This window comes from Massilia sp. MP_M2 (assembly GCF_039123635.1).
GTDB lineage: Bacteria > Pseudomonadota > Gammaproteobacteria > Burkholderiales > Burkholderiaceae_D > Telluria.
In genome coordinates this window covers 284383-399725 of the sequence record NZ_JBCHJF010000001.1, presented here as the reverse complement: position 1 = coordinate 399725, position 115343 = coordinate 284383, and the positions used below count along the sequence as shown (strand labels likewise).

Here is a 115343-nt window from a genome sequence, read left to right as displayed (position 1 = left end):
TGACGCTGATCTTCGTGATCGCGGCCATCGGGGCCTTCTCCGCCGAGCAGCAAGCCAATCCGCTGCTTACGCCACTGGGCATCGACCAGGCGGCAAGCAGCCTGCAGTCGGGCGGCAATATGGAAGGCAAGGAGACCCGTTTCGGCATCGCCGGATCGAGCCTGTTCGCGGTGGTGACCACGGCTGCATCGTGCGGCGCAGTCAACGCCATGCACGATTCGTTCACGCCACTGGGCGGCATGGTGCCGATGGTGATGATGCAGTTCGGTGAAGTGATCTTCGGCGGCGTGGGCTCGGGCCTGTACGGCATGCTGGTGTTCGCGATCCTGACGGTGTTCATCGCCGGCCTGATGATCGGCCGCACGCCGGAATACCTGGGCAAGAAAATTGGCGCGTTCGAGATGAAGATGGTCGCCGTCGTCATCCTGGTCACGCCGTGCCTGGTCTTGCTGGGCACCGCGCTGGCCGTCACCACCGGTCTTGGCGCGGCCGGCGTGGCCAATCCGGGCGCGCACGGCTTCTCCGAAATCCTGTACGCGCTGACGTCTGCCGCCAACAACAACGGCAGCGCGTTTGCGGGCTTGTCGGCCAACACGCCGTTCTACAACACCTTGCTGGCCGTGGCCATGTGGTTCGGCCGCTTCGCCGTGATCGTGCCGGTGCTGGCGATTGCAGGGTCCCTGGCCAGCCGCCAGCGCCTGCCCACCACACCCGGCACCTTGCCCACCCACGGCCTGATGTTCGTCGCCATGCTGGCCGCGATCGTCGTGCTGGTCGGTGTCCTCAATTACGTCCCGGCGCTGGCGCTCGGTCCCGTGGTCGAACACCTGCAATTGTTCGGAGAATGAGAATGGATCAATCGATTACCAACGCAACTGAAGCAACCCCGGTCCAGGCGCCGCGCAAGTCGCTGAACCTGTTCGACGGCGCGCTGGTGTGGCCGGCGATGCTCGACGCATGCAAGAAGCTGCATCCACGCACGCAACTGCGCAGCCCCGTGATGTTCGTCGTCTACATCGGCAGCATCATCACGACGCTGCTGTGGTTCCAGGCGCTGGCCGGCCACGGCGAAACGAGCGCCGGCTTCATCCTGGCCACCGCCGTCTGGCTGTGGTTTACAGTGCTGTTCGCGAACTTCGCGGAAGCGCTGGCCGAAGGCCGCAGCAAGGCGCAGGCAGCGTCGCTGCGCAACCTGCGTCAGACCGTGACGGCCAAGAAGCTCGAAGCGCCAAAGCATGGCGAGCCATGGCAGGCCTGCCCGTCGGGCGATCTGCGCAAGGGCATGTTCTTCCTGGCCGAAGCGGGGGACGTGATTCCCGTGGACGGTGAAGTGGTCGATGGCGTGGCCTCGGTCGACGAAAGCGCCATCACCGGCGAATCGGCGCCCGTGATCCGCGAATCGGGCGGCGACTTCGGCTCGGTCACCGGCGGCACCCGCGTGCTGTCGGACTGGCTGGTGGTGCAAGTGAGTGCCAATCCCGGCGAGACGTTCCTGGACCGGATGATCGGCATGGTCGAAGGCGCCTCGCGCAAGAAGACCCCGAACGAGATCGCGCTGACCATCCTGCTCGTCGCGCTGACGATCGTGTTTCTGGTGGTGACGGTGACGCTGCTGCCATTCTCGCTGTTTGCAGTGCAGGCATCCGGCAGCGGCGCGCCGGTGACGCTCACCGCGCTGGTGGCGCTGCTGGTGTGCCTGATCCCGACCACGATCGGCGGCCTGCTGTCGGCCATCGGCGTGGCCGGCATGAGCCGCATGTTGCAGGCCAATGTGATTGCGACGTCGGGTCGCGCGGTAGAGGCGGCCGGCGACGTCGACGTGCTCCTGCTCGACAAGACCGGCACCATCACGTTCGGTAACCGTCAGGCCGCTGCCTTCCTGCCGGCGCCCGGCGTGACCGAAGAAGAACTGGCCGATGTAGCGCAACTGGCCTCGCTGGCCGACGAGACGCCGGAAGGCCGCAGCATCGTGGTGCTGGCCAAGAACCGCTTCAATCTGCGCGAGCGGGCGATGGAGTCGCTCGGCGCGGTGTTCGTGCCGTTCACGGCGCAGACGCGCATGAGTGGCGTGGACCTGGGTGAGCGGCAGTTGCGCAAGGGCGCCGCCTCGGCGCTGCGGCGTCATATGGAATCGCTCGGCGCGGCCTGGCCGGGCGACGTGGAGCGCAGCGTCGATGAAGCGTCGCGCCGTGGCAGCACGCCGCTGGTGGTGGCCGATGGCAGCCGCGTGATGGGTGTGGTCGAACTCAAGGACGTCGTCAAGGGCGGCATCCGCGAACGCTTCGCCGAACTGCGCCGCATGGGCGTCAAGACGGTGATGGTCACGGGCGACAACAAGCTCACGGCGGCGGCGATTGCGGCCGAAGCCGGGGTCGATGACTTCATTGCCGAAGCCACGCCGGAAGAAAAGCTCGCGCTGATCCGCACCTATCAGAGCGAAGGCAAGCTGGTGGCAATGACGGGCGACGGCACCAATGACGCGCCGGCGCTGGCCCAGGCCGACGTCGCGGTGGCCATGAACTCGGGCACGCAGGCGGCCAAGGAGGCCGGCAATATGGTCGACCTGGATTCGAATCCGACCAAGCTGCTCGAGATCGTCGAAATCGGCAAGCAGATGCTGATGACGCGCGGCGCGCTCACCACGTTCTCGATCTCGAACGACATCGCCAAGTACTTCGCTATCGTGCCGGCCATGTTCGTCGCCACCTATCCCGAGCTGAAGGCGCTGGACGTGATGGGGTTGACCAGCCCATCGTCGGCCATCATGTCGGCGGTGATCTTCAATGCCCTGATCATCGTGGTCCTGATCCCGCTGGCGCTGCGCGGCGTGCGCTATCGCGCCATCGGCGCGGCTGCGCTGCTGCGCCGGAACATGCTGATTTATGGCCTTGGCGGTCTGCTGCTGCCGTTCGCCGGTATCAAGCTGATCGACATGGCGCTCACTGCGCTCAATTTGACCTAGGAGTTTTCATGCAATCGATTCTTCGCCCCGCACTCGTGCTGTTCGCGGTGCTCACCTTGATTTGCGGCGTGCTCTATCCGCTGGCCGTAACCGGGATCGCCCAGGCGGCGTTTCCCGTGCAGGCCAACGGCAGCCTGATCGAACGGGATGGCAAGACCGTTGGTTCGGCGCTGATCGGCCAGTCGTTCAGTACGCCGGGCTACTTCTGGGGCCGTCCATCGGCCACCGGCCCGATGGCCAATAACGGCGGCGGCTCGGGCGGCTCGAACCAGGGCCCGCTCAATCCGGCCCTGCAGGAAGCGGTCAAGGGCCGCGTCGTTGCGCTGCGCGCACTCGATCCTTCCAACACGGCGCCGGTGCCGGTCGACCTGGTGACGGCGTCGGCCAGCGGTCTGGATCCCGAAATCAGCGTGGCGGGCGCGCAGTATCAGGCGGCGCGCGTGGCGCGTGCGCGCGCCATGCCGGTCGAACGGGTCGGCGCGCTGATCGAACGGCACACCGAGCTGCCCCTGCCGGGCCTGCCAGGCGCGCCGCGCGTGAACGTGCTGGCGCTGAACCTGGCGCTGGACCAGGCGGCCGGCGTGGCCAGCGTGGCCAGCAGCCGCGAAAGCGGGCATACTCGCTAGACCATGCCGCACGACCACCAGCGACCCGACCCTGACGCACTGCTTGCGCAACTGCGCGAGCAGGACCGGCGCGCCGCGCGCGGCCGCCTGCGCATCTATTTTGGCGCCTCGGCGGGCGTGGGCAAGACCTACGCCATGCTGCAAGAGGCGCGCAAGCTGCAGCGCGATGGCGCCGCGCCGCTGGTGGGCGTGATCGAAACCCACGGACGCACAGAGACAGCGCGCCTGCTCGACGGGCTCGACCTGCTGCCGCGGCGGCGCATTGATTATCGCGGCAAGACGCTCGACGAATTCGACCTCGATGCCGCGCTGGCGCGTGCGCCCGGCGTCATCCTGGTCGACGAACTGGCGCATTCGAATGCGCCCGGTTCGCGCCATCCCAAGCGCTGGCAGGACGTCGAAGAACTGCTGGCGGCAGGCATCGACGTGCTCACCACCATCAACGTGCAGCACCTGGAAAGCCTGAACGACGTGGTGGGCGGCATCGCCGGCATCCGCGTGGCCGAGACGGTGCCAGATCGCGTGTTCGACAGCGCCGATGAAATCGTGATGGTCGACCTGACGGCCGACGCGCTGCTGGCGCGGCTGAAAGAGGGCAAGGTGTATCAACCGCAGCAGGCCGAGCGCGCCGCCGGTAATTTCTTCAAGAAGGGCAACCTGATCGCGCTGCGCGAACTGGCGCTGCGCCGCACGGCCGACCGCGTCGAAGGCGACGTGCGCGCCTGGCGCGAAGCGCAATCGATCGACGCGATCTGGAAGACCGGCGCCGGCCTGCTGGTGTGTCTCGGGCCGGGGAGCCACGCCGAACACGTCGTGCGCAGCAGTGCGCGCATGGCGTCGCAACTGGGTACCGGCTGGCATGCGGTGTATGTGGAGACGGCCCGCCTGGGCAAGCTGCCCGAGGCCGCGCGGGCGCGCATCATGAACACGCTCAAGCTCGCGCACAGCCTGGGCGCGACCACGGCCGTGCTGTCGGGCGAAGACATCGCGGCCAGCACGCTCGATTATGCGCGTGACCATAACCTGTCGCGCATCGCGCTGGGCCGGGATGGCTCGCGCTGGCCGTGGCGCCGGCGCACGGCGCGCCGGCTTGCGCGGCTTGCGCCGGGCATGGACCTGATCGAGATCGGACAGCCGGCCGTGCCACCGGCTGCAGTCAACAGCACTACGGCGGCGGCTGCGGCAGCGCCGCCGCATCAGCCCTTGCTGCCGCATGCGTGGGCTGCCGGCGCGAGTCTGCTCACGGCGCTGGTGGCCACGCCGCTGCGGCCGTGGCTCGATCTGGCCAATATCGTCATGCTGTTCTTGCTGGTGGTGCTGCTCGTGGCCATGCGCTTCGGGCGCGCGCCATCGGTCACTGCCACCTGCGTCGGCGTGGCCAGCTTCGATTTCTTCTTCGTGCCGCCGCGTTTCGATTTCGCGGTGAGCGACGTGCAGTACCTGATCACGTTTGCCGTGATGCTGGCCGTGGGCCTGATCACCGGGCACCTGACGGCCGGCCTGCGTTTCCAGGCGCGCGTGGCGGCGCAGCGCGAGCGGCGCGTGCGCGCGCTGTATGAATTTGCGCGCGAGTTGTCGGGCGCGCTGGCGGCGTCGCAGGTGTTCGAGTCCAGCCGCGCCGTGATCCAGAATGCGTTCGGTGCGCGCGCCACATTGCTGGTGCCCGCTGCCGACGAGCGGCTCGGCATGCCGCCGGCGGACGATGGCAGCGCGCCCGGCACGGCGCCCGGCAACGTCGACCTGGGCATCGCACAGTGGGCATACGACCATGCGCAACCGGCGGGGCTGGGCACGGACACGCTGCCGGCGTGCCCGTTGTTCTATCTGCCGCTGGTGGCGCCGATGCGCACGCGCGGCGTGCTGGCGATCGAGCCGGAAGGCGGGCGCTGGGTCCTGATCCCCGAGCAGCGCCGCCAGCTCGACGCGTTGGCGGCGCTGGCTGCGATCGCGCTCGAGCGCGTGCACTATGTCGAGGTGGCGCAAGCGGCGCTGGTGAACATGGAATCGGAGCGCCTGCGCAATTCGCTGCTGGCGGCGTTGTCGCACGACCTGCGCACGCCGCTGACAGCGCTGGTCGGCTTGTCCGAGTCGCTGCTGCGGGGCGAGCCGGCACTGCCGGATAAATCGCTGGCGCTGGCCCAGGCGCTGCACGACGAAGCGATGCGCATGGGGACCCTGGTGGCGAACCTGCTGGACATGGCGCGCATCGAAAGCGGCGAAGTGCGCTTCAACCTGGAATGGCAGGCGCTCGAAGAAGTCATCGGCAGCGCACTGCGCGCCTGTAGCGCTGCGCTGCGCCAGCACACGGTGACGGTGCGCCTGCCACCCGGCATGCCGCTGGTGCGGTTCGACGCCGTACTGATAGAACGCGTGCTGTGCAACCTCGTTGAAAATGCCGCAAAATACACGCCGGCCGGCTCGCGCATCGAGATCGCAGCGCTGGCGCGCGGGGACTGGGTCGACGTCACGGTGAGCGACAATGGTCCGGGCCTGCGCGCCGGCAGCGAAGAAGCGATCTTCGAGAAATTCACCCGCGGCGAGCGCGAATCGGCGCTGCCCGGCGTGGGCCTGGGCCTGGCGATCTGCCGCGCGATCGTCGGCGCGCATGGCGGCGCGATCCGCGCCTGCGCATCAACCCTGGGCGGCGCCGGCTTCGTGTTCTCGCTGCCAGCCGGCAGCCCCCCCGAACTGGACTTGCTGTCGATGGAGACGAACGATGCTTGATGCCCCTTGCGCACTGCTGGTCGAGGATGAGCCGCAGATCCGCCGCTTCGTGCGCGCCGCGCTCGAACAGGAAGGCTGGCAGGTGCACGAGTCGGTGAGCATGGCGCGCGGCCTGATCGACGCCGGTACGCGCCGCCCCGACCTGATCGTGCTCGACCTCGGCCTGCCGGACGGCGACGGCATCGACTTCATCCACGATGTGCGCAAGTGGTCGGTGGTGCCGATCATTGTGCTGTCGGCGCGCGTGGCCGAGGGCGAGAAAATCCGTGCGCTCGACGCCGGCGCCGACGACTACCTGACGAAACCCTTCGGCACCGGCGAACTGCTCGCACGCGTGCGCGCCACGCTGCGCCGCCAGCGCCAACCCGCCGCCGGCGGCGACAACAAGACCCACTTCAGCGACGTCTCGGTGGACCTGCAGGAACGTTCGGTCACGAGAAACGGCGAACACGTCCACCTCACCCCCACCGAATACCGCTTGCTCGCCGTCCTGGTCAGCAACGCCGGCCGCGTGATGACCACCCCGCAGCTGCTGCGCGCCGTGTGGGGCCCCGGCCACGCAGAAAGCGGCCACTACCTGCGCATCTACATGGGCCACCTGCGCCACAAACTCGAACCCGACCCCGCCCAACCCCGCCACCTCCTCACCGAAACCGGCGTCGGCTACCGCCTCTGGCTCGGCTAATAAATCCCCAAACCAATGTTAAATAAATTAGGGTCAGAGTAGAATTAAAAAGCAATTTTCGAAGTTGTCAGTTAATTCGACTCTGACCCTAATTATTTTGCAAGACTTTCTAAATATATAAATTAGGGTCAGAGTCGAATTGTTTGACAACATTCGGTAATTGCCCAATAAATCTACTCTGACCCCGGGTGAATCTGTCTTTTTCAGTCATGATTTTCTTGCATTGCTGAACTCTATGGCAATAAGAAAGATCCACGAATCTTTTAAAGGCGCAGTGTCATCGATTCAGTGGAAAAAGGAATAAAATCATCGAAAAATGGCGATCAATTGCTCAATAATTTGACTCTGACCCTAATTAATTTGCAAGAGTTTCCGCAAGAATAAATTAGGGTCGGAGTCGAATTGTTTGACAACTTTGGGTAATTGCCCAACAAATCTACACTGACCCTAGTTGTTGGGGCAGCCTTGGCTGCCGATGGGTGCGCCCCTTGGTGTCGCCAAGCACGACGGGGCATCTTGGCGCATTCGATGTGTGACGGGTTAAGATGGCTTTTCCATCATCCTGTCACGAAAGCCTCGATGCGACTTCATCCTCTTGCCCTGGCCGTCAGCGCCTGCATTTTTTCCGTCTCCCACGCTGCGCATGCCCAGCAGCCAGCCGCCGTCTCCGAGACCGCACTGCGCGCCCACCTGTCCTTCCTTGCTGACGACTTGCTCGAAGGCCGCGGCACCGGCCAGCGTGGCGGCGACCTGGCCGTGCGCTATCTGGAAACCCAGGCCGCCCTGATTGGCCTGAAGCCCATCCCCGGCGGCGGTTATCGCCAGAAGGTCGACATCGAAGGCAGCAAGCTTCTCAGTGGCAGCGCCACCTTCAGCGCCGGCGGCAAGACCTTCAAGCCGGAATTGGGCAAGGGCATCGTCATGGGCACCAAGAGCGGCAACGAGAACCTGTCGTTCGATGCGCCCCTGGTCTTCGTCGGCTACGGCGCGGCAGCGCCAGAAGAACAATGGGACGACTACAAGGGTCTCGACGCCAAGGGCAAGATCCTCGTCATGATGGTCGACGATCCCCAGCCGACGGCCGAGGAGCCGAACCGCTTCGCTGGCAAGGCCTATACCTGGTACGGCCGCTGGGTCTACAAATTCGAGGAAGCCGCGCGCCGCGGCGCCGCCGGTGTCCTGTTGATCCACACGACGCCATCGAGTTCGTATCCGTGGAGCGTGCCGGCCAATGGCTTCGGCAACGAGCGCTTCGGCCTCAAGGGCCCGGGCAATCCGATGGAAGGCTGGCTGCACGAAGACACCGCGCGTGAGCTGTTCGCCGCCGGCGGCCATGACCTCGACAAGCTGCGCGCGCAGGCCGAGCGCCGCGACTTCCGGCCGGTCGACCTGAAGGTCGCGGGCCACGTCGAATTGCGCTCGGTGATCCGGCCGGTCGAGCAATTCAACGTGATCGGCATCGTGCCCGGCACCGACGCCAAACTGAAAGCGCAGGCCGTCGTGTACTCGTCGCACTGGGATCACATGGGCATGGCCGAACTGAAAGCGGGCGACGATCTGAAGGCCGACCGCATCTACAACGGCGCAATCGATAACGCATCGGGCACCGCCGCACTCTTGGTGATGGCGGCCGAAGCGGTCAAGAAGCCGGCCAAGCGCACGCAGATCTTCTTATGGCCTGCCGCCGAAGAGCAGGGCCTGCTGGGAGCGGCCGCGTATGTCGCCAACCCGGTCGTGCCGCTGGCGCAAACGGCCGCCGACCTCAATCTCGACAGCCTGAACTTCGTCGGCCGCACCCGCGATATCGGCGTCGCCGGCGCGGAGCGCAGCAGTCTGTACGAGACCTCGAGCCAGGTGGCAAAGTCGATGGGCCTGAAGATCGCGCCAAGCACGCCGGACATGTCGGGGGCCTACTTCCGCGCCGACCACTTCGCGTTCGCCAAGGCGGGCGTGCCGGCGTTTAACGTCGGCTCGGCCGTATTCTCGGGCGATGGTCACTTCGAGTTCGAACAGCACCAGAATGCGTCGAGCACCAACATCAAGGGCTTCAAGGACCACTACCACCAGGTCAGCGATGCATACCGGCCGGAGTGGGATTTGTCCGGCATGGTGCAGCAAGCCCAGTTCACGCTCAACCTGGGTTACGCGGTCGCGAACGCACCTGGCATGCCAACCTGGAAGAAGGGTGAAGCATTCGGCAGCGTCAAGCGCAAGTAAGCGCAAGTAAGCGCAAGTGAGCGCAAGTCAGCCCGGCTAAGCGCGCCAGCCAGCGCTCACGCGGAAGCAGCCGCGCCACTGGCCGCCGCAGTCAGGATGCGATCCAGGTCGGCCATGTCGACCGGCTTGACCAGATGATGGTCGAACCCGGCCTGGCTACTGGCATCGCGGTCCCGGGACTGGCCATAGCCGGTGACGGCCACCAGCAAGGCATGCGCTGTGGCCGGGGCCGCGCGCAGGCGGCGGGCCAGTTCGTGGCCATCCATGCCGGGCAGGCCGATGTCGAGCAGGCAGGCGTCGGGTAGGAACTGCGCGGCGCGCAGCAAGGCATCGAACGGATCGTGTTCGACGGCCACCTCGTGCCCGGCAGCGCTGACGTACATCGCCAGCACCTGGGCTGCATCGATATTGTCGTCCACTACCAGCACCTTGAGCTGCTGCGTCACACCGGTCCGGGGCATGTCCGCAGCGCTGCTGCCGGCGCTGTTGCCGGCGCTGCATGGCAGCGTCACGATGAAGGTGCTGCCCAGGCCCTGGCCGGGGCTCTCCATGCGCACGCTGCCGCCATGCAGCTGCACCAGGCTGCGCACCAGCGCGAGCCCGATGCCAAGGCCGCCTTGCGTGCGGTCGGGTGTGCGCTCGCCCTGCACGAACATCTCGAACGCACGGTCCATTTCTTCGGGCAGCATGCCGATGCCGTTGTCCGCCACCACGATGCGCAGCCGCGATGCGTCCAGTTCGAGCGCCACCCGTAGCTTGCCGCCGGCAGGCGTGAACTTGACCGCGTTGTGCAACAGGTTGCCCACCACCTGCACCAGGCGCTTGCGGTCGCCCATCACCCAGCCCGGCGTCGCCGGCAGCGACGATTCCAGCGTGTGGCCGCGCTGGTGCAGCGGTTCCTGGATTTGTTCCATCGCTTCGGCCAGCACTTCGTTGACATCGATGCGGGTTTTCGACAACGCCACCAGGCCGCGCGTGACGCGTGAAACGTCCAGCAGGTCGTCCACCAGGCCGGCCATGTGCCGCGCCTGGCGCGCGATGATGGCGCTGATCTGGCGCGTGCGCGTCGGGTCGAGTGTGTCATGGCCCAGCAACTGCGCGCCCGAGGCGATCGGCGCCAGCGGATTGCGTAGTTCATGCGCGAGCATCGCCAGAAATTCGTTCTTGCGCTGGTCGGCCTGGCGCAGCGCTTCTTCGGCGTTGACGCGGTCGGTCACGTCCTGGATCGTGCCGCGCAGCGACAAGACGCCCCCGTCGCCGTCCTGTACCGCCTCGCAGTGCAGGTCGATCCAGATGCGGTGGCCTTCTGCGTGCAGCACCTGCAGCTGCAGCCTTCCGCTGCCACCGGTGCGTTGCAGCTCGCGGATCAGGGCATTGGCGCGCTGCCACGATTCTTCGGGCAGCAGCACGCCACGCTGCTCGTCGAACGGCGGCAGTTCGCGCCCGTAGATGTGCGGCACCGATTCGGACGTCACCAAGGCGCCGCCCGGCAGTTGCATGTGCCAGGTGCCGAAGCGCGCCATGCGGTGCGCGTCGCGCAGTTCGGCTTCCTTGACGGCCAGGGCCTGCGCACGTTCGCCGAGCAGCGTCGATGCGGCGCCGATGGCCTCGGCCACTTCGGCCGCTTCCTTGACGTGCACTTGCGTGAAGCGTGGCGGTGTTTCGCCTTTGCCCAGCGCCAGCGCGGGCATGGTCAGGGCCTGGACCGAACGCGCGAGGCGCCCGCCGATCTGCCACGCCAGCCACAAGCCGACGGCGAACAGCAGCAGCACGCCGGTCAACAGTGCGGCGAGTGGTTCGAACAGCACCTGGTTCAGATTCGCGCGTGGTATGCCGATCGCCACGTGCCAGCCGGTGGCTTCAGAGCTCGAGTAGAAGGTGAGCTGGGCGGTGCCTTCCTGCGACACCGACGGCACGATCCCTTCGCGCTTGCGCTCGATGGCATGGAACAGCGGATCGGTGACGCGGTTGCCGACAAAGCGTTCGGGACTCAGGTTGCGCGCAAAGATGGTACCCCCGGCGTCGATGACCGACGCACGCGCGCCATCCGACACTGATTTGGGCGTGAGCATGTCGTCGAAATAGTCGGGCCGCACGCCGACGCTCAGTATGTAAGCCACGCTGCCATCGATCATTACCGGCACGTCGACGCTGACGATGGGCTGGCCGACGACCTTGCTGACGAAAACCCGAGAAATGGCCGGCCGGCCGCTGGCGAATACTTGTTCCAGCGAATCGGATGCTTCGATCGGAAGCCGTTCGCCGTAGGCCAAGGCGGTGTTGAGAATCTGCTCGCCGCTGCGCTCGCGCAGCACGGCGGTCATGCCGTCGCCGGCCAGTTGCAGTGCTGCGCGCGCCTGGCGGTGCACGCGCGGGAAATCACGTTCCTGAAGTGCGTCGAGCGTCGACAGGGTCTGGGCAATGACCTGCGCCTGCAGCAGCTTGCTATCGACCGTGTGCACGAGCGCGCGCACGGTCTGCATGGTGTTGCGCTCGAACTGGGCGCGGCTTTTCTGGTACTGATGGACGAACAGGAGCGATGCGCCAACCACGCCCGGCAACAGCGTCACCAGGACAAGCCAGAGCAAATAAGCCCGCAGCGGCCTGCGGGATATGGTGGACGATATGCCAGTCACATTGCTTTCCAGAACGTTCAATCCGGCGAATTCTACGCCACAAACGGTTGGCGCACACGCTCGTTCAACGATGCGGGCGGCAGGGTCGGTCGGTCAGCGCCGGTTGCGAGTAAACAGTGTCTTGTAATAGATTGCCGTCGCGTGCCAGCGGCCATTGGGCGTACAAGCGTACTCGGGCAACTCGCCGACCCGCTCGTAGCCGCTCTGTTGCACCAGCCGTTCGACGCCCGAACCCACTGCGGCATCCAGAAATAACAGGCCACGACGCAAGGCCAGCGCTTCGATCTCGAGGGCTTGCATCAGCGCCATCCCGATGCCGCTGCCCCGTACGGTGCAGTGTACGAGCAACTGTTGCACTTGGGCGCGGTTGTGACCATTTGGCTTCGTACATAATTCGAGCTGGATACTGCCAACCAGTACGCCCTCACGTTCTGCTGCCAATAAGACGCGTTGTCCCAGTCCCACTTCTTCCGCGATGCCTTGCCAGTAGGCGTCGAGTTGATCCTGGTCAAGGCCGTTGACGAATCCCAGCGAATGGCCATCGGCGACGGCATCGAGCAGCAGCGTGCTCAGGTACGGCATCGACTCGGCGATAGTGCGTGGATCGAGTCTGCGGATGATCATAAAGCTCCCGGAACTGATGGTGGATGGATTATCCATTTATCGCAAGCACGATGCGTGCCACATGGGCCATATCGATATGACAAGGCGATACGACGTGTTGTGGGCGCACCATACTTTTTACCTAAACCAGGTTTTATTTTCTGGTATTGACATCGATCTATCGACATTGCGAAAAGGCGCTTGTAATGTTCTCTTAGGGTAACTATCTTCAGTACCCGCGCTCTACAAGGATCACCATGACAGGACTAAACAAGAAACGCCATCCCATGGCGCTGGCAAATCTGCGTATCGGCAAGCGGCTGGCATTGGGCTTTGGCCTGATCTGCATCATGCTGGTCGTAATGGTCGTGCTGAGCAACGCGATGCTGGCCCGCACCAACGCCGGGACCGCCGAGATCGTCAACGAGCGCATGCCGCGCATCGCGCTGACGACCCAGATGCAGGACAGGATCAACGATATCGCCATCTCGCTGCGCAATATGATCCTCAGCGAGAGCGGCTCCGACCACCGGCGCCAGGTCAAGGACATCAAGGTCGCGCGGGCTGCCATGGATGACATCCTGGTCAAGCTGCGGGCGTCACTGCGTGACCCGAAAGCGCTTGAATTGCTCGGTCAGATGGAAAAAGAAACCGCGCTCTACAAGGCCGGACAGGATGCCATGATCAAGCACCTCGATGCCGAGGAAGTCGACGAGGCGCGCGCGCTGCTTGGCGAAGACCTGCGCCCGCTGCTGATGCGCCTGAAGCGGGCAACGGCCGAACAGACCGCGCTGCAGGTCGCGATCGCCAACGAGGCCGCGCGCGACGCCGCCACCACGTACCGCAATACCAGCCGCCTGATGTGGGGCCTGGGCGGCGTTGCAGTGCTGCTGTCGGTGCTGGCGGCGTGGGCGATCACGCGCTCGATCACGCGGCCGCTGGCGCGGGCGCTGGAGGTGGCCAACACGGTCGCAGCCGGTGACCTGACCAGTCGCATCGAGGTGACCACACATGACGAAACGGGCCAGCTGCTGCAAGCGCTCAAGACCATGAATGAAAACCTGGCGCGCACCGTCGGCACCGTGCGCGTGGGGACCGACACGATTGCGGTGGCGGCTGCCGAAGTGGCGGCGGGCAGCCACGATTTGTCGATCCGTACCGAGCAGCAGGCCGCGGCGCTGGAAGAAGCCGCGTCGTCGATGGAACAGCTGACAGCGACGGTGCGCCAGAATGCAGACAATGCGCGCCAGGCCAATGTGATGGCGGGCCTGGCCTCGAGCGTCGCATCGCGCGGCGGTGACGTGATCGAGAAGGTGGTTGGCACCATGGACGGCATCAACACGTCGTCGAACAAGATCACCGACATCATCGGCGTCATCGATGGCATCGCGTTCCAGACCAATATCCTGGCCCTTAACGCTGCGGTGGAGGCGGCCCGCGCGGGCGAGCAGGGCAGGGGCTTTGCGGTGGTAGCGGGTGAGGTGCGCAATCTGGCGCAACGCTCGGCGGCGGCGGCCCGCGAGATCAAGGGCCTGATCCAGGATTCGAGCGACAAGGTCGCCGAGGGCGGCAAGCTGGTGGCGCAGGCTGGCCAGACCATGCGCGAGATCGTCGACAGCGTGCGCAGCGTGACCGACATCATGACCGAGATCAGCGCGGCGAGCCAGGAGCAGACCGCCGGCATCGAACAGATCAACCAGGCCGTGACGCAGATGGACGAGGGCACGCAGCAGAACGCGGCGCTGGTCGAAGAAGCAACGGCTGCGGCGACCTCGATGCGCGAGCAGGCGGCCCTGCTGGCGCAGGCGGTGGCGGTCTTCCAGATTGATGGGGAGCAGATGCAGGAGGCGTCCGCGGCAGCAACTGCGCCGCCGCCGGTGGTGCCGGCCAAGCTTGCTCCGGCGCGTGGCCCAATCGTGACAGCGGCCCCGGACCCAACCCCGGCGCCAACGCCGGCCCCGGCGCCGCGCAAGGCAATCGCATCGGCCAAGGCACTGCCCAAACCCAAGGCAGCGTCCGGCGCAACGCCGGTAGCGGAGGGGGATTGGGAAGAGTTCTGAGTTCTGAGTTCGGGCTGAGTTTGCCTTATGAACGGCATCGACAAACGGCAAGCTGCGGCTTGCCTTTTTTTTTTAGGCGCAGTCAACGTTATCTGTTGATGACACCGACTGCGCTGCGCAGCAACTGTTCCGCGGAACTTACCCGCCCCCCATCGAGGGCCCAGCGACATCATTGGCGTCATCGAGAGCATCGCTTTTCAGACCAATATCCTTGCGCTTAACGCGGCCGTGGAAGCGGCCCGTGCGGGCGAGCAGGGACGGGGCTTTGCGTTCGTGGCCAGCGAAGTGCGCAATCTGGCGCAGCGTTCGGCAGCGGCGGCCAAGGAAATCAAGACGCTGATCGGCGACTCGAGCAGCAAGGTGGCCGACGGCAGCAAGCTGGTGGCGCAGATGGACGAGGGCACGCAGCAGAACGCAGCGGTGTTGGCGTTCCGGATCCATGCGGTGCAGATGGCCGATGCGGCGCCGACGCCGGCACGGGCGCACGCCAAGCCGCGCGTCGCTGTCGCTGCTGACGAGTGGGACACGTTCTAAGCTGGTCCGGGCCTGCATGCCCGGATGGCGGGTGAGGAAAAACGGCAAGCCGCAGGGCTTGCCGTTTTTTTGTTGCGTGGTTTGAATGCAGCAGGTGCTGTCATCGTCAGCGATGGATGAGGCCGTTCGTATAACTCCGTGACCCCGTGACCCATGACCCCATGACCCCGTGACCCCGTCATTCCATGACGCCGTACGCCACGTATTCCCCTGAAACCTGTACGCTACCCGGTGAACCAACGTATCCCCTATTTAACGTTGACAGCGCCGACCGGCAAACCGCCGACGTAAAAAAACGGCAGACCCTGCGGTCTGCCGTTTTTATGTCCGTCACGCATCAAGCGACATGCGCTCGATGCGAAAGGGCGTCGCTTAGAACGAGTGACGCACGCCGACGTTGTAGACCTGTGGGTCCGAACCGAAGGCCGTCGCTGGCAGGGCGATGGTGCCCGATGGCGAGGTCAGCGAGAACACGCCGTTGTTGTTGTTGCGCAGTTTTGCGTACGATGCGTACACGTTGGTGCGCTTCGACAGGGTGTAGCTGTAGGCAACGGTGACTGCCTTGCCTTCTGCGCCGGTCGCCAGTTCTTGCTGCTGGTAGTTCAGGAAGACGCGGTTGGCGCCGAAGCCGTACGACACGCCGGCGTTCTTCTGCTCATACTTGGCGCTGCGCAGGATGCCGGTTTCTGGGTCAGCAGCCATGTAGCCGGCGCGCACTTCGAAGTCGCCGAACTTGTAGCCGATACCTGCGTTGTACTCTTTGTCGTCGCCGGTCGCCAGGCGCTCGACGTTCTGATAACCCGCACCAACGTACAGGCCAGCGTTTGCGTATTCCAGCGAGACGCCGGTCACATCGCCCGATGGATCGATGCTGCGCTCACCGGCGCCGTACGCAGCGCGCACGGTGAAGCCGCTCAGAGCGTTGCTCTGGTAGTTGACCGAGTTCGACAGGCGACGGGTCAGGCGGTTGGCGCCGAAGGCAGCCAGGTTCGAACCGTAGAAGCCCTGGCCGAGGGTGTCCGATGCGGCAGCAACGGCAGCGATCGGGCCATATTCACGACCGACGGTCACGGTACCGAAGGCGCCTTGCAGGCCCACGACAGCGCGGCGCTGGAACATGTTCGAATCGGTTGCGCCGGTATCGACGGCAACAGCGGCTTCGATGTTGAACAGTGCCTTCAGACCATTGCCCAAGTCTTCGGTACCGCGGAAGCCGATGCGGCTGGCCGATTGGGTACCCGACGACACGACGGTGCGGCTGCTCTCGCCAGGCGCATCGTTGTTTTCAACACCGATCGACGCATCGACCATACCGTACATGGTGACGCTGGTTTGGGCTTGGGCGACGAGTGGCAGTGCCGACACGAGGGCGATGGCAAGAATTTTGTGCTTCATGGATGAATCTCCAGTGTTTGTTTGTGAAATAGCCTAGTAATCATGACATGCCCGACGGACATCTGTCACCGTGTTCGCCCAAGCGGAATTGTCACGAAAACGACCGCAATCGGCATCAAAAAAATTCAGACAGGACCTGATTCTCATAGGAGAACAACGCATTTCAATGGCCTTTTCAGCGGCGCGAATCGCTACTGCGAAGGGCTTAAAATATTGCTGAAAATCAACCAGCGGCGTTGCAGAGACGCCACATTCTCGGCCTTGACAGCTGCTGCAATGCGCAATAAAGGTGCACGCATGCGGTCTGACGTCCATCCAGCAATGGGCGCGGTTGTACCGAATCAGGACATATCCGCCTTGGTATCCCCACACGTCGTCGATTTTTTTGCACCGCAATAGTGCATCGCAGCATCCGTCACAGTCGTGCTGACAGCAACCGCGATCACTTGCAATGTCGATACGTAAATCGGTATCGGAACTGCGGAAAAATTGATTGGAACGTTCTCGGTGCATCTCCTACCATTCCGTACAGCATCGAAACAATAAAGTCGCACAGCGACGTATAACGATTAAGGAGACATATGACACGGTATTCACCGGGCAGCATTGCGCCCACATTTTCCCCGACCCCTCACACCGGTGCCTGCCGCAGGTTCGCCTTGCGTGCCACGGTCGCGGCCCTGGCCGGCGCTGGCCTGATCAGCGCGGCGACGGTCGGCGCACAGGAAGTCGGCGCCGCCACGGCGCCCGTCCCGGCCGCCAGCGCGCCGTCGAACGCCGAAAACAACACGGCGCGCGCCGGTGCCGACCGCGATGCGGCCGTCGTCATGGTCACCGGGACTCGCCAGGCCGCGCAGAGCGCTCAGACCATCAAGCGCAACGCCGAGCAGGTGCTCGATTCGATCGTCGCCGACGACATCGGCAAATTTCCCGACAAGAACGTGGCCGAGATCCTGGGTCGCGTGCCGGGCGTGCAGGTCATCCGCCAGAACGGCGAAGCCGGCAACGTCGTCATCCGTGGTCTGGGCGGCATCACGACGCTGTACAACGGCCGCGAGATGTTCACCGCCGCCGGGCGCAGCCTGTTCCTGGCCGATGTGCCGGTTGCCATGCTGCAGCGCGTGGACGTCTACAAATCGCAGGGCGCCGACATGGTCGAAGGCGGCACCTCGGGCGTCATCGACGTGCGCACCAACCGGCCATTCGATTTCAAGGGCGCGCAGGCCGCCTTCAATGTGCGCGGCGAGCACCGTGACAAGGCCGACAAGATCGATCCGAACGTCTCGGGCCTGCTGTCGAACCGCTGGAAAACGGCCATGGGCGAGATCGGCCTGCTGGGCGGCCTGTCGTACCAGCGCGGCCGCTACCATGACGAAACCGCCTTCGTGGGCGAACCTCGCACGATCGACCGCGGCATCATCGGCGCGCCATCGATGGGCCGTGTGATGAGCGGCGGCGATCGCGAACGCCTGGCCGGCAACCTGTCGGCCCAGTGGCGCCCGTCGAGCGACCTCGAGCTCTACGCCGAGAGCTTCTCGACCAAGATCGACCACGACTCGCAAAGCATCTTTTTCGTGGGTGACCTGCCGATCAACAATCCCGGCTCCACCGTCACGCCGATGCCGGGCTCGAACTATCTCGGTTCGATCAGCAATCCCAACGTGAACAACTTCACGCTGAGCTCGACCCAGGCGCGGCGCGACGATTCGGAAACCCACCAGGGCGCCGTCGGCGCGATCTGGAAGGCCACCCCCGGCGTGCGCGTCAGCGGCGAGGTGGTGCGCACGGTCAGCAAGTACAGCCAGAAGAATCCGATCCTCGACACGGTCATGAACATGTCGAAGTCGATCAATGCCGAAGTGCGCGACGGTGGCGGCTACCTGGAGTACCCGGGCACCGACATGACGGATCCGGCCAACTGGACGATGTTCGCGCTGTTCGATAACCACAACCGCTCGCGCGGCGCGGCCACCGACTGGCGCGGCGACGTGGCCTGGACGCCGGAGGCCGATGGCTTCTTCAAGGAACTCAGCGTGGGCGCACGGCACGTCCAGCGCGACGCCTCGTTCGTGCACGAGCTGAACGGCTACACGGCCGCGCCGAATGCGTTCACGCCGAACGCGATCAAGGTCACCGACTTCCCGGGCCTGAACTGCACCAGCCCGAAAACGGGCGGCGACTACGGGATGAACCAGTTCTATGCGCCGTGCCGGGACTACCTGCTCGACAACACGGGTGCGATCCGCCAGGTCATCAAGGGCAATCCGGATCCGCAACCGGACAATCCGCTGTCGTTCTACTCGGACCGCGAGCAGTCGAGCGCCGCCTACATCAAGGCCAATTTCGGCTTCGATGCATGGTCGCTGCCGATCGACGGCACCGCTGGCCTGCGCTACGTGAAAACCAAGCAGCGCATCAGCGGCTTCTCGTCCACGGCCGGGGTGGTCTCGCCCGTCACCGTCTCGAGCACCACCAATGACGTGCTGCCGAGCCTGTCGATGCGCGCCCACTTCAGGCAAGACCTGATCGGCCGCCTGTCGGCCAGCAAGGCGATCGAACGGGCGCCGTTCGGCGACTTCAATCCGGGCCTGACGCTGTTCCCGTCCACCACCACGACGCTGGCCACTGGCAGCGCCGGCAACCCGAACCTCAAGCCGCAAGAAGCGAGGAACGTCGACGTGGCGCTGGAGTGGTACTTCGCGCCGGCCGGCTCGATCACCGGCACGCTGTTCCAGCACGACTACGAAAACTACCTGCGCCGCAGCGCGCGGCCGGAAACGTATGACGGCATGACCTACAACGTCAGCCGCCCGTACAACGCGGTCGAGGGCAAGCTCAAAGGCGCCGAACTGGCGTACCAGCAGTTCTACACGAAGCTGCCGGGCTGGCTGGGCGGGCTCGGAATGCAGGCCAACGTGACCTGGATGGATGGCGGCCTGGCCGAAGCCGACGGCACCATCAACACGTTTGCGGGCATGTCGAAGCTGTCGGCCAACCTGGTCGCGCTGTACGAGTACGGCAAATGGTCGGGCCGCATTGCCTACAGCTGGCGCGACAAGTTCACCGCCGAGTACAACTACCGCGCGCTGCCGTACAACATCGTCGTGGATCCGCTCAAGACGCTCGACGCCTCGGTGTCGTACAAGCTGACCGACAAGCTGACGGTCACGCTCGACGGCAGCAACCTGCTGGACCAGTCGTACCACGACTACCATAGCGTGCCCGAGCTGCCGCGCGACGTGCGCCGCTACGACCGCGTGGTGGGACTGGCGCTCAGGTGGCGCAATTGAGGGGCGCCGGCCGGCCTTTACTGACGGCCGGCTGACCTGTTCCAACCGGGCGCCGCAGGATTTCCTGCCGCGCCCCGTCGTTGTTTTGATTGGATGGAAAACGTGCAAACGCAAAAACTCTCGACGCTTGAAAAAGTCGGCTTCGGCGCCGGCGACATGGCGCTCAATGTGGTGATCTCGTCGATGATGCTGATCATCACCTTCTTTTACACCGACATCTATGGCCTGCACGTGCGCGACCTGGCGGTGCTGTTCGTTGTCGTCAAGATCGTCGGCGCCGTGGCCGACCTGGCGATGGGGCAGGTGACCGATTCGGTCCTGACGCGCTGGGGGCGCTACCGCCCGTGGCTGCTGCTGCTCGCGGTGCCGTACGGCCTGTCGGTGTTCCTGGTGTTTTCCACACCAAGCTGGGACTACGACGCGAAACTGATCTGGGCCTACTCCACCTACATCCTCATGACCATCATGACGGCCGGCGTGGGCATTCCGTATATCTCGCTGATCAGCGGCCTGACCGCCGATCCGCAGCAGCGCCTGTCGGCCAACGGCTATCGGCTGTTCTTCGCCAAGGTGGGCGCCTTCATGGTGACGATCGTCGTGCCGATCCTGGCCGGCGCCTGGGACGGCGCGCATCCGGCTGCCGGCTACCAGGCGGCGATGGCGGTGATGGCCGCCATCGGCGTGCTGCTGTTCGTGTTCTGCTTCTTCACCACCACCGAGCGGGTCGTGCACAAGGTCGAGAAGCAGCCGTTGCTGGCGCAGGTGCGCGTGCTGCTCAAGAACGACCAGTGGCTGATCCTGTGCGCCGTGTGCGTGACCGGCACCATCGGCTACGTGATCCGCGGCTCGGTGGCGATCTACTATGCCAAGTACTACCTGGGCGGCGACACGGCGGCAGTATCGGCCTTCCTGTCGACCGGCGTGGCGGCGGCGATCCTGGCGATGGTGGTCTCGACCTGGACCACCAAGTTCTATTGCAAGGTCAAGCTGTTCCGGCATTCGCAGATCGCGGTGGCGGTGCTCAGCGTGATGATGTATTTCCTGGTGCAGCCCGGCGACATGGTGCTCGCCTTCGTCCTGTATTTCCTGCTCTCGCTGGTGGTGGACCTGCACGCGCCGGTATTCTGGTCGGCCATCGCCGAGACGATCGACTACGGCCAGGTCAAGACCGGCAAGCGCGTCTCGGGCTTCGCATTCGGCGGCATCTCGGTGTGCCAGAAGATCGGCATGGGCGTGGCCGGCTATATGGTCGGGATCCTGCTCGATTACTTCCGCTATGTGCCGAACCAGTCGCAATCGGCGCTGGCGCTGCAGGGCATTGCGCTGATGCTGTCGGTGATTCCGGGCTTCTTCCACTTCCTGATGGGGATGCTGATGTTCAAGTACCGGATCAGCGACGACTATTACATCACCGTCAAGCAGGACATGCAGGCGCACGGCTACGCGACCACCTGACAATCACATACAGAGAACAACGATGCAAGAAACCATCCTCCAGCCGCTGATCGAGCAACGCGCCGATCCCTATATCTACAAGCACACCGACGGCTACTATTACTTTACCGCGTCGGTGCCGCTGTACGACCGCATCGAACTGCGCCGCGCGACCACCATCGCCGGCCTGGCCACCGCGCCCACGGTCGATGCCTGGCACAAGCCCGAGACCGGCCCGTATTCCGAGCTGGTCTGGGCTCCCGAGCTGCACTTCAATGACGGCGCCTGGTATGTCTACTTTGCCGCCGCGCCCAGCCGCGCCATCAAGGACAAGCTGTTCCAGCACCGCATGTACGCGATCCGCAACCGCCATGCCAACCCGCTGGAAGGGGAGTGGGAATTCATGGGCCAGGTCGACACCGGCATCGACAGCTTCTGCCTCGATGCGACCACCTTCACCCACAAAGGCACGCTGTATTACCTGTGGGCGCAGAAGGACCCCGCCATCGAGGGCAATTCGAACCTGTACATCGCGCCGATGAAGACGCCCTGGCAGATCGAGGGTGCCCCGATCCTCCTGAGCAAACCGGAGCACGACTGGGAAACGATCGGCTTCTGGGTCAACGAAGGCCCGTCGGTCCTGCGCCGCAACGGCAAGATCTTCATCAGCTACTCGGCCAGCGCGACCGACCATAACTACGCCATGGGGTTGCTGTGGGCCGACGAAGACGCCGATCTGCTCGATCCGCGCGCGTGGACCAAGTCGGCGCAGCCCGTTTTGCGTACATGCTACGATCACGGCGTCTATGGGCCGGGCCACAACAGCTTCACGCTGGCCGAAGACAACGACACCGTGATGCTGGTCTACCACGCGCGCACCTACACCGAGATCGTCGGCGATCCGCTCTGGAACCCGGACCGCCACACCTTCGTGAAACCGTTGCGCTGGGACGACCAGGGCATGCCGGTGTTTGGCCGACCCTCCGTCTATTAAGGATCACATCACCGTGCAAACCGGTATCACGCAAGCGCCGTTCGGCCACCTGCCAGGCGGCGCCGCCGTCACCCAGTTCACGCTCACCAACGCCCATGGCATGGTGGCAAAGATCATCGACTTCGGCGGCATCATCACCGAACTGCACGCGCCGGACCGCGACGGCAGGTTCGCCGACGTGGTGCTCGGCTTCAATTCGATCGAGCCTTATTGCACCGACAGCCCGTACTTCGGCGCGCTGATCGGCCGCTACGGCAACCGTATCGCCAAGGGGCGCTTTACGCTCGATGGCGCGCAGGTCCAGCTGCCGGTCAACAACGGCAACAACCACCTGCACGGCGGCGCCAGCGGCTTCGATCGGGTCCTGTGGACGGCGACCGTCGATGGCGCCAGCCTGCGCCTGGCCTACCGCAGCGTCGACGGCGAGATGGGCTATCCCGGCAACCTCGATGTCACGGTCGTCTACCAGCTCAATGACGCCAACGAACTGGTGGTGCGTTTCCACGCCGTGACCGACAAGGCGACGCCCGTCAACCTGACCCAGCACAGTTACTTCAACCTGGCTGGCGATGGCGACATCCTGGGGCACTACCTGACCATCGATGCCGACAGCTTCGTGGCGATCGACAGCGAATCGATTCCCACCGGCGAACTCACGCCGGTCACCGGCACGCCGTTCGACTTTCGCCTGCCGCGCCAGATCGGCGAGCGGATCGGGCAGCCTGACAAGCAGCTGCGCCACGGCAGCGGTTACGACCACAATCTCGTCCTGAACAAGCCGCAAGGCACGACGTTGACCAGGGCGGCACGGGTGAGCGAACCCGTCTCGGGCCGCGTGCTGGAACTATGGACGCAGGAACCCGGCGTGCAGTTCTACAGCGGGAACTTCCTCGACGGGTCGCTATCCGGCAAGGGCCGCAGCTACGGGCACCGCAGCGGCTTGTGCCTGGAGCCGCAGCATTTCCCCGATTCGCCGAACCAGCCGCAGTTCCCGAACGTGATCCTGCGCCCGGGCGAGGCGTATGCCACCGAGTCGCGCTTTCGTTTTACCACCGAGGCAGCTTGATGGAGGTGCTGACCGACACCCGGCACGAGCTGGGCGAGTGCGTGCTGTGGTGCGAGCGCACCGGCCGCCTGCTGTGGACCGATATTCCCGCCGCTACCCTGTGGGCCTACACGCCGGCCACCGGCCGTACGGCGAGCTGGCCGATGCCCGAGCGCCTGTGCTGTTTCGCGCTGACCGGCAGCGACGACCGCCTGCTGCTGGGGCTGGCGTCCGGTCTCGCGTTCTTCACTTTCTCGAGCGGCAAGGTCACGCGCATCTGCGATGTCGAACCGGACATTCCATCCACGCGCATCAACGATGGTCGCTGCGATCGCCAGGGGCGTTTCGTGTTCGGCATGTTCAACCAGGCCGAGAATCCGAAGCACGCACTGGGCGGCTTCTACCGCCTCAACCTCGACCTGTCGCTCGAACGCCTGCCGCTGCCCAACGCCGCCATCGCCAACAGTATCTGCTTCAGTCCCAACGGGCGCCGCATGTACTTTGCCGACTCGGCGCAAAAGGCGATCCTGTACGCCGACTACAACCCGTGCAGCGCCGAAGTGGGCCGCGTGCACACGTTCGTCGCGGCCGATGCCGTGCCGGGCGAGCCTGACGGCTCGACGATCGACGCCGCCGGCTATCTGTGGAGCACGCGCTGGGGCGCGGGCATCGTGGCGCGCTTTGCGCCCGACGGCCAGCTCGAGCGGACAGTGTCGCTGGCGGCGCCGCAGCCGAGCTGCCCGGCCTTCGGCGGGCCCGACCTGACGACGCTGTTCGTCACCAGCGCCCATCTTGGCATGTCGGATCAACAGCGTGCGGCCGCGCCGCTGTCGGGTGCGTTGTTTGCGCAGGCGCTCGAATTGCGCGGCCTGCCCGAATCGCGTTTCCTGCACGTTTGACGGCTAGTTATCGATACGAAAAACGGTATCGATCTTCGTTAAAATTTGATTAGTAAGTTATCTGCCCGGACTTTAGACTTCCTCTCGGTAATCAAGTGATATGGACAGCGGCACCATGCACGCTTCATCCAGAGAATAACGAGGAGATACGATGTCCGAGGCAAAGAAAAAGACGCCGCTGCGTTCTGCGGCATGGTTTGGCACGCAGGATAAAAACGGGTTCATGTACCGCAGCTGGATGAAGAACCAGGGCATACCCGACCACGAATTCCAGGGCAAGCCGATCATCGGCATCTGCAACACCTGGTCCGAACTGACCCCGTGCAATGCGCACTTCCGCAAACTGGCCGAGCACGTCAAGCGCGGCATCCTCGAAGCGGGCGGCTTCCCCGTTGAATTTCCCGTGTTTTCGAACGGCGAATCCAATCTGCGCCCGACGGCAATGCTGACCCGGAATCTGGCCAGCATGGACGTCGAGGAATCCATCCGCGGCAATCCGATGGATGCGGTCGTGCTGCTGGTCGGCTGCGACAAGACCACGCCGGCGCTGCTGATGGGCGCGGCCAGCGTCGACCTGCCGACGATCGTCGTCACCGGCGGCCCGATGCTCAACGGTAAACTGAACGGCAAGGACATCGGCTCCGGCACCGCCGTCTGGCAGTTGCACGAGCAGGCCAAGGCCGGCACGATCACGATGCACGAATTCCTGTCGGCCGAAGCGGGCCACTCACGCAGCGCGGGCACCTGCAACACGATGGGCACGGCGTCGACGATGGCCTGCATGGCCGAAGCGCTGGGCACCTCGCTGCCGCACAACGCGGCGATTCCCGCCGTGGATGCGCGCCGCTACGTGCTGGCGCACATGTCGGGCATGCGCATCGTCGAGATGGTGCACGAAGACCTGCGCCTGTCGAAGATCCTCACCCGCGCAAACTTCGAGAACGCCATCCGCGTGAATGCGGCCATCGGCGGCTCGACCAATGCCGTGATCCACCTGAAGGCCATTGCCGGGCGGGTGGGCGTGCCGCTCGAACTGGAAGACTGGACCCGCATCGGCAAGGGCACGCCGACCGTGGTCGACCTGCTGCCATCGGGGCGCTTCCTGATGGAAGAGTTTTATTACGCGGGCGGCTTGCCGGCCGTGATTCGCCGCCTGGGCGAGGGTGGCCTGATTCCCAACAAGGATGCGCTGACCGTCAACGGCAACACGCTGTGGGAAAACTGCGTCGCCGCGCCGATCTATAACGATGACGTCGTGCGCCAGCTGGACAATCCGCTGATCGCGGACGGCGGCATCTGCATCCTGCGCGGCAATCTCGCGCCGCGCGGCGCCGTACTCAAACCGTCGGCTGCCTCGCCGCACCTGATGCAGCATCGGGGGCGCGCCGTGGTGTTTGAAGACTTCGATCACTACAAGCAGCGCATCCTCGACCCGGACCTGGACGTCGACGAAAACTCTGTGCTCCTGATGAAGAACTGCGGCCCGAAAGGGTATCCGGGCATGGCCGAAGTGGGCAATATGGGCTTGCCGCCCAAGCTGCTGGCCAGGGGCATCACCGACATGGTGCGCATCTCGGACGCGCGCATGAGCGGCACGGCATATGGCACCGTGGTGCTGCACGTGGCGCCGGAAGCGATGGACGGCGGCCCGCTGGGTATCGTGCAGGACGGCGACATGATCCAGCTCGATTGCCATAACGGGCTGCTCAACGTCGAACTGCCGGATGCCGAGATCGTGCGCCGGCTGGCCGAGCGCGCCGAAAAGAACAAGCCCGTGCAGCACAGCGGCTACCAGCGCCTGTACCTCGATCACGTGATGCAGGCCGACGACGGCTGCGATTTCGATTTCCTCGTCGGCTGCCGTGGCTCGGCGGTGCCGAAGCATTCCCACTGAACCAAGAACCGAGGAGACCAGAGCATGCTGCTCATCCAATTTCTGACCGAAGCGCAGGAGCGCCGGGTCGGCATCCTGGCCGGCGCCACCATCCGCGTCATCGATGGCTACACCACCACCCTGGAGCTCGCACGCGCCGCCATTGGCAGTTGCCAGGGTCTTGCCCAGCTGGCCGAGGGCGCTGCCGGCGCGCAGCATGTCGACTATGACGCCACCGCGCAGGCCGGCCGCATCCTGCCGCCGCTCGACCACCCGGACGCTGCCCACTGCTACGTGACCGGCACCGGCCTGACTCACCTGGGCAGCGCCGATGCCCGTGACGCCATGCACCAGAAGATCGGCGGCGATATCGCCGCGCTCAGCGACAGCATGAAGATGTTCCGCATGGGCGTCGAAGGCGGCAAGCCGCCGACCGGCACGGCCGGCGTGCAGCCGGAATGGTTCTACAAGGGCGATGGCTCGATCGTGCGCGCCACTGGCCAGGACCTCGAGATGCCGGCATTCTCGCTCGACGGCGGCGAAGAACCGGAGATCGCCGGCCTGTACCTGATCGGCGACGACGGGCACCCGTACCGCCTCGGTTACGCCATCGGCAACGAGTTTTCCGATCACGTGACCGAGCGCCAGAACTACCTGTACCTTGCGCATTCCAAGCTGCGCAACTGCGGCCTGGGGCCGGCGCTGCTGGTGGGCGACCTGCCGGCGCACGTCGCGGGCGTCTCGCGCATCATCGGCGCGGATGGCCAGGTGCGCTGGGAAAAGCACTTCGTCAGCGGCGAGCAGAACATGTCGCACACGCTCGAGAACCTCGAGCACCACCACTTCAAGTACGGCCTGTTCAAACGCGCCGGCGACGTCCACATCCACTTCTTCGGCACCGCCACGCTGAGCTTTGCCGATGGCGTCCAGGTCAGCGAGGGAGAAATCTTCGAAGTCGCGTCGCCCACCTTCGGCCCGGCGCTGCGCAACCGCCTCGCGGTGCAAGCTACGCCTTACACGAAAGTGACCGCCTTATGAACCTCACCGGCGACGCCATCATCAACGGCCTTGCAGAGCGCGGCGGCGCGGGCGCGTTCCAGGCCTGGGCGCCGGGCCAGCGCGAGCACATCGAGCCGGCCTTCCACATGGTCACGCCCGAGCAGATCGACCGCGCCTGCACGCTGGCGGGCGATGCCTTCGACGCCTTTCGTGCAACGGGCGACGCGGCCCGTGCGCAGTTTCTCGAGACCGTGGCCGAGCAGGTGCTGGCCATCGGCGACGCGCTGATCGAACGTGCGATGCTGGAGACCGGCCTGCCGCGCGTGCGCCTGGAAGGTGAGCGCATGCGCACCGTGGGCCAGCTGCGTTTGTTTGCCACGCTGCTGCGCGAAGGGTCATGGAACGACGCGCGCCTGGACACGGCGCTGCCTGATCGTGCGCCGCCCCGGCCCGACCTGCGCATGCGCCTGATCGGCGTCGGCCCGGTGGCCGTGTTCGCCGCCAGTAACTTCCCGCTGGCGTTCTCGGTTGCCGGTGGCGACACGGCGGCCGCGTTTGCGGCCGGTTGTCCGGTCGTGCTCAAGGCCCATTCGGCCCACCCGGGCACGTCGGAACTCGTGGGCCGCGCCGTCGCACGGGCCGTCGCGCAATGCGGCTTGCCGGCCGGCGTGTTTGCGCTGTTGAGCGGGACTGGCAACGGCATCGGCCAGCGCCTGGTGGCGCACCCGGCGATCCAGGCCGTGGGCTTTACCGGCTCGCGCTCGGGCGGCCTGGCCCTGATGGCGGTGGCGGCCGCGCGCAAGCAGCCGATTCCCGTGTATGCCGAAATGAGCTCGATCAATCCGGTATTCCTGCTGCCCGAGGCGCTGGCCAACCGCGGCGAGGAGATCGGCAAGGGCTTTGCCGCGTCGCTGACCATGGGCGTCGGCCAGTTCTGCACCAATCCCGGGCTGGTGCTGGCGGTCGACGGGCCGGGCCTGGATGCGTTTGCCAACGCCGCGAGCGACGCTTTGGCCGCGTCCAGCAGCGCCGTGATGCTCAACCAGGGCATTGCGGACAGCTACCGCAAAGGCGTCGAGGCGCTGGCCGGCAACGACGCGATCACGACGCTCGCACGGGTGGCGCACGAAGAAGGCAAGGGCGGCGCGGCGTTGTTTCGCACCACGGCCGATGAATTCCTGGCACGCACCGAGCTGCACGACGAAGTGTTCGGCCCCGCCTCGGTGCTGGTGGTCTGCAAGGATGCGGGCAACATGCGCGACGTGGCCGAGGCCATCGAAGGCCAGCTGACCGCCACGCTGCAGCTCGACGCGGGCGACATCGCGGCCGCCCGAATGCTGCTGCCGACGCTGGAGCGCAAGGTGGGCCGCATCCTGGCCAACGGGTATCCTACCGGCGTCGAGGTCTCGACGGCGATGGTGCATGGCGGGCCGTTCCCGTCGACGGCCGATGGCCGCAGCACCTCCGTGGGAACGGGCGCGATCAGCCGCTTCCTGCGACCGGTCTGCTACCAGAACCTGCCGGCCGCACTGCTGCCGGCGGTCCTGCAAGACGGCAACCCGCTGGGCGCCTGGCGGCGCCGGGATGGCGCGCTCACCAAAGAGTGAGCGGGCAGACAACAACAAGATGGAGACAAGCATGCAACACATGGCGAACTACCCGAGCCTGAGGGACCGGCGGGTGTTTGTGACGGGCGGCGGCACCGGTATCGGCGCGGCCATCGTGGAAGCGTTCGTGGCGCAGGGCGCCATCGTCGCGTTCGTGGACATCGCGCGCGACGCCAGCGAAGCGCTGTGCGCGCAGCTGGCCGGGGCCGGCCACCGGGCGCCGGCGTATCGATACTGCGACATCACCGACATCCCCGCGCTGCAGCGCACGATGGCCGAACTGGCCGCGCAACTGGGCGACTTCGAGGTGCTGGTCAACAATGCAGCGAACGACCAGCGCCACGATATCCAGGACGTCTCGCTCGACTACTGGAACGAGCGCATCGCGATCAACCAGCGCCCGATGTTCTTTACCTGCCAGGCGGTCTTGCCGGGCATGAAAAAGAAGGGCGGCGGCTCGATCATCAATTTCAGTTCGATGTCCTGGCATGCCAAGGGCGCCGGCTATCCGGTCTATGCGACGACCAAGGCCGCCGTGATCGGCCTGACGCGCAGCCTGGCGCGTGACCTCGGACCGTTCGGCGTGCGGGTCAACACCGTCACGCCCGGCTGGGTCATGACGCAGCGGCAGATCGACTTGTGGGTGGACGACGCGGCCGAAGAAGAGATCAAGAAAGCGCAGTGCCTGCCGGGCAAGCTGATGCCACAGGATGTCGCGCGCATGGTGCTGTTCCTGGGCGCCGACGATAGCCAGATGTGCACGGCGCAGGATTTCGTCGTGGATGCCGGCTGGACCTGAGATGCGCCGGCCGTCACATCGCGGCACAGGTCAATAAAACAAGCCTGCAACAACAAGCAGGCAAAACCAATGGAGACAATGTTGAAAGCACTCAAACCCCTCATCCTCGCATGCGGCCTGGCCGCCATGCCCGCCTTTGCCCAGGTCAGCGTGTCGGTCGACACCGGCAAGCCTGGCCCCGTCATCAACAAGAACGTGTATGGCCAGTTTGCCGAACACCTTGGCACCGGCATCTACGGCGGCCTGTGGGTCGGCCAGAACTCGTCTATTCCGAATACCCGCGGCTGGCGCAATGACGTCGTCGGCGCGTTGAAGGAACTGAAGGTCCCGCTGGTGCGCTGGCCGGGCGGCTGCTTTGCCGATGAATACCACTGGCGCGACGGCATCGGCGCGCGCAACAAGCGCCCGGTCAAGGTCAACACGCACTGGGGCGGCGTGGCCGAAGACAACGCCGTGGGCACGCACGAATTCTTCGACCTGGTCGAGATTCTGGGCACCGAAGCCTACATCAACGGCAACCTGGGTTCCGGTACGCCGCAAGAGATGGCCGAGTGGCTCGAGTACATGACGTCGGACACCAAGTCGTCCCTGGCCGAACTGCGCCGCAAGAACGGCCGCAAGGCGCCGTACAAGGTGGCCTATTTCGGCATCGGCAACGAAGCCTGGGGCTGCGGCGGCAACATGAAGCCGGAATACTATGCCAACCTGTACAACCACTACGCGACGTTCCTGAAAACGCCACCGGATGCGCGACCGAAAATGGTCGCCAGCGGCGGCAACGACAACGACACCAGGTGGACCGAGGTACTGAGCAAGGAGGCCGCGCGCGGCACCGACGGCATCAGCTATCACTACTACACGCTGCCGACCGGCGTGTGGGAAAAGAAGGGCGCCGCCACCGGCTTCCCGGAATCGGAATGGTTCTCGACCATGCAGCAAACGCTGCGCATGGACCAGCATATCAAGCAGAACATCGCCATCCTCGACAAGAACGATCCCGAGAAGAAAATCGGGTTCTATGTCGACGAGTGGGGCACCTGGTACGACGTCGAACCGGGCACCAATCCGGGCTTCCTGTTCCAGCGTAACACCCTGCGCGACGCGGTCGTGGCGGCGCTGAACTTCAACATCTTCCATGCCCACGCCGAGCGCGTGCGCATGACGAACATCGCGCAGATGGTCAACGTGCTGCAGGCGATGATCATCACCGACAAGGAGAAGATGCTGCTGACGCCAACCTACCACGCGTACAAGATGTACATCCCGTTCCAGGATGCGACATCGCTGCCGGTGGCGGTCGACAACGACGTGGCCTATTCGAGCAATGGCAAGGGCGTGCCGGGCATCAGCGCCACGGCGGCGCGCGCCAGGGACGGCAAGGTATATATCGCGCTGGTCAATACGCACCCGACGCGCGCCAGCGATGTCACGCTCAACGTGGCGGGCCTGACGGTCGGCGGCGTCGCGGGCCAGGTGCTGACGGCCGACGCGATGGACGCGCACAACACGTTCGAGAAGCCACAGGCGATCAAGCCGGCGCCGTTCAGCGCGAGGGCGCAGGATGGCAAGCTGACGATCAAGGTCCCGGCCAAGGCCGTGATGGTCTTCGCGGTCGAGGCGTAAGTGCGGGCCGCACACCTCGTGTGGGCGGCGCTGGCGATTGTCAGCGCGGCCAGCGCCGCCGGCGGCGCCAGTGCCGCGCAGGTCGGCGTGCACGACCCGGTCATGGCAAAGCAGGGCGCGCGCTACTACCTGTTCAGCACCGGCCCCGGGATCACGTTCTACAGTTCGACCGACCTGACGAACTGGAAGCCGGAAGGGCGCGTCTTCAAGGAGGGCCCGGCCTGGGCGCCACGGGCCGCGCCGACCTTCGACGGTCATATCTGGGCGCCCGATATCTACCAACACGACGGCAAGTACTACCTGTACTACTCGGTGTCGGGCTTCGGCAAGAACACGTCGGCCATCGGCGTGACCGTCAACACGACGCTCGACCCGCGTTCGCCCGCCTACAAATGGGAAGACCATGGCCCGGTCGTGCAGTCGGTGCCGGGGCGCGACCTGTGGAACGCCATCGACGCGCAGGTGATCGACGACGCCAAAGGGACGCCGTGGATGTCGTTCGGCTCGTTCTGGGGCGGCCTGAAACTGGTCATGCTCGACGCCAGCCGCACCCGGCTCGCCGAGCCGCAGGAATGGCACACGATCGCGCGCCGCGAGCGGCCGGCCTTCACGCCGGACGACGAGGCCGGGCCGGCGCAGATCGAGGCGCCCTTTATCTTCCCGAAGAACGGCTGGTACTACCTGTTTGCCTCATGGGACCTGTGCTGCAAGGGCAAGGACAGCACGTACAAGGTGGTGGTGGGCCGTGCGAAAACGATCACCGGGCCCTACCTCGACCGCAACGGCGTCGACCTGGCCAAGGGCGGCGGCACGCTCGTGATCGCGGGCGACAGCGACTGGCGTGGCCTGGGCCACAACAGCGCCTATACATTCGACGGCAAGGACTACATGGTGCTGCACGCGTACGAGACCGCTGACCGCTTCAAGCAGAAGCTGAAGGTGCTGGACATGGGCTGGGACCGGGATGGCTGGCCGGTGCTCGATCAGAAGGACCTGAATCGCTACCAGAGCGCGCTGCAGCCATGAAGGTTCGCCTCCTGGCATGGCTGCTGCTGGGAGCAGGTACGCTGGCGCAGGCGGCCGCGCCGTTTCCGCTGGCCGACGTGCGGCTGGGCGCGGGGCCGTTCCTCGACGCCCAGACCACCAACCTGAATTACCTGATGGCGATGGAGCCGGACCGCCTGCTTGCACCGTTCCTGCGCGAAGCCGGACTGGCACCGCGCAAGCCGAGCTACGGCAACTGGGAATCCTCGGGCCTGGATGGTCACATGGGCGGGCATTACCTGTCGGCGCTGGCGCTCATGTACGCGTCCACCGGCGACGCCGAAACGCTGCGCCGCCTGAATTACATGGTCGCCGAGCTGCAGCGCGCGCAGCACGCCAACGGCGACGGCTACCTCGGCGGCATCCCGGGTGGCCGCCAGGCCTGGCGCGATGTCGCGGCCGGCAAGCTCGAAGCCGATGGCTTCTCGGTCAACGGCAAGTGGGTGCCGTGGTACAACCTGCACAAGGTCTATGCGGGTCTGCGCGATGCCTACCGCTATGGCGGCAACGCGGACGCTTGCGCCATGCTGGTTGCGCTGTCCGACTGGGCGCTGGCCTTGACCACGCGCCTGTCGCCGGAACAGATGCAGGCGATGCTGCGCAGCGAGCATGGCGGCATGAACGAGATCTTCGTCGATGTCGCCGAGATCACCGGCAACAAGAAGTACCTCGACCTCGCACTGCGCTTTTCGCACCAGGCGATCCTGCAGCCGCTGGCCCGCCACGACGACCAGCTCACCGGCCTGCATGCCAACACGCAGATCCCGAAGGTCATTGGTTTTCAGCGTATCCATGATGCGACGGGGCGCAAGGACATGGGCGACGCGGCCAGGTTCTTCTGGCAGACGGTGGTGGACAAGCGCTCGGTGGCGATCGGCGGTAACAGCGTCAAGGAGCATTTCCACAGCCAGGACGACTTCGCGCCGATGGTGCATGACGTCGAAGGGCCGGAGACCTGCAACACCTACAATATGCTCAAGCTGACGCAGATGCTGTTCGCGGCCGAGCAAAAGGGCGCGTACGGCGACTATTACGAGCGCGCGCTGTACAACCACATCCTGTCGTCGCAGCGCCCGCAAGGCGGGTTCGTGTATTTCACGCCGCTGCGGCCGAATCACTACCGCGTGTATTCGCAGCCCGACCAGGGCATGTGGTGCTGCGTGGGCTCGGGCATCGAAAGCCACGCCAAGTACGGTGAATTCATCTACGCGCACGAAAAGGACACCTTGTTCGTCAATCTGTTCATGGCCTCGACCCTCGACTGGAAAGCGCAGGGTGTCCGGCTGACGCAGGCGACCCGCTTCCCGGATGCCGAGACGACGCGCCTGACGATCGACCGCGTCACGCCCGGCTCGGACACGTTCACGGTCAAGATCCGCTATCCCGGTTGGGTGGCGCCGGGTCGCATGACGGTGCAGGTCAATGGCAGGCCGGTCAAGCCTGATGCCGGGCCGGGTGGCTACGTGGCGCTCACGCGCAGCTGGCGCGCAGACGACCGGATCGACGTGCGCCTGCCGATGACCACGCACCTGGAGCAGCTGCCGGACAAGTCCAACTACTACACGGTCCTGCACGGCCCGGTGGTGCTCGCGGCCAGGACACGGATGCCGGGCGACGAGCGGCTGCAGTATCTGGCCGACGACGCGCGCATGGGCCACATCGCATCCGGGCCGGTCTGCCCGATGGAATCGGCGCCGATGTTCGTCAGCGATTCGATGGACTTCATCCGCAGATTCAAGCCGGTGGCGGGCAAGCCATTGACGTTCACCGCGCCGGGGCTGGTGCATGGCGCAGACGGACCAGCCACCGAGTTCGTGCCGTTCTTCCGCCTGCACGAATCGCGTTACACGATGGTCTGGCAGCACGCGACGCCGGTCGGGCTGAAGGCGCAGCAGGCGGCCAATGCAGCGGGCGAAGCAGAGCGCCTGGCGCTCGATGCGCGCACCATCGACCAGGTCGCACCGGGCGAGCAGCAACCGGAGTCCGACCATTTCTTCAAGGGCGAGGGCATCGACGCCGGTGTCAATAGCGGGCGCCACTGGCGCCATGCATCGAAGTGGTTCAGCTACGAACTGAAGGATCCGAAGCAGGAAGCCAGCGTGCTGCGGCTGACCTATGCAAAGGCCGATGCGGGGCGGCGTTTCGCTATCCTGATCAATGGCCGGTTGCTGGCCAACGTCACGCTGACCGCCGACGCGGCCGGGGATTTCTACACGGTCGACTACCCGATTCCGGCCGCGCTGAGGGACGCCGCGCAAGGTCTACTCAACGTGCGCTTTGTCGCGCAGGCCGGTTCGCTGGCCGGCGGGCTGTATGGGCTGCGGCTGCTGCGCTGAGGTTGACGCCAGACGTCAGGCGCCGCTACAGCATCCGCACCCAGTTGCCCTTGTACAGAATCGGTCCGGTCGGCCCGCCGGCGCCGGGCGAACCGCCGCGCGGTTCGAGCGACACAGCCAGCGTGGCGATATCGTCGCCGATCGCGCTGCCAGTTAGTGGCAGCTCAATCGCGCCTTCCGGCGGGATCACGCCGAGCGAACGGGGCGCGCCTTGCTTGGGAACGGCCCACAATTGCAGCGACTTGTCGGCAGCCACTGGTGCGTTCTCGACCAGGCGCGCCGTGAACACGCGGCGCTCGCTGTCGGCGGTCAGCAGCAGCGCCGTGCGTGCCTTGTCATCGATCAGCGTGGCGACCAGATCGACCTGCGGCGCCTCGACCAGCGTCGAGCGCAGCACGCCCACCATCAGCAAGGTCGCCGCCAGTGACGCGAGGCTCAGCGAACGCCAGAAGGTCAGCGACTCGGTGCGCCAGAACTGCCAGGCCGCGTGCGCACGTTGTTGCACTTGGCCCAGGCCCAGGCGGCGTTCGATCGCGCGCCACACCTGGGCACGCGGCGCTTGCGCACCCGAGAATTCGGCCATCGGCATCAGGCGTTCCTGCCATTCGGCGGTCAGGCGCCGCAGGTTCGCGTCGTCACGCAGATAGCGCTCGAAACGCCGGCGCGCGCCGCCCCTGAGCGTGCCGAGGACATACTCGGCCGCCAGCTTGTCGCACAGTTGCGGGTTGTTGCGGATATTCATGTTCGTTCGCCTTTAACCAGGCAGGTCTTGAGTCGCTCCAGGCTGCGGCGGATCCAGGTCTTGACGGTACCGATCGGTATCGCCATCTGCTGCGCCACCTCGCTGTGCGACAGGTCGTGGAAGAAGGCCAGGCCGACGACTTGCCGGTGCGCCCCTTCGAGCAACGACATGCAGTAGGCCAGCGCCTTGGCGTCATGGCTGATGAGCAGCGCGTCGATCGGCGTGGCGCGCGGATCCTGCAAGGCCGCCATGATCTCGACATCGAAGACGGTGCCGTCGATGTCGAGGTCGTGAGCACAGCGACGCAGCAGGTCGAGCGATTTGTTGCGCACGATCGTCGTCATCCAGGTCATGGGCGCGGCCAGGTGGCGCTGGTAACCGGCAGCGCCGTTCCAGATCGCCACGAATCCCTCCTGCAGTGCTTCTTCAGCCAGTTCGCGCTTGCCTAATATACGCAGCGCGTAGCCGAACAGTTTCGGCGAAATGGTGTCATACAACGCGCGGAAGGCCGCAGCGTCACCTTGTGCTGCGCCGTGCAGCCAGATTGCCAGCTGTTCGGGATCGGGATGAAGGGTATCTGGCACTGCCATCCTTGGACGTTGTGTGAGTGAAGAATCGGGTGAAATTGACAATATCATATCGACCCGCTCGCGCTCGCACGGCTGGCCGGCACACCGTGCTGAACATATTTTTTGAAATAGTTGAAACCGATTCAATCGTGCGTCAGTACAAGTCATACGCGCTGATGATGGGTCACAGCCAGATTTTCACAGCCAGGTTTTCTGGTTGACTTACCCAAGCAGACGCAAGCCCATTTACTTGATCGCATCAACCGGAGACACACCATGACAGACACGAATGTGACATTGGCATTGCTCGAATCACGCAAGGAAAAGCTGGAAAAGCGCCGCTCGTTCTTCAAGAACGTGGGAGGGATCAGCGTCGGTATGGTGGGCGGCACCTTCCTGTCCGCCTGTGGCGGCTCGGTCAAGGACGCCATCGCGCAGGCAGCGCAGCCGACCGATATCGACATCCTCAACTTCGCGCTGAACCTCGAGTACCTCGAAGCGCAGTTCTATTCGTACGCGGTGTTCGGCACCGGTCTGGCCGCAAGCCTGACGGGCGGCACGGGCACGCAAGGCGCCGTGACGGGGGGACGCGCAGTCGCATTCAAGGATCCGCTGGTCGCGCAATATGCCAAGGAAATCGCGCAGGATGAAATCGCGCACGTGGGCTTCCTGCGCGCGGCGCTTGGCACGGCGGCCGTTGCCCAGCCGGCGATCGACATCGGCGGCACCGACCCGAACGGCGCGTTTTCGACCGCTGCCCGCGCGGCGGGCCTGGTGGGGCCGGGTGTTGCGTTCGACCCGTATGCCAACGATGAAAACTTCCTGCTCGGCGCGTTCATCTTCGAAGACGTCGGTGTGACCGCTTACAAGGGCGCGTCGCCGCTGATCACGAACAAGACCTTCCTCGAAGCGGCAGCGGGCATCCTGGCGGCCGAGGCGTATCACGCCGGCATCGTGCGCACCGTGCTGTATTCGAAAGGGCTGACGGCGCCGACGCTGCGCACGGCGGCCACGGCGATCTCGAATGCACGCGATAGCCTCGACGGTTCGACCGACGTCGATCAGGGCATTGTCAATGCGACCGACAGCAGCGTGTCGAACATCGTTCCGCTCGACAAGGACGGCATCGCCTTCAGTCGTACGCCGGGTGACGTGCTCAATATCGTGTACCTGACCAAGGAATCGGTCACGATGGGCGGCTTCTTCCCGCGTGGTGTGAACGGGCTGCTCAATATGAGCTCTGCCTACGTCTGATTGCCAGTAATACCCGTGCGATGCGGTATCGTTTTACCGCATCGCGCTTGATATCCAAAAACGTATCAATCGCCGCAAAAAATTGATTGGATCAGTATCACACTTTGTCCTACGATTGCAGAACAACAATATCGGAGACAAGTGATGCGATTCACCCGCAGGAAGTTCCTGGGCGTAGCCACGGCTGCCACCTTCGCAGCAACCCATCCGGCGTTCGCCGCCAAACCCCTGACGATCGGCTTTTCGCAAGTCGGCGCCGAGAGTGAATGGCGCACCGCGAACACCACCTCGATCAAGGACGCCGCCAAAAAAGCCGGTGTCGTCATGAAATTTGCCGATGCCCAGCAGCGTCAGGAAAACCAGGTCAAGGCCATCCGTTCATTCATCGCGCAGCGCGTCGACATCATCGCGTTCTCGCCCGTCGTCGAATCGGGCTGGGATACCGTGCTGCGGGAAGCCAAGGCCGCCAAAATTCCCGTCATCCTCACCGACCGCGGCGTGAAAGTTGCCGACCCGTCGCTGTACGTCACGCTGCTCGGTTCCGACTTCGTGGAAGAAGGTCGCCGCGCCGCCCGCTGGCTGGTCGAACACGCGAAAAAGAACCCGGGCCGCGCCTACAACATCGTTGAGCTGCAAGGAACTGTCGGTTCGGCACCGGCCATCGACCGCAAGGCCGGCTTTGCCGAGGTGATCAAGGGCGAGCCGCGCCTGAAGATGCTGCGTTCGCAGACGGGCGACTTCACCCGCACCAAGGGCAAGGAAGTGATGGAAGCGTTCCTCAAGTCCGAGGGCAAGAACATCACCGTCCTGTACGCGCACAACGACGACATGGCCATCGGCGCGATCCAGGCGATCGAGGAAGCGGGCATCAAGCCCGGCAAGGACATCCTCGTGATCTCGATTGACGGTGTGCGCGGCGCGTTCGAGGCCATGTTGCAGGGCAAGCTGAACGTGACGGTCGAATGCAACCCGTTGCTCGGTCCCCAGCTGATGCAGGCCGCGCTGGCGGTCAAGGCGGGTAAACCAGTCCCCAAACGCATCGTCGTCAACGAGGGCGTGTTCCCGGCTGAAGTGGCCGCGAAGGAATTCCCGAACCGTCGCTATTGAGGCGGCCATGCTCCCCACGACAACGCAGGCGCCGGTCCTGGAAGTGACCGGCATCCACAAGCAGTTTCCCGGCGTGCGCGCGCTGTCGGATGCGGGCCTGCGCCTGTATCCGGGCGAAGTCCACACGCTGATGGGCCAGAACGGCGCGGGCAAGTCCACGCTGATCAAAGTGCTCACGGGCGTCTACCAGCCCGATCGTGGCAGCATCGTGTTCGCTGGCGAGGCGATCGCGCCGCGTTCGACGCAGCATGCGCAGGACCTGGGCATCAGCACCGTGTACCAGGAAGTAAACCTGTGCCCGAACCTGTCGGTCGCCGAGAACATCTTCATCGGCCGCTATCCGCGACGCTGGGGCATGATCGACTGGCGCCGGATGCGGCAGCAGGCGCAGGCGCTGTTGACGCGCCTGCAGGTGCACATCGATGTGCGCCAGCCGCTGGCCAGCTTCCCGCTGGCGATCCAGCAGATGGTGGCCATTGCGCGCGCGCTGAGCATTTCGGCGCGCGTGCTGATCCTGGACGAACCCACGTCGAGCCTCGACGAAGCCGAAGTCCAGCTGCTGTTTTCCAACCTGCGCGCGCTGCGCGAGCAGGGCATGGCGATTCTGTTCGTCACGCACTTCCTGGAGCAGACTTACGCGATCTCGGACCGCATCACCGTGATGCGCAACGGCGAGCGGGAAGGCGAGTACCTGTGCGGCGACTTGTCGCGCCTGGCGCTGGTCAACAAGATGATCGGTGCTGCGCCCGATGCCCAGGAGCCGCCTGCCACCGGCCAGCACGCGGCGCAAACACCCAGCGTCGCGGCGGGCGAGATCGTCCTGCGCACGCGCGGCGCTGCCCGGCGCGGCGTGCTCGCGCCGCTGGACCTCGTGCTGCGCAAGGGCGAAATGCTGGGCCTTGCCGGCCTGCTCGGATCCGGCCGCACCGAAACCGCGCGCATGCTGTTCGGCGCCGACCGGATCGACAGCGGCGCGATCGAGATCAAGGGCCGTGCGTGCGCCCTGGCCACGCCACGTGACGCGATCGCGCACGGCGTCGGTTTTTGTTCCGAGGACCGCAAGCACGAAGGCGCGATCCTCGACCTGTCGGTGCGCGAAAACCTGATCCTTGCCCTGCAGGCGCGCCAGGGCCTGCTGCGTGCGATTCCGCTGCGCCGCCAGCAGGCGCTGGCCGATCACTATGTGCAGCAACTGGGGATCAAGACGGCGAGCATCGAGACGCCCATCGGCACGCTCTCGGGCGGCAACCAGCAAAAAGTGCTGCTGGCGCGCTGGCTGGCCACCGAACCGAGCTTGATGATCCTCGACGAACCGACGCGCGGCATCGACGTGCGCGCCAAGCAGGAGATCATGGATTACGTCACGAGCCTGTGCCGCAAGGGCATGTCGATCCTGTTCATTTCGTCCGAACTGCCGGAAGTGCTGCGCGTGAGCGACCGCATTGTCGTCATGCGCGACCGCAAGGCCTGCGGCGAGTACGGACGCGGTGAACTCGACGACAGAACGGTGCTGCACGTGATTGCCGGGGAGGGCGCGTGATGGCGGTCAACGACATCCCGGCGCTGCAGCCGCCCCCACAGTCGTCCCTGACGTCACGCATACTGGCGCACCGCCTGTTCCGGCCCCTGACCGCGCTGGCCGTGCTGCTGCTGATCGACTTCCTGCTGATTCCCGGCTTCTTCCATCTGGAGGTCCGCGACGGCCACTTGTATGGCGCGCTGGTCGACATCGTCAACCGCGCGGCGCCCCTGATGCTGGCGGCGATCGGCATGACGCTGGTGATTGCCACGCGCGGCATCGACATCTCGGTCGGTGCCGTGGTCGCGCTGTCCGGCACCGTCGCCTCGATGCTCATTGGCGGCACGATGGTGATGCAGGATGGCGTACCGGTGTACCTGGCCGACACGCCGATGCTGGTGGCGATTGCCGCCGCCCTCGGCGCGGCGCTGCTGTGCGGCCTGTGGAACGGTGCGCTCGTCGCCGGCCTGGGCCTGCAGCCGATCGTCGCGACGCTGATCCTGATGGTGGCGGGGCGCGGCCTGGCCCAGTTGCTCACCGATGGCCAGATCGTCACGGTCTACTACCAGCCGTACTTTTTCCTGGGCAGCGGGTATCTGTTCGGCTTGCCGTTCGCGCTGTTTGTCGTGGCCGTGGTGTTCGGTGTCACGGCGCTGCTGCTGCGCCACACGGCGCTGGGGTTGTTCATCCAGGCGGTGGGCATCAATCCCGTGGCGGCGCGCCTGGCCGGCATCCGCACGGCGGCGCTGATCGTGTTCGTCTACGTGTTCGCGGCCACCTGCGCCGGCATGGCGGGCCTGTTAATCAGTTCCAACGTGAAGAGCGCGGATGCCAACAACGCCGGCCTGATGCTCGAACTGGACGCCATCCTGGCCGTCACGCTGGGCGGCACGTCGCTCGCGGGCGGCAAATTCAGCCTGGCCGGTTCGCTCGTCGGGGCGCTGATCATCCAGACGCTCACCTACACCATCTATTCGCTGGGCGTCCCGCCCGAGGTCAATATGGTCGTCAAGTCGGTTGTCGTATTTTTGGTCTGTATCTCGCAGTCCGACCAGTTCAGGCAGTTGTGGCAGCGGAGGCGCGCATGAATGTCCATCTGCTTGCGAAGGCCCCGTCCTTCACGTCCCTCGTCACGGTGGCGCTGCTGGTGGCGATGCTGCTCGTCGGCGGCGCGCTGTACGACGGCTTCCTGTCGCTGCAAGTGCTGCTCAATCTCCTGATCGACAATGCGTTTTTGCTCGTGATCGCGATCGGCATGGGCTTCGTGATCCTCTCCGGCGGGATCGACCTGTCGGTGGGCGCCGTGCTCGCGCTGGCGACGATGATCGCGGCCTGGCTCCTGCAGGTGGCGCACTGGCCGCCGCTGGCGGTGATCGCCTTTGTGCTGCTGCTGGGCGCCGGGTTCGGCGCGGGCATGGGCGCGATCATCCACTACTTCCGGCTGCAGCCATTCATCGTCACGCTGGCCGGCATGTTTCTCGCGCGCGGCCTGTGCTACCTGATCAGCATCGAGTCGATCACGATCGACGACCCGCTGTTCGTCGCGATGTCTCAAACCCAGATGCCGTTCTTCGGGGGCTTTCTGTCGCCCGGCGCGCTGATCGCGCTGGGCATGCTGGGCCTGGCCATCTGGCTGGCGCACTACAGCGGCTTTGGCCGCGCCGTGTATGCGATCGGCGGCAATGAAACCTCGGCTGCGATGATGGGGCTGGCGGTCGGGCGCACCAAGGTGCTCGTGTATGCGTTGAGCAGCTTTTGCGCCGCTCTGGCCGGGGTGCTGTTCGCGTTCTACATGCTGTCCGGTTACGGGCTGCATGCGCAGGGTACCGAGCTCGATGCCATCGCCGCCGTCGTCATCGGCGGCACGCTGCTCACGGGCGGCTACGGCTATGTGGCCGGCGCGCTGTCGGGCGTGCTGGTGCTGGGCACGATCCAGACGCTGATCGCCTTCGACGGCACGCTCAGTTCGTGGTGGACGAGGATCGTGATCGGCGGCCTGCTGTTCGTGTTCTGCGTCGTCCAGCGCGTGATGGCATTCGGAAGAAAATAAAAGAAGGAGACACCATGAAACACACCATATTCGCAGCGCTGCTGTGCGCGAGCGCCTGCGCGCACGCCGCCAACCCGATCGTCAGGGACATCTTCACGGCCGACCCGGCGGCGCTGGTCGACAAGGGCCGCGTGTACCTGTACGTCGGCAAGGATGACGCACCGGCGGGCGGCAAGGATTACGTCATGAACGAGTGGCGCGTCTACTCGAGCTGCGACATGCAGCGCTGGACCGACCACGGCTCGCCGCTGCGTTATTCCACCTTTACATGGGCCGGGCGCGATGCCTGGGCTTCGGACATCGTCCGGCGCGGCGACAAGTATTATTTCTATTCGACGGTCGACCATGCGACGATTCCCGGCAAGGCGATCGGCGTGGCGGTGTCGGACAGCCCGACCGGCCCGTTCGTCGATGCACTGGGCCGCGCGCTGGTGACGAACGACATGACGAAGCAGACGCAGATCCTGTGGGATGATATCGACCCGGCCGTGTTCATCGACGACGATGGCCAGGCATATCTGTATTGGGGCAATACGGTCATGAAGTATGTCAAACTCAAGCCGAACATGATCGAGTTCGACGGCCCGATTCAGACCACGGGCCTGGACAATTTCGTCGAGGCAGCCTATGTCCACAAGCACAAGGGCACGTATTATTTGACTTACTCGCGCCACTTTCCCGAAGAAACCGTGGCCATGCGCGGCCCGGGCGTGCATGGCCCGTGGTCGATGGATGGCGTCATCATGGAAAAGAACACCAATGTGAAGACCATCCACCAGGCGATCGTCGACTTCAACGGCAAGTCGTACATTTTTTACCATAACGGCAAGCTGCCGACGGGGGGCGAATTCCGCCGCTCGGTCGCAGTCGAGGAGTTGCACTACGCGCCGGACGGCAAGATACTGCCAGTCGCGCAAACGAGCGCCGGGCCTGCCGCCAATCCATCGCCGGGCTGCACGTGATCTGATGGAGACGACCAACCCCAACTGGTTTTTGAAGGCGCGCCTGAAAACGCGCCAGTTGCTGCTGCTGATTGCGCTGGACGACTACCGCAACATTCACCGGGCGGCCGAAGAACTGCACATGACGCAGCCGGCGGCATCGAAACAGGTCAAGGATCTGGAAGAGATGCTCGATGTGCGCCTGTTCGAGCGCCTGCCGCGCGGGATGGAGCCGACCATCTACGGCGAGACGATGATCCGCCACGCGCGCATGGCCCTGACCAGCCTGGCGCTGGCGCACGACGACATCGTCGCGCTCAAGGCCGGCCTGGCGGGGCAGGTCGAGGTAGGTGTGATCATGACGCCGGCGATGGCGCTGCTCCCGCGCGCCATCGCCCGCATCAAGGAGCAGGCGCCGCTGCTGCGCATCGGCGTGCAGCTCGAGTCGAGCAATGTGCTGCTCGATAAGCTCAAGCACGGCACGCTTGACTTCATGATCGGGCGCATTCTCGAAAAAGAAGATTCCACCGGGCTCATCTACGAAGAGCTGACCGAGGAGCCGGCCTGCGCGGTCGTGCGGCCCGATCATCCTTTGCTCGATAGCAGGAACCTGACGCTCGAGGAGCTTGTCGGGCGGCCCTGGATCCTTCCGCCACCGGGCAGCATCCTGCGTCACCGCTTCGACATGATGTTCCTGCGCGCCGGCCTGCAGCCGCCGGTGAACGTCGTCGATACGACGGCGCTGTTACTGGTCACCGCGCTGTTGCAGCAAACCGACGCATTACACGTGATGCCGCAGGAAGTCGCGCAATATTATGCGTCGCTGAATGTGATGCGGATCTTGCCGATCGATTTGCCCTGCAAGATGGATGCGTTCGGCATCATTCGCCAGCAGGATCATTTGCTGTCTCCTGGGGCGGAGTTGCTGCTGGGCGCCGTGCGCGCCGCTGCTGCAGAGATCTATTAGGACTGTGGCATCCCCGCCACCCCTGATCGACACCTCAGGTGTAACGGGCGCGGCCCAGTTTGGTTGCTCGCTATAATCGGCTCAACAAGAGTACGTTGGCGGCGCCGCAGCAGCAGGGCAGGATCAGATGTTCCAGGGTATCGAGCTGGCCAGCCTTGCAAGAACCACACTGGGTATTCCTGATGAGTAATCTGAGCGGCTTCATGCGGATGGTCGGCGGCAGTGCCACACTGTCCGGCGACCCCACTGGGCTGGACGCGCCTGCGCCAGCCGCGGCCGCGCCGTCGGCGCTGTTTGCATCCGCCCCTGCAGCGGCATTCACCTCCCGGACTGCATCGACCGAGCCGGCACCGTTTGAGCCCGTGCTGTTCGAGCCCGCCACTTGGCCCGATGGCCTGCGCGCCATTGCCGATCTGATTCAGGCGTCGCGGTTCCCGATGTTTCTCGCCATCGGACGCGAGCTGCGCCTGTTCTACAACGATGCTTATTCTGACCTGTTGGGCGACAAGCACCCGGCTGCGCACGGTGCGCCCTACGCCAGCGTGCGCCCAGAGCTGTGGGACCGCATGCGGCCATACTTCCACGAGGTTTTGGCAGGCGAATCGGCCCAGCTCCAGCACGCGCTGATGGAATTCGAGCGCAACGGCAAGCGCGAACGGCGCTTTTTCTGCGTCTCGTTGTCGCCCGTGCGCCATGCCGGACAGGTGGCCGGCGTCTACTGCGTGCTCACCGAAACGACGTCCGACGTGCTGTCGGATTACCGCCACGCCTTCCATCAGAAGCTCGACGAAGCGCTCGACGGCCTGTATGACGCTGCCCACATCATGCGCGCGACGAGCGCCATGACCGGGCAGACGCTGGGCGTGGCGCGCGTGGGCTACGGCGAGATCGATGCCCCCGGGCACACGATCAGCATCGATTGCGACTGGACCAGCGGCGGCATGGCCAGCCTGGCCGGTTGCTCGCACCCGTTTGATGCGTTCGGTCCCGCGATCATGGCCAAGCTGCGCCAGGGCCGCAGCGTGCGCATCGACGACGTCGACGGCGACGAACGCAGTGCGCCGCATGCGGCGGCCTACGATGCCATCGGCGTGCGCGCGCTGGTGATGGTGCCGATCATCGAAGAAGGGCGCTTGTGCGCCGTGTTCTACCTGCACGAGCCGATGGCGCGCCACTGGACCGAACAAGAGGTGGCGCTGGCCGAAGACGTGGCGCGCCATACGCGTGAGGTGGCGCGCCGCTCGCGTGTCGAAGAAAACCTGCGCGACGAGAGCCGCATCCTCGAAACGGTCAACCGCGCCGGGCGCGCGCTGGCCTCGACGCTCGACCTGGACACGCTGGCGCAATCGATCACCGACGCCGGCACCGAACTGAGTGGCGCGCGCTTCGGTGCGTTCTTCTGCCATGCCGGGGGCCGGGGCGACCCGCGCCGCGATCCATTGCACGCGGCCACGCATGCGCAGATGCGCCTGCACGCGCTGTCGGGCGCATCGCGCGAGCAGTTCGAGCAGCTTGGGCCAGCGACGACGGATCTCTTGCGCCCGCTCATCGAGGGTGGCGCACCGGTGCGTAGCGACGACATCACGCTCGATCCGCATCACGCGGCGCTGGTGGCCGACGGCGCGCCACTGGCGCAGCTGCGCGTGCGCAGCTACCTCATGGTGCCGGTCGTGTCGCAATCGGGCAAGGTGCTCGGGGGGCTGTTCCTCGGGCATCCGGCGTCGGCCATGTTTACCGAACGCACCGAGCGCATCGTCGCCGGTCTCGCCGCGCAAGCCGCCTTGGCCATGGACAATGCGCACCTGTACGACATCGCGCAGACGTCGGCGCTCGAACGCGATGCGCTGCTGCAGAGCGAGCGGCTGGCGCGCGTGCAGGCCGAACGCCTCAGCCATACCAAGGATGAATTTCTGGCCATGCTGGCGCACGAGCTGCGCAACCCGCTCGCGCCGATCAGCAGCTCGGCCAGCTTGCTGAGTCTGCAGTTCGCGAACGAGCCGCGCATTTGCCAGACCAGTTCCATCATCAGCCGCCAGGTCAAGCACATGAGCCGCCTGATCGACGACCTGCTGGACGTCTCGCGCGTCACGCGCGGGCTGGTCAAGCTCAAGCTGGCGACGGTCGATTTTCGCGACGTGGTGAGCGGTGCGCTCGACCAGACCCGCCCGCTTGTGCTCGAAAAATCACACCACGTGACGGTGCAGCTGCCCGACACGCCGGTGTACGTGCGGGGCGACCAGACGCGCCTGGTGCAGAGCGTGGCCAATATCGTGGGCAATGCCGCCAAGTACACGCCCAAGGCCGGCACGCTGGCGCTGCGCCTGGTGTGCGGCGACGGGCGCATGATGCTCGAGGTGCGCGACAACGGTTCCGGCATGCCGCCCGAGCTCGTGCCCAATGTGTTTGACCTGTTCACACAGGGTGCGCGCACGCTTGCCCGCTCGCAGGGCGGACTGGGGCTGGGCCTCACGCTCGTCAAGCGCCTGATTGACCTGCACGATGGCGAGGTCACCGCGCACAGCGATGGCGTCGGTTGCGGCAGCACGTTCACGCTCTGCCTGCCGTGCGTGGGCGCGCGCGGCGACAATCACGACGACGAGGCGCCGCCGTCCGGGGCCGACCCGGTACGCGCCGTACTTGGCCGCCAGTTGCGCGTGCTGATCGTCGACGACAACACGGACGCCGCCGACAGCCTGGCAACGTTGCTGCAGGTGCAGGGCCACGCCACCGCCGTCGAATACGACGCCGTCTCGGCCCTGCGCCGCGCGCGTAGCGAGCACCCCGACGTGATGCTGATCGATATCGGCCTGCCTGACATCGATGGCTACCAGCTTGCCTCGAGCCTGCGCGCGCTGCCCGAGATGGCGGCCACGGTGCCGGTGGCCGTGACCGGCTATGGGCAAGCGAAAGACCGCGAACGGGCGCTCGAGGCCGGCTTTGTCCATCACCTTGTCAAACCGGTCGACATGACGGCGCTGGTGCGCATCCTGGAGTCGAGTGCAGCGCTGGCGGCGCAGGCCGAGGCAGCGGCTACATCGGTCGCATCGGCTGCATCGGCTTGAAATTTGCTGCCATCCATGGCGGGAGTATGATGTTGCTCCTGTCAATGAAAGGATGAGCATGACCGAATTTGTCATCACCGCACCCGAGACGGCGTCCGTGGCCATCGCCGGTTCCAGCGTGCGCTTCCCGGTGCGCCGCGTGTTCTGCGTGGGCCGCAACTACGCGGCCCACGCGCGCGAGATGGGCAGCGACCCGAATCGCGAACCACCGTTCTTCTTCACCAAGCCAGCCGACGCCGTCGTGCCGGCCAGCGGCGCGGTGCCGTATCCGCCATCGACGAACGACCTGCACCACGAAATCGAACTGGTGGTGGCGCTCAAGGCAGGCGGCAAGGACATCGATGCGGCGCAGGCGCTCGACCTGGTCTGGGGCTATGGCGTGGGCCTGGACCTGACCCGGCGCGACCTGCAGGCCGTGGCCAAGGACGCCGGTCGGCCGTGGGACATGGCCAAGGGCTTTGACGCGTCGGCCCCATGCAGCCCGTTGCATCCGGTCGGCGACGTGGGGCATCCGGCGCAGGCACGCATCTGGCTGGAAGTCAACGACACGCTGCGCCAGGAAGGCAACCTCGACGAAATGATCTGGCCGCTCGCGGACGTGATCGCGTCGTTGTCACGCCTCGTGACGCTGGCGCCGGGCGACCTCATTTATACGGGCACGCCATCCGGTGTCGGCGCCCTGCAGCCGGGCGACCGGGTGCGCGGCGGCGTCGACGGTGTCGACACGTTCGAACTGACCATCGCGCCACGCTGATCGGCCGGTCTCTGCAGGATGTGTGTTCTGCATCAACATGTGCGAAATTTGATACGCTAGGGATATCGGCGCACGTGGGGAGGTGGCAATGACACAGGTTGCATTGATTGCCGTACATGGCATGGGCGAGACCTTGCCCGACTATGCCGACGGCCTGCTGGCGCAATTGCGCACCCGCCTGGGTGCGCTGGCCGGCCGGGTCGTCATGCGTTCGGTCTACTACCAGGGCATCCTGCACGACAACCAGCGCATGGTCTGGGACCGCACGTCGGCCACCGGCCAGGTGCGCTACGCCGCGCTGCGCAAATTCGTCCTGTATGGTCTGGGCGACGCCGCCGGACTGGAAAACCGCAAGGAAATTCCCGGTTCGGTCTACGAGCAGGCGCAGGGCGAGATCGCCACCACGCTGCTGGCAGCCCATGCCGTGCGGCCCGGCATGCCGGTCGTGTTCGTCGCGCAGTCGCTTGGCGGCCAGGTGCTGTCGAGCTATCTGTACGATGCGCAGAAGGCGGCCGCCGGCAAGCCGGTCGGCGCCGGCATCTGGCGCGATATCGATGCCTGGTCCGGCGCGACGCTCGGCCGTTCGCTGACAGCAAGCGAACTGGCCTTCATCGGCGGCGCCACCTGCGCCGCTCTGGTCACCACCGGCTGCAATATTCCGATCTTTGTCGCCGCGCACCAGGAAATGCACATCATCCCGATCTCGCCGCCGACGTCGCTGTTCAAGTGGATCAACTTCTACGATCCCGACGACGTGCTGGGCTGGCCGCTGCAGCCGCTGTCGAGCGGCTACCGCGCGCTGGTCGAAGACCGCGTGATCAATGCCGGCGGCGGCGTGGGGGATTTCCTGATGCGCAGCTGGAATCCGCTGGCGCACAACACGTACTGGGACGATGACGCCGTGCTGGACGCCATCGCCGCGATGCTGCGCCGCCTGGCGGCGTAGCGGCGTAGCGGCGCTGCCAAGCTGCTACCGTTACGCAGCGAGCGCCGGCACCTTGCGCGCTGCCAGGGTAGGGCGCACCCGGCCGCCGGAGTCGCCCAGCTTGAATGCAGCAGCCACCTGCGCCAGTTGCGCTGCCTGCTCCTGCATGCTCGCCGCGGCAGCGGCAGCTTGCTCGACCAGCGCCGCGTTCTGCTGCGTCACATGGTCCATCTGCGTGATCGCTTCATTGACCTGGTTGATGCCTATGCGTTGCTCCTGCGTGGCGGTGCTGATCTCGGACATCATGTCGGTCACGCGCGCCACGCTGGCCACGACGTCGTCCATCGTGGCGCCGGCCTGCTGCACGAGCGCCGTGCCGGCATTCACCTGGGTCATCGAGTCGCCGATCAGGGACTTGATTTCGCGCGCCGCGCCGGCCGAGCGCTGCGCCAGGTTGCGCACTTCGGACGCCACCACGGCAAAGCCGCGCCCCTGTTCACCGGCGCGCGCTGCTTCCACGGCGGCATTCAAGGCCAGGATATTGGTCTGGAAGGCGATGCCGTCGATCACGCCGATGATGTCGACGATCTTGCGCGCCGAGGCGTCGATCGATCCCATCGTGTCGACGACTTGCCCGACGATGGCGCCGCCGCGCGCCGCAACATCCGAGGCCGTTTTTGCCAGGCCGTTGGCCTGCACCGCATTGTCGGCATTCTGGCGCACGGTGGCGGTCAATTCTTCCATCGAGGCGGCCGTCTCTTCCAGCGAGCTGGCCTGCTGCTCGGTGCGCGCGGACAGGTCGAGGTTGCCGGCTGCGATCTCGCTCGATGCGGTCGAGATGGCGTTGGTGCCTTGCTGGACTTGCGAAACCACCCGTACCAGCGAGCCGTTCATCGTTTCCAGCGAGCGCATCAGATCGCCGACCTGGTCTTTCGGGTAGGTCGCGAACGTGTGGCCGAGGTCGCCCGAGGCCACCGTTTCGGCGACATCGAGTGCGGCGTCCAGTGGCCGGGTGATGCTACGCGTGACCAGCACGGCGGCCACCGCGCCGATCAAGGTCGAGAGCAGTGCCAGCGACAGAACCAGTTGCGTGCTGCGCCCGTTCGCCGCCTCGATCGCCAGCGCCGTTTGGTCGATGCTCCTGCGCTGGATCTCCAGCAGGGCCAGCACCTGCGCGCCATAGGCGGCGGCAGCGGGCGCGAACACCTGTTCATAGGCCCGCTCGGCCGCGACGGCGTCGCCCGACGTGCGCGCGTTCATCACGGTTTCCTTGGCCTGCTGGTAGGTCTTGCGCAGGCCCAGGATCTCTTGCAGTTTCGCTTTTTCTTCAGGCGAGTCGAGCAGGGCTTCGACTTTCTTGAGGATGACGGTGGTGCCGGCAACGCTCTCCTTGATCGGCTTGGCGAACACGGCCGACAGGGTGCTGTCGGTGCTGCGCGCGATCAGCGAGGTGCGCGCAATGGCCGAATAGGTCAGCAAATACCAGTCCGACACCAGGCGTTCCTTGGTCAGCGGCTTTTGCATCATCTGCTGGGTGGCCTCGGCGCTGCTGCGTGTGGTGTAGAGGGCAAACGAGGTGCCGGCCAGCGACAGGACGAGCATGGTGGCAAAGCCGAGGGTGAGGCGGGAGCCGATACGGAGATTTTTTAACACGATGTCTTCACTTTGAAGAAAGGATTGAACGCCGGAAAAATGTCTTACGGCAAGTATCAACCCTTTAAACTTCAAATGAAATAGCAAGAAGACAGTATGTTGTAATGATGCAGCACAAACCTGAGGCTGCTCTAGCCCACTTATGCCTGACGGGTCAGCTTGAACAGCGTACGGACGTCACCGGCCACGGCGCCGCGCGCGTTCTTGATCAACGGCTGGCGGTAGCGTTCGAGCAACTCGCGCCGCGCCGCCTTCAGCAGGCCTAACTGGTCCAGCACCGCGTAGACGGTTGGATGCAGCGCGCGCACATTGCCATCGGCGATCTTGATCGCGATGCCGATCCCGGCCGAGCGGATGCCGATCGCCTGCACTGCGTCGGCGCCGATCTTGGTGACCCAGTCGCCGTCGCCTGCCGTCATCCAGTGCAGGTCGGTGCGTTCCTCGCCCGAGACCAGGTCGGGCCGGGCGATCATCGCGTCGCGCAGCGTGCCCATCGCGCCGCCCAGCTGCGGGTCTTGCGGACCATGCGCGAGGCGCGCGTACAGGTGCGCCAGGCGACTGAGCGGCATGGCGTAGTTGGGTGCCGAACAACCGTCCAGGCCGACCGGCAGCGCGCCGGGCGCCATCCCGATGGCATCGGCCAGCGTGCTGCGCACGGCCTGCTGCAGCGGGTGCGTGCGCTCGACGTAGTTCGCGGTGGGGACATCGTGCAGGCGGCACCATGCCAAAAAGCCGCTGTGCTTGCCGGAGCAGTTGTGGTGCAGCGGCGTCCAGTGGGCATCCTGCGGGGGCTTGGCGCCGGTGAACTCGTAGTGCAGCGGCACTGCGCAGCCGCATTCGAGGTGCCCGGGGTCGAGCCCGATCTTGTTGAGGATCGAGCTCACGCCATCGAGGTGCTTGGCTTCGCCCGAATGGCTCGCGCACAGCAGTGCGACTTCATCGCTGGAGAGAGCGAAGCGCGCCGGGCCGTCGGCCAGGATGAACGGCAGGGCCTGGAACGGCTTGAGCGCCGAGCGCGTGAAGGTCGGGTAATCCGGGTCGCCTGCCGACCACAACAGGCGCCCGTGCGTGTCGACGACGGCGACCGATCCGAGGTGCACGTTCTCGATCACGTTACCGCTGTCGGGGTAGCCGCGCGTGGTCGCGGCGAGGCGAATGACTGGCATGAGAGAGGGTCAATTGGCGTTGGAAAAACCCTACTGTACGACATACGTACGCAATGCAGACACACAGTTGAAACAAGGCGCGCTTTCATATATGCACCTCCCGTTCAACCCGCCGATTGCGCACTTCATCGTGCATTTTTGGCGCTTGATGCTCCTGGTGCTTGAACGCTTGTTACGGCTCGCTAGACTGGCTTCATCGTCAGGCAAAAAAGCGCTGGCGACACGGACTTCTCCGCCACCGACCTCAAAGGAATTTCCATCATGCGCCTCTTCCGCCCAGCCCTGTTTGCCGCCGCCGCGCTCGTCTCGCTGGCCAGCGCCGCCGAGCCCGTTACTGCCGCCAACGTCGACGTCATCAATGTGTGCGCCGCGCAGCCGAAGAAAGTCTACGTCGATCCGCTGATGTTCCAGCGCATGCAGGGCGCCTACAAGCTCGAGGACGGGCGCACGCTGCACGTGACGGGCAAGGGCCGCAAGCTGTACGCCGACTTGGGCGCCGGACCGCAGGAAATCGTCCACGTGGGAAGCGACCGCTTCGAGGCGGTCGGCAAGGATATGAGCGTGCGCTTCGACGGCGGGCCGTTCCCGCACACGGTTCACATCAAGGACGATGCCGGCCGTGTGCTGGCGTCAAGCCAGCGTTGAGCCGAAACGGCCGGCCTGGTAGTCGGTGATCGCCTGCGCGATTTCATCGCGGGTGTTCATGACGAACGGCCCGTGCGAGACGACCGGTTCACCGATCGGATCGGCATGCCCGAACAGCAGCAGCGAGCCGGACTCGGCGACGATCTCGAGCGTGTCGCCCTCCGCGCTCAGCTCCACCAGTTGGTAAGCGTTGGCGAGATCGCCGTGGTGACCCACGCCGATGCGTCCACGCACCACATACAGCAGCACGTTGCGACCTTGCAGGCCGGTGATGCGCAGCCGGCCACCGGCCTGCATCGCGACCGTGCTCATGAACACGCCGGTCAGCGACTGCACCGGGCCCGTGCTGCCATCCCACTCGCCCGCGATCAGGTTCAGCGTGACCTTGCCGTCGTCGAGCGATAACGCGGGAATGCTGTCCTGCTGCACGCCGGTGTAGGCGGGCGCCGTCATTTTCAGGCGCGACGGCAGGTTGACCCACAACTGCAGGATCTCGAGCGGACCGCCCGTCTCGAGAAACGCCTGCGGCGAGACTTCGGCGTGCACGATGCCGCTGCCAGCCGTCATCCACTGGATGCCGCCGGCGTGGATCACGCTTTCATGGCCGGCGCTGTCGCGGTGGGCCAGCATGCCTTCGACGATGAAGGTGACGGTTTCGAACCCCCGGTGCGGATGCGGGCCGAACGGCAGGCCGCGGTTGTGCGGGCCGTAGGTTTGCGGGCCGTGATGGTTCAGGAACAGGAAGGGATCGATCTGGTCGAGCTGGGGCGAGGGCACGGGGCGCTGCGTCAGCAGGTCGCCGATGTCGTCGCGCAGCGCGGCGTGCGTGCGCAGGAAGGTCTTGTCGGTCATCGTGAGGCTGTCCTGTAGTGGGGATGCGTAACGATACGCTGAAAGTGGCCGTCACGTTCACAGCGGTGACGGAAGGCGCTATGCTGGTTCTTTTGCAAACCTGCAACCCTTGGAGAACGGCCCAGTATGTACAAGAACGTCTGCCTTGCCAGCCTGTTGCTGGCCTCATCCACTGTCCTGGCTGCCGCATCTGCTGCCGCATCTGCTGCCGCATCTGCTGCAGCCCCCAGCGAGGTCGCCGTCAACGCCGCCAAGTATGCGGTGGCCACCTACCGCAACGATGTCGTCGACACGCTCGCCAAGCTGGTGAGCTTCAACACGGTGGCCGATCCGCGCTACCCGTCGGACCAGAACCCGGTCCATGCTGCGTTCAAGGCCGCGCTCAAGGCCGAAGCCGAGCGCATGGGGCTCGACTACACCGATTATGGCTGGACGGTCGTCATCGGCCTGGGCAGGGGAACAGAGCGCGTCGGCATCGTCACCCATGGCGACGTGCAGCCGGTCGACCCGACCAAGTGGAAGAAGTCACCGTTCGTGCTGGACCGCACGAGCGAGCCGGGCAAACTGATTGCGCGCGGTGCCGAGGACGATAAGGGCCCGATCGCCACCGCGCTGTATGCGATGAAGACGATCCGCGACCGCCAGATTCCCTTGAGCAAGCGCATCGAGCTGTACGTGTACATGGGCGAGGAATCCGACTGGGGCCCGCTCACCGAATTTCTCAAGACGCACGTGCCACCGCAGATGAGCATCACGCTCGACGCCGAATATCCGGTGGTGACGGCGGAGAAGGGCGGCGGCACGGTGGCCGTGACGATCCCGAAGGCCGGCGCGCAGGCGCCCGTGGAGGGCGACGCCTATATCGCCGCGTTTGGGGGCGGCTCGTTCAACACGCAGATTCCGGAAGACGCCGAAGCGCTGGTGGCCAACGCGACGCCGCAGATCGAAGGACAGATCCGCGCGCGCGGCGCGCAGCACGAGGGCATGACCTACACCTACACGTGGCAGGGCAAGGACCTGGCGGTGCGCGCCAAGGGCGTCTCGGCTCACTCGTCCAAGCCGCAGGAAGGCGTGAACGCGGTGAGCATGCTGGCCGATGCGCTGGCCGTGCGGCCGTGGGCGAATACCGCCGCCGGGGGCGTCGTGAATTACCTCAACGAGATGGTGGGCACGGGCTACTACGGCGAGAAGTTCGGCAGCGGCGCCGGCAACATCGCCTACCGCGACAGGTTCATGGGTCCGCTCACCTTCAAGCCGACCGTGATCCGCCAGCTGGACGACGGCATCGAAGTGGCGATCAATCTGCGCCGCCCGCAGGGCAAGACGAGTGCGCAGCTGACCGACCAGATCAACGCGGCACTGAGCCAGTGGCAGGCGCGCCAGGTCCCGCTCACCAATATCAAGGTCGGCATGCGCGACCCGTGGGTACTGAACGACGCGCCGCAGGTGCCGACGCTGCTGTCGACCTTCGCCTATTTCACCGGCATGAAGGATGCGAAGCCGGTTGCCATTGGCGGCGGCACCAATTCGCGCTTGTTTCCGAATACCGTCAGCTTTGGTCCGTCAATGCCGGGCAAGAAATATTCGGGGCATTCGGAGCATGAGTTCATCACGACCAAGCAGCTGCTGCTGAATTTGCAGATGTACACGGCCGTGCTGGTCGAGCTGGCGCGCTGAGGCACGTTAGCCTGATGCTGTGACTTTCCGAATCAGATGCGACGTTTTGGAAATGACTGCGACGACCGGGTGTGACGTAGCGGTAGCGACGTCCACCGCTTCTTGCTGAGTTAGACTGGCCGCGACGAACTTCCGCTTTCGGCCCAGGCTGTGTAAAAAGGCGCGATCGGCGTGTTTTCAGGGCTTCCTTTACCATTCCTGACCTCGTGAAAACGCCGTAGCGAGCGATCTGAGAGGTCAACTGTCGTCAAGCCGACGCCTAGCTTGCGTTTTTACACAGCCTGGGCCAAAAGCGGACATGGCAGCAACTGCAAGCGCAGATGGCATTGAGTGACAAAATGCATTTCATCCCGCCACTTCTGCAATCCGTCGCATCGCTTCAAGGGTTCGCTTACCGAGGAGTTATTGTCAAACACATTGAGCGGGAACTCCCCCACTTACGAGTATCTCATCAATTGAGTCGAAGTTCAGGTCTACCGTGCGGTCATCGTCGGCACAAACCAATCTCGCTCGTCGACGAGGATTCTCGAATAATTTAACAATATCTGAAAGCGATCCGAAAAATGCAAAAGCAAAATGGACGTTGGCCTCTTCAATTGGGTAGCGTCGTAATACTGGGAGCTGCCATTCTTCACGTCGTAGCAGTTTTCTCAGGTGCGGGCTTGATAGCGGCACTGGGAGCGCCTCCAAATATTGTTGAGTCAGCAATGCAGGGGACCTGGGTTGCTCCAGTAGTAATTTCCACTATCGCGATGCTTCTCTTCCTCGTTGGGTTTGCTGCATTATCTATAGCAGGCAACATTCGATCTTTACCCTTATCTCGGCCTTTGCTCTACGCCACATCCGCAGTTCTCATGCTTCGGGCAGCGGCCTTGCCAGTCATTCTCGCGGTTGTTCCAACAGCCACAGCACAGCTAAGCCCGTTCGAAGTGATGATTGCGATTCTTTGCTTCATGCTGGGCAGCTTGTTTTGGACGGGCTTACGGCGCACCAGGGCAAAAACCAGCATTGTTGCAGCCTGAGCAAGTCTGCGGACGTCTGCTTCGGGTCGACAGCTGCCTGTTGAGACAGTCGGTGGCTTTTCCAACCCGGCAACCTGCTCAGCTGACGCGAACGGCTGAGTTAGGCCAGAAGCGGACTTGATCTGCTGAGATTTTTTGCCTTTCGCGGCGTCTTCAAGGAAATATGCTTCTAGATTTGATTGTTAACATCGTTGGTCCTATTGCGGAAAAACGCTATCCAGCAGTACGCAAAGCGGTCAGATGGTCCGGCGCGGTCATTCTGGTTGCATTGACTCTCTACGTCGCATACTCGTTCTTCGCGTCTTAAGGAATGACGGCTTTGGGTCGTAAGCAGCCGGTCCCGATCCCTGGCGCCGTCGGTGGCGTTGTACCGCAGTTGTCAGGTTAGGGACGGAATCGGTCGCAGCTATTTCGATATCCCTACGGCTCAATTTCAGCTGGTCAGCGAAAAATCGCCGCAGCGATTCGCAAAAACAGGTGGGCGCAGTCCGGTACATCCGCTCCTCGCGTCGCGTCTATTTCAGGAAGTCACAGATGCAGCGCGATTCGGTAATGCGGTCCTATCCGGACACCCTCTTTGTCATAGGTGACTTGTAGGTTTGGATCCTGCCAGATTGTGTAAAAACTTCTAATTTTTTCGTAGGCGCAGGACTACAATGTTCTCGCCATGGAGCGCCCCTGGAGGCGCTCTCCCTTGTGAATCCTCGTTGTATGCCAAGGGCGGTATCCTGCTGATACAGCCACAGTATTGTCGCCTGGAAAAGTGCGCAGTTCCGGGTAGAAAATGTGGCAAATACAGCATGTTAGGATCGGCTAGGAGCGATGCTCCTGCAGCCGCGAGCGCGCCAATGCGTCGATATTGGCGTGCGCGTTCGCGCCGGATGTGACCGAACCTTATTGATTGCCATGCACAGTAAAGAACTCAAAAAACCGGACGGACGCAACCTTACCCTCTACAGCAACCGGCCCATTCCCGATGGCCTGGTCGCACCCAGCCCGTTTCCGGATCCACAGCACGCGAACCCGCACCTGCGCTGGCATCCGCTGCGCGGCGAGTGGGTAACCTACGCAGCGTTCCGTCAGAACCGCACCTACCAGCCGCCGCCCCAGTACAACCCGCTCGCGCCGACGATCGACCCTGCGAATCCCACTGAAATGCCTGCCGGCGACTACGAGATCGCCGTGTTCGACAACCGCTTCCCATCGCTGGCGCTCGAGTCGCACGACCCGCCTTCAGTAACGGTGCAGACCGCGCCGGCCAACGGCCAGTGTGAAGTGGTCGTGTTCACGCAGGACCCGAACACGGCGCTGGCCCACTTGCCGCTGTCGCGCATTGCGCTCCTGCTGCAGGTCTGGGGCGATCGCACCACGCGCGTGGGCAGCCATCCGCACATCCAGTACGTGCTGCCGTTCGAGAACCGCGGCGCCGAAGTGGGCGTCACGCTGCACCACCCGCATGGCCAGATCTACTCGTACCCGTTCGTGCCGTCGGTGCCGGCGCGCATGCTTGCGCAAGAGCGAGAGTACTACCAGCAGCACGGTTCGAGCATGCTGTGCGACATGGCGCGCGACGAAGCCGCCGATGGCAAGCGCGTGCTGTATCAGGACGATTTCGCGATTGCCTTCGTGCCGGCCTGCGCGCGCTACCCGTACGAGGTGTGGGTGATGCCGACCGCGCCGTGCAAGGATTTCGCGGCCCTCACGCCGCCGCAGCGCGACTCGCTGGCGCGCGCGCTCAAGACCGTGCTGCTCAAGTACGAGACGCTGTGGAATCGCCCGTTCCCGTACCTGATGGCGTGGTATCAGGCGCCGACCGACGGCGCCGAGCATCCCGAAACGCAGCTGCATGCCCAGTTCTACCCCCCGTACCGTACGCGCGACCGCCTGAAATACCTGGCCGGCACCGAGCTGGCCGCCGGCATGTTCGCGATGGACGTGCTGCCCGAGACCACGGCGTACGAATTGCAGCAGGTCGAGATCGACCTGGAGGAGAGCGCATGACGGACATCGATATGCGCGCCCAGGAGGTCGCCGACAAACTCGCGCTGCTGCGCGCCACCCTTGCCGCCAGCGGCGCCGGCGCGGTGCGCCTGCGCGGCACCGACTGGTTCGCGTGGGTCACGGCGGGCGGCTCGAGCGCCGTGCTGCACACGACCGACACGGGCATTGCCGAAGTGCTGGTCACGCCGGGCGACGCCTGCGTGCTGACCGACCAGATCGAAGGCGAGCGCCTGCGCCTGGAAGAAGTACCGGCCGGGTTCAGCTTTCACATCGAACCGTGGGCCGAGCCCGAGCTGCGCGAGCATTTCGTGCTCGCTGCGGCCGAGGGCCGGCCGGTGCTGTCGGACCGCCCGCAGGCTGACGAACTGCCGTTGCCGCTGCCGCTACGCCAGCGCAAGCTGGTGCTGGGCGACGCCGAACAGGCGCGTTACCGGTTGCTGGGACGCGAAGCGGCCGAAGCGATGACCGAGGTACTGCACCTCGCCCGACCGGACTGGACCGAGCAGCAGCTGGCCGGCGCCGGTGCCGAGGCGTTGTGGCGCCGTGGCATCCATCCGGCGCTGGTGCTGGTGGCTGGTGCGCGGCGCTTGCCGCTGTTTCGCCACGCGACGCCGTCGCACGAGCCGATTGGCGAGCGCGCCATGCTCGTGTTCTGCGCGCGCCGGCACGGTCTGTATGCCAACCTGACGCGCTTCGTGAGCTTTGGCGGCGCAGGTTCGGCGCCAACCGCCCAGCGCGCGCTGATGGCGCTCGAGGCCACTGGCCTGGCGGGAGTGGTGCCGGGCAAATCGCTGTCGTCGGTGTATCACGCGCTGGCCCAGGCCTATCACCACGCCGACGTCGAGGACGCGATCCGCGAGCACCACCAGGGCGGCATTACCGGCTACCTGGCGCGCGAGATCGTGGCCACCCCCAGCACCGCCACGCAGCTCGAACAGGGCATGGCGTTTGCATTCAATCCAAGTTATAACGGTATGAAGATCGAAGACACGTTCCTGCTCGGCCCCGACGGACTCGAAAACCTGACCTTCGACCCGGCCTGGCCGTCGGTGGACATTCAAGGCCGTCAACGGCCACTGTGGCTGGAGGTGGACGCATGACCATCACGACCGATACCTTCTTTGGCGGCGCCCCTGAAGTGAACGCCTCGGCGCCGGGGCGCGTGAACCTGCTGGGCGAGCACACCGACTACAACGACGGCTTCATGCTGCCGGTGGCCACGCCGCAGCGCACGCTGGTGGCCATGAGCCGCAGCGGCGACGACCATTTCCATTTTTATTCACCCAACTTCGACGCGACCGTGATGTTCGCGAAGGACAGCAGCGCGCCGCAGGGCTTCGGCAGCTATATCGAGGGCTGCATCCGCCTCGTGCAGGCCGAGGGCATCGATGTGCCGCCGCTGCGTGTGTATGTCGAGACCGATCTGCCGGTGGGTTCGGGCCTGTCGTCGTCGGCAGCGCTCGAAGTGGCCACGCTGCGCGCGATGCGCGCGCTGCTGGGCTTCGAGCTCGACGACGTCAAGCTGGCGCGCATCGCCCAGCGCGCCGAGATCGAGTACGCGCACGTGAACTGCGGGATCATGGACCAGATGGCCTCGAGCCTGGCCGATGAAACCAACATGCTGTTCATCGACGCGCGCACGCTCGAACACCACCTGGTCGCGCTCCCGCCGGACACCGAACTGATCGTGATCGATTCGGGTGTGGCGCGCACGCTGGCGGCCAGCAAGTACAACGAGCGCCGCGCCGAATGCGAAGAAGCCTCACGCACCCTGGGCGTGATGGCATTGCGCGACGTGGTCGACCCCGCATCGGTCGAGACGCTGCCATCGCCGCTGCGCGAACGGGCCCGCCACGTGGTGCACGAAAACCTGCGCGTGCTCGCCGCCGCCAAGGGCGTGGCCGCCGAACGCTTCGGCGAACTGATGAACGCGTCGCACGTGAGCCTGCGTGATGATTACGAAGTCTCGATCCCCGCGCTCGACGTCCTGTGCGAGGCGCTGCGCGCTGCGCCAGGCGTGCTGGGCGCGCGCCTGACCGGCGCCGGCTTTGGTGGCGCCTGCGTCGCCCTGTGCCGCAAGGGGCAGGCGCAAGAAGCAGCCGCTATCGCGCTGGCGGCGTATCACCACCATCATGGACCAGGCAATGACGTCCAGGGACGTATCCTGATTCCGGTGCCAACTGACAGAAAGGACAAGAATGAATCAGTTTGAATATCCGCGTCCACAACTGGTGCGCGACCAGTGGCAGAACCTGAACGGCCAGTGGCAGTTCTGCTTCGATGATGAAGGCAGCTACACGCTGCCGTCGGACGTGAAGGAATGGACGCACGAGATCACCGTGCCGTTTGCACCAGAGACCGCGATGAGCGGCATCGAAGACACGGGCTTTCACCGCTTCGTCTGGTACCAGCGCGAATTCGAGGTGATGCCCAAGGAAGGGCGTACGATCCTGCACTTTGGCGCGGTCGATTACACGGCGCGCGTGTGGGTCAATGGTCAGCTGGTCGTCGAACACGAGGGTGGCCACACGCCATTCTCGGCCGATATTTCCGGCACCCTGAACGCGGATGGCAAGCAGGTCGTCACGGTCTGGGTCGAGGATGACCCCGCCGATCTGGCCAAGCCGCGCGGCAAGCAGGACTGGCTGCTCGATGCGCACTCGATCTGGTACCCACGCACGACGGGCATCTGGCAGACGGTATGGCTCGAGCAATTGTCGCCAACCTATATCCAGAAGTTGCGGTGGACGCCGGTGTTCGAGACCTACGAAATCGGCTGCGAGGTGTTTGCCACCGGCGATATCCAGGAAGAGCTGTTTGTCGAAGTCAAGATCTGGCATGGCGACCAGTTGCTGGCCGACGACTACTACAAGCTGCTGAACGGTGAGGCGAACCGCAAGATCGCGCTGTCCGACCCGGGCATCGACGACTCGCGCAATGAAATCCTGTGGAGTCCGGAGCGCCCGACCTTGCTCGATGCTGAAGTGACCCTGCGCGCAGGCAATGTGGTGCTGGACCGCATCCGCTCGTATACGGCGCTGCGCTCGGTATCGATCAACCGCGACCGCTTCATGCTCAATGGCCGCCCCTACCAGCTGCGCCTGGTGCTGGACCAGGGCTACTGGCCGGAATCGTTCATGACGGCGCCGTCCGACGCGCATCTGAAACGCGACGTCGAGCTGGCCAAGCAGATGGGCTTCAACGGTGTGCGCAAGCACCAGAAGATCGAGGATCCACGTTTCCTGTACTGGGCCGACAAGCTGGGCCTGATGGTGTGGGAAGAAATGCCATCGGCCTACCGCTTCAGTCCGCGCGCGATCACGCGCATGGTCAAGGAATGGACCGAGGCGATCGAGCGCGACTACAGCCACCCGTGCATCATCGTCTGGGTGGCCTTCAACGAGTCGTGGGGCGTGCCGAATCTGACGCTCACGCAGGCGCATCGCAATGCCGTCGAGGCGTTATACCACCTGACGCGCACGCTCGACTCGACCCGGCCCGTGATCGGCAACGATGGCTGGGAAGCCTCGGCCACCGACATCCTGGGCATCCACGACTACGACAGTGACCCCGAAAAAGTGCTGGCGCGCTATGCCGTCACCGATCCGGTGCGCACGCTGTTCGATCAGCGCCGGCCCGGTGGTCGCATCCTGACGCTCGATGGGTTCCCGCATCGCGGCCAGCCGATCGTGCTGACCGAATTCGGGGGCATCGCCTTCGATCCGAAGCAGACCCCGAATCCGGACGAGACCACGTGGGGCTATAGCCGCGCGCACACGGCCGAAAGCTATCTGAAGCAGTACCGGCGCCTCCTGCAGGTGGCGAACGAAACCTTCATGTTCAGTGGTTTCTGCTACACGCAGTTCACCGACACGTTCCAGGAAGCCAATGGCTTGCTGAACGCCGACCGCTCGCCAAAACTGCCGCTCGACGTGATCAGTGCCGCGACGCGCAATATGCCGCTGCCTCAGCGCACGGTGGAAGAGGGCAAGGACGCCGGTACGCCGTGACACCGCAGCCAGGGCGGGCCTGCATGGCCTGCCCGCTGAGGTAATGCGTTAAGCAAGAGACCACATGGCGCGCTGGCGCATGTGGTTTTTTTACGGCCGCGTCGCCCATGCCGTCACCACCGGAGCGCCACCGCGCCTATCGACGTAGTCACGACTGCAGGCGCAGCACGGTTGCTCAGCGCGGGCGCACGGGGTTGCGGCCCGGCGTCTGGGGAATCGGGATGCGCGCAAGCAGCGCGCCCAGTGCAGTGGCTGCGACGGTCGCGGCGCTGACGTCGACCAGCCAGTCGCGCACCGTGCCCGAGCGGTAGGGCAGGAAGTGTTGCACGCCCTCGTCGAAGGCGCCCATCAGCGCGATCGCCAGCACCGCCTTGAGCGCGCGTTGCAGAGCGCTGCCGGTGCTGCCCAGGAACCACAGCGTCGCGAGGCCGGCATAGGCCAGGCTGTGCAGCACGATGCCCGACGCGTATTCACCGACTTCGGCGCGCGCACCGGGCACGGAGCCGGCGATCACGATGCAGGCAAACATGAGCAGTGCGACAGCGTGCATCGCACGGCGGTGACGGGGTTCGGCGTACAACAGAGGAGACAGGGCAGGCATGGCGACGTGGTGACGTGGTGACGATGATGCGGCAAACGTCAACGTTACCATGCCATGCGCACCTTGTGTGTCCGCTGGCGTCGTCCCGTGCCGCATCTGCGCGGCCACGCGTGTCAGATCGTCAGTGCCGGGGCGCCGTCGGCGTAATGGGCGTCGAAACAGCTTTCGCAGTCGGCGCAAAACAAGTGGGCCACACGCACGCTCGCCTGTCGCAACACGAGTTTCAGGTGTGCCTGCCGGCACTTTGGGCACACTTCGCGAACGCTGCCGAACGTGAGCAGATTGAGGGGAACGGTGTCGCGATCGATGTCATCGACCACGGCGCGCGGATTGAGTTCGCTCAGGACGAGGTCGCTTGGATCTTGATGGCGACGGCAACTGTCTGGCGAAAGCGATGCTTCTGGTACACGTAAACTCATCGGACGATCTCCCGTGGTCGTTTCGTTGTACGCGGTCTCCGCCCGGCTGCGCAGGGTGGGACGTCGCAGCTTCATGATAGCCCTATTGAAGACGGCTTCAAGCACATAGACAATTTTTTCTTGCCCAAGTTGCGACAATGCCGAAAAAAATACCCGCGCGAGGCGGGCATAACCCGAGATCGGGCCAAGAGTGCGGAAACCGGGTTGGTGTGCAGCGCGCTTGGCGCTCCACACCTGCTGACACCACGCATATCGGTTACGTGTGTGTCAGGTGCAATTGAGTATAGGCAGGGATTGTGACGCGTCCGTGACCGTCGTCAAGGTTCCGGTGGCATCAGGGAAAAGGTGAACGAGGTACTGGGATTGTGACAATACGGCCGGAAATAACGTGGATCGCGTAAACCGTCCAGGCAAAAAAGAAGCCCGCTGTGCGGGCTTGAAACTATTTTCTTGGAGGAGAATAGTGGAGACAGGTGTAACTATAGGGACTTGGTGACCCAGCGTCCAATTGCCTTTTCGGATACCAGACATGCGATCTGTCAATATCTCTCCATCGAGACCAACGAGGCGTCATTCGCGCACCGGCACCGTGTAGTTCAGCGCCATGCGCCCGCCATCGGCGTACAGGGTCTGACCGGTCATGTACGACGCATCGTCACTGGCCAGGAAGGCGGCGATCGACGCGACTTCCTCGGGTTCGCCGCACCGGCCCAGCGGCGTGCGCGACAGGATCGTGTGACGCGCTTCCGGGCTGCCCAGCACGGCCTTTTTCGCCAGCTCGGTCAGGATCGTGCCAGGGCCGATCGCATTCACGCGGATATCGTACTGGGCCAGGGCGATCGCGGCCACGCGCGTGAGCTGGTTGACGCCGCCTTTCGAGATCACGTACGGGACCTGGTTCGGGATCGTCAGTTCAGCATTCACGCTCGACATATTGATGATGCAGCCGCCTTCGCCGCGCGCCACCATGTCGCGCGCTGCCGCCTGGCTGCACAGGAACATCGATTTCAGGTTGATGCGCAGCACGCGGTCGAAATCGTCCTCGTGCAGGTCGAGGAACTCGGCGGCGTGGGTCACGCCGGCATTGTTGATCAGGATATCGATGCGCCCGAACGCGGCCAGCGTGGCCGCGATCATCGCATCGACCTCGACCTTGATGCCGACGTCGGCGCGGTAGGCGCGGGCCGCGTCGCCCAGGCTGGCGGCAGCTTGCTCGACTTCGGGCCGGATATCGACGAGCATGACGCGCGCGCCTTCGCGCACGAGGCGCTCGGCGCAGGCCAGGCCGATGCCCTGGCTGGCCCCGGTGACGATGGCGATCTTGTGAGGTAGTTTCATGGCAGGCTTTCGACGCTGTGGCAAAAGCGGCCATTCTACTGGCTGCTAGAGCATGATGGGCCGGTCAGGCAACTCGTTGGTGCGCTCGCCGCTGGCCGGAAAATGCCGGTGCAGCAGTTCGTTGACCTGCGCCACGGCAGCCAGCGTGGCGTCATGGAAGTGCCCGCCCTTGAAGCCTGCGGTCATCGTGCGGCACACCGCCTGCCAGGTGGCAGTGTCGATCTTGCGGTCGATGCCCCGGTCGGCCACGATGTCGATCTTGTGTTCGGCCAGGTTCACGTAAATCAGCACGCCGCAATTGTCTTCGGTGTCCCACACGCCGTAGTCGGCAAACAAGGCCAGCGCGCGCTGACGGTTGGTGATGCCGTCCCAGGCCGCGTCGAAGGGCAGGGCCTTCTCGACGATCAGGCGTACCTCGCCGCGGTGCGTGCGCTCGCCCGCATCGATGGCTTCGGCAATAGCCGTCAGCGTCGTGTCGGGGAATGCGCGCCGGGCCTCGGATGCGCTGCTGGTGGCATGGCGCCACGCGCGTGTCATTTTTTGTGCGATCGATCCCATTACCAGTCTCCCGAGGCGCCGCCGCCGTCAAAGCCGCCACCACCACCTGAAAAACCGCCGCCGCCGAAGCCGCCACCGCCACCGCCACCGCCAAAACCGCCGCCACCACCGTTGCTCATATTTCCGATGATATTGCCGAGAATGAAGCCGGTGGTCGCGCCGCCCCAGTTCGAGCGGCCGCGGCTGCTGGCAACCGTGCGGCCGCGCTTGCCGCCGAAGACCGAGCGCAGCAGGAATGCACCGATCACGATCGCGAAGATGGCGATCAGCGGGAACCCGCCGCCGCCCGCTGCCTCTTGCCGGGGCTGTGCTTGCTGTGCGGGCGCCGGGAAGGCTTCCTGGTTCAGCAGCGTGGCGATGGCGCCCACGCCGGCGACCAGGCCTTCATAGAAATGTTGTTCCCGGAAATGGGGCGCGATGACGTCCTGCAGGATGCGCTTGGACTGCGCGTCGGTCAACACGCCCTGTACGCCACGGCCAGCCTCGATACGCAGGCGGCGCAACGCCGACGGGTTGCCGGGTGCGACAACCACCAGCACGCCGTCGTCGACGCCCTTGCGGCCGAGTTGCCAGGCATCGGTGACGCGGATGCTGTAGGCCTCGATCGCTTCCGGCTCGGTCGATTTGACGAGCAGAACAGCGATCTGGCTACCGGTCTTGGCTTCGTAGTCGGCCAGCACGGCTTCGAGGCGCTGGCGCTGGGTGGCATCGAGCAGGCCGGCTTGGTCGGTCACGCGCGTGGTCAGCTTCGGCACGTCCTTGAGCTGGGCATGGGCCGGCCCCGTGCCGACGAACAGCGTCGCCAGCGCGAACAGGAGCGTAGAGAACAAGCGCAGGAAGGGCGTCATCGCCAACCTTACTTGCCGAAGTCGACGGCTGGTGCGGTCGAGATCGCTTTTTCATTCTCCACCGTGAACGATGGCTTGGTCTCGTAGCCGAACACCATTGCGGTCAGGTTCTTCGGGAACTGGCGCACGGTCACGTTGTAATCCTGGACCGACGCAATATAGCGCTGGCGGGCGACGGTGATGCGGTTCTCGGTGCCTTCGAGCTGCGAGGCCAGGTCACGGAAGCTGGTATCGGCCTTCAGGTCCGGGTATTTTTCGGAGACCACCATCAGGCGCGACAGCGCGCCCGACAGTTCACCCTGCACCTGCTGGAACTTCTGGAACGCTGCCGGGTTGTTCAGCACTTCGGGGGTGATCTGAAAGCTGGTGGCCGAGGCGCGCGCGCGCGTGACGGCTTCGAGCGTTTCACGTTCGTGCGACGCATAGCCCTTGACGGTGTTGACCAGATTCGGGATCAGGTCGGCGCGGCGCTGGTACTGATTGACCACTTCGCTCCAGGCGGCCTTGGTGGCCTCATCCTTGGTCTGGAAATCGTTGTAGCCGCAGCCCGAGAGCAGGACGCCGGCGAGGATGGCGCTGCCGAGCAGGCGGGTCCAGCGGGAGATAAAGGTCATAGTCATGGCAGTCAAGGTCCGTGCAAGTTGTCGAATAGTCAAAATATACCTGAAACGCGCCGCAATTGGTGTTCCTGCAACCCCAGAGGCAGGGGACGGCGCGGCGGCGGGTACAATAATGGGTTTGCAATTATTCGGATACAAGGGGCTCGAGGTGACTTTCATTCAAAAACTAGCGGCTGCATGGACCCGCAACGATTCGCTGCTGTGTGTCGGCCTCGACCCGGACCTGGCGCGCTTCCCGGCGCACCTGGCCGGCCAGCCGGACGCAATCGTGCAGTTCTGCAAGGCCATCATCGACGCCACGGCCGACCTGGCCTGCGCCTTCAAGCCGCAGATCGCCTATTTTGCCGCGCTCGGCGCCGAAGACCAGCTCGAGGAAATCTGTACCTATCTGCGCGCGACGTATCCACACATTCCCCTGGTGCTCGACGCCAAGCGCGGCGACATCGGCGCCACCGCGCACCAGTACGCGCGCGAAGCGTTCGACCGCTATGGTGCCGATGCGGTGACCGTCAATCCGTACATGGGCTTCGATTCGGTCGAGCCGTACATGGCCTGGCCGGACCGCGGCGTGATCGTGCTGTGCCGCACGTCGAATGCGGGCGGCTCCGACCTGCAATTTTTGGACGTGGGCGGCCGCCCGCTGTATCAGCACGTTGCGCAATTGGTGGCCGACAAGTGGAACCGCAATGGCCAGTGTGCGCTGGTGGTGGGCGCGACGTTCCCGGACGAGATCGCGCAGGTGCGGGCCTTGGTGGGCGACATGCCGCTGTTGATTCCGGGTGTGGGCGCGCAGGGCGGCGATGTCGAGGCGACGGTCAGGGCCGGCCGCACAGCGGGCGGCGCCGGCATGATGATCAATTCGTCGCGTGCGATCCTGTATGCGATGCCGCAGGCGGGCGAAGACTTCGCGCAGGCGGCGCGGCGTGTGGCAACGGAAACGCGCGACGCGATCAATGCGGCGCGCAACGCGGCCTGATGAAAACATCGCGTCGTTTGGCGTAATGGCTTGATGGCGGTAGGGTGGACGGGTTTCCCGTCCACGCGTTCAGTCAACATTAATGCGCCACGAGTCCAAGTGAGTTTGAACGCGTGGACGGCCTAGCCGTCCACCCTACGCAGTTCGACGACTGTCAGTGCAGTTCAGGCGCGATCATTTCGGCATAGTCATACAGCGCGCCAAGAATCGCTTCCGCGCGTTCATCGGCCGTCTCGGACAGCGCATCGATCTCCTGGAACAATTGATCGATCGTTCTGGCGCCGCCGGCGCCCTCGAACAGGCGCGCCGCGCGGTGCGCTTCCCAGGTCTGCATTTCTTCTTCCGACAGCGTCTCGGGGAAGTTGCGTGCCCGGTAGCGCAGCAGCAGTTCGTTGAGGCGCTCGTCGTCGAAGCTGACGCGCTTGCCGGTCAGTGCCGCCGGCTTTTGCATGCGGATCGATTCCAGCTGGCGCCGGTCGTCCTTGCTGACAAAGCCGCCGTACAAATCCTCATCCACATCGACCGGCGTGCCGGATGCCGGCTTTTGCAGCACCTGCGCCCAGACCGCGCGCAGGTCGGGACCGGCAGCGGCCAGCGCGGCGTGCGCGCGGCCCTGCTCGAGGTCGATATCCCAGCGCGTGGCCAGCTCGGGCTGCAGTGTCTTGAGATTGGCCACCAGCATCGGCGACTTGTTCAGGTGCACGCTCTTGATCGGCAGGCGCGTGACGCCGTCCGGCAAGTCGTCGGTGCGGGTGAACATGCGCGTGCGGATCGTGTCGGCGTCGAGGGCAAACAGTTCGGACGGATCGTAGCGGCAATCCCAGACCAGGATTTCGTTCTTGTTGGTCGGGTGCTGCGCCAGCGGATAGACGAGGGCGAGGCAGCCGTGCTCGACCGGGAACATCCCCGACACGTGCAGAAACGGCTGGCGCTCGGCAGGGGCCAGGTGCAGGCCGATCTCGGCGGCGACGCGGTCCTTGCGGCGCAGCTCCAGGCAAAAATCGAACAGGCGCGGCTGCTTGCTGCGGATCAGGCGCGCCAACGCGATGGTCGCGCGCACGTCCGACAGCGCATCGTGCGCAGCCTCGTGCGCCAGGCCGTTGGCCGCGCTCAGGTGTTCCAGCTTGAAGCTCGGCTTGCCATCTTCGCGGGTCGGCCACACGATGCCATCCGGGCGCAGCGCATGCACCATGCGCACGACGTCGAGCAAGTCCCAGCGGCCGCAATTGTGCTGCCATTCGCGCGCGTACGGATCGATCAGGTTGCGCCAGAACAGGTAGCGCGTGACTTCATCGTCGAAGCGGATCGTGTTGTAGCCGACGCCGATCGTGTCGGGCTGGCTGAAGGCGGCCTCGATCTGGCGTGCGAATTCGTGTTCGGGCACGCCGTGTTCCAGGCAGTGCTGCGGCAGGATGCCGGTGATCAGGCACGCTTGCGGATCGGGCAGGAAATCATTGGCCGGCTGGCAGTACAGCATGATCGGCGCGCCGATCTCGTTGAGTTCAGCGTCGGTGCGGATCGCGGCAAACTGGGCCGGGCGGTCGCGGCGCGGGGTCGCGCCAAAGGTTTCGTAGTCGTGCCAGAGGAAGGTATGCGGGCTCATGTCTTGTTGTTGTCTTGGCTGCAATCACAGCGTCGGCGACATGGTGGCACAGATGCGCCGTCCCGTCACGGTCCGCGCTCACGCTGCGGCGTGGCGGGAGCGTGGCGTGGACTAGACGCTGACGCGGTTGCGCCCGGCTTGCTTGGCGCGGTACAGCGCGGCGTCGGCAGCCGCCATCAGCGCGTATTCGTCCCCGTTCTCGCCCAGGCTGGCCACGCCGAACGACGCGGTCAGGTGCGGCAGCTGCACGCGCATGTCGGTAAACACGACGGTGTCGCGCAGGCGCTGGCACAGGCGCTCGGCCACCATCTGCGCCAGTTCGGTACCGGTGTCGGGCAGCACGGCCAGCATTTCCTCGCCGCCGAAGCGCACGGCGAAGTCGGACGGGCGCAGCGCGTCGCGGATCAGGCTGGCTGCAGCCGACAGTGCCACGTCGCCGACGATGTGGCCGTGGGTATCGTTGAATTGCTTGAAATGGTCGAGGTCGATCATGACGATCGACAGGCCACTGCCGGTACGGGCCGCGCGCGCCGCCAGTTTCGGCAGCATGTCATTGAGCCAGGCGCGGTTGTACAGGCCCGTGAGTGGGTCGTTGAGCGACAGCTGGCGGTAGAATTCGCCCAGCTTCTGGCGCCGGCGCAAGAGCGCATTGGTAGTACGGATGCGGAAGGACAGCAGGCGCAGCAGATTGCGCGCCAGGACGCTCGAACGGTCGATCAGCGTCCAGACGATGTTCGACTCGATCACCAGGAGCTCGCTGTCTTCCAGCGCCGTCATGGCCGCCAGGTTCGCGGCATCGTCCAGCACGGCCTGGTCGCCGACGCTCTCGCCCGGCAAGACAAGGGTGGTGCCGGTCTCGTCGCCTGCGTGCGCGTCGGATTCGATTTCGAGCTGGCCAGACAGGACGATGTACAGGCGCGCCTGGCCGCCGTCGTCGATGCGCCTGCCCTGCGGCAGGCGCACGATGGCGCAGTCGGCCAGCATCGCGGCGACTTCAGGGTCGGTCTCGTCGCGAAACAGCTGCAAGTCGTTGATGTTGTTGCGGCTGGTGCCGAAGGTGCCGATCTGTTCCAAGTGAGTCCTCAAGCGGTGTACTGCGTTGGCATGCGTGATTGCATGTGTTATTACATCAACGGAATCATAGCCGATTGTGCCACCATTGGGCGTTTGGCGAAACTTAAACCACCATGGCTGACCTGTATGACACCATCCACCACTGACCCCATCGACGCGCTGGGTCAAGCACATGCACCCGCGCCCGGTGCACGTATTGTCTCGCTCGTGCCCTCGATCACCGAATTGCTGTGCGACCTGGGCCTGGCGCCGCAGCTCATCGGCCGTACGGGTTTTTGTATCCACCCGGCTGACCTTGTCGCGGCCATTCCCAAGGTTGGCGGCACCAAGGACGTCAATCTCGACAAGATCCGTGCACTGGCGCCGACCCACGTTGTCGTCAATCTCGATGAAAACACCAGGCCGGTGTACGACGCGCTGGTGCAATTCGTGCCGCACGTGATCGTCACGCACCCGGTCACGCCGCAGGACAACCTGGCGCTGGCCCGCCTGCTGGGCGGCATCTTTGGCGTGCAGGATGCGGCCGACGCCTGGTGCACCGCCTTCGCGCAGGCATTGGCTGCGCTGCGCGCCCGGCCCGCCGGTGTGCCACGAACGGTGCTGTACTGCATCTGGCAGGATCCATGGATGAGCATCTCGGCCGATACCTATATCGCTGCAATGCTGGCCGAACTGGGCTGGCGCGTGCCGCAGCTGGGCGAGGACCGCTATCCGCGCTTCGCCTGGTCGGACAGCCTGGTCGATGGGCTGGACGCCGTGCTGCTGTCGACCGAACCTTACCGCTTCACGCAGGTGCACGTGGACGCGCTGGAGAAACAGATCGGCATTCCCGTGCTGCTGGTCGATGGCGAAATGCTGTCGTGGTATGGCAGTCGCGCGCTGGCGGGGGTGCAGTATCTGGAGATGTTGCGGGAACAGCTGGAAGGTGCTGCCGGCTAGGTGCGGCCGGCTAGGTGCTGCCGGCTAGGTGAGGCCGGGGAGGTGCGGCCGGCGAGGTGCGGCTTGCTTGTTGCCCCTGCGCCCATGGCGGGCGCAGGGTGGTGCGGGCACCGATCAGTTATCGGTCAGGTGCTTGTCGGCAGTCGGGTCGATGTCGTCGTCGGCGCCAACCACCGGGACGGCGGTATGGCGATGCTTGTCATGCAGGCGGCCGATGGTGCTGTCGAGCGCGCGGGCCAGTTTGCCGCTGGCGTTGCTGATGGCCTGGTGCAGGTCGTTGGCATGATCGTGCACGACGATCGGGGCCACGCCGGCCAGGCGCGCTTCGAGCATGCAGTGGTTGCCGCCGTCCGCTTTCTTTTCCTTGTTCTCGTCGCTCAGATGAACGTCGACGCGGGTAACTTGCTCGCTGAAACGACCGATGGAAGCGCGCACGACGGTATCCACGTGCTCGTCCAGGCCCTGATGCTTGGTGATGGTGTTATCGGTATTGACATTGATCTGCATGGATGGCTCCTGTAATCGTTATGGCTTTATCTTACACGTCCCGCGATTTTTACAGCGTCCGCGCGGCCAACCGTGCTCGGCATGTCATGCTACCGTCATGCCAGGTCCTTCTGGCGCTCTTTTTCGTGATGCGGGAAACGGTCCATCCGCGACAGCACCGGAAACAGCATCGCCCAGACGCCCGTCACGACCAGTGTGGCCACGCCGCCGAGCAAAATCGCGCGCGTCAGGCCCAGCCAGCCGGCGGTGACGCCGGACTCGAATTCACCGAGCTCGTTCGAGGCGCCGATGAACACCGAATTGACGGCGCTCACGCGTCCGCGGATCTCGTCGGGCGTTTCGTACTGCACCAGCAAGTGGCGGATGTAGACGCTGACCATGTCGCCCACGCCGAGCAGGAACAGTGCGCCGAAGGCGATGGCGACATGGTCGGTCAGGCCCAGCACGATCACGCACAGGCCGAACAGGGCGACACCGCCGAACATCCAGGCGCCGACGCGGCGCGTGATCGGAAACATCACCAGCGCGATCGAACACAGGGCCGCGCCCATGCCTGGCGCGGTGCGCAAAAAGCCCAGGCCGGACGGTCCGACGCCCAGGATGTCGTGTGCGTAGGCCGGCAGCAGGGCAGTCGCCCCGCCGAACAGCACGGCGAACAGGTCGAGCGAGATCGCACCGAGCACGATCGGGCGCGAGCGCACGAAGCGCAAGCCTTCGAGCAGCGTGTGCCAGCTGACCGGCGCCTTGTTGACCACCTGCGCGATGGTGCGCGTGTTCGTCATGAGCAGCACCGCCAGCGCGAGCAGCGAGGCGGCCGTCATGTGCACCGTCTGCGGTCCCAGCACGTAGAGCAGGCCGCCCACGATCGGGCCGAGGATCATCGCCACGTGCATCGTCGAGGACCCCAGCGCCACTGCCTGGCTGAAGTCGCGGTCGGGCACCAGGTTCTTGAGCACCGCCTGGGACGCCGGCATCATGAAGGCGCGCGCACTGCCGAACAGCACCAGGATCGCGAACACGGGCCACACGGTCGTGCTGCCGCTGGCCGTAAACGCAATCAGCATCGCGCTGCACAGCAGTTGCACGGCCATGCAGCAGAGCACGATCAGGCGCCGGTTGTAGCGGTCGGCCACGTGCCCGGCCCACAGGATCAGCACCAGAAATGGCGCGAACTGCGCCAGGCCGATCAGGCCCAGGTCGAACAGGCTGCCGGTGATCTGGTACACCTGCCAGCCGATCGCCACGCTCTGCATCTGCACGGCGAACGTGGCGAGAAAGCGCGCCGACAGGTAGAACGCCAGATTGCGGTTGCGCAGGACACCCAGGCGCCCGGCCTTCGAGATGGGTGGCATGGGCCCTTACTGGTCGGCCAGATCGGCGGCGGTCGTAAACGCGTCGGCGAAGAATTCGTCTTCTGGCAGGCCGCACAGCGCCACGTAATCGCGGCGTGCCGAATCGACCATGATGGGTGCGCCGCAGGCATACACCTGGTGGCCGGAGAGGTCGATGATGTCCTGCACGACGGCGGCATGCACGTAGCCGGTGCGGCCCGTCCAGGCATCCTCGGGCAGCGCATCCGAAATCACCGGCACGTAGGTGAAGTCGGGCAGCGTGGTTTCCCAGGCGCGGCACAATTCGTCCATGTACAGGTCGTGCGGGCGGCGGCCTCCCCAGTACAGCGTGACCTTGCGCGTGGACTTCAGGTGCATCAGGTGCTCGACCAGGGCCTTGACCGGCGCGAACCCGGTGCCGGAGGCCAGCAGCACGATAGGCTTGTCGGAATCTTCGCGCAGGAAGAACGTGCCGAGCGGGCCTTCGAAACGGAGGATGTCGCGCTCTTTCATGGCGCCGAACACGTGGTCGGTGAACAGGCCGCCAGCGAGGTGGCGGATGTGCAGTTCGAGCGGGCCTTCGAACGACGGTGCATTGGCAATCGAATAGGCGCGGCGCTTGCCATCCTTGAGCAGGAATTCGATGTACTGGCCGGCGCGGTAGGCCAGCAATTCGTTGGCCGGCAATTGCAGGTTGACGATGGCGACGTCCGGCGCGGCCTTGCGGATGCCGGCAACGCGGGTGGGCATCTTGCGCAGCGGGTAGTCCGAGCTGCCGCCCACTTCGCGCGCCTCGATGACCAGGTCGGCCGTCGGCATCGCGCAGCAGAACAGCGCCATGCCGGCCGTCTTTTCGATGTCGGCGAGGGCGCGCTGCTGGTAGGGCTTGTGCTCGATGGCGCCATCGAGCACCTTGCCCTTGCATGAGCCGCAGGCGCCGTTCTTGCAGCCATACGGCAGGCCGACACCGGCGCGGATCGCGGCGGCTAGCACGGTTTCATCGGCTTCGCAGCCGAACTGGCTGCCGCTGGGCTGGACGGTGATCTGGAAGGTCATGCGAATGGAGAAAGTTGGGCGCGAACGCGGGTGGTTGGGGGGGTGCGCCGGCGTGCGGCGAGAGGCCGCCATTCTACACCGGCCCTTGTTTTACCGGGCGCGCCCTGTGCTACAGTTGCCGCCTCCACGACCCCACGATCTTGCCATGACCATGCCATCCCGTCCCGCTTTTGCCCGTCCGCGCCTGTTGATCATTGGGTGCGGCGACGTCGGCATGCGCCTGCTGCCGCTGCTGGCCGGGCGTTTCCGCGTGTTTGCGCTGACCAGCCAGCCGGAACGCTGCTTTGAACTGCGCGCGGCCGGCGCGGTGCCGGTCGTTGCCGACCTCGACCAGCCCGCAACGCTGGCCCGCCTGCGCAATCTGGCGCCGTGGGTGCTGCACCTGGCCCCGCCCCAGCCCGACGGCGATACCGACCGCCGCACGCGGCACCTGGTAGCGGCGCTGGGCGACGTGCGCCGCATCGTGTATGTGAGCACCAGCGGCGTGTACGGCGATTGCGGCGGCGCGCTGGTGAAAGAGTACCGGCCGGTGGCGCCGAAGAACGGGCGCGCCCGGCGCCGCGTGGACGCCGAGCGCATCCTGCGTGCCTGGGCGCTGGTGGCCGGCGCGACGCTGTCGATCCTGCGCGTGCCCGGCATCTACGCCGCCGACCGCCTGCCGCTGCGCCGCCTGGAGCAGGGCACGCCCGCGCTGCGGTTTGAGGACGATGTGTACACCAACCATATCCACGCCGACGACCTGGCGCGCATCGTGCTGCAGGCGTTGACACGCGGCCGGCCCGGGCGGGTCTATCACGCGGTTGACGACACGCGCCTGAAGATGGCCGATTACTTCGACGCCGTCGCCGACGCCTTCGGCATGCCGCGTTCGCCGCGCCTGCCCCGGGCCGAACTGGCGCAGCTGGTCTCACCCCTGCTGCTGTCGTACATGTCCGAATCGCGCCAACTCGACAACACGCGCTTGACGCGCGAACTGCGGGTGCGTCTGCAGTACCCGGACGTCGCCACAGCGCTGGCGCGCCTGCGGCATTGATCCGGGCGGGCCGCCTCAGGCCCGTTTGCCTGGAGAGGCGCAGAACGCGATCTTGCTGCTCATGATGGCCGGGTGGCCCGGCGAGGCGCAGAAGGCGCTGTGGGCGCCCTTGACGGCGGGCGTGCCGGGAAAGGCGCAAAAGGCGCTCGCACCGGCGGTGGCTGGCTTGCCCGGGTAGGCGCAGAACGCGGCACCGCCCATTGGCGCTGCCGGCTTGCCCGGGTAGGCGCAGAACGCGGCACCGCCCATTGGCGCTGCCGGCTTGCCCGGGGAAGCGCAGAATGCAGCGTCGCCGTTGACCAGCACGCCGAACTCTGCTTCGTACAGCGCGCGCATGCGTTCGCCCGCCTCGACATGTTCACTGCCGGAACCGGCGGCGATGCCGACATACGGATAGTGATGCAGGAAGAAGCCGAACGCAGCCTCGCAATCGCGCGCGTACTTCATGGTGTCGAGGATGTGGTAGTGCCAGAACGTGTCGACATCGACGCTGGGCGAGGCGCCGGCATCCGGGTATTTCTTCATCAGGAACAGGAAGCGCCGGTATTGCGTTTCCACGGCGTCGGTGTGCATTTCGGACCAGCCCTCGCCGGACGCTGCGTGCATCAGCTTCGTCTTGATCGGGTTCAGGTCAAGCGCCTCGAAGGCGGCGTATTCGGTATGGGTCGACATCATGATCACCTCGTGTGTGTTTGTGGATGAAGCGGACAGGGCTGGCGGCTGTCACGGTGCCGGTATGGGGCATTTCCGTAGCGCATTACCGGAACATAACGGTGGTGTTGACCTGTGACAGACACAGCCATTGTCATGCGCTGGCTCAGCTCAGCAGTTGCGCCAGATCAAACTTGGGAGATTGGACGAGCTCAATTGACAGGTGACGTTGTCACCTTTGATCGGGAAGGGGAACGCCTCAGGCGGCGATGGGCGAAATCGGGATGCTGTCGGCGGCCAGGGCGGCTCCGCCGGCCACCGGGGTGTCGGCCACCGGGGTGCCGGCCACCGTTATGCCAGCCGCCGGGGTGCCAGCGAGCGGCATGCCAGCCACCGGGATGCTGACCACGATCGCGGTGCCGCTACCCATGCCGCTGCTGCTGATCGAGAACGAGCCGCCCAGGATGGCGATGCGTTCCTCGATGCCCACCAGGCCAAAGGAGCCGTGACGGTTGCGGCTGCCCGGCTGCAGGCCGACGCCGTTGTCGCGGATCGTCATGCTGAGCATGCCTGCATGCTGGTGCAGCGCGATGCTCACGCGGGTGGCGCGCGCGTGGCGCGCCACGTTGTTGAGCGACTCCTGCAGGATGCGGAAGAACGCGGTGGCGCTGTTGTCGTCGATGCAGTGCTCGTCATCGTCGTCTGCCAGCTCGCACGCGATGCCGGTGCGGCGCGCAAAGTCGGCCACCTGCCAGTCGACGGCGGCCGACAGGCCCAGGTCGAGCACGTTTGGCCGCAGGTCGTTGATGATCTGGCGCACGCTGCGGATCGTGACGTCGATCTGGCGCACCGTGGCCACGACGCGCGCATGCAGACGCTGCTGCGCGCCGCGGGTGCGGTTGGCCAGCAGTTCGGCCTCGATCTTCAGGGCCAGCAGGTTCTGCGCCAGGTCATCGTGGATTTCGCGCGCAATGCGCTTGCGCTCGCCTTCCTTGATCTGCTCGGCGTGGGCGGCGAGCAGGCGCAGTTTTTCATGGCTGGCCTGCAGCTTGGTTTGCGAGGCACGCAGTTCGCGCGTCATTTCCTCGGCCATGCGCAGCGCGTTGCGGCGCGACGAGGCCAGCGTCTGGAACAGCGCATAGAGCAGGGCGGTGCTCATGCCGGCGGCAAGCGCCGCCAGCCACGGGTAATACATGTCGAAGCGGGTGTACATATCGGACTTGGGAATGCTGAAGTCGGCGCGCCAGACGCGCTGGTTGAATTCGATCGGCAGGCTGGCCGCGAAGATTGTATCGTCGGCCTGCGGGGTGGCGGGATTGGGTTGCGCGCTCGTGGCCAGGCTGTCGTACAGCACGGCGCGCGGCGGCACCTCGCCCGGTTCGGGCGGCAGCGCGGTCAGCTCGGTCAGCACCAGGCGCACGCCTTTGACGGGAAATTCATCGAGCACGCCGGCCACCAGCGGCGCAAGGCCGAAGCCCAGACCGGCCGAACCGATATACGCCAGACGCCGTGCCTGCACGCTGTCGGTGGGCAGGTCGCTACGGTAGACCGGCAGGCGCAGCGCCAGCGCGCTCTGGTTGGGACCGGGGCGCAAGGCGATGCGGGTGCCCGAGGCGCTCAAGCTGCCGGTATCGCGCGCCAAGCCCAGCGAGCGCCGGGTCGTGCCGCGCGCTTCCAGGTCCAGCCCCAGCCGGTCGAGCAGGTTCGGCGGGAGCGGTTCCATATACACCAGCACCGTGTAGGTGTCGCGATCGGGCGCTGTCAGCAACGGGGTGTGCACGACGCCGCGCCGCGCCAGCCGCCGGTACAACTCGTCGTTCAGCGCCGGCAGGCCGTCGGCGCGCACCGCGCGTGCGTAGTTGATGTTGACGATGCCGGGGAAGTAGCGCTTGATGTCGAGCTCGCTAACGTACTGGTGGAACTGCGCCGCGCTGGTATCGGGTTCGGATCGAAACAGGCCGGCGACACCGCGCAGCACGTCGCTGTAGCTCTTGATCCGGGCGTCGATATTGTTCTGGGCGGCGCGCGCCATGGCGCGAAAGCGTGTCTGCGCATCGCTCTCGATCGCCCCGGACGTCGCAAAATAGGCGCCAGCGCCGAACGCCAGCGACAGCACCACGCCGACAATCATGGCGGCGTGTACGAATAAACCGGGGTGGCGGTCTGGGTGCATGGGTGATCTCACGAACGTGAGGCTGGTTGTGGTCGTGCGCGCGATTGATGGTTCTACGCTAAGCATTGTCGGCCTCCACCGTAGCTAGCAGGTTTACTAGGTTCTGACACAATCCTGCCTCGCCAATGCCAGCACGGCGCCCGGCTCGTTGCGAGCGGGGCGCCGTGAGATGGCTACTACGCGGCGGGTCTAGTTGAAGCTCAACCCGTTGTTGCTGGCGTTACTGACTTTCTTGCCCTTCAGGTCGACCGTGAAATGGTCGCTCGGCTTGGCCGAGCCGAGGCCCTTGAGGATCGCGAAGACGCCCTTGAACTGCTGCTGGAACGGCACGTGCACCGGGTTCTGGTCGGACGGCTTGTCGCCGATGCGCACGATCGGCGCCGGGGTTGCCGGGAACGCCGACATCAGCACCTTGTACTGGTTCACGCGCGCCTGGCCCATGTCGCGCAGCGCCAGTTCGCCCGCATACACGGTGCGGTGGAAGTCGCCGTAGAACGCGTATGGGGTGAGGTTCGCAAAGTCGTCCAGGCGCAGGCCGGCGGCCGTGGCCAGGCGTTCGGCGCGCACCGTGGCGTCCTGCCAGTCGGTGGCCAGCGTCGAGGCGGCAACCGTGGTGCCCGGGGGCGTGCCGGCGGAGGCGCACGCGGCGGTGAGCGGCAGTACGCCAGGGGCGTCCTTCAGTTGCGCCAGCGTGACCCTGGTTTGCAACTGCGACAGGATCAGCATCTGCTTGCCGTTCAGGGCCATCGCTGCTTCCTTCATCTCGCACGGCCAGTATTCGTCCATGAAGCGCAGGCGCGACAGCTCGCCGAAGTACTGGTGCGTGAATTCGCCGTACGAACGGGTATCGAGGATGCTGCGGTCCCAGCGCTTGACGGCGTCGCCCGGCACCGAGCTGCCCTTGAGGTAATCGTTTTCGACCACGTAATGCGGGAACAGTTCGGCAAAGCGCGGCACCGTCGACAGCGATATGGTCTGGACGTCGATCGTGTCGGCGTCCTTGTAGGTGACGACCTTGTAGGCGGCGCCATACACGGCCAGCGACGGCGACTGCACATTGACGAGGTAGTTGCCGCCGCCATCGGTGTGGTCGTTGGTGCCGTTGAAGTGCATGTGGCCGCCCACGTGCAGGCGCAGACCCGTGGCCGCCACGGCGTTGGCGACGCTTGCATCCGGCACGCGCGCTGTCTGGAACGCGCCCGACTTGAAGACATCCTTCATGGCCTGCGTCTGGTTGGCGTAGAAGTCCATGGTCGGGTAGTGCGAGAAGGCCATCAGCTGCTTGCCCTCGGCCTTGGCGCGCGCGGCAACCGACTTGATGTACTCCATCAGGAACATCTTGTGGGTGATGACCTTGTTCCAGCCGGCGTTGCCGGCGCCATCGAAGCCCTTGAAGCTGGTCGGGTTGGCCGGGTCGAACTTCGCGTTCGGCACGAATACATTGGCGTCGATCGACAGCAGCCACAAGCCCTTGACCGGCTCGACCAGGTAGGTGGTGTCGATCAGCTTCGTGCACCTGGTGAAGGCTTTGCCCAGCTTGGCCTCGCCAGCAGCCTTGTAGGCGCCGCCCGAGCCTTCGGCGCAAATCTCGAATTCACGGCTCTTGCCGCTCGACTGCGCCAGCGCCGCGTCATACGTGTATTTGCCGGCGTCGTACTTGCTGAACGGGGTTTCCCACAGCAGGTCGGCCTTGTTCGGCATGAAGCCGAATTCGCCCATCTTGACCATCAGGCGTTCGGTGCCTTGTTCCATGACCTGATCGGTGCAGATCACCGTCGGATCCTTGGCCAGGCACGCCGGATTGCCGGTGGCGTAGATTTTCTGCTCCTTGCCGTCCTTGGTCAGGAAGTCGTTCTTGCCTGCTTCGTTGTCGTCGTACGGCTCGACCGGGTCGTGGTTGCCGGGCGCGATGAAAAAGCGCATGCCCTTGGCCTGGTACTGCTTCATGATCTCGGCGATGCCGTCGACGTTCATTGGCTGGGCGTCGTCGGTATAGTCGCCCGGCAGCGCGACGACGCGGATGCCCTTGGCATAGGCATCGTCAAGCGCAGCGTAGAACGCGAAGTAATTTTCGTTGAACAGGCGCGTGGAGGTCAGCTGCGCATACATCGTGCGGATGGTCGCGTTCTTGCCGTCCTTGGTCGGAATGCCGGCGAACTGGCTGCTCTTGAAGTCGCCGTAGACATTCTGGAAGTGCACATCGCTCATGAAGGCGACGGCGGTGCTCACCGGCGTCGGCGCCGGTACCGGGTTTTGCACCGGCGGCGGCATGACGACGGGCGCGTCGCTGTCACCGGGACTGCAGCCTGCCAGCAAGGCCAGCAGGGAAAGCGCCGCGCAGGCAGCAGCGCGGTGGTGCATTGGACGGGTCATGCAATTACTCCGGTCATCAAGATGCCGGGAGGATGACATCGTTGCATGACCGGATGGTTACATGGCAGGCTGTATGGCCTGCTGACTACTTGCCCCAGCTGTCCTTGAGCGTCGTCACGCGGTTGAAGACGGGCTTGCCCGGCGTCGAATCGACACGATCGGCCACGAAGTAGCCGTGGCGCTCGAACTGGAAGCGCTGGTCGCCCACGGCATCCTTCAGGCCAGGTTCCAGATACGCGGTGATCGTCTCGAGCGCATTCGGATTGAGCACCGACTTGAAGTCCTTGCCGCCGGCGTCCGGCTGCGCGTCCAGGAACAGGCGGTCGTACAGGCGCACTTCGGCTTCGAGCGCGCCCGCCGCGCTGACCCACGTGATGTTGCCCTTGACCTTGTAGGTGTCCGCGCCCGGCGTACCCGACTTCGAATCTTCGAAGTACTTGACGTGGACGGCGCTGACCTTGCCGTCGGCATCCTTGTCAAAGCCCGTGCACTCGACCACGTAGCCATACTTCAGGCGCACGCGGCTGCCCGGCAGATCGCCCTGCGGGGGCGTGAAGCGGAAGTAGCCCTTGACCGGCGTTTCCATGAAGTCTTCCTGCTCGATCCACAGTTCGCGCGTGAACGGGAAGGTGCGCTTGCCCATCTCGGGATGGTGCGGGTGCACGGGCGAGCTGCACTCGTGCGACTCGCCTTCGGGGAAGTTGTCGACGATGAGCTTTAGCGGACGCAGCACGGCAATCGCGCGCGGCGCCTTTGGGTCGAGATCATCACGCAGCGCGCCTTCGAGCGTGCTCATATCGATCCAGCCGTCGGCTTTCGACACGCCGATGCGCTCGCAGAACAGCTGCAGCGATTCGGGCGTGTAGCCGCGCCGGCGCAGGCCAACGATGGTCGGCATGCGCGGATCGTCCCAGCCGGTGACGGTGCCGTCGTCGACCAGCGCGCGCAGCTTGCGCTTGGAGGTCACGACATAGGTCAGGTTCAGGCGCGCGAATTCATACTGGCGCGGCACCGGGCGCTTGAAAAAGCCGCCTTCGGCCAGCGTCTCGACCAGCCAGTCGTAGAACGGGCGGTGATCCTGGAATTCCAGCGTGCACAGCGAGTGCGTGATGTTTTCGATCGCATCCGAGATCGGGTGCGTGTAGTCGTACATCGGGTAGATGCACCAGGCGTCGCCCGTGCGGTGGTGGTGCGCATGGCGGATGCGGTACAGGGCCGGGTCGCGGTTGGTCATGATCGGCGAGGACATCGCGTCTTCGCTCATCTTGGCGCGCAGGATGTGTTCGCCGTCCTTGTACTTGCCGGCCTTCATGTCGCGGAACAGCTGCAGCGATTCTTCGACCGGACGGTCGCGAAAGCGCGAATTGGTGCCCAGCGTGCCGAAATTGCCGCGGTTCTTGGCCATCTCTTCAGCGCTCTGGCTGTCAACATAGGCTTTGCCATTCTGGATCAGGTACTCGGCCATCGCGTACAGCTGGTCGAAATAGTCACTGGCGTAGTACAGGTGCTCCTGACCCTCCTGCTGCCACGAGAAACCAAGCCACTTGACGCTATCGATGATCGTGTCGACGTATTCCTGGTCTTCCTTCTCGGGATTGGTGTCGTCGAAACGCAGGTGGCACAGGCCGCCGTAGTCGCGCGCCAGGCCGAAGTTCAGGCAGATCGATTTGGCGTGGCCGATGTGCAGGTAGCCGTTCGGCTCGGGCGGGAAGCGCGTGATCACGGGCGGCAGGCCCTCACGGGCATGCGTGCCGGCGGCCAGGTCGGATTCGACGATGGCACGCACAAAGTTCGACGACGGTGCGTTGCCCGGCGCCGGGGAATTCTTGTCGTTGCTCATGAGATAGTTCTGGGAGGGTAAGTTGTCGGGCATTTTACCGTAGACAGCGGCCCTGTAGCGTGCCCTTGTCGTTACCTCGCCTGCCGTTGCCCCCATCCGGTCAAAGCGGGCGCTCGCGCCCCGTCGAACCTTTTCTATAGGATAATCTCCCTTTAAACCGTGATTCATTGCCAGACGGCTGACGCCGGGAGAGTTTCTGTTGGAAAATTTATATGCGATCCTCGGCGTGGCCCCGAATGCCACCGACGACGAGATCAAGAAGGTCTACCGTTCGCTGGCCATGCGCTACCACCCGGACCGCAACCAGGCACCGGGCGCGGAGGCGCGCTTCAAGGCCGTGAGCAAGGCGTATGAGATCCTCTCGGACCGCACGAAGCGCGACGAATACAATCAGAGCGTGAACCACCGCATCGTGCTTGACGCCGAAGCCGAAGCCTTCGAGCTGTGGCGCTCGCTGTTCGCCCTGAACGGCGTCAACCTGCCCGCACACTGACGCTCCGGCCGCCGATGCGGCCCGCCAAACACATCTACAGGATACAAAATGAAAAACGTACATCCCGAATTCTCTTTCCAGTCGCGTGAACTGGAAGGCCAGATCGAGGGCACCCTGGGCGACCCGCCGAATCGCAAGAACTACGACATGATGGTGAACGCGCTGGTGTCCGAATACGCCGACGGCGGCGGCATCGACGACGTCAACATGATGGCCTTCGCGCTGGTCGACAAGATCCGCTTTCTGGACGCCAAGGGCCTGATGGGCGAAGCGCTCGACTACGCCGACGGCGACCCGGTCAAGGTGTTCGCGATGGCCGAATGCACGGGCGACGATGGCGCCAGGATGTACGAAGCGATGACGACCAACTTCCCCGAACTGGCGCGCCAGGCGATCATCACCGCGTTCCTGTTCAAGAACCAGAATCGCTGGGACGACGAAGACCAGTCGCTTGAGCAGCTGGGCCGCAACGACGATGGCGACGATGTCGACGAAAACGGCGAAGCAACCGACGACTTCAGCGGCCTGTTCGACGAAGGAGACCGCGATGAGCGATGACACCGGCAGCAAGAATGAACACTTGCCAGCCTTGATACAGCAGGTGGGTGACCTGGTGCTGGCCGGCTCGCTCGACCACGCCGAAGAGGTGTTCTCGAAAGCGGCCGACGAGCATGGTGACTACGCCGTGGCGCAGGTGCTGAGCGATTTGCCACCGCAAGTGACGGCGCTGCACCTGGCTGGCTTTGACGGCGGCAAGACGTCGCTGGCCACGATGCTGGTGCCGCCCAAGGCCTGGGCCGACAGCCTGGCCTATATCGCCGCGACCTGGCCCGACAACCTGATCGAGGACGATCCCGAGCGCATCGCCGAAAACCTGTTCAATCACGTTCATGGCGTGGTCTATGCGCAGGACGACGAAGAGCGCCGCAACGAATTGCTCGAAGCGGCGTCCGCTACCGACCATGGCGCGACGATCTTTGCGATCATGTGGTCGCTGGCCCCGCGCGAAATCCTCGAAGTGGCGGGCGAAATCCTGTCCAAGGGGCGTTACGTGAGCGGCCAGACGAGCGCCGACAGCGACATCGTGCCGCTGGCGGTCGACCTGGCCAAGGCCAGCGAAGATGGCTGGGAGCGTTCGCTGCTCGAGCTGTTTCCTGAATTCAGGCACAGCGCCGAGATGGCCGAGATCCACCTGCCGGACGATCCGGACGAAGAGTCCGAGTTCATGCAGCGCTCGACGCGCGACCTGCTGCTGCGCCTGCGCCGGCAAGTGCCATCCGTGCGCAGCATGCCGCGCCGCAGCCCGCGCCGCAGCCTGGGCTCGGACATCTTTTCGTGACGGCAGGCTCCATCATGTTGCCTGCCATTGTCATCGAAAAGCCGCCCCGGCTGATCCGCGCGATCCGGCTGCTGCCGGTCGACGCTACGGCGGATGAGGCGGCGATCCTGGCCGACGAACTGTCCGGCATCACCGCCATGGTGGCCGAAAAGTTCACCAACGACCGCACCGCCGAAGGTATCGGGCGCGCGCTGCTGTTGACCATCGGCGGCATCTCGCTGGGTCTCGAACACCTGATCCAGACCGAGGAAGAGGGCGACCTCGATGCACTCGACATCCTGATCGGGGAAGGCGCCGAGCACGCGTTCCAGGCAGGTTTTCGCCTGATCCGCGAGCTCTCTGCGCTGCCCGAGGACAGCCTGGTGGGCGAATACGACCTCGATCCCATTTATTCGCAGCGGCGCCTGAAAGAACTGTTCGTCGATATCTGCACGGCCGATCCGGGCGAATCGTGGTCGGGCTACGAGCGCTATCTGGGCCAGGTGCGCCAGCGCCAGGAAGTCCAGGCAGTGGTCAAGGCGGCCGAGTGGCTGCGCAAGCACCACTACGAAGGCGCGGTGGTCGATCCGGACCTGAATGCCGAAGGCGTGATCGCGATGGCGATCATCTTCGCAGCCGAAGGCGGCGCGCGCATCACGGCGCGCACCGGCCAGCGCGAGTTCGAACGCTTTGTCAAGGCGGTGCGCAAGCACAAGCCCGACTTCGAGGCCGGCTGGGCCGAGCTGATGGCACGTGTGCCGCCGGCGCACCAAGCCGTGATCGCCGCGCGCATCGCGACCTACCGCGCCAGTTGCACGGTGCTGCAACTGATCGACACGACGGCAACGATGAAGCAGCTGTTCGCCGAAATGGAAAACTACGCCGGGTCGGAGCTCGATCCCGAGTATCCGTGAAAGATCGCCGGTGACCACGCCGGGCATGCGCATTGCCGCCGGCAGCGTGGCGTTCCGGCGCATCAACCGTGCCATGGCCTTTGGCGGGTTTTCCACCTTCGCGCTGCTGTATTGCGTGCAGCCTTTGATGCCGCTGCTGGGCCGCGACTTCGGGTTGTCACCCGCACAAAGCAGTCTGGTGCTGTCGGTGGCGACCGCCACGCTGGCCCTGGCGCTGCTGGGTTCGAGCAACGTTGCCGAGCGCTTCGGGCGCAAGAAGGTCATGGTTGCCTCGATGTTCAGTGGCGCCGTCTTCACGCTGGCATGCGCGTTCGCCGCCGATTACAGTCACCTGGTGGCGCTGCGCGCGTGCATGGGCCTGATGCTGGGCGGCTTGCCGGCGGTGGCGATGGCTTATCTGGGCGACGAGATCGAACCGACTTCGCTGGGCCTGTCGATGGGCATGTATATCAGCGGCAGCGCCTTTGGCGGCATGACCGGGCGCGTGCTATCGGCCTTCATCAGCGATTTCGCGTCGTGGCGCATCGCGCTGGGCGTGCTGGGCGCGGCCGGGCTGTACGCGGCGTGGGAATTCTCGCGCAGCCTGCCGGCCTCGCGCCATGGCGCGACGCTGCCGGCACGCGGCCCGGGCTTTGTCGCCGGTGTGCGCATTCACTTGCGCGATCCGGGGCTGCCGTGGCTGTTCGCGCTGTCGTTCCTGCTGATGGGCGCGTTCATCACGCTGTACAACTACATCGGCTACCGCCTGCTGGGGGCGCCGTTCAATCTGCGGCCGAGTGCCGTCGGGCTGCTATCGTTGCTGTACCTGCTGGGCATCGTCAGTTCGATGTGGGCGGGCAAGCTGGCCGACCGGCTCGGACGGCGCAATGTGCTGTGGCTCATGATGGGGCTGATGATTTCTGGTCTGCTGATCACGCTGGCCGAATCGCTGGTGGCGATCGTGCTGGGCGTGGGTCTGGCGACCTTTGGTTTTTTTGCCTCGCACTCGGTGGCCAGCAGCTGGGTAGGGCGGCGCGCGCGGTCCCCGCAGGCGCTGGCCTCGGGCATCTACCTGTTCTTTTATTACCTGGGCTCGAGCGTGGTGGGCTGGTCGGGCGGGTATGTCTACGAGCACTGGGGCTGGACCGGCGTCGTGACCTTGCTGGCGGGGCTGCTGGGAGCGGGCCTGGGGATTGCGCTGCATCTGCGGCGACTGGCGCCGTTGCCGATCGACTACTAGCCGGAGTAATTAAACAAGCGAATAACGGGGCAATGCCGGTGCGGTGCGACGCTTGAAAAAGCGACGCACAAGTAAAAACGCCACGCTGCGAAGCGTGGCGTTGTGCGATCAGCGGCGTGCTGCGCGGTTTTGCGGGCGCGGTGCGCCGTTGGTTTTGCCAAGGTGACGGAAGGTGATCCGGCCCTTGCTCAGGTCGTATGGCGACAGTTCGAGGCTGACCTGGTCGCCGGCGATGATGCGGATATGGTTCTTGCGCATCTTGCCCGAGGTGTAAGCGATCAGCTTGTGGCCGTTTTCGCAGTCAATACGGTAGCGCGAGTCCGGCAGCACTTCAGACACGACGCCATTCATTTCGATGAGTTCTTCTTTTGCCATGATGGAGCTCCTGTAAATTTTAATATAGGGTAATCACACCAGCCTGGCGCGCGGCGCACGGGCTGGCGGATGATGCGGCCGGCTCGAAGCAGGCGGTGTCAGGATGGGAATAATATTGACTTCGCTGGGTGTTGCGGCCCGTGTGCCATCTCGTGCCGTGGCGTCGCGCTTCGCGCGAATCATTTGTCCACAGGAACACGATATGGGGACGGTAGTAGAATTTTCCAGTGGCAATCTCGTGTTGTCATTCCTGAAACTTTGTAATCGTGAAGGAGTGATCGATGCCATACAAGCGTTAGTGTAGCACGGTTGCCGGTCTGCGGCTCGTGCGCGCTCACAATGACGATATAATCCGCTCAACTTCCGTTGCAAAAAGCAACGCTTTTCATTCGGTCTCTCGCGTGCAGTCATTGTCCACGTGTTGATCGGCCGACTTTCTTGGGCTGCTCTCATGAACGACCTCGCTTCCGACTACATAGCGGGCCGCATTTCCACCGGCATCGCTGGCCTCGACGATATTTTGGGGGGCGGCTTGACGCCCCAACGCGTGTATCTGGTCGAAGGCTCGCCGGGCGCCGGCAAGACCACGCTGGGCTTGCAGTTCCTGCTCGACGGGCTGGCGCGGGGTGAGCCTGTCCTGTATGTCACGCTGTCCGAAACCGCCGATGAACTGATTGCGGTCGGTCAAAGCCACGGCTGGGACCTGGCCGCGCTGTCGATCTATGAGCTGGCAGGCGAAGACGATCTTGATGTCGATGCGCAACAGTCGGTCTTCCATCCGTCCGAAATCGAGCTGGGCGAAACCACCCGCAAGGTGATGGATCGGGTCGACGAACTGCAACCGGTGCGGGTGGTGTTCGACAGCCTGTCCGAAATGCGCTTGTTGGCGCAGAACCCGCTGCGCTATCGCCGCCAGATTCTCGCGCTCAAGCAATTTTTTTCCGCGCGGGGCTGTACCGTGCTGCTGCTCGATGACAAGACCAACCAGTCCGACCAGCAACTACACAGCATTGCCCACGGCGTCATCAGCCTGGAGCAGATCGCCCGCGACTATGGCAAGGAGCGGCGCCGCGTCAACATCGTCAAGATGCGCGGCATCCGCTTTCGTGGTGGCTACCATGACTATGCGCTCGATAAGGGCGGCATCACGATGTACCCGCGCCTGATTGCCGCCGAACATGTGCGCGACTTCGTGCCGCTGGTCGGCTCGAGTGGCTCGGACGGCTTCGACGCGCTGCTTGGCGGCGGCCTGGTTCGCGGCACCAACACGCTGATCGTCGGCCCGTCCGGCATCGGCAAGACCACGTTGTCCACACGCTGCCTGCTGGCCGCGCTCGAGCGTGGCGAAAAGGCAGCCTATTACCTGTTCGACGAAGGCCTGGGCACGTTCTTTGCCCGCAGCACGCAGCTGGGACTGGACCTGCGGCCCTATCTGGCGAGCGGCCAGCTCACGATGTGCCACTTCGATCCGGCCGAACTCTCGCCGGGTGAATTCGCACAACTGCTGCGCGACGCCGTCGAAGAGAAGAGCACGCGCTTCATGGTGATCGACAGCCTGAACGCCTACCTGCAGGCGATGCCGGGCGAACAGTTCCTGACGCTGCAGATGCACGAATTGCTGTCTTACCTGAACCAGCAGGGCGTGACCACCGTCATGATTCTGGGCCAGCACGGCCTGATGGCCGAGGCCCGCACCGACATCGACCTCAGCTACCTGAGTGACAGCACGGTGCTGATGCGCTTCTTTGAAGCGAGCGGCAACGTGCGGCGCGCCATCAGCGTGATCAAGAGCCGCACCACCCAGCACGCGCAGACGATCCACGAATTGCAACTGGGCGAGGGCGGGGTGCGCATCGGCGCGCCGCTCGTCGGTTTCGAGGGTGTGCTGACCGGGATTCCCAATTACCGGGGCGCCACGCCCATGATGGATACGGTCGCAGATGCCGGGCAATAGTCAACCGCGCACTGCGCGCGAGGAACGCATTCTGATTTTCGCGCCGCGCGGGCGCGATGCCGACGTCATGGCGTCGGTATTGCAGCGCGACGGCCTCGAGTGCAAGGCCTACACCGACTTCGCCCAGCTCGGTGCGGCGATCGAAGAGGGCGCCGGGGCGGCCATCCTGGCCGAAGAAGCACTGCAGAACATCGATGCCAGGGCCCTGCACGCCTGGCTCGAGGCGCAGGCGCCATGGTCCGACTTTCCGTTCATCGTATTGCTGGCCAAGACGGTCGGCCTGCAGCAGGGCGAGGCCCGCCAGCGCCTGGGCGACTACGGCAACGTGATCCTGCTCGAACGCCCGCTCAATGCGCAGACGCTGCGCAGCGCCAGTATCTCGGCCCTGCGCGCGCGCCGCCGCCAGTACCAGGCGCGCGACGTGCTGGCCGACCGCGAGCGCACGGCGCAAAGCCTGCACGACAGCCGGCAGGAACTGGTCGCCCTGAATGAAACGCTCGAATCGCGCATCGACGAGCGCACGCGCGCGCTGGCCCAGGCCAATGACCGCCTGATGAACGAGATCATCGAGCGCGAACGCGTGCAGCAGGCGATGGCGCAGTACCAGAAGATGGAAGCGGTCGGGCGCCTGACCGGCGGCATCGCGCACGACTTCAACAACCTGCTCAATGTCATCCAGGGCAGCATGGACCTGATCCTGTTGATGTCGAAAGACGACGTGGCCAAGGGCCGCGCCGAGATCGCGCGCCGCGCCTGCCAGCGCGGCGGCAAGCTCACGAGCCAGTTGCTGGCGTTCGCGCGCAACCAGAGCCTCGACCTGCGCGAGACCGATATCTCGCTGCTGTTCGACGGCGTGCGCGAGCTGGTGGCCAGCTCGGTTGGCTCGGCGATCCGGCTGCGCTTTGCCGTCGACGACGACTGCGCGGCGGTGCTGGCCGATGGCAACCAGATGGAGATGGCCTTGCTGAACCTGGCCATCAATGCGCGCGACGCGATGCCGGCCGGCGGCGAGCTGGTGTTCGCGGCCGCCATGTCGCCGCCGCCGCCGGGCCTGCTGGCAGACGGCGACTATGTGCGCATCGCCGTGACCGACAGCGGCGAAGGCATGGCGCCGGAACTGGTGGCCAAGGTGTTCGAGCCATTCTTCACGACCAAGGGCGTCAAGGGCACGGGGCTGGGCCTGAGCCAGGTGTACGGCATGGCGCAGCAATCGGGCGGCGCGGCGCGCATCGTCAGCGAACCGGGCGTGGGCACCACGGTGGAAATCTGGCTGCGCGCGGCCACCGATATGCACGAGGCCGAGCCGGCGCCAGTGGCGCGGATGCCGGTGGCGAGCCAGCCGGCGCGCATCCTGATCGTCGAGGACGATGATTTCGTGCGCGCCTCGATGGTCTCGTCGCTCGAAGCGCTCGGCCACCAGGTGACGCAGGCAGCCGACGGCGACGCGGGTCTCGCAGCCCTGCAACGGGCGCGGCCCGACCTCCTGATCACCGATTACCTGATGCCCGGCATGACGGGCGCCGACCTGATGGTGCGTACGCGCGCCATGTTCCCTGGCCTGCCGATGATCATCGCCACCGGGTACGCCGACATGAAGGCGATCGAGCAGGTGATCGGCGACGACATCGTGCTGCGCAAGCCGTTCCAGCTGGCCCAGCTGGCGGTGAGCGTTGGCCAGGCACTGGATCGCCAGCGCCAGCGCGACAGCGCGGCACTCGTATAATGCACTGCCACTTTCCAACGGACGATCGTGACGACCGCACCTGACCCATTCGATTATGAAGCCGCCATCGGCGCCTGCGCCCGCGGTGACCGGCATGCGCTGCGCCGGCTGTATGACCAGGAAAGCCCGCGCCTCCTGGGCGTGGCGCTGCGCATCGTGCGCGACCGCCAGAGCGCCGAAGACGTCGTGCACGACGCTTTCGTGAGCATCTGGACCCGCGCCGCGAGCTTCGAACCCACGCGTGGTTCGGGTCGCGGCTGGATGTACACGATCGTGCGCCACGCGGCGCTCGACGCCGTGCGCGACGGCGCCCACGAAGTCGGCGTCGACGAAGAAACGCTCGATGCGCTCGACGCCGACGCCTTCGACCCCACCATGCAGGATGCGTTCGAACTGCGCCAGGACATGGGCCGGCTGCACGAGTGCCTGACCCGGCTCGACCCGGCCAAGCGCAACAGCATCCTGCACGCCTATGTGGATGGCTTCTCGCACAGTGAAATCGCCGAGCGGCTCAAGTCGCCGCTGGGTACGGTCAAGGCCTGGATCAAGCGCGGCATGAGCGCACTGCGGGAGTGCATGGTATGAAGGCTACACACGATTACGACGAACTGGCCGGCCAATACGTGCTCGGCACGCTGCCACGCGCCCAGCGCCTCGAGGTCGACGCCGCGCTGACAGACAACGCCTCGCTGCTCGCCGCCGTCGCGTTCTGGGAAGCGCGGCTGCTGCCCTTGAGCACGCTGGTGGAACCGAGCACGCCACCGGCGTCGCTGTGGGCGCGCATCGAGCGCAGCCTGGGGCCTGCGGCAACACTGACGTCCAAGCCGGCGCCGGCTGCGCATGCCGGCTGGTGGGAGCGCCTGGGCCTGTGGCGCGGCCTGGCTGCCGGCGGCTTTGCCGCCGCTGCCGTGATGGCGGTGGTGGTCGGCCTGCGCGTCAACGACCTGCAGCAGCCGCACTACATGGTCGTGCTGGCCGCGCCGCAGAACGCGGCGCCGGGGTGGGTGCTCAAGATGACGGGCGCGACGACGCTGCGCCTCGAGCCCCTGGTGGCCACCGCCGTGCCGGCGCAGCGCGCGCTGCAACTGTGGACCAAGGCCGACGACTGGTCCGGCCCCGTGTCGCTGGGCCTGGTCAAGCCGGGCGAAACCGTCGAGGTCAAGCTCGACAAGCTGCCGAAGATCGTGCCGAACCAGCTGTTCGAAATCACGCTGGAACCTGAGGCCGGCTCACCGATTGGCCGTCCGACCGGGCCGATCCTGTTCATCGGCCGCGCCGTGGTCATCTAGAAATCGCGCACACCAATGGAAAAGGGCGTTCCCACGCAAGCGGGAACGCCCTTTGTTCATCCTACAGGATGATTAACGCAGCCAGATCGCGATGTCCTTGATGCCTGGCATGCCGCTGCCGATCCGCGATGTGGCCGGGGTGGCAGCGCCGCCAATCAAGGCGCCGGCGCCGGTGGTGATGTCGACGCGGTACAGCGAGGTCGGGCCACCATCGGTGGTGCGCAGGGCCGCCAGCACCAGGCCGTTGGCACCGCCGGCGACGTCCATGCCGCCATCGCCGGCGATCGTCACGCCCAGCGGGCCGACATTGACCAGCGTGCCGTCATTGGGCGGATTCTGCAGGGCCAGCACCGAGCTGGCGCTGTCGACGTCGAACAGCTGCGTCGCGGTCGCGTTCGGGACGCTGTTGGTGTAGGCAGCAGCAGCCACGATCGGGGCCACGCCGGCGCGGTTGATGGCGCCGTCGGTGGTCGTTGCGCCGGTGTCGACGTTGATGCGCAGGCTCTGGCCGCTGTTGCTGATCACGCGCAGGCGGTCGGCCACCGGGTTGAAGTCGACCGCAAATGCGGTGCCGGCAATCGCGGTGTATGGCAGCGTAGTGTCGGTGGCGTCGGCTGCCAGCGTGGCTTTCACGGTTGCCACGCCGGTGGCCGGATCGATCGTGATCAGGCGCGCGGTCGAGGTCAGGCCGTACAGCATGCCGTCACGTGGACGCACGTCGATGCCCAGCACGACTTCGCCGGCGGCCAGGCCGCTGATGGTGACGTTGGTGTCGAGCGTGTTCGGCGTGCCGACCTTGAAGCCGACCAGGCGGTTATCGTCGGTCAGGCCCAGCACGACCGGCGTCTGCGCCGCGCGCAGCGCGATGCCGCGGATGTCTTCGGTCACGCCCAGCGCGCCCACCAGCGTGGTCGGTGCAGTGGTGGCGGCCAGGTTCACGCCATACAGATTGCGTGCGCCGCCGACGGTGGCCACCATATAGCCCATGTTCGTGCGTGCATCGATGTCGAAGCCGTTGACTGCGCCGGCGACGATGCCCAGCGCGACCGGGCTGGCCAGCGTGCCGTTGTTCGGCGGGTTCTGGGTGTAGAGCGTGTTGTTGACCGCATCGATGCCGAACAGCGTCGTCGAGCCGGTGCCGGCGAACGAGTTGGTGTAGGCCGAGGCGGAAATTGCGGTATTCGCCGCGCCGCCGTTGATGCTGCCATCGGTGGTCGTCGCGCCGGTGTCGACATTGATGCGCAGGCTCTGGCCCGTGTTGCTGACGATGCGCAGGCGGTCGGCCATCGGGTTGAAGTCGACGCCGAAGTTGGTGCCGGCCAGCGCGGTGAACGCGTCGGTGGTGTCGGTCGCGTCAGCGGCCAGGCGCGACTTGTTGGTGGCCGCGCCGGTCGCGGCGTCGAGCGTATACAGGCGGCCGGTCGAACCGACGCCGTAGAGCATGCCGTCAACGGGACGCATGTCGATGCCGACCAGGTTTTCGCCGCTTTGCAGGCCGGTGACCAGCACATTGGTGCGGATGGTCGCGGGGCTGGCGCGGTCGAACGAGATCAGGCGGTTGCTGACAGTCAGGGCAACCACGTCGCCAACCGTTGCGGACGCTGGCGGCGGGGTGATCGGTGCCGGCGCAACGACATCGTCGTCGTCATCGCTGCCGCAGGCGGTCAGCGCAAGTGCGATCGAAGATACGAGGACGAGCTTGGCGAATTGTGGTTTTTGCATGATATGTCCTTATTAGTAGAATGGGTCGTCAAAGTACATCAGGGCCATGGCCCGCGGGCAGGCTGCCAGGTCGACACGGTTACTACGCGCCAGATGCAGGATTGGATGCAGCCTGCTGAAAATAAATTTTCTTTGCGTAGCCCGGCGCGTGCCTGAACCCTGTGTGCTTGTGAGAATGCACGCATTTTGATGACAATGTCGCATGTTACCGTATGGAAATACTGGTGCAGCTGTCCTGTACCAGCAACCTCTGTTTCAACGGTGTCGTCATGCGTGTTTCCCTGGGTGAGGTCGTTACCGTGCTCGCCTGTTCGTTGGCTGGTGCCGGCTCGGTCATCAGGACCTGGTCGGCCCTGTCGCATATTCAATTCACGCCGGGCTTCTACATTGCCGGCGCGCTCTTTAGCATGCTGATCTGTTCACTGTGTTTGCTGGCCTTCGCGTCGGTGCGGGCCTGGACACGGGTGCAATGAGTCCACCCTGAAGCGGCCGCGCGGCCGCCAGGGTGGAGGATGAGTCGCGCCGGTTGGGGAAGGCGGGTCTAGACTACGCCGCGGGCCTGCAGGGCCGCGATCTCGGCGTCGCTCTTGCCGAGCACATCGCGCAGGACGTCCAGCGTGTGCTGGCCCAGCGTGGGCGGCGCCACGGTGCTGGTGGCCGGTGTGGCCGACATGCGGATCGGATTGCGCACCAGCGTGACCTGGCCGGCACTCGGATGCGGCAGCGCGATCGCCATCGCGCGCGCCTGCACCTGCTCGTTGGCGAAGACGTCGCCGACGTCGTTGATCGGCCCGCATGGAACGCCGTGTTCTTCCAGCAGCGCGATCCAGGCGGCGCGCGTTTTTTCACCGACCATCGCGGCCAGCAGCGGCACGAGCACGTCGCGATGCTGCACGCGCAGCGGATTGGTGGCAAAGCGCGCATCAAACGCCAGCTCGGGGCGACCGCCCGCTTCGACGAACTTCTGGTACTGGCCGTCGTTGCCGGCTGCGACGATGATGTGCCCATCCAGACAGGCAAAGGTCTGGTACGGCACGATATTGGCGTGCGCATTGCCCCAGCGCTTCGGGGCCTTGCCGCTGTTGAGGTAATTGCTGCCGACATTGGCCAGCATCGCCACCTGCGTGTCGAGCAGCGCCATGTCGATCTGCTGGCCTTCGCCCGTGCGGTCGCGGTGGGTCAGCGCGGCCAGTACGGCCACCGTCGCATACATGCCCGTCATCAGGTCGGTCAGCGCCACGCCGGCCTTTTGCGGCCCGCCGCCAGGCACATCATCGCGCTCGCCCGTCACCGACATCAGGCCGCCCATGCCCTGGATCAGAAAATCGTAGCCGGCGCGGTGCGCATACGGCCCATCCTGGCCAAAGCCCGTGATCGAGCAGTAGACCAGGTCGGGTTTGAGCGCCTTCAGGCTGGCGTAGTCGAGGCCATAGCGCGCCAGGTGGCCGACCTTGAAATTCTCGAGCACCACGTCGCACGACAGCACCAGTTCGCGCAGCAGCGCCTGGCCTTCGCGGCTGGCGATATCGACTGTCACCGAGCGCTTGCCGCGGTTCGCCGTCAGGTAATAGGCCGCTTCCTGCGTGTCGCGGCCGTCGGCGTCCTTCGCATAGGGCGGGCCCCAGGCGCGCGTGTCGTCGCCGCTGCCGGGGCGCTCGATCTTGATCACGTCGGCGCCCAGATCGGCCAGGTTTTGCGCGCACCACGGGCCGGCCAGCACGCGCGACAGGTCGAGCACGCGGATGTGGCCGAGCGCTTTAGGCAGGGAAGTGGAAGCAGAGGATGGCGTCATGGTGGAGGCAGGGTAAGCAATCATGAAGCGCCGATTATAACGGGCCGGCCATGGGCTGCGGCGCCAGCTGGGCGGCTGCGGACAGCGCGCGCTCACGGTCGACAATGGCGTCGATCGTGCGCGTTTCCAGGCCCATCGCCCCGAGCACGAAGCTGGATAGCTGCAGGCTCGCTTCCAGCGTTTCGGGTACCACGACCGAAGCGCCGGCCAGGCGCAGGTCGCGCGCGTGCTTCTCGTCGCGCGAGCGGGCAAACAACGCCACGTGCGGAAATTCGCGCCGGATGCCGTGCACGGCCTGCAGTGCCGCGAGCGGCTGGTCCATCGTCAGCACGATCGCGGGCGCCTCGTCGGCGTGCACGCGGCGCAGCAGTTCGGGCCGCGCGGCATTGCCGAACCAGACCGGCCAGCCGTCGGCGCGCAGCTGCGCCACCAGCCGCGCATCGGTCTCGAACGCCACGAATGGAATATTCTGTGCGGTGAGCAGCTTGCCCAGTTGCTGGCCCACGCGGCCGAAACCGGCAATGACGACCTGGCCGCGCGCGCTGTTCAAGGCTGCATTCAACGCTTCGTGATCGTGCTGCGCGGCGAGCTGGTCGCCGCGCGTTTCGAGGTGATCGCCAATGGCCGTGCCCAGGCGTGCGAGCAGCGGCGTGATGAACAGCGACAGGCCGACTGCCAGCATCACGCGCGCGCCCAGCGCCGGATCGAGCACGCCGCTGCTGGCCGCGTAGCCGATGACGATGAAGGCAAACTCGCCGCCCTGGCCCAGCAGCAGGCCGCCCTCGACGGCGCGGCCCCACGGCAGGCCGCCAATCCGGAACAGCAACGCCACGACAATGCCCTTGATCAGTACCAGCCCGAGGACGAAGCTGGCCAGCCACAGCGGCGCGTCAAGGATCTGGCGCGTGTCGATCGTCATCCCGACCGTCATGAAGAACAGCCCCATCAGCAGGCCCTTGAACGGCTCGACCATGAGTTCGACCTCGTGCTTGAATTCGGTTTCGGCCAGCAGCAGGCCGGCGATCAGCGCGCCCAGCGCCATCGACAGGCCGGCAGCGGCCGACAGCGCCGCGATGCCGAAGGTCGCGAGCAGCACCAGCGCCATGAACACGTCGGGCTGGCGCTGGCGGGCAAAGGCGCGAAACAGCGGATGCACGACGCGCCCGCCGACCAGGTAGATGAGGGCAATCGCGCCGGCGGCCTTGGCCAGCGTGATGGCGGCCAGCAGCAGCGCGCTATTGCCGTCGCCGGCACCCTTGGCCAGCGCGCCGATCAGGATCAGGATCGGCACCACGGCCAGATCCTGCAGCATCAGGAGCGCGAACGCGGCCTGGCCCAGGCGCGTGCCGGTGCTGTGCTGCTGGTTCATCAGTTGCATGACGACGGCGGTAGACGACAGCGAAAGCACGAGGCCGAGGACGACGGCAGCCTGGCCCGGCAAGCCATATAGATACAGCGCGGCCCCGATCAGCGTGGCGCTGGCCGCCACCTGCGCGGTGCCCGCGCCGAACACCCAGCGCCGCATCGACCACAGGCGCGCAGCCGACAGTTCCAGCCCAATCATGAACATCAGGAACAGTACGCCGATTTCGGCGAGCATCGAGATGCCGGGGCCGGCGGGGAAGGTCAGAAACGACAACCACGGCGTGTCGACGGCCAGCGCGCCCAGGCCGAACGGGCCGAGCAGGGCGCCAACGGCGAGAAAGCCCAGCACCTGGTTGATGCGCAGGCGCTGCAGGGTGGGGATGAGGATGCCGGCCAGGATCAGGAACAGCAGGATTTCACGCAGGAAGGGGAAAGCGTGGTGGTCGTTCACGGAATTACCTGTTCATGGAGGGTTGGCGTGAGCGCCAACCCTACCACACGGACCGGTCAGGTCGCCGAGTGAATTGCCTCATCCAGTTCGGCCTGGCGCTCGCCGCCCGCGACGTCCTGGCGCCGTTCGGCTTGCAACTGGAGCTCGCGCCGTTCGTCGCGGTCGGCATTGCGCAGGTCGATGTAGCGACGCAGCGCATCGTCGAGCGGCGGCAGCAGCGCGCCCCGTTCGCTCGCGAGCGCACAATACCGTGGCCGCGGCGCGGTGAAGCCGAATTCCTCGGCCGCTTTTGATTCCAGACGGCCGGCATCGATGCCTGCCAGCTCGGCCGCGCGGCGCGCCAGTTCGGCCCAGGTCAGTTCGCCCTGGTTCGCCAGGTGCCAGATGCCGGCTTCGCCATCGACCGCGAGATCGAGGCACGCATGCACCAGGTCGGGCACGAAGGTCGGCGACACGGTCAGGTCGCCCGCCGCGACGAACGGGTCGCCCCGCTCCAGCGCAGCGAGGGCCTGGGTGACGAAATTGTGCTCGTCCCACGGCCCGAAGAAGGCACTGGTGCGCACGACCAGCGCGCCCGGGTGATTCAGCAGGACGACGCGCTCGGCCTCGGCCTTGCTGCGCCCGTACACGCCCAGCGGCGCAACCGGATCGGATTCGACATACGCTCGCTCATTGCTGCCATCAAACACGAGGTCGCTCGAGAACGTCGTCAGGTGGATGCCATGCTGCGCGCAGGCGGCGGCCAGCGTCGCCGCGCCCACCGTGTTTTCGCGCATGCAGCGTTCGAGTTCGCGCTCGGCGTCGTCCACGCGCACGTAGCCGCAGGTATTGATCACGGCCCACGGCTGGTAGCGGGCCAGTGCGCGCTCGACCGATTCGCCGTCGGCGATGTCCATGTCCTGGCGCGACAGCAGGCGGTGCGCCAGGTTGCGCTTTTCGCAGATGCGGGCAAACGCGCGGCCCAGCGTGCCGGTCGCGCCCAGGATCAGGATCGGCGGGGCGCTCGCGCCGACCAGGCGGTGGCCGTCGGCGGCGCTGGCCGTGACCGTGTCGGGCGTGGCGACCGGCTGGCACACGAAGCGGCCCGGGCGGCGCCACCAGCCCTGCGCGCGCAGCACCGGGTGTGACAGCGGCTGGCCGGCGGCCAGTTCGTTCATCATGGCGGCCAGCGCAGTGCGGCGCGGCAGCGGCGAGCGCACGTCGAGCGGGCCGGGCTCGTAATAGCCGTTCTCGGCGGTGACGAGGCAGTTCCAGTCGAATGACCCGAGCAGCGCCCAGACCGTCACGGCGCGCACGTCGACGCCGTTCTCGCGCGACTGCTGCGCGGCTTCCCAGATTTCAAGGAGCCAGCGCAGCTGGTCTTCGCGGTTGGCGTCGATGTGCGCTTCGGTGACCGCCAGCGGAATCCCGTAGCGTTCCCAGATTTCCAGCAGCAGCGGGGCGATCCCGGGCGTGGGCGTGGCCAGCACGCGCGAGGCTTCGACGTCAGCGCACGGGAGGTCGTCGGCCATGCCGCGGTGGTGCGCCGGATAGCGCTCTGGCCGGTGGTCGAGCCAGCGTTCGCTGGTGACGTAGTAATTGCAGCCGATGATGTCGGGGCGGCACGGGTTGTCGCGGAACCAGAGGATGTCGGCGGCATCGGCGCCGTGACGCAGCAGGTAGTTCCACAACGGGTGGTCGGGTACGACCATCCCGCACAGGAGGTCCCAGCCGAGCCAGCGGCGCTCGTTGTAGAACTCGGCGACGTCGCTCAGTTCGGGTGTGCTGTAGGTCTTTCCGAGATCGTCGGTCTGGATCAGCTTGGCATCCGGATTGACGGCGCGGATCGCGCGCATCGACAGCACGGTGGCGCGGCACTGATTGAGCAGCGCCTGGATGAACGTGCGGTCGTCGCGGCCGTGCGGATACCAGACGCCGTACAGTCCGGCAAAGCGCGCCGTCGTGCAGATTTCGTTGACGGGGGTGTAGTACTCGAGCCATGGATAGCGCGCGGCGACGGTGCCGGCATAGTCGGCCAACCCCTGTGCAAAGCCCGGATCGATCAGGCTCGTGTGGCGCGGGCCGCTGCCGTGATGCACCAGCCCGGCGATCGGCGTGACGCCGGCCTCGCGCAGGGCGTTCAGGCGCTCGTCGGGCCAGTGCCAGTTGGCGTGCTCGAGGCCCTCGGGCGCCGTGCGTTCCCACAGGATCGGATAGCGGATGGCGCGGATGCCAAGGCCGGCGAAGCGCTCGATGTCACAGGGGCGGTCGCTGTGGCCGTTGCGGTCGAGCTGGCTGAAGTAGGCGTCCTGCACGCGGTTGACCGTGCATTCGAGGCCGCCCCACAGTTCGAGGGGTTGGTTCTGGTGGCTCTGGCTGTTCGTGCTCTTGTTCATGGCTGTTTTTCCTTAGTATTATTGCAACTATCTGGTCGGCTTGACGTGCTCTGCGAAGTGCTCCAGTTAATTTATGCTGTGTTGGGAGAGCCTGCTGCCGGGTCACGGTCCGGGTGGCGGTTGACAGCGCGGCGGCAACCTGCAACCATGCGGTCCATGATCTTTCCGAAAGCACATCCAATTCTTCTTTCCTGGTGGCGCCGCTGACAGCGCGCGGCCACGGGAAATGATGTGCATTTCATAGCCGCCTCGATTCAGGCGGCGTTCATTGTTGATACGCAGCGATCGGGGCATAGAACCAGGAACCTCGATGACACTGCCTACTTCAACTACTTCTACCGATATTGCAACGACTGCTGCAACGACCGCTGCAGCGACCCCTGCTGCCAACTCGATCATCCTCACCGGTGACCGGCCGACCGGCCCGCTGCACCTGGGCCACTTCGTTGGCAGCCTGCGCGATCGCGTGGCGTACCAGCATCAGTACCGCCAGTTCGTCATGCTGGCCGACTCGCAGGCCATGACCGACAATATGGATGACCTGGGTAAGGTACACCGGAACGTGGTCGAGGTGGCGCTCGATTACCTTGCTGTCGGGATCGATCCGGCCAAGACGACCGTGTTCATCCAGTCGCAAATCCCCGAGCTGACCGAGCTCACGTTCTATTACCTGAACCTCGTGACCGTCGCGCGCCTGGAGCGCAATCCGACCGTCAAGGCCGAAATCGTCCTGCGCGGCTTCGAGCGCGATATCCCGGCCGGCTTTCTGACCTACCCGGCCAGCCAGGCCGCCGACATCACCGCGTTCAAGGCAAACATGGTGCCGGTGGGTGAAGACCAGATCCCGATGATCGAGCAGTGCAACGAGATCGTGCGCAAGTTCAACCGCATCGTCGGGCGCGACATCCTGGTCGAAGCCAAGGCCTTCGTGCCCGAAGTGGGGCGCCTGCCGGGCATCGATGGCAAGGCCAAGATGAGCAAGTCGCTGGGCAACACGATCAATCTGGGCGCCAGCCCCGACGAGATCCGCGCTGCGGTCAAAAACGTCTACACCGATCCGCTGCACCTGAAGGTTTCCGATCCGGGCCACATCGAGGGCAACGTCGCCTTCACCTACCTGGACGCGTTCGATATCGACAAGGACGGCCTGGCCGAAATGAAGGCGCATTACCAGCGCGGCGGCCTGGGCGACAGCATCGTCAAGAAGCGCCTTGAAGGCATCCTGCAGGACATGCTGGCGCCGATCCGCGCGCGCCGCGAAGAGTTTGCGAAAGATCCGGCCTACGTCATGCAGATGCTCAAGGAAGGCACGATGAAGGCGCGTGAAGTGGCGGCAGCGACGACCGACGAAGTCAAGAAGGCGCTGGGGCTGTCGTACTTCTGATGTGCTTCTGACTGGTATCGCACGGCGATCCGCTCGGTAGCATGGCGCAAGGCTATTGATACTGACAGTGGCGGGGAGCCCCCGGGGGTGGCAAGCTGGGTGCTTGTCCACCACCCGGGAGTATCCCATGAGCAAAGGCTTGCGCCTGACTGAACGCTGGATGCAACGCGCCCTGTGGCTCGTCGCATTCGTGTTTGCCGCCTTCCTGATCGGTCTTGGCAGTCTGATCGTGCAGAATCTGGGCAATGTTGAAGAGACCTTGACGCTCGAAGGGTTCATGAACCCGGCGCAGATGGCCAAGGTGCGCGCGCAGATGGACGCGTCGACCGAGGCGCAGGAGCGTGCCCAGACGCGCCTCGAGCAGGCCTCCCAGAAACATACGGTGGCCGAGTCAAATACCAGCGCATCGCGCGCCACCTTTGAGAACTGGCTGGCGACGCGCCAGGCCACCGCGCGCCCCGAGCAGGATCCCGAGCTCATTCAGCGCACTGAAGCGCTCGATGCACTGACGCGTGCCGAGCGCACGGCGCTTGCAGCGGTCGAGGCCGAGCAGCAGACGCTGCTTGACGCGCGTCAGGCCCATGAACGCGCCAGCCAGATGTGGCGCGCGCTGGAAGAGCCTGCCGAACAAATGCTGATGAAGGAAATGGCGGCGAGCGAGCTGCGCATGTTCCTGTTCAGGCTGGCACTGACGCTGCCGCTCTTACTGGTGGCTGTCTGGTTGTTTAAACGCAAGCGCAAGACGCCCCACTGGCCGTTCGCCTGGGGCTTCATCCTGTTTGCCTTGTTCACCTTTTTCTTTGAGCTGGTGCCATACCTGCCGAGTTATGGCGGTTATGTGCGCTTCATCGCCGGCATCATTCTGACTATTGTCGCTGGGCGCTATGCGATCGCCTGGCTGCAAGGCTATCGCACGCGCCAGAAGCAGGCGGAGGCGTTGCCTGACGCCGAGCGGCGCCAAGGCATGCGCTACGACGTGGCCCAGAGCAGGATTGGCAAGAGCCGGTGTCCGGGCTGCGAGCGGACGGTTGACTTGAAGGATGGCAAGAACGATTTTTGTCCGCACTGCGGCATCGGCCTGTTCAATCACTGCTCGAACTGCACGACGCGCAAGAACACGTTTGCACGGTTCTGCTTCGCGTGCGGCGCGGCGGCCAATACGACACTGGCCGACTGAATGATAAAAACCGCAACCGGCGGGGCCGGTTGCGGTTTTATTTGTTGCGCGCTACGGGGTATCAGTCACGCAGGTCGGCCGGCACTTTGCCGCCATTGGCCGCCAGCTTGTTCATGACCTGGCGGTGCAGCCAGATATTCATCTTGGCCGAATCGTTGGTGTCGCCGGTGTAGTTCAGTTCAGCGGCGAGTTCCTTGCGCGATTGCAGGCTGCTGTCCAGACCGAGCAGCTTGAGCAGGTCGACAATCGACGAGCGCCAATTGAGTTGCTGACCCGACGAGGCGAGCATGCCGTTAAGCACTTGCTCGACGTCGACCGGTGCTGCTGGCGCTGCTGCTGGCGCCGGTGCGACAGGTGCTGCTGCCGGTGCGCTGGCTGCCGGTGCTGCGGTCGGGGCAGCAGGTGCAGCCGCTGGCGTTGCCGCCGGTGCTGCATCTTTTTTGCCTGGGAAAATTTTATGGAAGATGTTGCTCAGGATACCCACGGGACCCTCCTTTTCTGGTGATTGCTTACGGATATTGTTTGCCATGTAGCCCAGTGCGACGGCCAGGGCGGCGCCCCCGGCAGCCTTGATCAACGTTGGATGCTCGGCGTAGAAGTCGCTCATGCGATCGACGATGCCGGGATTCTGCTGTTGTGCTTTTTCAGCCAGTTCCTGTACCTGCTCAGATGATACCTGCGCCGCCTGTTCAGGCGTGACCTGGGTCGGCACATTGTTGCCAAAGATCTTGCTCAGTGCGCCACCGGCGACCGACGACAGCACGCCGCCGCCCGCGCCGCCCAGCAAGCTGGTCAGCATGCCGGCGCGTTGATTCTGGTCGCTCTGGCCAAACAGCTGGCTGACCATTTGCGGGAAGGGTGGAGTCTGGTCGGAGCGCAGTGCGCTCGCGATGCCTTGCGCGACGCTGGCCCGGGGCGCGTTCTGCGCCACCTGGTCGAAGTCGGCGGCAGCATTGCCATTGGTGTTGGCAGCGCCTGCGCCACCGAGATATTGCTGCAGCAAATTACCTAAATCAAAAGCCATGTGTTCTCCTGCTGGGTGAATGCCGGGATGGATCACCAGCGTAGGCGGTTTGACATGAACTGCTCTGTACGATGACGAACCCACGGGGCGTCGACAGCCGCGATCTGCGAGCTGCGCTCTGTGAACATTACGTGGGTGTTGTCCGCGAAAGAGAAATGCGGCATCTATTTGCCAAGTGGACACGACAGCACAGCGGGCGGTAAGCTGTCGGCATGCCTTATGCCCCGCTCGCCGTGTTTCTCGTCCTGTACCTGTTTGCCAGCCTGGCCTGGAGCATGTCGCAGATCGTCGGCGCCGCCTACCTCGTCACCAGCCTGACCTGTTTCGTGGCCTATGCAATGGACAAGTCGGCTGCGCGCGCCAGCACGTGGCGCACGCCGGAAGCCACGCTCCTGTTGCTGGGCCTGATCGGCGGCTGGCCCGGCGCCGTGCTGGCGCAACAGTGGCTGCGCCACAAGACCAGCAAGCCATCATTCCAATGGAAGTTCCAGGTGACGGTGGTGCTGAACCTGGGCATGTTCGCGTGGCTTGCCTACCGCTTCGGTCAGCCGGGCTCTGCATGATGAAGCGCGATCCCGTATGGCCATGGCCACGCATCCTCGCGCACCGTGGCGGCGGCACGCTCGCGCCCGAAAACACGGTGGCCGGCCTGCGCTGCGGCATGGCGGCGGGCTTTCGCGCGATCGAGTTCGATGTCATGCTGGCGCGCGACGGCGTCCCGGTGGTGCTGCACGATCCGGGTCTGGGCCGCACGGTCCGGGGCAGTGGCAGCGTGTTCGAGCACGATGCACGGGACCTGGCCGCGATGGATGCCGGCAGCTGGTTCGGCCCGGCGTTCGCGGGCGAGCCGGTGCCGCTGTTCGACGCCTTTGCGCGCCTGTGCATGGCCCACGGCATCTGGATGAATATCGAGATCAAGCCGGCGCCCGGCTACGAAGCGGAGACGGGCCGCACCGTCGCGCAGGTCACGGCAGCACTGTTTGCCGACGAACTCGCCTCTGGCAATCTGGCTGCCGCGCCGCTGTTGTCGTCGTTCAGCGACGTCGCGCTGGCAGCGGCGCAGGCGGCGGCCCCGACCCTGCCGCGCGCCTGCCTCATCAGCGCGCTGGGCGCCGATTGGCAGGCACGGGCGCAGGCGCTCGGCGCGCGCGCGATCCATACCAATCACCTGCACCTGAGCCGTGAGCAGGCCCGCGCCGTCAAGGATGCTGGCTACGGCCTGTTCTGCTACACCGTCAACGATGCCGGCCGCGCGCGCGAACTGCTGGCGTGGGGCGTGGACGCCTTCTGCACCGACCGCATCGACCTGATCACGCCCGATTTCGCCTGAGATCAAGGACGGGCGCGATATTTACGATGCGGCCTCAAGTAATGCCCAAGGGTTGTCGTTAAGAAATGACGATCACCCTGACGATGTTGCCAACATGGCGCTTTCCATTTCGACGAACACCCTGTCGCTCAGTACGCAGCGCAGCATGCGCACGCATGACGCCGAGCAGGCGAAGCTCGTCGAGCGTCTGGGTTCCGGCATGCGCATCAACCGCGCATCCGACGATGCGGCCGGCCAGGCGATCACGACGCGCCTGAACGCTAACCTGCGCGGCACCAGCCAGGCGCTGCGCAGCCTCAGCGACGCGACATCGATGCTGCAGGTGGCCGACGGCGCCATGGCCAGCGTCTCCGATACCCTGCAGCGCCTGCGCGAGATGGCGGTGGCGGCGGGCAATGGCAGTTACACGGACGGCGATCGGGGCGCGCTGCAGAAAGAAACGCAGGCGCTGTTGCAACACATCACGCAGGTGGGCACCGACACCAGTTTCAACGGGGAAGCGGTGTTTTCGCAGGACACCGTCAGCATCGGCGGCGACGAACGACGGCGCGCCGTACTCGACGGCCTGCAGTCCGGCTGGCTCAGTTCGGCCGAAGACATGATCAAGCAGTATTACGGGATCATGGGCGACGGCGCCAAACTGACCGTCAACCTCGATACCACGGACGGCGCCTTCAACGTGCTCGCCTCGGTGTCCGGCACGTCCTCCGGCGGCAAGCTGAACAATCTGCACCTGAACATCGACATGGCCGACTTCGGTACTGCGGCCACGCCCGACGGTGGCAGCGCGCCGCTCTACAGCGACCGCATCGTTGCCCATGAAATGGTGCACGCCGTGATGGGCCGCACGATGAACATGGGAGCGCTGCCGCAATGGTTCGTCGAAGGCACGGCTGAATTGATCAATGGCGCCGACGAACGGCTGGCCGGCGCCGGCAGCATGGCGGGCGTGGTCGCCACGATCGCCGGCGGCGGGTTCTCGTACGAAGGCGGGTATGCCGCCAGCCGCTACCTGCACGACCGCATGAAAGGCCTGGGCGTGGAGGGCGGCATCAAGGGCATCATGCAATACCTGAACAACAACCAGTCCGCCGATCTCGACGCGGCGCTCAATGCCGTGTCGAAGGGCGTCTACACCAGCAACGCCGCGTTCCTGGCCGACTTCGGCGCCAACGGCGAACAATTTATCAATACCAAAATGAATCTGACCAATGCCGATACGGGCGCCATCGGCGGCCTGGATGCCGACGGCAGCCCCGTGCGCGATGCCCGCGCCGTGGTGCCCGCCAGCGGGACCAGCAATGCGGCGGATGGCCTGGCCGGTTTCAATGTCGTCTACCCGGACGAAGGCGGCGCCAGCGGCGTGCGGCGCGTGCAGGTGCAGGCCGGCGACAATACGGGCGACCTGATCGACCTGCAATTCTCGTCAATGAACGCACGCGCCCTGGGCCTGGGCAATCTGGACATGACGCGCTCGAGCGTGGCGCTGCTGACCATCGACCGGGCGCTGGAATTCGTCAATGAGCAGCGCGTGCGCACGGGCGCCTCGAGCAACCGGCTCGACCTGGCCGCCAGTGCCCTCGAGACGAGTTCGCAGAACATGCAGGCGGCGCGCTCGCGCATCCAGGACACCGATTACGCCAGCGACACGGCCCGGCTGACCCGCACGCAGATCCTGCAGCAGGCGGCGTCGGCGATGCTGGCACAGGCCAACGGGCAGCCGCGCTCGATCCTGACCCTGCTGCGCTGAGAATGGAGCGGGGAGCTAGGCTATAATCGTTCCTTTATAGGCACGCTGCCTCACTCCGCCCAACGATCAGACATGAAATCCTCCGACATCCGCGAAAAGTTCCTCAAGTTCTTTGAATCCAAAGGCCATTCCATCGTGCGTTCCAGCCCGCTGGTGCCGGGCAACGACCCGACCATGTTGCTGACCAACAGCGGCATGGTGCAGTTCAAGGATGTGTTCCTGGGCCTGGATTCGCGCCCGTACTCGCGCGCGACTTCCGTGCAGCGCTGCGTGCGCGCCGGCGGCAAGCACAACGACCTGGAAAACGTCGGCTACACGGCGCGTCACCACACGTTCTTCGAGATGCTGGGCAACTTCAGCTTCGGCGATTATTTCAAGCGTGACGCGATCCAGCTGGCCTGGGAACTCTTGACCAAGGTCTACCTGCTGCCAGCCGAAAAGCTGACCATCACCGTGTACTTCGAGGATGACGAAGCGTACGACATCTGGGCCAATGAGATCGGCGTGCCAAAAGAGCGCATCATCCGCATCGGTGACAACAAGGGCGCGCGCTACGCGTCGGACAATTTCTGGCAGATGGCCGATACCGGCCCGTGCGGTCCGTGCACCGAGATCTTCTACGACCACGGCGCCGACATCTGGGGCGGCCCACCTGGCTCGGCCGAAGAAGACGGCGACCGCTTCATCGAAATCTGGAACTTGGTGTTCATGCAGTTCTACCGCGACGAATCCGGCTCACTGACCCCGCTGCCGAAGCCGTCGATCGACACCGGCATGGGCATGGAGCGCCTGGCCGCCGTACTGCAAAACGTGCACAGCAACTACGAAATCGATCTGTTCCAGAACCTGATCAAGGCGGCCGCCCGCGAAACCGCCGCGCCTGACCTCGAGAACAATTCGCTCAAGGTCATCGCCGACCACATCCGCGCTGCGTCGTTCATGATCGTCGATGGCATCATCCCGAGCAGCGAAGGGCATGGCTATGTGCTGCGCCGCATCGTGCGCCGCGCGCTGCGCCACGGCCACAAGCTGGGCCAGACCAAGCCATTCTTCTACAAGCTGGTCGCTGACCTCGACATCGAGATGGGCGAGGCCTATCCCGAACTGCGTGCGGTCAAAGAGCGCGTGGCGCAAGTGCTCAAGGCCGAAGAAGAACGCTTCGGCGAGACGCTGGAAAACGGCATGAAGATCCTGGAAGCCCAGCTGGCCAAGGATCCGAAGAACCTCGACGGCGGCACCGCCTTCACGCTGTACGACACCTATGGCTTCCCGCTCGACCTTACCGCCGACATTTGCCGCGAGCGTGGCATCACGCTCGACGAAGCGGGCTTTACCGCCGCAATGGAGCAGCAAAAGAAAACGGCGCGCGCCGCCGGCAAGTTCAAGATGGCCGCCAACGTCGAGTACGCGGGCGAAAAAACCAAATTCGTCGGCTACGATTCGCTGGCCCACAACACGCACGTGCTGGCGCTGTACGCCGATGGCGTAAAGGTTGAGCAACTGACTGCCGGCCAGGCCGGCATCGTCGTGCTCGACACCACGCCGTTCTACGCAGAATCGGGCGGCCAGGTGGGCGACCTGGGTCTCATTGGCAACGGTAGTGGTGACGGCGCGGTGCGCTTCGAAGTCGAAGACACGCTCAAGATCCAGGCCGACGTCTTCGGTCATCACGGCGTGCTGCGCGAAGGCACGCTGAAGGTCGGCGCGACGGTCGACGCGCAGGTCGACACGGCCAAGCGCGCACGCACGATCCGCAACCACTCGGCAACGCACCTGATGCACAAGGCGCTGCGCGAAGTGCTGGGCACGCACGTGGCACAAAAAGGCTCGCTGGTCGATCCTGACAAGACCCGTTTCGACTTCAGCCACCCACAGGCGCTGACGCTGGACGAAATTACGCAGGTCGAGACCATCGTCAACCGCGAGATTCTCGAGAACCACGCGACGCAATCGCACAATATGTCGTTCGACGATGCGGTCAAGCACGGCGCCATGGCGCTGTTCGGCGAGAAGTACGGCGACACCGTGCGTGTGCTCGACATCGGCACGTCGAAAGAGCTGTGCGGTGGCGTCCACGTGACCCGCACCGGCGACATCGGCCTGTTCAAGATCGTGTCCGAAGGCGGCGTCGCTGCCGGCATCCGCCGCATCGAAGCCGTCACCGGCGAAGGCGCACTGGCCCTGGTGCAATCGATCAACCGCAAGCTGATCGAAGCGGCCGGCGCCCTGAAGACCAATCCTGACGAACTGACCAGCCGCATCGGCCAGGTGCAAGAGCAAGTCAAGCTGCTCGAAAAAGAAGTCGCTGCGCTCAAGTCGAAGCTGGCGTCGGGGCAGGGCGACGAGCTGATCGCCCAAGCCATCGACGTGAACGGCATCAAGGTGCTGGCCGCCACGATGGAAGGCGCCGATGTGGCGACGCTGCGCGAAGCGATGGACAAGCTCAAGGACAAGCTGGGCACGGCCGCCATCGTGCTGGCAAGCGTGCTGGATGGCAAAGTCAGCTTGATTGCCGGCGTGACCAAGGATGCCACCGGCAAGGTCAAGGCGGGCGAGCTGGTCAATTTTGTGGCCCAGCAGGTGGGCGGCAAGGGCGGCGGGCGTCCGGACATGGCGCAGGCTGGCGGCACCGACCCATCGGGCTTGCCGGCGGCGCTGGCCGGCGTGGCCGGCTGGGTGGGCGAGCGCGCGTAAGCGCATCTCCCTGGCAATCGCCGGTCAGAAACGCCGCCTTTAGGGCGGCGTTTTTTATTGCTTAACTTTTTTGCCTGCGTTAAAGATGCGTGTGGCGAAGACTTCGGCGACGTATTCATCGAGCATGTCAGCAACAACTTCATCCAGGACGAGGCGGCTTTTGCGGAGCCGTTCAACTATGGCCGCAACGCCAACCGTTACCTGCTGTCGTCCGGCACGCGCGCCAATGGATCGGCCGTGAGCGTCGCGGTGTATGTGGTCGACCCCGTGCAGGACAAGAACGGCGGCATCTATCTCGACATCGTCGAAGGCAAGCCGATGGAAGGGGGCAAGGTGGCCGCCAACCTGAACGCGGCGGACATGGCCAAGGGCATCGCCACGGACGGCAAGGTGGCGATCTACGGCGTCTTCTTTGACACCGGCAAGGCCGACATCAAGCCCGAGTCCGCCAAGACGCTGGCCGAGATGGCCGGCATGCTCAGACAATCGTCGAAGCTCGATGTGTTCGTGGTTGGCCACACCGACAATCAGGGCGCCGTGGCCCAGAACCTGGCGTGGTCGCAGCGGCGCGCCGAGTCGGTGGTCCAGGCGCTGGCCGGCACCTACCAGATCGATGCCGCGCGCCTCAGTCCGAAAGGGGTGGCGGCCTACGCACCACTGGCGTCGAACCGCGCCGAGTCGGGGCGCCAGCAGAATCGGCGGGTTGAACTGGTCGAGCAATAAGCGCTGGCAGCGCGCGCCGACATCGCGCAATCGTATTGCGCCAGCTTGCGGGAACGACGCTTGTGTGCGCCGGTTTGGCCCACATCTTGTAGGCGTGATGCACCGCGATAGTGCTTTTCCGTGAGCATCCTGTACAGACCCGGTAGTAGTTCGTCAAGCTTTTAACAATGGGTTGCAGGCTCGCAACAATGTATGACTATTTTGGTGCGCTGCGTCATACTGTGCGAATTGGAGTAGTATTCGAGTTCCAGCACCATCCTTACTGATCAGGAATGCGATGAGCGACATCATTTTCGACACTGACACCGACACCATGGAATTCCAGAGAGATCTGGATGCGCGGGGGCTTAATTGCCCACTGCCCATCCTCAAAGCGAAGAAGGCGCTCGCCGAAATGGAGAGTGGCCAGGTGCTGCGTATCGTGGCCACCGACACCGGCTCCGTGCGCGACTTCCAGGCCTTTGCCAAGCAGACCGGCAACGCGCTGCTGGCCCACACGTTCGAACACGGCGAGTTCACGTTCTTTATGCGCCGCAAGTAATTCAAGCCATCGTGTCGCGTCCGTCTCAACAGCGCGCACCTTGTCGCGACGGGGTCAGCGCCCCGTCGGTTTCCTCAAATTCATGACAGACCGGCTACTTTAGGTGTTTTCCTCTACAAAAAAATCGCACGCTCGTGCTTTAATTTGGCCGATCGCCCCGATTTCTCATATAATCTGAGCCACTTTAGTCTGTCTCCATCTCATTTTAAAAGGCACCCTATGAAAGTCCTGGTACCCGTCAAACGCGTGGTCGACTACAACGTCAAGGTTCGCGTCAAGTCCGACAACAGCGGCGTGGATATCGCCAACGTCAAGATGTCGATGAACCCGTTCGACGAAATCGCGCTGGAAGAGGCGACCCGCCTGAAAGAAGGCGGCAAGGTTACCGAAGTGGTGGCAGTGTCGATCGGCGTGCCTCAGTGCCAGGAAACCCTGCGCACCGGCCTGGCAATCGGCGCCGACCGCGCCATCCTGGTCGAGACCGCTGGCGACACCGAGCCGCTGGGCGTGGCCAAGATCATGAAGGCGCTGGCCGACAAGGAGCAGCCGCAGCTGATCATCCTGGGCAAGCAGGCGATCGACGACGATTCGAACCAGACCGGCCAGATGCTCGCCGCACTGCTGGGCTGGCCGCAAGCGACGTTCGCATCGAAAGTGGTGCTCGAGGACGACAAGGTCACCGTGACGCGCGAAGTCGACGGCGGGCTGGAAACCGTGGCGCTCAAGCTGCCTGCGGTCATCACCACCGACCTGCGCCTGAACGAGCCGCGCTACGTGACGCTGCCGAACATCATGAAGGCCAAGAAAAAACCGCTCGAGACGATCAAGCCTGAAGACCTGGGCGTTGACGTGACGCCGCGCCTGAAGACCCTGAAGGTCGTCGAGCCGGCCAAGCGCTCGGCCGGCATCAAGGTCCCGGACGTTGGCACGCTGGTGCAGAAGCTGCGCACTGAAGCCAAAGTCATCTGAGCCGTTTGTCGTCATTTAAAAGATAGGAATCAACATGGTCGCATTAGTCATTGCTGAACACGACAACGGCTCCCTGAAGGGCGCTACCCACCACACCGTCACCGCAGCCGTTCAGTGCGGCGGCGATGTGCATATCCTGGTCGCCGGTTCGGGTTGCGGCGCTGCCGCCGAAGCCGCCGCGCAGATCGCGGGCGTCGCAAAAGTGCTGGTCGCCGACGCGCCGCACTTCGCCGACGGCCTGGCCGAAAACGTGGCCGAGCAGGTTCTGGCGATCGCCGGCAGCTACTCGCACATCCTGGCGCCCGCCACCGCCTACGGCAAGAACATCCTGCCGCGCGTGGCCGCCAAGCTCGACGTCGCGCAGATCTCCGAGATCACCAAGGTCGATTCGCCCGATACGTTCGAGCGCCCGATCTACGCCGGTAACGCAATTGCCACCGTGCAGTCGAGCGACAGCGTGAAAGTCATCACCGTGCGCGGCACGGCGTTCGAGTCGGCAGCCGCTGGTGGCTCGGCCGCCATCGAAGCCATCGCTGCCGTGCTTGATGCCGGTACGTCGAGCTTCGTGGGTCGCGAACTGGCCAAGTCCGACCGTCCTGAACTGACCGCCGCCAAGGTGATCGTCTCGGGTGGCCGTGGCATCGGTTCGGCCGACAACTTCAAGATCCTCGAGCCGCTGGCCGACAAGCTGGGCGCGGCCATGGGTGCTTCGCGCGCCGCCGTCGACGCCGGTTTCGTGCCAAACGACTGGCAAGTTGGCCAGACGGGCAAGATCGTCGCGCCAACGCTGTACATCGCCGTCGGTATCTCGGGCGCGATCCAGCACTTGGCCGGCATGAAGGACTCCAAAGTCATCGTCGCCATCAACAAGGACCCGGAAGCGCCGATCTTCTCGGTGGCCGACTACGGCCTGGTGGGTGATCTGTTCGAAGCCGTGCCGGAACTGGTCAAGGAACTGGGCTGATCGCCAGGCGTGGCGTCGTTTGCGCGCCACGCCGACAGCTGCCAATGACGCCGTTCCCGCACCTGCAGGAACGGCGTTTTTTTCGCATAAGAATTTATTCAGGAGACAATGGTGAGCTACAACGCCCCGCTGAAAGACATGCAGTTCGTGCTGACCGAGCTGGCCAACCTGGCCGAGATCAATGCACTGCCCGGCTGTGAAGACGCGACGCCCGACACCGTGGAAGCGGTGCTGGAAGAGAACGCCAAATTCTGCCGTGACGTGATCGCGCCCCTCAACCGTGTCGGCGACAAGGACCCGAGCTACTGGAAGGACGGCACCGTCACCACGACCAAGGGCTTCCGTGAGGCGTTCAAAGCCTATGCCGAGGCCGGCTGGCAGGGCGTGCAGCACCCGCAGGACTTCGGCGGGCAGGGCTTGCCCAAGCTCGTGGCCACACCGTGCATGGAGATGCTGCACGGCGCCAACCTGGCGTTCGCGCTGGTGGCGCTGTTGTCCGACGGCGCCATCGAGGCCTTGCTCACCGCTGGTTCGGACGCGCAAAAGGCGCGCTTCCTCGAGCCTTTGGTGTCGGGCAAGTGGACCGGCACCATGAACCTGACCGAGCCGCAGGCCGGCTCCGACCTGGCTGCAGTGCGCACGCGCGCCGAGCCGCAGGGCGATGGCACCTATAAAGTGTTCGGCACCAAGATCTACATCACGTATGGCGATCACGACATGACCGAGAACATCGTGCACCTGGTGCTGGCCCGCACGCCTGACGCGCCACCGGGCGTGAAGGGGATCTCGCTGTTCATCGTGCCCAAGTTCATGATCAACGACGATGGATCGCTGGGCGAGCGCAACGACGTCGCCTGCGTCTCGATCGAACACAAGCTGGGTATCAAGGCCAGCCCGACCGCCGTGCTGCAGTTCGGCGACAACGGCGGCGCGGTCGGCACGCTGGTCGGCGAAGAAAACCGTGGCCTGGAATACATGTTCATCATGATGAATGCGGCGCGCTTCGGCGTGGGCATCCAGGGCGTCGGCCTGGCCGAGCATGCGTACCAGGGCGCGGTGGCCTTCGCCAAGGACCGCGTCCAGTCGCGCGACGTGGCTGGCTCGAGTGGTCCTGTAGCGATCATTCACCACCCGGACGTGCGCCGCATGCTGATGTCGATGCGTTCCCAGACGGAAGCTGCGCGCGCGCTGGCCTATGTCGGCGCGGCGTACTCCGACCTGGCCCATCACCATCCGGATGAAGCGACGCGCACGGCCAACCTGGCCGTCTATGAATATCTGGTCCCGGTGATCAAGGGCTGGGCGACCGAAATGAGCGAGCAGGTCGCGCGCGATGGCGTGCAGGTGTATGGCGGCATGGGCTTCATCGAAGAAACCGGCGCAGCGCAGCACTACCGCGATGCCAAGATTCTCACCATCTACGAAGGCACGACCGCGATCCAGGCCAATGACCTGGTCGGGCGCAAGACCGTGCGCGATGGCGGCGCGGTGGCCAAGGCGCTGATCGCCCAGATCCGCGCTGTCGAGCACCAGTTGCGTGACGGCCAGAACGCCGATTTCGCCGCGATCGCGCAGCGCCTGCAAGAGGGTAGCGCGGCGCTGGAGCAAGTGGTCGAGTATGTGGTCGCCAACATCAAGTCGGATGTGCGCGCGGTGTTTGCCGGCAGCGTCACGTATTTGAAGCTGGCCGGTATCGTGCTGGGCGGCTGGCAGATGGCGCGTGCGGCGCTGGCGGCGCAGAAGTGCCTGGATGCAGGCGAGGGCGATGCGGGCTTCTACCGCGCCAAGATCGGCACGGCGCGCTTCTTTGCCGATCACATCCTGTCCCAGGCGCCGGGGCTGCGCACGTCGATCGTCGACGGCGCGGCGGGCGTGCTGGCGCTGGAGATCGAGCAGTTCTGAGCAGGCATGCAGGCCGGCACGTGCCCTTGGTGGTGCCGGTCAGGTCGTGGCGTCGCAAGGTTCGTTGAACGCGTGGACGGCTGTGCCGTCCACGCGTTCAACAACCCGTTGCACCCCACGCCACCCGCGTTAAATCACCCGTACGCGCCACCCGTGTACATCACATCCGACAACCTGGCGATCGTTCCGATCAGCACCGTCGTCGCCACCAGCATCGTCACCACCAGCAGCAACACCAGTACCCAGTTCGAGCGTGACTGGCGAGCGCTGTGCGCATTGTATTTGGCATCCCACTGTTCATCGGACGTCAGCCCGATCACCAACGCCTCGACAAAGCCGGCGATGAACGAGACCAGCAGCGGCAGCACCACATAAAACGGATGCGGCTTGACCGACCCGTACAGGATCCCCATGACCGGCAGGCAGCACAGGTGCAGCAGCCCGATCCGGTCCGCGCCCGGTTTCAGGTAAAAACGGTGAATGCCGAAGCCGCCCAGCAGCAGGGCGAGCAGGGTAGCAACAGTCTTGTTCTTGTGCGCATCAGCCATGGATGTTGTCAATCGTTCAGGAAAGCCAAAGTATCGTCCAGATTGGCGCGAATGGCACGCTTTCGGCGACCGAGAGCGTATTCCAGGCCAATCGGGCAGATGGCTGGTAGCGGTATGGCGCGAAATCGGTGATAATGGTTGATTCTCCTGGGACTGCGCGCCCTGTATCTTTAACGCTTGCTGCTGTTCGGTGTCGCGCGCTATAATCGTCGACTTTCTCCGTCCAGAACAACTTTTTCGGAAATATTATGGTCGTTATTCGTTTGGCTCGTGGTGGCGCAAAAAAGCGTCCGTTCTTCAACATCGTTGCAACTGATTCGCGCAATCGTCGCGATGGTCGTTTCATCGAGCGTATTGGTTTCTACAACCCAATGGCATCGGGCGCTGAAGTCAGCCTGCGTATCGCTGCTGACCGTCTGTCGCACTGGCAAGGCGTTGGCGCACAACTGTCGCCAACCGTCGCTCGCCTGGTCGCCCAGCAAAAGCCAGCTGCTTAATTTTTACTAAGCAAGGTACGCAGGTTTGAACGATTCAGCAGCGAGCAACGCAGGGATGGGGACTTCGGTTCCCACCGATCTGGCCGAAGTGGGGTATGTGTCCGGTGCTTATGGCATCGTTGGTGGCATTCGTGTCACGCCGCACTCCGCTGATGCCGGTGCGCTGCTGAGCGTAAAAACCTGGTGGGTCAGCAAGCCGACTCTGCACGCCGTTACGGTGCGCAGCGCAAAACTGCATGGCGGCGATGTCGTCGTCACGCTGGTCGGCCTGCAGGGCCGCGATGCTGCCGAAGCGCTCAAGGGCGCCACGGTACAGATCGCACGCAGCGCGTTTCCCGCGCTCGAAGAAGATGAGTATTACTGGTCCGATCTGATCGGGCTTGACGTGGTCAACCTGCAGGGCGAAGCCCTGGGCAAGGTGGCCGACATGATGAGCAATGGCGCGCAATCGATTTTGCGCATCGTGCCGGTTGCCGATCCGTCTTCTGACGTGCCGGCCCCGGAGCGCCTCGTGCCGTTCGTCGACCAATTCGTCAAGACTGTCAGCCTCGACCAAAAACTGATTACCCTGGACTGGGGTCTCGATTTTTGAACCCGTCCACGTGGGCTTGAGATCCGATGCAATTTGACGTCGTGAGCTTGTTCCCGGAAATGTTTGCCGCTTTGACGCAGTCCGGGGTCACCCGCCGTGCGTTCGAGCAGCAACGCTGGGGCTTGCATCTCTGGAATCCACGCGATTTCACGCAAGACCGTCACCGCACCGTCGATGACCGCCCGTATGGCGGTGGTCCCGGCATGGTGATGATGGCACGGCCGCTCGAAGCGACCATCAATGCCGCGAAGGCGCGTCAGCTAGACCTCGGTTTGCCCAGCCCGCGCGTGGTGTTCATGTCGCCGCAAGGCAAGCCATTGACCCACGCCCGCGCGAGCGTACTGAAGGACGAGCCCGGTCTCGTCATCCTGTGCGGTCGCTACGAAGCGGTGGACCAGCGCCTGCTCGATCGCTGCGTCGATGAGGAAATTTCTCTCGGCGACTTCGTGCTGTCGGGCGGTGAATTGCCGGCGATGGCCCTGATGGACGCCGTGGTACGCCTGATTCCCGGCGTGCTCGGCGACGATGCGTCGGCCGTCGAAGACAGTTTCGTCAACGGCTTGCTCGACTCGCCGCACTATACGCGGCCTGACGTGTACGAAGACATGCCGGTGCCACCTGTCCTGATGGGTGGTAACCACGCCGAGATCGTCAAGTGGCGCCGCCAGCGCATGCTGGAAGCGACCGCGGCGAAGCGGCCGGATCTGCTGGACGTGGCGCGCGCTGCCGGCCAGCTGACCAAGAAGGACGAACAGTTTCTGGCAGGGTTGGTCAAACCTGCCGAATAAGCAACATGCGTCGCAAGACGCGTGAAGAATATGCGTTGCAAGACGCATGCAAAAGCGGGCACGTTGCCCGTTGTTCAACCCCATCCTCTACTGGGCGAAGGTAGCGCCGGCAAGATGGTTTATGGAGTCATAAAAATGAATCTGATTCAACAACTCGAGCAAGAAGAAATTGCGCGCCTCGGCCGCAAGATCCCTGATTTCGCACCTGGCGATACCGTTATCGTCAGCG

The 115343-nt window shown here is 64.8% G+C and carries 94 protein-coding genes and 1 pseudogene (2 of these 95 only partly in view); 65 read left to right on the top strand and 30 right to left on the bottom strand.

Annotated elements, in window-relative coordinates:
- The 6 genes from kdpA to RCH14_RS01745 form a co-directional block, all read left to right on the top strand.
- Positions 1 to 848, top strand: partial view of a potassium-transporting ATPase subunit KdpA gene (kdpA, locus tag RCH14_RS01770; RefSeq protein WP_407070037.1) — the 3' end only. Its footprint begins 952 nt before the window's first position; only the last 848 of its 1800 coding nucleotides appear in the window; the start codon falls outside the window, past its left edge; the stop codon is at positions 846 to 848.
- A 2-nt stretch (positions 849 to 850) separates the two neighbouring features.
- Complete coding sequence (gene kdpB / locus RCH14_RS01765) at positions 851 to 2962, top strand: potassium-transporting ATPase subunit KdpB (RefSeq protein ID WP_343024442.1); 2112 nt, start codon at positions 851 to 853, stop codon at positions 2960 to 2962.
- Positions 2963 to 2970: 8 nt separating this feature from the next.
- Positions 2971 to 3588: a potassium-transporting ATPase subunit KdpC gene (gene kdpC, locus RCH14_RS01760; protein ID WP_343024441.1), complete on the top strand. Its 618-nt coding sequence runs from the start codon at positions 2971 to 2973 to the stop codon at positions 3586 to 3588.
- Between the two features lie 3 nt (positions 3589 to 3591).
- Complete coding sequence (locus tag RCH14_RS01755; RefSeq protein ID WP_343024440.1) at positions 3592 to 6312, top strand: DUF4118 domain-containing protein; 2721 nt, start codon at positions 3592 to 3594, stop codon at positions 6310 to 6312.
- Positions 6305 to 6997: a two-component system response regulator KdpE gene (gene kdpE / locus RCH14_RS01750; protein WP_343024439.1), complete on the top strand. Its 693-nt coding sequence runs from the start codon at positions 6305 to 6307 to the stop codon at positions 6995 to 6997. Before RCH14_RS01755 ends, kdpE begins: the two co-directional genes overlap by 8 nt.
- A 579-nt stretch (positions 6998 to 7576) precedes the next feature.
- Complete coding sequence (locus RCH14_RS01745) at positions 7577 to 9214, top strand: M28 family peptidase (RefSeq protein ID WP_343024438.1); 1638 nt, start codon at positions 7577 to 7579, stop codon at positions 9212 to 9214.
- Between the two features lie 56 nt (positions 9215 to 9270).
- On the opposite strand, the gene RCH14_RS01740 is transcribed toward RCH14_RS01745, so the two are convergent.
- Positions 9271 to 11802, bottom strand: a complete 2532-nt coding sequence (locus RCH14_RS01740; protein WP_343024437.1) for an ATP-binding protein — start codon at positions 11800 to 11802, stop codon at positions 9271 to 9273.
- Positions 11803 to 11943: 141 nt separating this feature from the next.
- Positions 11944 to 12474: a GNAT family N-acetyltransferase gene (locus RCH14_RS01735; RefSeq protein ID WP_343024436.1), complete on the bottom strand. Its 531-nt coding sequence runs from the start codon at positions 12472 to 12474 to the stop codon at positions 11944 to 11946.
- Between the two features lie 266 nt (positions 12475 to 12740).
- On the opposite strand from RCH14_RS01735, the gene RCH14_RS01730 reads away from it, so the two are divergent.
- Positions 12741 to 14513 carry a methyl-accepting chemotaxis protein gene (locus tag RCH14_RS01730; RefSeq protein WP_343025026.1) on the top strand — a complete coding sequence of 591 codons (1773 nt, stop codon included), beginning with the start codon at positions 12741 to 12743 and terminating at the stop codon, positions 14511 to 14513.
- Between the two features lie 165 nt (positions 14514 to 14678).
- Positions 14679 to 15047 (top strand): annotated as a pseudogene (locus RCH14_RS01725) (methyl-accepting chemotaxis protein); the annotation flags it as partial.
- A 372-nt stretch (positions 15048 to 15419) separates the two neighbouring features.
- Here RCH14_RS01725 and RCH14_RS01720 read toward each other — a convergent pair.
- Positions 15420 to 16442, bottom strand: coding sequence for a porin (locus tag RCH14_RS01720; protein WP_343024435.1), 1023 nt, complete (start codon positions 16440 to 16442; stop codon positions 15420 to 15422).
- A 581-nt stretch (positions 16443 to 17023) separates the two neighbouring features.
- Between RCH14_RS01720 and RCH14_RS01715 the strand changes: the two genes are divergently transcribed.
- From RCH14_RS01715 to RCH14_RS01660, 12 genes are all read left to right on the top strand, one after another.
- A complete protein-coding gene (locus tag RCH14_RS01715) occupies positions 17024 to 19732 on the top strand; it encodes a TonB-dependent receptor (protein ID WP_343024434.1) in 2709 nt (902 codons plus the stop codon).
- 93 nt (positions 19733 to 19825) lie between these two features.
- On the top strand, positions 19826 to 21187 hold the full coding sequence (locus RCH14_RS01710) for an MFS transporter (protein WP_343024433.1): 1362 nt from the start codon (positions 19826 to 19828) through the stop codon (positions 21185 to 21187).
- A gap of 22 nt (positions 21188 to 21209) precedes the next feature.
- On the top strand, positions 21210 to 22160 hold the full coding sequence (locus RCH14_RS01705) for a glycoside hydrolase family 43 protein (RefSeq protein WP_343024432.1): 951 nt from the start codon (positions 21210 to 21212) through the stop codon (positions 22158 to 22160).
- 13 nt (positions 22161 to 22173) lie between these two features.
- Entirely contained in the window at positions 22174 to 23226 is a 1053-nt protein-coding gene (locus RCH14_RS01700) for an aldose epimerase family protein (RefSeq protein WP_343024431.1), read from the top strand.
- Positions 23223 to 24104, top strand: coding sequence for an SMP-30/gluconolactonase/LRE family protein (locus tag RCH14_RS01695; RefSeq protein WP_343024430.1), 882 nt, complete (start codon positions 23223 to 23225; stop codon positions 24102 to 24104). The genes RCH14_RS01700 and RCH14_RS01695 overlap by 4 nt, the downstream gene beginning before the upstream one ends.
- Before the next feature lie 151 nt (positions 24105 to 24255).
- The gene (locus RCH14_RS01690; protein ID WP_343024429.1) at positions 24256 to 25998 is read left to right on the top strand and encodes an IlvD/Edd family dehydratase; all 1743 of its coding nucleotides are present in this window, start codon (positions 24256 to 24258) and stop codon (positions 25996 to 25998) included.
- A 24-nt stretch (positions 25999 to 26022) separates the two neighbouring features.
- Positions 26023 to 27015 carry an AraD1 family protein gene (gene araD1 / locus RCH14_RS01685; RefSeq protein ID WP_343024428.1) on the top strand — a complete coding sequence of 331 codons (993 nt, stop codon included), beginning with the start codon at positions 26023 to 26025 and terminating at the stop codon, positions 27013 to 27015.
- Positions 27012 to 28583 (top strand): aldehyde dehydrogenase (NADP(+)), encoded by a 1572-nt coding sequence (locus RCH14_RS01680; protein ID WP_343024427.1) that lies wholly within the window; start codon positions 27012 to 27014, stop codon positions 28581 to 28583. The genes araD1 and RCH14_RS01680 overlap by 4 nt, the downstream gene beginning before the upstream one ends.
- A 31-nt stretch (positions 28584 to 28614) precedes the next feature.
- Positions 28615 to 29382 (top strand): SDR family oxidoreductase, encoded by a 768-nt coding sequence (locus RCH14_RS01675; protein WP_343024426.1) that lies wholly within the window; start codon positions 28615 to 28617, stop codon positions 29380 to 29382.
- A gap of 78 nt (positions 29383 to 29460) precedes the next feature.
- Positions 29461 to 31005: an alpha-N-arabinofuranosidase gene (locus RCH14_RS01670; protein WP_407070036.1), complete on the top strand. Its 1545-nt coding sequence runs from the start codon at positions 29461 to 29463 to the stop codon at positions 31003 to 31005.
- Positions 31006 to 32031 (top strand): arabinan endo-1,5-alpha-L-arabinosidase, encoded by a 1026-nt coding sequence (locus RCH14_RS01665; protein WP_343024425.1) that lies wholly within the window; start codon positions 31006 to 31008, stop codon positions 32029 to 32031. It begins immediately after the preceding gene.
- A complete protein-coding gene (locus tag RCH14_RS01660; protein WP_343024424.1) occupies positions 32028 to 34385 on the top strand; it encodes a glycoside hydrolase family 127 protein in 2358 nt (785 codons plus the stop codon). The genes RCH14_RS01665 and RCH14_RS01660 overlap by 4 nt, the downstream gene beginning before the upstream one ends.
- Positions 34386 to 34410: 25 nt before the next feature.
- Here the strand turns inward: RCH14_RS01660 and RCH14_RS01655 are convergent, their stop codons facing one another.
- Together RCH14_RS01655 and RCH14_RS01650 are read right to left on the bottom strand one after the other, a co-directional pair.
- The gene (locus RCH14_RS01655) at positions 34411 to 35127 is read right to left on the bottom strand and encodes an anti-sigma factor domain-containing protein (protein ID WP_343024423.1); all 717 of its coding nucleotides are present in this window, start codon (positions 35125 to 35127) and stop codon (positions 34411 to 34413) included.
- Entirely contained in the window at positions 35124 to 35711 is a 588-nt protein-coding gene (locus tag RCH14_RS01650; protein WP_407070035.1) for a sigma-70 family RNA polymerase sigma factor, read from the bottom strand. The genes RCH14_RS01655 and RCH14_RS01650 overlap by 4 nt, the downstream gene beginning before the upstream one ends.
- 261 nt (positions 35712 to 35972) lie before the next feature.
- On the opposite strand from RCH14_RS01650, the gene RCH14_RS01645 reads away from it, so the two are divergent.
- From RCH14_RS01645 to RCH14_RS01600, 10 genes are all read left to right on the top strand, one after another.
- The gene (locus tag RCH14_RS01645) at positions 35973 to 36950 is read left to right on the top strand and encodes a ferritin-like domain-containing protein (protein WP_343024421.1); all 978 of its coding nucleotides are present in this window, start codon (positions 35973 to 35975) and stop codon (positions 36948 to 36950) included.
- 144 nt (positions 36951 to 37094) lie between these two features.
- Positions 37095 to 38057: an ABC transporter substrate-binding protein gene (locus tag RCH14_RS01640; RefSeq protein ID WP_343024420.1), complete on the top strand. Its 963-nt coding sequence runs from the start codon at positions 37095 to 37097 to the stop codon at positions 38055 to 38057.
- A gap of 7 nt (positions 38058 to 38064) precedes the next feature.
- Complete coding sequence (locus RCH14_RS01635) at positions 38065 to 39597, top strand: sugar ABC transporter ATP-binding protein (protein ID WP_343024419.1); 1533 nt, start codon at positions 38065 to 38067, stop codon at positions 39595 to 39597.
- Positions 39597 to 40664 carry an ABC transporter permease gene (locus RCH14_RS01630; RefSeq protein WP_343024418.1) on the top strand — a complete coding sequence of 356 codons (1068 nt, stop codon included), beginning with the start codon at positions 39597 to 39599 and terminating at the stop codon, positions 40662 to 40664. Before RCH14_RS01635 ends, RCH14_RS01630 begins: the two co-directional genes overlap by 1 nt.
- A complete protein-coding gene (gene yjfF, locus RCH14_RS01625) occupies positions 40661 to 41626 on the top strand; it encodes a galactofuranose ABC transporter, permease protein YjfF (protein ID WP_343024417.1) in 966 nt (321 codons plus the stop codon). Before RCH14_RS01630 ends, yjfF begins: the two co-directional genes overlap by 4 nt.
- Positions 41627 to 41640: 14 nt before the next feature.
- Positions 41641 to 42588, top strand: coding sequence for a glycoside hydrolase family 43 protein (locus RCH14_RS01620; RefSeq protein WP_343024416.1), 948 nt, complete (start codon positions 41641 to 41643; stop codon positions 42586 to 42588).
- Positions 42589 to 42592: 4 nt separating this feature from the next.
- On the top strand, positions 42593 to 43534 hold the full coding sequence (locus RCH14_RS01615; RefSeq protein WP_343024415.1) for a LysR family transcriptional regulator: 942 nt from the start codon (positions 42593 to 42595) through the stop codon (positions 43532 to 43534).
- Between the two features lie 182 nt (positions 43535 to 43716).
- Complete coding sequence (locus RCH14_RS01610) at positions 43717 to 46596, top strand: GAF domain-containing protein (protein ID WP_343024414.1); 2880 nt, start codon at positions 43717 to 43719, stop codon at positions 46594 to 46596.
- Between the two features lie 58 nt (positions 46597 to 46654).
- Positions 46655 to 47350: a fumarylacetoacetate hydrolase family protein gene (locus RCH14_RS01605; protein ID WP_343024413.1), complete on the top strand. Its 696-nt coding sequence runs from the start codon at positions 46655 to 46657 to the stop codon at positions 47348 to 47350.
- Between the two features lie 88 nt (positions 47351 to 47438).
- Positions 47439 to 48296 (top strand): hypothetical protein, encoded by an 858-nt coding sequence (locus RCH14_RS01600; RefSeq protein WP_343024412.1) that lies wholly within the window; start codon positions 47439 to 47441, stop codon positions 48294 to 48296.
- 30 nt (positions 48297 to 48326) lie between these two features.
- Here the strand turns inward: RCH14_RS01600 and RCH14_RS01595 are convergent, their stop codons facing one another.
- Both RCH14_RS01595 and RCH14_RS01590 read right to left on the bottom strand, forming a co-directional pair.
- Positions 48327 to 49877, bottom strand: coding sequence for a methyl-accepting chemotaxis protein (locus RCH14_RS01595; RefSeq protein ID WP_343025024.1), 1551 nt, complete (start codon positions 49875 to 49877; stop codon positions 48327 to 48329).
- Between the two features lie 191 nt (positions 49878 to 50068).
- Complete coding sequence (locus tag RCH14_RS01590; RefSeq protein ID WP_343024411.1) at positions 50069 to 51094, bottom strand: asparaginase; 1026 nt, start codon at positions 51092 to 51094, stop codon at positions 50069 to 50071.
- A 261-nt stretch (positions 51095 to 51355) separates the two neighbouring features.
- Between RCH14_RS01590 and RCH14_RS01585 the strand changes: the two genes are divergently transcribed.
- The gene (locus tag RCH14_RS01585) at positions 51356 to 51739 is read left to right on the top strand and encodes a hypothetical protein (protein WP_343024410.1); all 384 of its coding nucleotides are present in this window, start codon (positions 51356 to 51358) and stop codon (positions 51737 to 51739) included.
- On the opposite strand, the gene RCH14_RS01580 is transcribed toward RCH14_RS01585, so the two are convergent.
- Positions 51725 to 52591 carry a pirin family protein gene (locus tag RCH14_RS01580; protein ID WP_343024409.1) on the bottom strand — a complete coding sequence of 289 codons (867 nt, stop codon included), beginning with the start codon at positions 52589 to 52591 and terminating at the stop codon, positions 51725 to 51727. The two genes, RCH14_RS01585 and RCH14_RS01580, sit on opposite strands and share 15 nt — an antisense overlap.
- 126 nt (positions 52592 to 52717) lie before the next feature.
- Here RCH14_RS01580 and RCH14_RS01575 point away from each other — a divergent pair, with 126 nt between their 5' ends.
- The 6 genes from RCH14_RS01575 (at position 52718) to RCH14_RS01550 (ending at position 61301) form a co-directional block, all read left to right on the top strand.
- Positions 52718 to 54268 carry a dipeptidase gene (locus RCH14_RS01575; RefSeq protein ID WP_343024408.1) on the top strand — a complete coding sequence of 517 codons (1551 nt, stop codon included), beginning with the start codon at positions 52718 to 52720 and terminating at the stop codon, positions 54266 to 54268.
- Positions 54269 to 54831: 563 nt separating this feature from the next.
- Positions 54832 to 55290 carry a hypothetical protein gene (locus RCH14_RS01570; protein ID WP_343024407.1) on the top strand — a complete coding sequence of 153 codons (459 nt, stop codon included), beginning with the start codon at positions 54832 to 54834 and terminating at the stop codon, positions 55288 to 55290.
- Positions 55291 to 56196: 906 nt separating this feature from the next.
- Entirely contained in the window at positions 56197 to 57291 is a 1095-nt protein-coding gene (gene galT / locus RCH14_RS01565; RefSeq protein WP_343024406.1) for a galactose-1-phosphate uridylyltransferase, read from the top strand.
- Positions 57288 to 58391, top strand: coding sequence for a M24 family metallopeptidase (locus tag RCH14_RS01560; protein ID WP_343024405.1), 1104 nt, complete (start codon positions 57288 to 57290; stop codon positions 58389 to 58391). The genes galT and RCH14_RS01560 overlap by 4 nt, the downstream gene beginning before the upstream one ends.
- On the top strand, positions 58388 to 59503 hold the full coding sequence (galK, locus tag RCH14_RS01555; RefSeq protein WP_343024404.1) for a galactokinase: 1116 nt from the start codon (positions 58388 to 58390) through the stop codon (positions 59501 to 59503). The genes RCH14_RS01560 and galK overlap by 4 nt, the downstream gene beginning before the upstream one ends.
- Positions 59490 to 61301, top strand: a complete 1812-nt coding sequence (locus RCH14_RS01550) for a glycoside hydrolase family 2 TIM barrel-domain containing protein (RefSeq protein WP_343024403.1) — start codon at positions 59490 to 59492, stop codon at positions 61299 to 61301. The genes galK and RCH14_RS01550 overlap by 14 nt, the downstream gene beginning before the upstream one ends.
- Before the next feature lie 175 nt (positions 61302 to 61476).
- Here the strand turns inward: RCH14_RS01550 and RCH14_RS01545 are convergent, their stop codons facing one another.
- From RCH14_RS01545 to RCH14_RS01520, 6 genes are all read right to left on the bottom strand, one after another.
- Positions 61477 to 61902, bottom strand: a complete 426-nt coding sequence (locus RCH14_RS01545) for a VanZ family protein (protein WP_343024402.1) — start codon at positions 61900 to 61902, stop codon at positions 61477 to 61479.
- 113 nt (positions 61903 to 62015) lie between these two features.
- Positions 62016 to 62555, bottom strand: coding sequence for a hypothetical protein (locus RCH14_RS01540; protein ID WP_343024401.1), 540 nt, complete (start codon positions 62553 to 62555; stop codon positions 62016 to 62018).
- 336 nt (positions 62556 to 62891) lie between these two features.
- Positions 62892 to 63659: a glucose 1-dehydrogenase gene (locus RCH14_RS01535; protein ID WP_343024400.1), complete on the bottom strand. Its 768-nt coding sequence runs from the start codon at positions 63657 to 63659 to the stop codon at positions 62892 to 62894.
- A 45-nt stretch (positions 63660 to 63704) separates the two neighbouring features.
- Entirely contained in the window at positions 63705 to 64217 is a 513-nt protein-coding gene (locus RCH14_RS01530) for a TPM domain-containing protein (protein WP_343024399.1), read from the bottom strand.
- Complete coding sequence (locus RCH14_RS01525; protein ID WP_343024398.1) at positions 64217 to 65065, bottom strand: TPM domain-containing protein; 849 nt, start codon at positions 65063 to 65065, stop codon at positions 64217 to 64219. Before RCH14_RS01525 ends, RCH14_RS01530 begins: the two co-directional genes overlap by 1 nt.
- Before the next feature lie 8 nt (positions 65066 to 65073).
- Complete coding sequence (locus RCH14_RS01520) at positions 65074 to 65685, bottom strand: LemA family protein (protein WP_343024397.1); 612 nt, start codon at positions 65683 to 65685, stop codon at positions 65074 to 65076.
- A 148-nt stretch (positions 65686 to 65833) separates the two neighbouring features.
- On the opposite strand from RCH14_RS01520, the gene pyrF reads away from it, so the two are divergent.
- Complete coding sequence (gene pyrF / locus RCH14_RS01515; protein ID WP_343024396.1) at positions 65834 to 66661, top strand: orotidine-5'-phosphate decarboxylase; 828 nt, start codon at positions 65834 to 65836, stop codon at positions 66659 to 66661.
- Positions 66662 to 66815: 154 nt separating this feature from the next.
- Here the strand turns inward: pyrF and sbcB are convergent, their stop codons facing one another.
- On the bottom strand, positions 66816 to 68264 hold the full coding sequence (gene sbcB / locus RCH14_RS01510) for an exodeoxyribonuclease I (RefSeq protein WP_343024395.1): 1449 nt from the start codon (positions 68262 to 68264) through the stop codon (positions 66816 to 66818).
- A 111-nt stretch (positions 68265 to 68375) separates the two neighbouring features.
- Positions 68376 to 69338 carry a GGDEF domain-containing protein gene (locus tag RCH14_RS01505; protein WP_343024394.1) on the bottom strand — a complete coding sequence of 321 codons (963 nt, stop codon included), beginning with the start codon at positions 69336 to 69338 and terminating at the stop codon, positions 68376 to 68378.
- Between the two features lie 126 nt (positions 69339 to 69464).
- Between RCH14_RS01505 and RCH14_RS01500 the strand changes: the two genes are divergently transcribed.
- A complete protein-coding gene (locus RCH14_RS01500) occupies positions 69465 to 70277 on the top strand; it encodes a helical backbone metal receptor (RefSeq protein WP_343024393.1) in 813 nt (270 codons plus the stop codon).
- 114 nt (positions 70278 to 70391) lie between these two features.
- Here the strand turns inward: RCH14_RS01500 and RCH14_RS01495 are convergent, their stop codons facing one another.
- From RCH14_RS01495 to RCH14_RS01485, 3 genes are all read right to left on the bottom strand, one after another.
- Complete coding sequence (locus RCH14_RS01495; protein ID WP_343024392.1) at positions 70392 to 70784, bottom strand: HPF/RaiA family ribosome-associated protein; 393 nt, start codon at positions 70782 to 70784, stop codon at positions 70392 to 70394.
- Between the two features lie 95 nt (positions 70785 to 70879).
- Positions 70880 to 72136, bottom strand: a complete 1257-nt coding sequence (locus RCH14_RS01490) for an MFS transporter (RefSeq protein WP_343024391.1) — start codon at positions 72134 to 72136, stop codon at positions 70880 to 70882.
- Between the two features lie 6 nt (positions 72137 to 72142).
- Positions 72143 to 73171 carry a CDP-6-deoxy-delta-3,4-glucoseen reductase gene (locus RCH14_RS01485; RefSeq protein WP_343024390.1) on the bottom strand — a complete coding sequence of 343 codons (1029 nt, stop codon included), beginning with the start codon at positions 73169 to 73171 and terminating at the stop codon, positions 72143 to 72145.
- A 151-nt stretch (positions 73172 to 73322) separates the two neighbouring features.
- On the opposite strand from RCH14_RS01485, the gene RCH14_RS01480 reads away from it, so the two are divergent.
- Complete coding sequence (locus RCH14_RS01480) at positions 73323 to 74204, top strand: SDR family oxidoreductase (RefSeq protein WP_343025023.1); 882 nt, start codon at positions 73323 to 73325, stop codon at positions 74202 to 74204.
- 15 nt (positions 74205 to 74219) lie between these two features.
- Here RCH14_RS01480 and RCH14_RS01475 read toward each other — a convergent pair whose 3' ends face one another.
- The 4 genes from RCH14_RS01475 to RCH14_RS01460 all read right to left on the bottom strand — a co-directional run bounded on the left by RCH14_RS01475 (position 74220) and on the right by RCH14_RS01460 (position 81241).
- Positions 74220 to 74879 (bottom strand): glycine-rich domain-containing protein-like, encoded by a 660-nt coding sequence (locus RCH14_RS01475; RefSeq protein WP_343024389.1) that lies wholly within the window; start codon positions 74877 to 74879, stop codon positions 74220 to 74222.
- A gap of 235 nt (positions 74880 to 75114) precedes the next feature.
- A complete protein-coding gene (locus tag RCH14_RS01470; protein WP_343024388.1) occupies positions 75115 to 77028 on the bottom strand; it encodes a CHASE domain-containing protein in 1914 nt (637 codons plus the stop codon).
- Positions 77029 to 77217: 189 nt separating this feature from the next.
- Complete coding sequence (locus RCH14_RS01465; protein ID WP_343024387.1) at positions 77218 to 79401, bottom strand: metallophosphoesterase; 2184 nt, start codon at positions 79399 to 79401, stop codon at positions 77218 to 77220.
- 85 nt (positions 79402 to 79486) lie between these two features.
- The gene (locus tag RCH14_RS01460; RefSeq protein WP_343024386.1) at positions 79487 to 81241 is read right to left on the bottom strand and encodes a glutamine--tRNA ligase/YqeY domain fusion protein; all 1755 of its coding nucleotides are present in this window, start codon (positions 81239 to 81241) and stop codon (positions 79487 to 79489) included.
- Positions 81242 to 81440: 199 nt separating this feature from the next.
- On the opposite strand from RCH14_RS01460, the gene RCH14_RS01455 reads away from it, so the two are divergent.
- The 5 genes from RCH14_RS01455 to RCH14_RS01435 are packed head-to-tail and all read left to right on the top strand — an operon-like array spanning position 81441 to position 85185.
- On the top strand, positions 81441 to 81734 hold the full coding sequence (locus RCH14_RS01455; RefSeq protein WP_343024385.1) for a DnaJ domain-containing protein: 294 nt from the start codon (positions 81441 to 81443) through the stop codon (positions 81732 to 81734).
- A gap of 48 nt (positions 81735 to 81782) precedes the next feature.
- Positions 81783 to 82292, top strand: a complete 510-nt coding sequence (locus RCH14_RS01450) for a hypothetical protein (RefSeq protein ID WP_343024384.1) — start codon at positions 81783 to 81785, stop codon at positions 82290 to 82292.
- Positions 82282 to 83073, top strand: coding sequence for a hypothetical protein (locus tag RCH14_RS01445; RefSeq protein WP_343024383.1), 792 nt, complete (start codon positions 82282 to 82284; stop codon positions 83071 to 83073). The genes RCH14_RS01450 and RCH14_RS01445 overlap by 11 nt, the downstream gene beginning before the upstream one ends.
- Positions 83074 to 83087: 14 nt before the next feature.
- Complete coding sequence (locus RCH14_RS01440) at positions 83088 to 83966, top strand: hypothetical protein (RefSeq protein ID WP_343024382.1); 879 nt, start codon at positions 83088 to 83090, stop codon at positions 83964 to 83966.
- Positions 83967 to 83976: 10 nt separating this feature from the next.
- Positions 83977 to 85185, top strand: coding sequence for an MFS transporter (locus RCH14_RS01435; protein ID WP_343024381.1), 1209 nt, complete (start codon positions 83977 to 83979; stop codon positions 85183 to 85185).
- A 108-nt stretch (positions 85186 to 85293) separates the two neighbouring features.
- Here the strand turns inward: RCH14_RS01435 and infA are convergent, their stop codons facing one another.
- Positions 85294 to 85560: a translation initiation factor IF-1 gene (gene infA, locus RCH14_RS01430; RefSeq protein ID WP_343024380.1), complete on the bottom strand. Its 267-nt coding sequence runs from the start codon at positions 85558 to 85560 to the stop codon at positions 85294 to 85296.
- Between the two features lie 451 nt (positions 85561 to 86011).
- On the opposite strand from infA, the gene RCH14_RS01425 reads away from it, so the two are divergent.
- Genes RCH14_RS01425 through RCH14_RS01410 form a run of 4 tightly spaced genes read left to right on the top strand, consistent with a single transcriptional unit; the run spans position 86012 to position 90526 of the window.
- Positions 86012 to 87514 (top strand): ATPase domain-containing protein, encoded by a 1503-nt coding sequence (locus RCH14_RS01425; RefSeq protein WP_343024379.1) that lies wholly within the window; start codon positions 86012 to 86014, stop codon positions 87512 to 87514.
- Positions 87501 to 89237: a response regulator gene (locus tag RCH14_RS01420; protein WP_343024378.1), complete on the top strand. Its 1737-nt coding sequence runs from the start codon at positions 87501 to 87503 to the stop codon at positions 89235 to 89237. Before RCH14_RS01425 ends, RCH14_RS01420 begins: the two co-directional genes overlap by 14 nt.
- A 27-nt stretch (positions 89238 to 89264) precedes the next feature.
- Positions 89265 to 89822 (top strand): sigma-70 family RNA polymerase sigma factor, encoded by a 558-nt coding sequence (locus RCH14_RS01415; protein ID WP_343024377.1) that lies wholly within the window; start codon positions 89265 to 89267, stop codon positions 89820 to 89822.
- The gene (locus tag RCH14_RS01410) at positions 89819 to 90526 is read left to right on the top strand and encodes an anti-sigma factor domain-containing protein (RefSeq protein ID WP_343024376.1); all 708 of its coding nucleotides are present in this window, start codon (positions 89819 to 89821) and stop codon (positions 90524 to 90526) included. Before RCH14_RS01415 ends, RCH14_RS01410 begins: the two co-directional genes overlap by 4 nt.
- Positions 90527 to 90598: 72 nt before the next feature.
- Here the strand turns inward: RCH14_RS01410 and RCH14_RS01405 are convergent, their stop codons facing one another.
- Positions 90599 to 92248, bottom strand: coding sequence for a DUF4394 domain-containing protein (locus tag RCH14_RS01405; RefSeq protein ID WP_343024375.1), 1650 nt, complete (start codon positions 92246 to 92248; stop codon positions 90599 to 90601).
- A gap of 212 nt (positions 92249 to 92460) precedes the next feature.
- On the opposite strand from RCH14_RS01405, the gene RCH14_RS01400 reads away from it, so the two are divergent.
- A complete protein-coding gene (locus RCH14_RS01400; protein WP_343024374.1) occupies positions 92461 to 92721 on the top strand; it encodes a hypothetical protein in 261 nt (86 codons plus the stop codon).
- A 68-nt stretch (positions 92722 to 92789) separates the two neighbouring features.
- Here RCH14_RS01400 and RCH14_RS01395 read toward each other — a convergent pair whose 3' ends face one another.
- From RCH14_RS01395 to RCH14_RS01385, 3 genes are read right to left on the bottom strand one after another with little or no spacing between them, the layout of a single operon-like run.
- Positions 92790 to 94064, bottom strand: coding sequence for a CaiB/BaiF CoA transferase family protein (locus tag RCH14_RS01395; protein ID WP_407070034.1), 1275 nt, complete (start codon positions 94062 to 94064; stop codon positions 92790 to 92792).
- Between the two features lie 10 nt (positions 94065 to 94074).
- A complete protein-coding gene (locus RCH14_RS01390; protein ID WP_343024373.1) occupies positions 94075 to 95856 on the bottom strand; it encodes a cation:proton antiporter in 1782 nt (593 codons plus the stop codon).
- Positions 95857 to 95912: 56 nt separating this feature from the next.
- Positions 95913 to 98231, bottom strand: a complete 2319-nt coding sequence (locus RCH14_RS01385) for a family 1 glycosylhydrolase (RefSeq protein ID WP_343024372.1) — start codon at positions 98229 to 98231, stop codon at positions 95913 to 95915.
- 310 nt (positions 98232 to 98541) lie between these two features.
- On the opposite strand from RCH14_RS01385, the gene trpS reads away from it, so the two are divergent.
- Together trpS and RCH14_RS01375 are read left to right on the top strand one after the other, a co-directional pair.
- On the top strand, positions 98542 to 99615 hold the full coding sequence (trpS, locus tag RCH14_RS01380; protein ID WP_343024371.1) for a tryptophan--tRNA ligase: 1074 nt from the start codon (positions 98542 to 98544) through the stop codon (positions 99613 to 99615).
- Positions 99616 to 99742: 127 nt separating this feature from the next.
- Positions 99743 to 100792 carry a zinc ribbon domain-containing protein gene (locus RCH14_RS01375; RefSeq protein WP_343024370.1) on the top strand — a complete coding sequence of 350 codons (1050 nt, stop codon included), beginning with the start codon at positions 99743 to 99745 and terminating at the stop codon, positions 100790 to 100792.
- 61 nt (positions 100793 to 100853) lie between these two features.
- Here the strand turns inward: RCH14_RS01375 and RCH14_RS01370 are convergent, their stop codons facing one another.
- Positions 100854 to 101276, bottom strand: coding sequence for a DUF3597 domain-containing protein (locus tag RCH14_RS01370; protein WP_343025021.1), 423 nt, complete (start codon positions 101274 to 101276; stop codon positions 100854 to 100856).
- A 752-nt stretch (positions 101277 to 102028) separates the two neighbouring features.
- Here RCH14_RS01370 and RCH14_RS01365 point away from each other — a divergent pair.
- From RCH14_RS01365 to RCH14_RS01325, 9 genes are all read left to right on the top strand, one after another.
- Positions 102029 to 102379, top strand: coding sequence for a DUF1294 domain-containing protein (locus tag RCH14_RS01365; RefSeq protein WP_343024369.1), 351 nt, complete (start codon positions 102029 to 102031; stop codon positions 102377 to 102379).
- Positions 102376 to 103146, top strand: coding sequence for a glycerophosphodiester phosphodiesterase (ugpQ, locus tag RCH14_RS01360; protein WP_343024368.1), 771 nt, complete (start codon positions 102376 to 102378; stop codon positions 103144 to 103146). Before RCH14_RS01365 ends, ugpQ begins: the two co-directional genes overlap by 4 nt.
- A gap of 94 nt (positions 103147 to 103240) precedes the next feature.
- Positions 103241 to 104896, top strand: a complete 1656-nt coding sequence (locus tag RCH14_RS01355) for a flagellinolysin (RefSeq protein WP_343024367.1) — start codon at positions 103241 to 103243, stop codon at positions 104894 to 104896.
- A 72-nt stretch (positions 104897 to 104968) separates the two neighbouring features.
- On the top strand, positions 104969 to 107590 hold the full coding sequence (gene alaS, locus RCH14_RS01350) for an alanine--tRNA ligase (protein ID WP_343024366.1): 2622 nt from the start codon (positions 104969 to 104971) through the stop codon (positions 107588 to 107590).
- A 57-nt stretch (positions 107591 to 107647) separates the two neighbouring features.
- A complete protein-coding gene (locus RCH14_RS01345; RefSeq protein ID WP_343024365.1) occupies positions 107648 to 108313 on the top strand; it encodes an OmpA family protein in 666 nt (221 codons plus the stop codon).
- 313 nt (positions 108314 to 108626) lie between these two features.
- Positions 108627 to 108854: a sulfurtransferase TusA family protein gene (locus tag RCH14_RS01340; protein WP_343025020.1), complete on the top strand. Its 228-nt coding sequence runs from the start codon at positions 108627 to 108629 to the stop codon at positions 108852 to 108854.
- 219 nt (positions 108855 to 109073) lie between these two features.
- Positions 109074 to 109823 (top strand): electron transfer flavoprotein subunit beta/FixA family protein, encoded by a 750-nt coding sequence (locus RCH14_RS01335; protein ID WP_343024364.1) that lies wholly within the window; start codon positions 109074 to 109076, stop codon positions 109821 to 109823.
- Between the two features lie 34 nt (positions 109824 to 109857).
- Positions 109858 to 110787 (top strand): FAD-binding protein, encoded by a 930-nt coding sequence (locus RCH14_RS01330; protein ID WP_343024363.1) that lies wholly within the window; start codon positions 109858 to 109860, stop codon positions 110785 to 110787.
- Between the two features lie 111 nt (positions 110788 to 110898).
- On the top strand, positions 110899 to 112689 hold the full coding sequence (locus RCH14_RS01325) for an acyl-CoA dehydrogenase (RefSeq protein WP_343025019.1): 1791 nt from the start codon (positions 110899 to 110901) through the stop codon (positions 112687 to 112689).
- Positions 112690 to 112823: 134 nt separating this feature from the next.
- Here the strand turns inward: RCH14_RS01325 and RCH14_RS01320 are convergent, their stop codons facing one another.
- Entirely contained in the window at positions 112824 to 113237 is a 414-nt protein-coding gene (locus RCH14_RS01320) for an NINE protein (protein ID WP_343024362.1), read from the bottom strand.
- Between the two features lie 248 nt (positions 113238 to 113485).
- Here RCH14_RS01320 and rpsP point away from each other — a divergent pair, with 248 nt between their 5' ends.
- The 4 genes from rpsP to rplS all read left to right on the top strand — a co-directional run.
- Positions 113486 to 113734: a 30S ribosomal protein S16 gene (gene rpsP / locus RCH14_RS01315; RefSeq protein WP_183549939.1), complete on the top strand. Its 249-nt coding sequence runs from the start codon at positions 113486 to 113488 to the stop codon at positions 113732 to 113734.
- Positions 113735 to 113789: 55 nt separating this feature from the next.
- Positions 113790 to 114326: a ribosome maturation factor RimM gene (gene rimM / locus RCH14_RS01310; protein WP_343024361.1), complete on the top strand. Its 537-nt coding sequence runs from the start codon at positions 113790 to 113792 to the stop codon at positions 114324 to 114326.
- A gap of 26 nt (positions 114327 to 114352) precedes the next feature.
- Entirely contained in the window at positions 114353 to 115114 is a 762-nt protein-coding gene (gene trmD / locus RCH14_RS01305; protein ID WP_343024360.1) for a tRNA (guanosine(37)-N1)-methyltransferase TrmD, read from the top strand.
- 135 nt (positions 115115 to 115249) lie between these two features.
- A protein-coding gene (gene rplS, locus RCH14_RS01300; protein WP_183553473.1) for a 50S ribosomal protein L19 crosses the window boundary here: on the top strand, positions 115250 to 115343 show its beginning. Its footprint extends 299 nt past the window's final position; the window shows 94 of its 393 coding nt (coding positions 1–94); the start codon lies at positions 115250 to 115252; the stop codon falls past the right edge of the window.

Excerpts from the sequence above, each read along its gene's own strand:
- kdpB (WP_343024442.1), top strand. The coding sequence starts at position 851 with ATGGATCAATCGATTACCAACGCAACTGAAGCAACCCCGGTCCAGGCG.
- kdpC (WP_343024441.1), top strand. The coding sequence starts at position 2,971 with ATGCAATCGATTCTTCGCCCCGCACTCGTGCTGTTCGCGGTGCTCACC.
- RCH14_RS01755 (WP_343024440.1), top strand. The coding sequence starts at position 3,592 with ATGCCGCACGACCACCAGCGACCCGACCCTGACGCACTGCTTGCGCAA.
- kdpE (WP_343024439.1), top strand. The coding sequence starts at position 6,305 with ATGCTTGATGCCCCTTGCGCACTGCTGGTCGAGGATGAGCCGCAGATC.
- RCH14_RS01745 (WP_343024438.1), top strand. The coding sequence starts at position 7,577 with ATGCGACTTCATCCTCTTGCCCTGGCCGTCAGCGCCTGCATTTTTTCC.
- RCH14_RS01735 (WP_343024436.1), bottom strand. The coding sequence starts at position 12,474 with ATGATCATCCGCAGACTCGATCCACGCACTATCGCCGAGTCGATGCCG.
- RCH14_RS01730 (WP_343025026.1), top strand. The coding sequence starts at position 12,741 with ATGGCGCTGGCAAATCTGCGTATCGGCAAGCGGCTGGCATTGGGCTTT.
- RCH14_RS01720 (WP_343024435.1), bottom strand. The coding sequence starts at position 16,442 with ATGAAGCACAAAATTCTTGCCATCGCCCTCGTGTCGGCACTGCCACTC.
- RCH14_RS01715 (WP_343024434.1), top strand. The coding sequence starts at position 17,024 with ATGACACGGTATTCACCGGGCAGCATTGCGCCCACATTTTCCCCGACC.
- RCH14_RS01710 (WP_343024433.1), top strand. The coding sequence starts at position 19,826 with ATGGAAAACGTGCAAACGCAAAAACTCTCGACGCTTGAAAAAGTCGGC.
- RCH14_RS01705 (WP_343024432.1), top strand. The coding sequence starts at position 21,210 with ATGCAAGAAACCATCCTCCAGCCGCTGATCGAGCAACGCGCCGATCCC.
- RCH14_RS01690 (WP_343024429.1), top strand. The coding sequence starts at position 24,256 with ATGTCCGAGGCAAAGAAAAAGACGCCGCTGCGTTCTGCGGCATGGTTT.
- araD1 (WP_343024428.1), top strand. The coding sequence starts at position 26,023 with ATGCTGCTCATCCAATTTCTGACCGAAGCGCAGGAGCGCCGGGTCGGC.
- RCH14_RS01680 (WP_343024427.1), top strand. The coding sequence starts at position 27,012 with ATGAACCTCACCGGCGACGCCATCATCAACGGCCTTGCAGAGCGCGGC.
- RCH14_RS01675 (WP_343024426.1), top strand. The coding sequence starts at position 28,615 with ATGCAACACATGGCGAACTACCCGAGCCTGAGGGACCGGCGGGTGTTT.
- RCH14_RS01670 (WP_407070036.1), top strand. The coding sequence starts at position 29,461 with ATGTTGAAAGCACTCAAACCCCTCATCCTCGCATGCGGCCTGGCCGCC.
- RCH14_RS01660 (WP_343024424.1), top strand. The coding sequence starts at position 32,028 with ATGAAGGTTCGCCTCCTGGCATGGCTGCTGCTGGGAGCAGGTACGCTG.
- RCH14_RS01655 (WP_343024423.1), bottom strand. The coding sequence starts at position 35,127 with ATGAATATCCGCAACAACCCGCAACTGTGCGACAAGCTGGCGGCCGAG.
- RCH14_RS01645 (WP_343024421.1), top strand. The coding sequence starts at position 35,973 with ATGACAGACACGAATGTGACATTGGCATTGCTCGAATCACGCAAGGAA.
- RCH14_RS01640 (WP_343024420.1), top strand. The coding sequence starts at position 37,095 with ATGCGATTCACCCGCAGGAAGTTCCTGGGCGTAGCCACGGCTGCCACC.
- RCH14_RS01635 (WP_343024419.1), top strand. The coding sequence starts at position 38,065 with ATGCTCCCCACGACAACGCAGGCGCCGGTCCTGGAAGTGACCGGCATC.
- RCH14_RS01630 (WP_343024418.1), top strand. The coding sequence starts at position 39,597 with ATGGCGGTCAACGACATCCCGGCGCTGCAGCCGCCCCCACAGTCGTCC.
- yjfF (WP_343024417.1), top strand. The coding sequence starts at position 40,661 with ATGAATGTCCATCTGCTTGCGAAGGCCCCGTCCTTCACGTCCCTCGTC.
- RCH14_RS01620 (WP_343024416.1), top strand. The coding sequence starts at position 41,641 with ATGAAACACACCATATTCGCAGCGCTGCTGTGCGCGAGCGCCTGCGCG.
- RCH14_RS01615 (WP_343024415.1), top strand. The coding sequence starts at position 42,593 with ATGGAGACGACCAACCCCAACTGGTTTTTGAAGGCGCGCCTGAAAACG.
- RCH14_RS01610 (WP_343024414.1), top strand. The coding sequence starts at position 43,717 with ATGAGTAATCTGAGCGGCTTCATGCGGATGGTCGGCGGCAGTGCCACA.
- RCH14_RS01605 (WP_343024413.1), top strand. The coding sequence starts at position 46,655 with ATGACCGAATTTGTCATCACCGCACCCGAGACGGCGTCCGTGGCCATC.
- RCH14_RS01600 (WP_343024412.1), top strand. The coding sequence starts at position 47,439 with ATGACACAGGTTGCATTGATTGCCGTACATGGCATGGGCGAGACCTTG.
- RCH14_RS01595 (WP_343025024.1), bottom strand. The coding sequence starts at position 49,877 with ATGCTCGTCCTGTCGCTGGCCGGCACCTCGTTTGCCCTCTACACCACA.
- RCH14_RS01590 (WP_343024411.1), bottom strand. The coding sequence starts at position 51,094 with ATGCCAGTCATTCGCCTCGCCGCGACCACGCGCGGCTACCCCGACAGC.
- RCH14_RS01585 (WP_343024410.1), top strand. The coding sequence starts at position 51,356 with ATGCGCCTCTTCCGCCCAGCCCTGTTTGCCGCCGCCGCGCTCGTCTCG.
- RCH14_RS01580 (WP_343024409.1), bottom strand. The coding sequence starts at position 52,591 with ATGACCGACAAGACCTTCCTGCGCACGCACGCCGCGCTGCGCGACGAC.
- RCH14_RS01575 (WP_343024408.1), top strand. The coding sequence starts at position 52,718 with ATGTACAAGAACGTCTGCCTTGCCAGCCTGTTGCTGGCCTCATCCACT.
- RCH14_RS01570 (WP_343024407.1), top strand. The coding sequence starts at position 54,832 with ATGCAAAAGCAAAATGGACGTTGGCCTCTTCAATTGGGTAGCGTCGTA.
- galT (WP_343024406.1), top strand. The coding sequence starts at position 56,197 with ATGCACAGTAAAGAACTCAAAAAACCGGACGGACGCAACCTTACCCTC.
- RCH14_RS01560 (WP_343024405.1), top strand. The coding sequence starts at position 57,288 with ATGACGGACATCGATATGCGCGCCCAGGAGGTCGCCGACAAACTCGCG.
- galK (WP_343024404.1), top strand. The coding sequence starts at position 58,388 with ATGACCATCACGACCGATACCTTCTTTGGCGGCGCCCCTGAAGTGAAC.
- RCH14_RS01550 (WP_343024403.1), top strand. The coding sequence starts at position 59,490 with ATGAATCAGTTTGAATATCCGCGTCCACAACTGGTGCGCGACCAGTGG.
- RCH14_RS01545 (WP_343024402.1), bottom strand. The coding sequence starts at position 61,902 with ATGCCTGCCCTGTCTCCTCTGTTGTACGCCGAACCCCGTCACCGCCGT.
- RCH14_RS01535 (WP_343024400.1), bottom strand. The coding sequence starts at position 63,659 with ATGAAACTACCTCACAAGATCGCCATCGTCACCGGGGCCAGCCAGGGC.
- RCH14_RS01530 (WP_343024399.1), bottom strand. The coding sequence starts at position 64,217 with ATGGGATCGATCGCACAAAAAATGACACGCGCGTGGCGCCATGCCACC.
- RCH14_RS01525 (WP_343024398.1), bottom strand. The coding sequence starts at position 65,065 with ATGACGCCCTTCCTGCGCTTGTTCTCTACGCTCCTGTTCGCGCTGGCG.
- RCH14_RS01520 (WP_343024397.1), bottom strand. The coding sequence starts at position 65,685 with ATGACTATGACCTTTATCTCCCGCTGGACCCGCCTGCTCGGCAGCGCC.
- sbcB (WP_343024395.1), bottom strand. The coding sequence starts at position 68,264 with ATGAGCCCGCATACCTTCCTCTGGCACGACTACGAAACCTTTGGCGCG.
- RCH14_RS01500 (WP_343024393.1), top strand. The coding sequence starts at position 69,465 with ATGACACCATCCACCACTGACCCCATCGACGCGCTGGGTCAAGCACAT.
- RCH14_RS01495 (WP_343024392.1), bottom strand. The coding sequence starts at position 70,784 with ATGCAGATCAATGTCAATACCGATAACACCATCACCAAGCATCAGGGC.
- RCH14_RS01490 (WP_343024391.1), bottom strand. The coding sequence starts at position 72,136 with ATGCCACCCATCTCGAAGGCCGGGCGCCTGGGTGTCCTGCGCAACCGC.
- RCH14_RS01485 (WP_343024390.1), bottom strand. The coding sequence starts at position 73,171 with ATGACCTTCCAGATCACCGTCCAGCCCAGCGGCAGCCAGTTCGGCTGC.
- RCH14_RS01480 (WP_343025023.1), top strand. The coding sequence starts at position 73,323 with ATGCCATCCCGTCCCGCTTTTGCCCGTCCGCGCCTGTTGATCATTGGG.
- RCH14_RS01475 (WP_343024389.1), bottom strand. The coding sequence starts at position 74,879 with ATGATGTCGACCCATACCGAATACGCCGCCTTCGAGGCGCTTGACCTG.
- RCH14_RS01470 (WP_343024388.1), bottom strand. The coding sequence starts at position 77,028 with ATGCACCCAGACCGCCACCCCGGTTTATTCGTACACGCCGCCATGATT.
- RCH14_RS01465 (WP_343024387.1), bottom strand. The coding sequence starts at position 79,401 with ATGACCCGTCCAATGCACCACCGCGCTGCTGCCTGCGCGGCGCTTTCC.
- RCH14_RS01460 (WP_343024386.1), bottom strand. The coding sequence starts at position 81,241 with ATGAGCAACGACAAGAATTCCCCGGCGCCGGGCAACGCACCGTCGTCG.
- RCH14_RS01450 (WP_343024384.1), top strand. The coding sequence starts at position 81,783 with ATGAAAAACGTACATCCCGAATTCTCTTTCCAGTCGCGTGAACTGGAA.
- RCH14_RS01445 (WP_343024383.1), top strand. The coding sequence starts at position 82,282 with ATGAGCGATGACACCGGCAGCAAGAATGAACACTTGCCAGCCTTGATA.
- RCH14_RS01440 (WP_343024382.1), top strand. The coding sequence starts at position 83,088 with ATGTTGCCTGCCATTGTCATCGAAAAGCCGCCCCGGCTGATCCGCGCG.
- infA (WP_343024380.1), bottom strand. The coding sequence starts at position 85,560 with ATGGCAAAAGAAGAACTCATCGAAATGAATGGCGTCGTGTCTGAAGTG.
- RCH14_RS01425 (WP_343024379.1), top strand. The coding sequence starts at position 86,012 with ATGAACGACCTCGCTTCCGACTACATAGCGGGCCGCATTTCCACCGGC.
- RCH14_RS01420 (WP_343024378.1), top strand. The coding sequence starts at position 87,501 with ATGCCGGGCAATAGTCAACCGCGCACTGCGCGCGAGGAACGCATTCTG.
- RCH14_RS01410 (WP_343024376.1), top strand. The coding sequence starts at position 89,819 with ATGAAGGCTACACACGATTACGACGAACTGGCCGGCCAATACGTGCTC.
- RCH14_RS01405 (WP_343024375.1), bottom strand. The coding sequence starts at position 92,248 with ATGCAAAAACCACAATTCGCCAAGCTCGTCCTCGTATCTTCGATCGCA.
- RCH14_RS01400 (WP_343024374.1), top strand. The coding sequence starts at position 92,461 with ATGGAAATACTGGTGCAGCTGTCCTGTACCAGCAACCTCTGTTTCAAC.
- RCH14_RS01395 (WP_407070034.1), bottom strand. The coding sequence starts at position 94,064 with ATGATTGCTTACCCTGCCTCCACCATGACGCCATCCTCTGCTTCCACT.
- RCH14_RS01385 (WP_343024372.1), bottom strand. The coding sequence starts at position 98,231 with ATGAACAAGAGCACGAACAGCCAGAGCCACCAGAACCAACCCCTCGAA.
- trpS (WP_343024371.1), top strand. The coding sequence starts at position 98,542 with ATGACACTGCCTACTTCAACTACTTCTACCGATATTGCAACGACTGCT.
- RCH14_RS01375 (WP_343024370.1), top strand. The coding sequence starts at position 99,743 with ATGAGCAAAGGCTTGCGCCTGACTGAACGCTGGATGCAACGCGCCCTG.
- RCH14_RS01365 (WP_343024369.1), top strand. The coding sequence starts at position 102,029 with ATGCCTTATGCCCCGCTCGCCGTGTTTCTCGTCCTGTACCTGTTTGCC.
- ugpQ (WP_343024368.1), top strand. The coding sequence starts at position 102,376 with ATGATGAAGCGCGATCCCGTATGGCCATGGCCACGCATCCTCGCGCAC.
- RCH14_RS01355 (WP_343024367.1), top strand. The coding sequence starts at position 103,241 with ATGGCGCTTTCCATTTCGACGAACACCCTGTCGCTCAGTACGCAGCGC.
- alaS (WP_343024366.1), top strand. The coding sequence starts at position 104,969 with ATGAAATCCTCCGACATCCGCGAAAAGTTCCTCAAGTTCTTTGAATCC.
- RCH14_RS01340 (WP_343025020.1), top strand. The coding sequence starts at position 108,627 with ATGGAATTCCAGAGAGATCTGGATGCGCGGGGGCTTAATTGCCCACTG.
- RCH14_RS01335 (WP_343024364.1), top strand. The coding sequence starts at position 109,074 with ATGAAAGTCCTGGTACCCGTCAAACGCGTGGTCGACTACAACGTCAAG.
- RCH14_RS01330 (WP_343024363.1), top strand. The coding sequence starts at position 109,858 with ATGGTCGCATTAGTCATTGCTGAACACGACAACGGCTCCCTGAAGGGC.
- RCH14_RS01320 (WP_343024362.1), bottom strand. The coding sequence starts at position 113,237 with ATGGCTGATGCGCACAAGAACAAGACTGTTGCTACCCTGCTCGCCCTG.
- rpsP (WP_183549939.1), top strand. The coding sequence starts at position 113,486 with ATGGTCGTTATTCGTTTGGCTCGTGGTGGCGCAAAAAAGCGTCCGTTC.
- rimM (WP_343024361.1), top strand. The coding sequence starts at position 113,790 with ATGGGGACTTCGGTTCCCACCGATCTGGCCGAAGTGGGGTATGTGTCC.
- trmD (WP_343024360.1), top strand. The coding sequence starts at position 114,353 with ATGCAATTTGACGTCGTGAGCTTGTTCCCGGAAATGTTTGCCGCTTTG.